This is a genomic window from Streptomyces sp. NPDC006294 (assembly GCF_042870895.1).
Lineage (GTDB): Bacteria > Actinomycetota > Actinomycetes > Streptomycetales > Streptomycetaceae > Streptomyces.
The window spans coordinates 225,961-338,336 of the sequence record NZ_JBIAHV010000007.1; the positions used below are offsets into that span (position 1 = coordinate 225,961).

Sequence of the window (112,376 nt, forward strand, 5' to 3'; positions counted from 1 at the left end):
TCGAGGGCCCAGAGGGCGACCGCGGAGTGCTCGGGGCGCAGCGCCGCCCAGGCGCGGACGTTGTTGAGGATGCGCGACACCACGGCGAGCGGATCGGCGGGCGTCAGCATCGACGGGGACAGGGAGGCGCCCGTCGCGCCCGTGACGAGGAGTTCGGCGTCGGCGCCGGACAGGACGCGGCCGGCCGCGAAGGGGTCGGCCAGCACCTGTTGCTCCGGGTCGCCGAAGCCGACGACGAAGTGGCCCGGCAGGGCCACCCCGTACACGTGCCCGCCCGCGCGGCGGGCGACCTCCGTCCAGACGACGGAGAGCAGGATCGGCAGCCCGCGGCGGCGGCGCAGGACCTGGTGGAGGAGCGAGGACTCCAGGTGCTGGTAGTCGCCGGGGGCCCCGTGGAATCCCTCGCGGCCGCCGAGCAGCTCGGCGAGGGCCGCCGCCCAGGCGTGCGGGCCGCGCAGCCCGTACGGGAGCATCCCGGCCAGGCGGTCCAGCTCGATCTGGGCCGCGTCCATGTCCTTCTCGTCCAGTGACGGGTCCGCCTCCGCGCCGATGAGCAGGCAGAGCAGGGCCAGGTCGGGGCGCTCGGAGCGGGCCTCCTCGGCGAAGCGGGACCGCCGGTCGTTCTCATCCATGACTGACTCGTACCCCCGGGCCTACTGCGCCCGGTAGTGGTGGTAGTGGTGATGGACCGAGAATCCCATGCCGGCGTAGAGGGCACGTCCCCCGGCGTTGTCGGACTCCACCTGGAGCCACGCCGCCGAAGCGCCCTCGTCCAGGGCCCGGCGGGCCAGGGCGGCCATCACCGCCGACGCGAGCCCCTGACGCCGCTGCTCCGGGCCCACCTCCACCGCCATGAAGCCGGCCCAGCGTCCGTCCACCACACAGCGGCCGATCGCGGCCGGTGTGCCCTCGGCCCCTTCGGCGCCCGGTATGGAGGCGAACCACACCGAAGGCCCGCTGTTCAGGACCTGGAGCACATGTGGTCCGGGCACACCGGTCCGCTGGTAGCGCCGCAGCCATGCCTCGTCGACGGAACGGGCGAGCACGACACGTGCGATGTCGGCGTCCAGGTCTCCCACCGCCGCCAGCCCCCCGACCTGCACCTGTGCGGAGACCTCACGCTCCCAGCCGCGTGTCTCCAGCCCGGTGCACAGCTCCTCCTGGGTTCCCGCCGCGCCCGTCGCCGTCTGGACGTACGCCGGAAGACCGCGGGCCGCGTACCAGTCGCGCACCCGCCCCAGCGCGTCGTCCAGCGGCAGGCCGGGGTCGCCGAGCGGCAGTACGGAGTTGGCGCGCCGGGTGAATCCGGCGGCGGCCCGCAGCCGCCAGTCGCCGAGCCGCTCGCTCTCCACCGGCTGCCACGCACGTGCCGTGACCTCGGCGAGCTCGCGGAAGTCCGCCGCGGGGACGCCCCTGCGCCGGGCGGGCGCGGCCGGTACGACCTTGCCCGCGACGAGGGAGGATTCCGGGATGCGGACGCTCTCACCGGTCCGGCGTGTGATCACCAGCACATCATCGGTCCAGGATGCGAGAACGCCCACCGTGTCGGTGAACTTCGCTCCCGGCGCTCCAGCCTCGCTCAAGCGGCGTACTGAGACACGTTTGCCCACGTCAGCGGGTGTGATGCGGATTTCGAGCCGTCCGCCCGCAGTGAATTCCACAGCTCTGTGAGCCCCTCCTGTTCGGATCGTTACCAAGAACGGAGATACTAGGGGCGGGCATCGACGACGCCGCGCTCCCGCGCAAGCCAGCCCTTATCGAGGAGGAACGACAGCGTGACCTACGTCATCGCGCAGCCTTGTGTCGACGTCAAGGACAAGGCGTGCATCGAGGAGTGCCCCGTCGACTGCATCTACGAGGGCTCCCGGTCCTTGTACATCCACCCGGACGAATGCGTCGACTGTGGTGCTTGTGAGCCGGTCTGCCCGGTCGAGGCCATCTTCTACGAGGACGACACCCCGGAGGAGTGGAAGGACTACTACAAGGCGAACGTCGAGTTCTTCGACGAGCTCGGTTCGCCCGGCGGTGCCTCCAAGCTCGGCCTGATCGAGCGGGACCACCCCTTCATCGCCGCCCTGCCGCCGCAGAACGGCTGATCCGATCCGCATGTCCCCGGTCCCGTACGGCTCGTCGTCCGTACGGGACCGAGGCGTTTGACGCCGCCTCCGGCGTCCGGAACGGCCCCATGACGAGAAACGCCCCCGACCGACGCCCCGCCGACAAGCGCCCCGTGACCCGAAAGTGAGCGCCGCCGTGCCCGCAGTCTCCTCGCGACTCCCCGTCTTCCCCTGGGACAGGCTCGAGCCCTACAAGGCCACGGCCGCCGCGCACCCGGACGGCATCGTGGACCTCTCGGTGGGCACCCCGGTCGACCCCGTCCCCGAGGTGATCAGGAAGGCGCTCACGGAGGCCGCCGACTCGCCCGGCTACCCGACGGTCTGGGGCACGGCGGAGCTGCGCGACGCGCTGGCCTCCTGGGTCGAGCGCCGGCTGGGCGCGGTGGGCGTGGTGCACACCAACGTCCTGCCCGTCGTCGGCTCCAAGGAGCTGGTGGCCTGGCTGCCGACGCAGCTCGGACTCGGCGCGGGCGACCGGGTCGCCTACCCGCGCCTCGCCTACCCGACGTACGAGGTGGGCGCGCGGCTGTGCGGGGCGACGCCGGTCGTCTACGACGACCCGACCGAGCTCGACCCGGCCGGGCTGAAGCTGCTCTGGCTCAACTCGCCGTCCAACCCGACCGGCCGGGTGCTGCCCAAGGACGAGCTGACGCGGATCGTCGCCTGGGCGCGCGAGCACGGCGTACTGGTCTTCAGCGACGAGTGCTACCTGGAGCTCGGCTGGGAGGCGGAGCCCGTCTCCGTCCTCCACCCGGACGTCTGCGGCGGCTCGTACGCGGGCGTGGTGGCCGTCCACTCGCTCTCCAAGCGCTCCAACCTGGCCGGCTACCGCGCCGCGTTCATCGCGGGCGACCCGGACGTGCTGGGCGAGCTGCTCCAGATCCGCAAGCACGGCGGCATGATGACGCCCGCCCCCGTGCAGGCGGCCACCGTCGCGGCGCTCGGCGACGACGCGCACGTCACCGAGCAGCGTGCCAGGTACGCGGCCCGCCGCACGGCCCTGCGCACGGCGCTCGAGTCGCACGGCTTCCGGATCGAGCACAGCGAGGCCAGCCTCTACCTGTGGGCCACCCGCGACGAACCCTGCTGGGACACGGTGGCCCACCTGGCCGCCCTGGGCATCCTGGTGGCGCCCGGCGACTTCTACGGGGAGGCGGGGGAGCGTTTCGTACGGGTGGCGTTCACCGCGACCGACGAGCGCGTCCAGGCCGCCGTGAAGCGCCTCGGCCGGGCGGACGCCTGAGCCGCACGGGCCGCGCACGCCCAACAGGGCACAAGGAAGGGCCCCAAGATTTCCCGGGGCCCTTCCGCATGCGTGGTGCCGTGGTGTCAGCCGCCGAGCGGCAGGCCGCCGAGGGAGCTGGTGGGCAGGCCGCCGCCCGTCAGCGCGTCGGTCGGCAGGCCGCCCTTGGTCGCGCCGCCGACCAGGCCGCCCGCCTGGCCGGCGGGGCCGCCGGTCGCCTTCTTGGCGATCGGCTTCGTCGCCTTGGCCGCCTTGCCGACGGTCTTGGTCGCCCCGGGGGCGGCCTTGTCGGCCGTCTTGCCACCGACGTGGCCGGCCGCCTTGGTGGTCTCCCTGGAGACGCCGTCGACCGTGTTGCCGACGTTGTCCGCGTCGAGCGCCGAGAGTGCGCCGACCGGGGCCTGCGGGAGTTCCATGGCGCCTGCGGAGCCGGCCGCACCGACCACGGGGGCTGCTCCCGCCGCGACGAGCAGCGCGGCACGGGCGATCCGACGGGTCAGGGGGAGGGACATGATGCTCCTTGGGACGAGAGGACGTTCGGAATGATGCGTGTCCGGTGTACGGACGTCCTGACAACCGGGCGGAGGCGGGGGGAAGTTGCGGTGCACCAAGGTAAAGAGTTGGTAATGCGTCGCATTATCGTCCTCGGATGAAAAGGGGCAAACGCAGCCATGTGCGACCGCCTGGTGAACCGTCACTTCCCGCCGCTTCCAAGGGAATTGGGGTCACCGGAGGCGACGGGTCGCGACCGCCGGAAGTCGCCGTGGAGGAGGTGAGCGGAGTGACTCGTTCGAGGGTGGTGTCGGGCTAGCGTGCGATACGGATCCGGACCTCGTCCGGGCCGTCCTCGGCGCTGCCGGCCGTACGCCAGCCGTCCGCCGACTGCCCGGCGCTCCACACCCGGCCGCCGTAGGCGACCTCCTGGATCCGCAGCTCGTCCGCCCGCGCGACCGCCCAGTGCGCGAGCTCCCAGCCGCGCTTGCCGCCCGCTCCGCCGCCCCGGCCCTCGGGCCCCAGGTCGCCGCCGACCGCGTCGGCCGCCTCCTCCGCGCCCACGGGCGCCTGCACCGGGACGGTCAGCTCCCGGGCGTCCGCGTCGCCCGCGCGCCCCCGCCCGCTGCCGGCCTTCGGCAGCACCCCGGGCCCGAACGCCCGGGTCAGTTCCGTCCGCACCTGGGCCGGGTCGCCCGGTCCGCCGCCGTCCCTGGTCTCACAGGTCAGGGTCGCAGAGGCCCGCCCGGTGAGCGTCGCGGCCAGCAGCGCGGCGTCCGGCTCATGCTTCGCGTACGCCTGCGGGAAACCGCTGCGCTGCACGACCTGCGCGGCGACGGTCAGCGGCAGCCGTGAATAGCCGGGCACCTCGGCCAGGCCCTCGTAGAACTTCCGCGACGAGTAGACGGGATCGAGGATCTGCTCCGGGGTGCCCCACCCCTGGGAAGGACGCTGCTGGAAGAGGCCGAGCGAGTCCCGGTCGCCATGGCGGATGTTGCGCAGCGCCGACTCCTGGAGAGCGGTCGCCAGCGCGATGGTGACCGCCCGCTCCGGCATCCCGCGGGTCGTGCCGACCGCAGCGATCGTCGCGGCGTTCCCCGCCATCTCGGGCGACAGTTCGTACGACGGACCGTCGCCCTCGGCCGTGCGCACGACGCAGCGCGGAGCGCCGCCGCCGGTGACGTACTGCACCACGACGTAACCGATGAGGGCCAGCAGCACGAGGAACGCGGCCGCGAAGCGCAAGGAGCGGCCGCGCCGGACGGGAGAGGCGGTCTCGGGCACCCGCCCACCGTACTGGAGCCCCCGGACGGCCCCGGGGGGTGTCCCGGACAACGGCCGGGCGGGACCGCCTATCGTCGAGACCATGCATCCGACCGCGCTTGACCTCACCCTCGACGCCCCCGCGCTCACCGCCGCCCTGGTCGACTTCCCGTCGGTCAGCGGCAGCGAGAAGCCCCTCGCCGACGCCGTCGAGGAGGCCCTGCGCGAGCTGCCGCACCTGACCGTCGACCGGCACGGCAACAACGTCGTGGCCCGGACGCACCTCGGCCGCACCGAGCGCGTGGTGCTCGCCGGGCACATCGACACCGTCCCGATCGCGGACAACGTGCCGTCGCGGCTCGACGAGAACGGCATCCTGTGGGGCTGCGGCACCAGCGACATGAAGTCGGGCGTCGCGGTCCAGCTCCGGATCGCCGCCACCGTTCCCGAGCCCAACCGCGACCTCACCTTCGTCTTCTACGACAACGAAGAGGTCGCCGCACACCTCAACGGTCTCGGGCATGTGGCGGAGGCCCACCCCGACTGGCTGGACGGCGACTTCGCGGTACTGCTGGAGCCCTCCGACGCCCAGGTCGAGGGCGGCTGCCAGGGCACGCTCCGGGTCCACCTGCGGACCAAGGGGGAGCGCGCACACTCCGCCCGCAGCTGGATGGGTTCCAACGCCATCCACGCCGTCGGCCCGGTCCTCGACCGCCTCGCCTCCTACGAGCCGCGCCGGCCGGTCATCGACGGACTGGAGTACCGCGAGGGCCTGAACGCCGTCGGCATCGAGGGAGGTGTGGCCACCAACGTCATCCCCGACGAGTGCACTGTGGTGGTCAACTACCGCTACGCCCCCGACCGCAGCATGGCCGAGGCCGAGGCGCATGTCCGCGAGGTCTTCGCCGACTGCGGTCTGAGCGAGATCGTGGTGGACGACCACACAGGCGGCGCCCTGCCCGGACTCTCGCACCCGGCCGCCGCCGCCTTCATGAAGGCGGTCGGCGGGACCGCGCAGCCCAAGTTCGGCTGGACCGACGTCTCGCGCTTCAGCGCGCTCGGCGTGCCAGCGGTCAATTACGGCCCGGGCGATGCGCTCCTCGCCCACAAGCGGGACGAGCACGTCGCCGTGGACAGGATCACGCACTGCGAGCGGCGGCTGCGCGACTGGCTGACTTCCTGACGCCGCATACTGGTTGATCACCCCGATTTCGCCATTCGTCACGTTGGCCGACCTACCCTGAGCCAAAGCAGATGATGTTCGGCGGAGGGAGCAGGTCATGAGCAACCCCGAGGGATTGCGGGCGCTGGAGGAGCAGCGGCTGGGACCGGTACTGCGCCGCAGGGATCAGATCAGGCCGGGCACCACGGACCAGCGGCTGCTCGACACCGAGGGCGACTCCCAGTGGGTGCACACCGACCCGTGGCGGGTCATGCGCATCCAGTCCGAGTTCGTCGAGGGCTTCGGCGCGCTCGCCGAACTGCCCGGCGCCATCAGCGTCTTCGGCTCCGCCCGCACCCCGGCCGGCACTCCCGAGTACGAAGTCGGCGTCCAGTTGGGCAAGGCCCTCGCCCGCGCCGGCTTCGCGGTGATCACGGGCGGCGGCCCGGGCGTGATGGAGGCCGCGAACAAGGGCGCGCGCGAGGCCGAGGGCATCTCCGTCGGCCTCGGCATCGAGCTGCCCTTCGAGCAGGGCATCAACGCGCACGTCGACATCGGGGTGAACTTTCGCTACTTCTTCGTCCGCAAGACGATGTTCGTGAAGTACGCGCAGGGCTTCGTCGTCCTGCCCGGCGGGCTGGGCACCCTCGACGAGCTCTTCGAGGCGCTCACGCTGGTGCAGACGCGCAAGGTGACGCGGTTCCCGATCGTGCTCTTCGGCACGGAGTACTGGAGCGGCCTCGTCGACTGGCTGCGGAACACCGTGATCGCCCAGGGCAAGGCGTCCGAGAGGGATCTGATGCTCTTCCACGTCACCGACGACGTGGAAGAGGCGGTCGCGCTGGTCTCCAAGGAGACGGGCAGGTAGGCGTCCCCGCGCCGCCCGGTGCGGCCCCGGCGCTTCCGGGGCCGCACCGGGCGGCCGGCGGCTCAGGCGAGGCCGCGGCGGGCGACCGCCGGCGGACGGTGGCCCGCGATCGAGGCCACCATGTCCAGGACCTGTTTCGTCTCCGCCACCTCGTGCACGCGGTAGACCTGCGCGCCGAGCCACGCGGAGACCGCGGTCGTCGCCAGCGTGCCGAGCACCCGTTCCTTGACCGGCTTGTCGAGCGTCTCGCCGACGAAGTCCTTGTTCGACAGGGACACCAGCACCGGCCAGCCCGTCGCCGTCATCTCGTCGAGCCGGCGCGTGGCCTCCAGGCTGTGCCGGGTGTTCTTGCCGAAGTCATGGCCCGGGTCGATCATGATCCCGTCCCGGCGGACACCGAGCTCGACCGCCCGCTCCGCCAGCCCCAGCGTCACCCGCAGAACGTCCGCCATCACGTCGTCGTACGCGGCCCGGTGCGGCCGCGTACGCGGCCGGGCGCCGCCCGCGTGGGTGCAGACCAGACCGGCGCCGTACCGCGCGGCGACCTCGGCCAGCTTCGGGTCCGCGCCGCCCCAGGCGTCGTTCAGCACGTCGGCGCCCGCCTCGCAGACGGCCGCGCCCACGTCATGGCGCCAGGTGTCGACGCTGATCACCACGTCCGGATGGCGCCGCCGCACCTCGGCCACGAAACCGACCGTGCGCCGCGCCTCCTCCTCGGAGGTGACCTCCTCGCCGGGACCGGCCTTCACGCCGCCTATGTCGATGATCGCGGCGCCCTCGGCCACGGCCTGTTCCACCCGGGCGAGCGCGGGCTCGTCGCGGAACGTCGCCCCCTGGTCGTAGAACGAGTCCGGCGTCCGGTTCACGATGGCCATGATCACCGGCTCGTGCGCGTCGAACTCGCGCCGTCCCAGCCGCAGCATCCGCTGTTTCCTCCTCAGTGCTCGTACGCCTGCGACCCTAGCTGTCGGTGTCCCGTGGCACGATCAGCACAGGACGGTTTCCCGCTCGGGCAGGTTCCCCGGGACGTACGGGAAACGGTCGTACGGGAAGCAGCGGGAAGTCCGGGGAGAGGGTCGTTCGTGTTCTGGTTCTTGCTGATCGCGATGGTCGTGGTCGTCGCGGCGGTCACCCTCGTCGTGCTCGGGGGGAGCGACACCGCGGCACTGCCCGAGGCCGCGCCCGAGCAGCTGGTCGACCCGCTGCCGCTGGACCGGCCCGTCGGCCGCGGCGACGTCGACGCGCTGCGGCTGCCCGTCGGCATGCGGGGCTACCGGATGGCCGACGTGGACGAGGTGCTCGGCCGCCTCGGCGCGGAGCTCGCCGAGCGCGACGCGCGTATCGCCGAACTGGAGTCGGCGCTCGCGGGGGCGCAGGCCACCGCCGCCGGCCGGTCCGACATGTTCACCGAGCCGGGACAGGAGCCGGGCCGGTGACCGCGGTGACGGGCGCCGCCGTGCCGGGCCCGGACGGCGGACTCCGCTGCCCCTGGGGCCTGTCCACCGAGGACTACGTCGCGTACCACGACGACGAGTGGGGCCGCCCGGTCCACGGCGACGACGCCCTGTTCGAACGGCTCTGCCTCGAGGCGTTCCAGTCCGGCCTGTCCTGGATCACGATCCTGCGCCGCCGCGAGGGGTTCCGCAGCGCCTTCGACGGCTTCAAGATCGGCTCGGTGGCCGCCTTCACCGATGCCGACGAGGAACGGCTCCTCGCCGACCCCGGCATCATCCGCAACCGCGCCAAGATCCGGGCCACCGTGGCCAACGCGCGCGTGCTCGCCGGCTGGTCCTCCGGCGACCTGGACAGCCTGATCTGGTCGTACGCGCCCGACGGTGCGCGCCGGCCCGTGCCGCGCACCGTCGCCGACGTGCCGGCCGTCACCGACGAGTCCACGGCGCTGGCCAAGGAGCTCAAGAAGCGCGGCCTGCGCTTCATCGGCCCGACGACGGCGTACGCCCTCATGCAGGCCTGCGGGCTCGTCGACGACCACCTGGCCGACTGCGTCTTCCGGGGCGGCGGCACGGGCCGCACACGGCCGTAGCGGGCCTGGGGTCTGTCGTTCGGATCAGGCCGGATCAGTGAGCGGGGCCTGGTGCATAAGGTCTCCCCAGGCCCGCCAGGGCCGCGGGGACGCCTCGCAAGGCGGAGGAAGGGGTCCACGCGGTGGGGGCACCTCCCGTGCCCGAAGGGCTACGGGGGAGTCGGCGACCGACGACGGCGCGGCGAGGTGCGGTGCGAGGGCCCGCGAGCCCGGCAGGATCCGAACGAGAGGCCCTAACGGCCCAGGTACTCGGGCGCTTCCTTGGACAGGAACGCCTGCACCGCGATCGCGTGGTCCTCGGAGGCGCCCGCCTTCGTCTGGAGCTCCTCCTCCTTGTCCAGCGCCTCGCTCAGCGAACGGTCCGCGCCGTACGCCATGGACTCCTTCAGCGCCGCGTACGCGACCGTGGGGCCGTCGGCCAGGGCACGTGCCACGGCGGCGGCCTCCGCGGCCAACTCGTCCGCCGGAACGAGCTTGTTCGCGATGCCCCACTCGTACGCCTCCCGCGCGGAGAACGAGCGCGGGAACAGCAGCAGGTCCGCGGCGCGGCTCTGCCCGATCAGCCGCGGCAGCGTCCACGACACTCCCGAGTCGGCGGTGAGCGCCACGCCCGCGAACGACGTCGTGAACTTGGCCGTGTCGGCGACGACGCGGTAGTCCGCCGCCAGCGCGAAACCGAGACCGGCTCCGGCGGCGACGCCGTTGACGCCGGCGACGACCGGCTTCGCCATGCCGGTCAGGGCGCGGACGATCGGGTTGTAGTGCTCGCGGACCGTGCTCATCGTCCCCCCGCTGCCGGACTCGCGGTCCGCGGCGAGCAGCGACACGTGCTCCTTGAGGTCCTGGCCCACGCAGAACGCCTTGCCGCCCGCCGCCGTCAGCAGCACCGCACGCACGGCGCCGTCGTCGGCCGCGGCCCGCACCGCGTCCCGCAGGGCGACCTTGGCGTCGACGTTCATCGCGTTCATGGCCTCGGGCCGGTTGATCGTGATCGTCGCGAGTCCGTCGGTCACGTCGTACAGCACGGAGTCGGCCATGGCGGGTCCCCTTAGGTGGTTCGGCTGGTGGTTCTGCGTCGTTCTGACATCAGTATCGGAGTCAGCATGACGGAGATCATCCAGCCTGCACATATGACCTCCGTCAAAGAATCCCCATGTGCCGCCTGGCAAGCGGTGGCGAAGTATCGCAGGCACATCGCCGAATTGGGTGGTTTTGCGAGAGCGCGTTGCGCAAGCGATGCCGACTGATGTTGGTCTTTGGGTCCCGCCATGCGGGATAATGGCCTGGAAGCAATGTGTTCGATGCCGGTGACACAGCACCTCTCATGGGGCCGCCGGCTGCGATGAGCTGGTTTCAGGAAGGGGAACGAGCATGGCGGCCATGAAGCCGCGGACGGGCGACGGCCCGCTCGAGGTGACCAAGGAGGGGCGGGGCATCGTCATGCGCGTTCCGCTCGAAGGCGGCGGTCGTCTTGTCGTCGAACTGACTCCGGACGAAGCCGACGCACTCGGCGACGCCCTGAAGAAGGTCGTCGGCTGACGCGTCCTGAGTCTCGCAGCGCCCCCGGCATACGAATGCCGGGGGCGCTGCGCGTTCCGGCCCCGGGCTGGCCGTGTTGCCTGGGGCGGGTTGTTCCCCTCCCCGCCCCTGCGGCCTGGCGGCCGCCGGGGCCCCACCTTCCCGAAACCGGGACGCTGCCCCTGGGCCCGCGCCTCAGGGCTGGGAGCTGGCCGGTCTCGTCGGGGCGCTGCCCCGGGGTGCTGCGTCTCTGTCGCCGGCGGGGGCTGGGTTGGCCCGCTTGTCGGGGCGCTGCCCCGAACCCCGCGCCTCAATCGCCGGCGGGGCTGGAGTGGTCGGGCCGCACGCTCCCGCGCCCAAACGCCCGCGAGCTGGGAGCGTGCCGGTCTTGTGGGCGCTGCCCCGGAGTCCTGCGCCTCAATCGCCGGTGGCGCTGGGTTGGCCGCTCCCGTCAGGGGCTTGCCCCCCGGGGCCTGCGCCTCTATCGCCGGCGGGGCTGGATGTGCCGGGTCCGCCGCCTTGAGCGCCGGCGGGGCTGGACGTTCCGGCTCGGCACCTTGAGCACCGGCGGGGCTGGATGTGCCCGGCTCGGGCCGGTTGCCGCGTCGCGGCATTTCCAGTCCGGCCTGGGGGTCTCCCCTACGCCTGGCGGTGTGGGAGGTGCGCCCACCCACGGCCGCCAAGCCGTAGGGGGACTTTGAGGCCACCGCGCGAAGCGCGGTACCGGGCCCGGGCGGAGCCCCGCCCACCCAGCGGCACGGGCCCGGGCGGAGCCCGGCACGCCGCCCAGCCAGCGGCACGGGGTCGGGGCTTGCCCCGGCACGCGGCGGAGCCGCACATCGGGACAGCGGGAAGGGGCGGCGCGGGGAACAGGCCCGCCGCAGAGCGTCACCCGCCCCCGGCCCGCGACCCCGTCAGGACCGGCGCACCGCGCAGAGGAGCCCGTCGCCGACCGGCAGCAGCGTCGGCAGGAGCTCCGTGCTCTCGCGGACCGCACGCAGCAGCTCACGCACCCGCAGCACCTCCGCCGGCTGCGCCGCCGAGTCGACCGTACGGCCGTCGGCGAAGACGCCCTCGAAGCAGACGAGCCCGCCCGGACGCAGCAGGCGCAACGATTCAGCGAGGTAGTCGAGGGACTCGGTGCGGTCGCCGTCGCAGAAGACGAGGTCGTAGCCGCCGTCGGCGAGCCGCGGAAGGACGTCCAGCGCCCGCCCGGGAATGAAGCGCGCCCGGTTCGCGGCGAAGCCGGCCGCCCGGAACGCCTCCTTGGCGAACTGCTGGCGCTCCGGCTCCAGGTCCACCGTGGTCAGGACGCCGTCGGGGCGCATACCGTCCAGCAGGTAGATCCCGGAGACCCCGGTCCCCGTGCCGATCTCGGCGACCGCCTTCGCGTCCGCCGTGGCCGCCAGCAGTCGCAGCGCGGCGCCGGTGCCCGGCGACACCGAGGGCAGCCCTGACTCCCGGGCCCGGTCCCGGGCCCAGTGCAGAGCGTCGTCCTCGGCGACGAAGGCGTCGGCGAACGCCCAGCTGGTCTGCTGGTTGGCGGTTATGACCCTCTCCCGTCCCCGTAGTTGGCGCGACGCTGACTGTATCCGCTGCGCGCGGGAACCCGCAGATGGGACCGGCCGTTGTTCAGGGCAGAAGGAAGCACGTGGAGCGGGGCCGGAAGCCGGACCCAAATCCTCGTAAAGATTCTTATCCGGAGCTAACGGGCGAGGTGGCTATGGTAGGGGCTCCGCTGGACACCACCAGAGCCGATAGGGGAGGTGCGGCTGCACCTGCGGATCGGGGAGGAGTGCTGAGGCGCCTTCTCAGGTCGGTGGGTGAGCCGAAATCCGTGACCAACACTGCTGACCGTTCCGTGCCCTCCGACTCCGTCACCACCGCGACCTTCGCATCGGATGCGGAATCGCAGGCGTGGACTCCCCCCACCTGGGAGGAGATCGTCAGCACGCACAGCGCACGGGTCTATCGCCTCGCATACCGCCTCACGGGGAACCAGCACGACGCGGAGGACCTCACGCAAGAGGTCTTCGTCCGCGTCTTCCGTTCCCTGTCGACGTACACGCCCGGCACCTTCGAGGGCTGGCTCCACCGGATCACCACGAATCTCTTCCTGGACATGGTCCGCCGCAAGCAGCGCATCCGTTTCGACGCCCTCGGCGACGACGCGGCCGAGCGGCTGCCCAGCCGGGAGCCGTCGCCGCAGCAGGTCTTCAACGACAGCCACTTCGACGCGGACGTGCAGCAGGCGCTGGACACCCTCGCGCCCGAGTTCCGTGCCGCGGTCGTGCTCTGTGACATCGAGGGCCTGTCGTACGAGGAGATCGCCGCGACCCTGGGCGTGAAGCTGGGGACCGTGCGCAGCCGGATCCACCGCGGCCGCTCCCACCTGCGCAAGGCCCTGTCGCACCGTTCCCCGGAGGCACGTGCGGAGCAGCAGCGCTCGCTCGCGGGCGCCGTCGCTCTGGCGGGGGAGGTCGGACCGGCGTGAGCGGTACAGGCCCGACCCCCGCGGAACAGCACTTGGGGGACCGGCTCGCCGCGCTTGTCGACGGTGAGCTCGAGCACGACGCCAGGGACCGCGTCCTGGCGCATCTGGCGACCTGCCCGCGGTGCAAGGCCGAGGCCGACGCCCAGCGCCGCCTCAAGAGCGCCTTCGCCCAGTCCGCCCCGCCGCCCCTGTCCGAGGCGCTGCTCGCGCGGCTGCAAGGGCTGCCCGCGGGCCCCGGCGCCGGGGACGACGACGAGTCCGGCCCGTTCGGCGGCGGCCGTATGACGGGCGGCGGGATGTTCGGAGGACTGAACCCGTCCGCGGGAAGACCGCGCGACCCCCGCGCGGAGACGTTCGCCTACGTCCCCGGGGGCGCCCACGCGGCCGTCCTGCCGGGTGGCGGGAGCGGCTTCCGGATCCACGAGGTGGGCCGCGCCGAGGCTGAGCGCTCGCCGTGGCGCCGCAGACGCTTCGCGTTCGCGGCGGCCAGCGCCGTCTCCTTCGCCGCCATCGCCCTGGGCGGCGCGGTCCCGCTGGACGTCGTGTCGGACTCCGGTTCCCGTGGCCAGGGCGGCGGCAGCAAGGTGACGCCGCTGCGCACCGCGACGCCGACCACGGCCACGAACGGCACGACTCCGGGTTCCGCCGGCGGCACGACGTCGCCGCGCGGCACGGACGACCGCCGTCGCGGGGCGGGGAGCGGCCAGACCAGGCAGGGCTCCGGTCCGGTCGTCGCCGCTGTGCCGGGTGAGCCCGCCGGTCAGTCGCTGAACCGCTCCCTCGGGGTGTCGCCGCTGACCCACGCCGCGTCGGTGTCCCCCCTGATACGTCCGTCGGCGTCCGCGTTGCAGCCGGCCGCCGCCCCGGCGGTCGGTCCGGCGGCCACTTCCGTGCCCATGCATCTGGCGGCTCCCACGCAGTCCGTCTCGCCGCTGTCGCCCTCGCGCTGACCGGCGGCCCGGCGGGGCCTGAGCGGGACCTGACCAGGGCCCTGCGCGGTTATTCGCAAACCTGGTTGAATCTCAGCGGGCGTCCGCGTGGGCGCCGCATCGGCCGGCAGTTTGCGGGGAGAGCATGGACGACGGGAAGCCCACCGGACCCAAGGCGAAGTGGTGGAGCCGCCCCGGCACGGGACGCGGGGTTCCTCCCGAGGCGGAGGCCCCCGCTGGCGACGTGACGCCTGCGGCGCCGGACGCGGCGCCGACGGCCCACGAGGCGCCCCCCGCGCCGGCGGGCCCGCCCGCGGCTCCCACGGAGCTGCCCGCACCGGCGGACGCCGCCGGCACTGCACCGGCGGACACCGTCGGCACGGCTTCCGTCGCCGCCCCCGCGGCTGCGGCCGAAGCGCTCGAAGCGCCCGCCGTCCCGGCCAGGCCCACGCCGCTGCACGAGCCCGACGCCTACAGCACGCCGCCGTACGGCGGGCCGGGGCCCTGGGCGCCTGCCCCTCCCGTGCAGCGGCCGGTGCCGACGCCGGCCAACGGCACGCCGGTGCCTCCGCAGTACGCGACGGCCGGGGCCGAGACCGCCGGGGGGTACGCCCCGCAGCCGCCCCACCCGCAGCCCCCGCACCCGCCCGCCCCGCACCCCCACCAGCCCGCCCCGCACCCGCAGCCCCACCCGGCCGCCGTTCCCGCGTCTCCGGCACCCGCCCCGGCCCCCGGCCCGCCCCCGGCCGACGAGCGGCCGCAGCCCCTGTCGTCGGTGTGGCTCCGGTACGACCCCTGGAGCGCCCCCGGGCAGCCGCTCACCCACCCCGGAGAGCCGCCCGCGCCCCGTAAGCGCCGCCGCGGCCCGCTGCTCGTCGGGGCCCTGGTGCTCACGCTCGTCTCGGGCGGCGTCGGCGGCGCCGTCGGCGCGTACGTGGAACGCAACGGCGGCGTGACCCGGATCGAGCTCCCGCAGGCCGGTCCGGAGAGCGTCGACCGCGCGCCCGACAGCGTCGCCGGCATCGCCGCCCGGGCTCTGCCGAGCGTCGTCACGCTGCACGTCAGCGGCGACACCGAGCAGGGCACGGGCACCGGCTTCGTGCTGGACGAGCAGGGCCACATCCTCACCAACAACCATGTGGTCGACCCGGCCGGGGCCTCCGGGGACATCTCCATCACCTTCAGCGGCGGCGAAACGGCCAAGGCCACGCTCGTCGGCAAGGACAGCGGCTACGACCTGGCGGTCGTCAAGGTCACCGGTGTCGACGGTCTCAAGCCGCTGCCGCTGGGCAACTCGGAGAACGTCCGGGTGGGCGACCCGGTCGTCGCGATCGGTGCACCGTTCGACCTCCAGAACACGGTCACGTCGGGAATCATCAGCGCCAAGGAGCGCCCGATCACGGCCGGCGGCGAGAAGGGCGACGGCAGCGACATCAGCTATGTCGACGCGCTGCAGACCGACGCGCCGATAAACCCCGGCAACTCGGGCGGTCCGCTGGTGGACAGCCAGGCCCGGGTCATCGGCATCAACAGCGCCATCCGGGCCGCCGACACCGGCGCGGGGCCGGACGGGGGGCAGGCCGGTTCCATCGGGCTGGGCTTCGCCATCCCCATCAACCAGGGAAAGCGCGTCGCCGAGGAGCTGATCAGCACCGGCAGGGCCACGCATCCGGTGATCGGGGTCAGCCTCGACATGCGCTTCACCGGTGACGGTGCCCGGGTGGGCGAGAAGGGGCAGGACGACACCCCCGCTGTCACCCCGGGCGGCCCCGCCGCGAAGGCGGGCGTCAAGCCGGGCGACGTCATCACGAAGGTCGACGGCCGGCGGGTGCACAGCGGCGAGGAGCTGATCGTCAAGATCCGTGCCCACCGTCCCGGGGACGAGCTGGAGCTCACCCTGCGGCGCGGCGGCGACGAGCGGACCTTGACGCTGGTCCTCGGTTCGGCGGACAGCTCGTGACCATCTCCGGGCCGCCCGGACGGTACCGGCCCGACAGCTCCGCCAGGTACCTTGGACCGGGCCCTCACCCCGGCCGGACCGCGGTCCCTGGCGGGCAGACAGAACACAGCGAGCACAAAGAACACGAGGAGCAGCAGGGTGTTCAATGACGTAGGCGCACTCGAGCTGGTGGTGCTCGTGGTTCTCGCTGTGCTCATCTTCGGTCCGGACAAGCTGCCGAAGGTCATCCAGGACGCCGCCCGCTTCATCCGGAAGGTCCGCGCGTTCTCGGAGAGCGCGAAGGAGGACATCCGCAGCGAGCTGGGACCGGAGTTCAAGGACTTCGAGTTCGAGGATCTCAACCCGAAGACGTACCTCCGCAAGCAGCTCGCGGAGAACGACGATCTGAAGGAGCTCAAGGACCTCCGCAGCAGCTTCGACCTCAAGAAGGAGATCACCGAGGTCGCCGACGCCGTCAACGGAACGGAGCATTCCGGTGTGTCGGGGAGTTCTGTCCCCGCCGCGGTGAACGGTTCCTCCACAGGCGGCCCCGACCTGCTCAAGAAGGGCGACAAGCCCGCCCGCGTCGAGCGTCCGCCCTTCGACGCAGACGCCACCTGAGGACCGTCCTGCCCGGAGACCGGCGGCAGGGTGGCTATTCTCCATCTGTCCGGCAGTGAGGACGCCCGAGGGGGGCGGGTCCGCTGCAGGTGTGAAAGACAGAGGAGGCGGTCGGCACATGTCGACGACGAGCCGGGTGACGGAGCAGCAGGAGTCGGCGGGCGATTCGCCGGCCGAGAGCGGCTACAGGTCCCGCACGGCGCAGGGGGACACGGCGGCCCGACGTGCGGTGGAGGGATTCAAGAACGCCGCCTTCCCCTGGTACGCCCTGGACGCGGCCTTCACGGGCCCGCGGCGCCTGATGCAGGTCGGGACCGCCGCGGACGGCACGGTGCAGCACGGGGCCATCGGCCACGGCGACGAGCCGACGATACGGTCCGAGACGGCAGGCGCGGAGAAGGAGCGTTTCGCCGTCGTGGTCACCGTCGCGGCCAGTCCGGTCAGACGCAGCGGCGACGGTACGGGCGTGCTGGACGCCACCACGGTCTCCTCGGCGGCGTGGCTCGCCGGCTCGGGCCTGCTGGCCCACACCTGGCCGGAGAAGCTCGACCACGCGCTGCGTGACGACTGGCTGGACCAGCAGACGGAGACCGCGTTCGAACTGGCCGACGACCTGGAGGGCCCCGCGTGGTCGGCCCTCTCGCTGCCGGTCGACGGGGTGCCGACGCCGTTCCACTACCGCGAGTCCGAGTTCGGCTGGGTACTGGCCGGGACGACCGGTTCCGGCGTCCACCTCGGGGCGTACGGGCGCGGGATGAGCGCGTACGGTCTGGGTTTCGCCGTGGTGCCCAACCCGGCCGCGTACGCGCAGTGAGAAAGGCGCCGCTCGGACCGAGCGGCGCCTTTCTTCTGGGCGGTTTCGCGATTCAGTGGGGGATCACGCGGGGGAGACCCGTCAGAACTTGTTGCGGGGCGTGATCCCCAGCGACATGCCGGACAGACCGCGCTGGCGGTCGCCGAGCTTGGTGGCGATCGCGCGCAGCGCCGCGCCGGCCGGGGAGTCCGGGTCCGTCAGGACGACCGGCTTGCCCTCGTCGCCGCCCTCGCGGAGCCGTACGTCGATCGGGATCGAGCCCAGCACCGGCACCGTCGCGCCGGTCGTCCTGGTCAGGCCCTCTGCGACGCTCCGACCGCCGCCGGTGCCGAACACGTCGACCATCTCGTCGCAGTGCGGGCAGGGCAGCCCCGACATGTTCTCGACGACGCCCACGATCTTCTGGTGCGTCTGCACCGCGATGGATCCGGCACGCTCCGCGACCTCGGCCGCGGCCTGCTGCGGGGTGGTGACGACGAGGATCTCCGCGTTCGGGACGAGCTGGGCGACGGAGATCGCGATGTCGCCCGTGCCCGGCGGGAGGTCGAGCAGCAGCACGTCCAGGTCGCCCCAGTACACGTCGGCGAGGAACTGCTGCAGCGCCCGGTGGAGCATCGGCCCGCGCCACACCACGGGCGCGTTGCCCGGGGTGAACATGCCGATGGAGATCACCTTCACGCCGTGCGCCGACGGCGGCATGATCATGTTCTCGACCTGGGTGGGACGGCCGTCCGCACCCAGCATGCGCGGCACGCTGTGGCCGTAGATGTCCGCGTCGACGACGCCGACCTTGAGTCCGTCGGCCGCCATGGCCGCCGCCAGGTTCACGGTCACCGACGACTTGCCGACACCGCCCTTGCCGGACGCCACCGCGTAGACCCGCGTCAGCGAACCCGGCTTGGCGAACGGCACCTCACGTTCCGCCGTGGTGCCCCGCAGTGACGCGGCGAGATCCTTCCGCTGTTCGTCGCTCATCACGTCCAGCGTGACGTCGACGTGGGAGACGCCCTCGACGCGCGAGACCGCCTCCGAGACGTTCCTGGTGATCGTTTCTCGCATGGGACAGCCGGAGACGGTGAGGAACACCGTGACGGCGACCGTGCCGTCGTCCCCGATGTCCACCGACTTGACCATGCCCAGTTCGGTGATCGGTCGGTTGATCTCGGGGTCGTTCACCGTCGCCAGTGCCTCAAGCACCGCGTCTTCCGTAGCCATACGGGAATGGTACGGCGCTGCCTCCCGCCACCGGGAAGCCCGTCAGCGGTCGTCTTCGTCACTCCGGCCGGACTGCTCGTACGTGACGGCGGCCCGCTGCTCCTCCAGTTCCCGGACCAGGTCCTGGAGCTCCGAGCGGATCCAGTCGCGGGTCGCGACCTCGCCGAGGCCCATCCGGAGCGCCGCGATCTCACGGGTCAGATACTCCGTGTCCGCGATCGACCGCTCGTTCTGCTTCCGGTCCTGCTCCAGATTGACCCGGTCCCGGTCGTCCTGCCGGTTCTGCGCCAGCAGGATCAGCGGCGCCGCGTACGAGGCCTGAAGCGACAGCGCGAAGGTCAGGAAGATGAACGGATACTCGTCGAACCGCAGGTCCGGGGGCGCGGTGACGTTCCACCCCACCCAGGTGATGATCGTCATCGTCATCCAGACGAGGAAGCGGCCCGTCCCCAGGAACCGGGCGATCTGCTCCGAGAACCGCCCGAAGGCCTCCGGGTCGTACTCGGGCAGCAGACTGCGGCGCGGCGGCCGCGGCAGGTCGAGCCGCACCCGGGTCCGCGGCGCGGCACTCGCCCCGGCCGGCATGCGTTCCCGCTCGCTCCGGTCGGGCAGCCCGGGGTCCCGCCCGCTAACCATGCGCGGGGTCCTCGAACTCGGTCTCGCGCCAGTCGTCCGGCAGCAGGTGGTCCAGTACGTCGTCGACGGTCACGACCCCGAGCAGCGACCCGCTCTCGTCGACGACCGGCGCCGCCACCATGTTGTACGTGGCGAGGTGCTGGGTGACCGACCTCAGCGGGGCGTCGGGCGGCAGCGGCGGCAGATCGCTGTCCACGATGGAGCTGACCAGGGTGAACGGCGGGTCGCGCAGCAGCCGCTGGAAGTGCACCGTGCCCAGGTACTTGCCGGTCGGCGTCTCGTCGGGCGGCCGGCACACGTACACCTGCGCGGCGAGGGCGGGGGAGAGGTCCTGCTGACGCACCCGGGCGAGCGCGTCGGCCACCGTCGAGTCGGGGCGCAGCACGATCGGCTCGGTCGTCATCAGCCCGCCCGCCGTACGCTCCTCGTACGCCAGCAGCCGCCTGACGTCCGCCGCGTCGTCGGGCCGCATCAGGGCCAGCAGCCGCTCCTTGTCCGCCTCCGGCAGCTCGGACAGCAGGTCGGCGGCGTCGTCCGGGTCCATGGCCTCCAGGACGTCGGCGGCCCGTTCCTCCTTGAGCTTGCCGAGGATCTCCACCTGGTCGTCGTCCGGGAGCTCCTCCAGCACATCGGCGAGCCGGTCGTCGTCGAGGGCCGCGGCCACCTCGGCACGCCGCTTCGGCGAGAGATGGTGCAGCACATTGGCGAGGTCGGCCGGCCGCAGCTGCTCGAAGGTGGCGAGCAGGCTCTCGGCGCCCTGACCGTGCTCCTCGAGCGAGAAGCCGGTGACGGCGGACCACTCCAGGGTCAGCGTCTCTCCCTTGCGGCGCAGCGCGCCTCCCTTGCCCTTGCGTACGAAGACCTTGTCGATCTCCCAGTCGCGGCGGGCGGGCAGCTGCTGGATCGCCACATCGAGAACGGTGACCTCCTCGCCGCTCTCCACCAGGCGGACCCGGCGGTCGAGCAGTTCGCCCAGCACCAGCCGCTCGGTGGGCCGCTGCTCGAAGCGGCGCACGTTGAGCACACCGGTCGTGATGACCTGTCCCGACTCGACACCCGTCACCCGCGTCATCGGGAGGAAGATCCGGCGACGGCTGATGACCTCGACCACCAGGCCCAGGAGCCGCGGCGGACGCCGACCCACGCGCAGCATCGCCACCAGGTCCCGCACCCGGCCGACCTGATCGCCGTTGGGGTCGAACACGGGCACACCCGCGAGGTGGGAGACGAAGACCCGAGGAGCGCCCGCCGCCATGCTCGCCCCTCTCTTATGCCCGGAAATACTGGCTTTCGACGGGTTCAGGCTAGCCGGTACCGATCCGGCCCGCCCCCGGCTGACGTCCGTACGGCTGCCTGCGTAACGGTGCACCGCACACGGGTACGCTGCGGTCTGCCATCCCCCCAAAGATGAGAGGCAGAGCGCTCGTGACTCCCCTCCCTCCGGCCGGCCGAGTGCGCCGGGCCGCGCTCTCGGCGGTGCTCTGTGCCGGACTGGCCGTGGCGCTCACGGCGTGCGCAGAAGACCCGGACGCGGGGACCAACGGGGTCGGGAAACTCACGGCGGAGGAGATCGAGACCAAGGCGCGGGCGGCGGCCGACGCCGCGAACTCCGTACGTCTCTCGGGCACGCTCGTCAGCAAGGGCGGCACCTACAAGCTGGACATGCGGCTCAAGCAGGACGGCGGCACCGGCTCCCTCACCTCGGAGGAGAACGCCTTCGAGCTGCTGAGGATCGGCGACACCCTCTTCCTGAAGGCCGACGCCGGTTTCTGGAGCCATGCCGACGGCGACGGGGAGAAGGAGCCCGCCAAGTCCGACCTGGAGGCGGCGAAGAAGCTGGCGGACAAGTACGTGAAGGTGCCGAAGGGCGACCCCTCCTACAAGCAGTTCCGCGGCTTCACCGACATGGACGTGCTGCTCGACGGGCTGCTCGGCATGCAGGGCGAGTTCACCAAGGGCGACCGGACCCGCGTCGGCGGGGTGCGCACCATCAAGGTGAAGGCCGGCGAGGGCGGCCGGGGCGGTGTTCTGGACGTGTCGCTGGAGGGCAAGCCGTACCCCCTGCAGTTCCGGCGGGCCGGGGGCGCGGGGGTGCTCACCCTGGCGGACTGGGACAAGGACTTCCCCCTGGCCGAGCCCGCGGAGGGTGAGACGGTGGACTACGGGAAACAGCTCCCCAAGTCGTCCGACCCGGGCGCGGACTCCGGCCAGGGCTCGGACTCCGACGGCTGACGCTGCTGTCAGTGGTGCGGTGCAGGATGTGGGTCATGGAACCTTCGAGGACCGTGCAGATGCTCTGGGACCGCATACAGGACCGGGACTGGGCAGGCGTCGGGGAGCTGCTGGCGGACGACCTGGTCGTGGAGTGGCCGGTCAGCGGTGAACGCATCCTCGGCCGCGAGAACTACGTGCGCGTCAACGCGGAGTACCCGGAGGGATGGTCGAGCAACGTCCTGCGCATCCTGCCGTCCGGAGACGACGTCGTCTCCGAGGTCGAGGTCCCGCACGACACGATGGGCGTCCACCGGGTGGTGTCCTTCTGGACCGTTCACGACGGCCGGATCACCGGCGGCCGCGAATACTGGACGGAACTCGGCGCGGACCCCTCTCCAGAGTGGCGGGCTCCGTACGTCCAGCGGATCTGAGACCGCGGGGTCAGCCCTCCTCGACCACGTCGAGGACCTTCGTCTCCGGCGTACCGATCAGCGCGGGCGCCTTCTCCCGCGACGGCCAGACGTTCGCGACCAGGGCGTCGCGGAACTTCTCGGCCTCCCCCGCCGTGTCGAAGTCCAGGTCGACGACGACGTACTTCGGATTGTCGACGGGCTGCTGGATGCGGTAGCCGCGTACGCCGCCCTGGCGACGGAAGTCGGCGAACCGGTCGAACGCGGACTTCCATGTCTCCATGTCGGTGATCGCGTGCTCGATGTGGAGCGTCACCATGGTGCTCTCCTTGGGCCGGCGGGGCTTGCGCTTTCATGGTCGCCGCAGCGCCGCGTCCCGGCGCGCCGAAGCCCTGCGGCGGGCGTGTTCCCCTCCCCGCCCCTTCCCGCTGTACCGGATGTGCGGCTCCGCCGCGTGGCGGGGCAGGCCCCGGACCCCGCACCGCCCTCCGGGCCGGGCCCGGGCTTCGCCCAGGCGCGGTGGCCTCACTCTCCCCCTACGGCCTGGCGGCCGTGGGTGGGGGCGCCTCCCACGCCCCCCCGTAGGGGGAGTACCCCCAGGCCCGGCTCCTTTGGAGCTCCGCCGGCTATTGGGGCGCGGGTCCGGGCAGAGCCCGGTTCGGGAAGGGACGGGGTGGGGTGGGGTGGGGAACAGGCTCCGCGCAGCGGCAGCCCCCGTCAGCCGCGCCGCCCCCGCCGCTTCAGGAGAAGCCGCGGCAGCGCCGCCGGCGCCGGCCGCCGGGTGGTCGCGACGGTCGGCAGGGGCGCGGCCGCCAGCGAGCCGTCCGGCAGCTCCGTGGCGACCTCCCGGGGCTCGAGCCGCAGCACGCGGCACTCGCGCGCCCAGCGCTCCGTCATCTGCTCGGCGTCCGGCGCGTTCAGCCGCTTGCCCTTCAGTTCGGCGACGGCGGCGTGCCACTCCTCGGAGCGCGGGACCAGCTCGGTCACGCGGGCCGACCAGGCCACCAGCCGGCCGCCCTTGTCCTTGCTCCGGACCGTGACCTCCGCGTCCCCGCCGTCGGCGAGACCCGGTAGCGGCTGTTCGCCGGGGCCGTCGCCGACGATGTGCGCGGCGCCCTCGTGCCACACGTGCCACAGGGCGCGCGTGGGGCCGTCGCCGCGGACCCAGACGAGGCCGGACTTCCTGGTGGCCTCCTCGACGAGCGCCCGGCCGAGCAGATGCGATGTCATGCGTGCAGCCTATCGACCGGCTCCCGCCGCCGGCCCTACAGCCAGCCGTTGCGCTTGAGCGTGCGGTGGATCGCGAAACACACCACGGCGATCCCGGTGAGCACCAGCGGATAGCCGTACTTCCACTGGAGCTCCGGCATGTGCTCGAAGTTCATGCCGTAGATCCCGCAGACCGCCGTGGGGACGGCGATGATCGCCGCCCACGAGGTGATCTTGCGCATGTCCTCGTTCTGGGCGACCGTCGCCTGGGCCAGGTTGGCCTGGAGGATGGAGTTCAGCAGCTCGTCGAAGCCGATGACCTCCTCCTGCACCCGCGCGAGGTGGTCGGCGACGTCGCGGAAGTACTTCTGGATGTCGGGGTCGACCAGCCGCATCGGCCGCTCGCTCAGCAGCTGCATCGGCCGCAGCAGCGGCGAGACGGCCCGCTTGAACTCCAGCACCTCGCGCTTGAGTTGGTAGATCCGCCCGGCGTCGCCGCCGCGCGTGCTGCCCTTGGCGGGTGCGGAGAAGACCTCGATCTCCACCTCGTCGATGTCGTCCTGCACGGCCTCCGCGACCGCGATGTAGCCGTCGACGACATGGTCCGCGATGGCGTGCAGCACCGCGGAGGGGCCCTTGGCGAGCAGTTCGGCGTCCTTCTGCAGGCCGTGCCGCAGCGCACGCAGCGAGCCCTTGCCGCCGTGCCGCACCGTGATGACGAAGTCCCGGCCGGTGAAGCACATCACCTCGCCGGTCTCCACGACCTCGCTGGTCGCGGTCAGTTCGGCGTGCTCCACGTAGTGGATCGTCTTGAAGACGGTGAACAGCGTGTCGTCGTAGCGCTCCAGCTTCGGCCGCTGGTGGGCGTGGACCGCGTCCTCGACGGCCAGCGGGTGCAGCCCGAACTCGGCGGCGATGCCCGCGAATTCGGCCTCGGTGGGCTCGTGCAGCCCGATCCAGGCGAAGCCGCCGCCCTCCCGCACCCGCAGCATCGCCTCGTGCGGAGTGAGGCAGACGCTGCTCTCGAGGCGACGGCCGTCGCGGTAGACGGCGCAGTCGACGACCGCGCTGGACGCCGAGGGGTCACGGGTCGCGTCGTAACCGCTGTAGGGGGTGCTGCTCTTGCGCAGCGAGGGGCGGACCGCTGCGCGCAGGTCACGGATCATCGACATGGCTGGCTCCTTCACGGAGAGGCCGTCGGCGGTGGCGTGGCACAGCCCGGAATGGGGACGTGAGGCATACGTCCGCAAAGCGGGCGGCACCGCGGTGACGCGGTGACGGCGTTCGCTACAGACAGGCAAAAACGAAGTGCTCGCGCTCTTCCGTCATGCGAAACGCCGTAGGGCCCCGTGCGGGAGAAGTCCTCAGCTCACCGGATCCGGCTCGTCGGGTCAGGGCCGTCGAGAGGAAGGGTGCCGTGCGGAAGAGCTGCTGGTACTGCACGATCGACTTCGATCCACCGCAGCCTCACCTCCTCCGGCCGGTCCCCCATGAGGGACGACGTGTCGTCAGGACTCGAAGGCATCACTTCTGTGTGCCGTCCCGACCAGCGGCCAAGCGTATCAGCCGACTACGGGTCAATCCCTGTGTTTGCCCGTTCCTTACGCGACCTATGCTCGCCACATGGAAGATGTTCTCGCTCTCGTCGAAGCCCGGCTGCGCAGCGCACTTGGCGAACCGGACGCACGCGCCGCGGTGACGTTCCTCGGTACCGACCGTATCGAGGTCCTGCGCTTCCAGGGCCGGGACAGCGGCAAGGACATCGTGCGATACGCCACTCTCGGCATGTCCGCGCACCCGATGGCGGACCCCACCGCGACCCTCGCCGACCCCGTGAAGGGGCCGCGCGCCGAGCTGGTGCTCACCGTGCGGGCCGGCCTCGCGGACACCGACAAGGTGCTGCGCCCCCTCGCCGTGCTCGCCGCCTCACCGCAGGTCGAGGGCGTGATCGTGGCGCCGGGCGCCTCGCTCGACGTGGGGGAGGCGCTCTGGCCGTCGGCGCCCTTCAGCTCGGTGCTGGTCGCGGAGCCGGGCGGTCTGGTCGAGGATCTCGAACTGGACGAGCCCATGGACCCGGTGCGCTTCCTGCCGCTGCTGCCCATGACGTCGAACGAGGCGGCGTGGAAGCGGGTGCACGGCGCGGCGGAGCTCCAGGAGCGCTGGCTGACGCACGGCACGGACCTCCGCGATCCGCTGCGCAGGTCCGTGACCCTGGACTGAGCCCGGCCGACAGGTCGTGTCACCCCCCGCATGACGGGGTTTCAGCTCCGGGCCGCACCGCCCGAGAGCGCCGGTACATGCGCCGCACATCTACTCTTCCGGGACGAAGGCGCGCTCCGGACGGGTGATCGTCCTTGACGCGGGGTCGGCCGGAGAGGACCGTTGGTCCTTATGAGGGGCGAACCCAGTTGCCCGAAGTGCGGTGGCCGGGTGAGGGCGCCCGGTCTCTTCGCCGATTCCTGGCAGTGCGGTGTGCACGGTGCTGTGCACCCTCTCCAGCCGGTGATCCCGCCCAGTGTCGAGGCCCTCGGTGTCGTGGTGCACCGCGCTCAGGTCCCGGTGTGGATGCCCTGGCCACTGCCGGTCGGCTGGCTGTTCACGGGCGTCGCCTACGCGGGCGACGACCGCAGCGGCGGTCGTGCCACGGCGGTGGCGTGCTCCGGTCCGGGGCCGCTCGGCGGCATCGGCGAGCTGGTGCTGGTCGCCGAGGAGCTCGGCGTCGGGCTCGGCTCGCGCTACGCCGGGATCGACGGACCCGATCCGGGATCGCACATCGAGGTCGCCAAGCCGCCCCAGGCCAAGGTCCTGGCAGCCGGCCGGCCCACCCCCCTGTGGCATGTCGGCGGCTCCCCCGACGACCGCGCGGTGTTCGCGGGCGAGGCGCGCGGGCTGTGGCTGTGGGCCGTCGTCTGGCCGGAGCAGTCCGGGCTGCTGATGTACGACGAGCTGGTCCTCACCGACCTGCGGGACGCGGGCGCGGAGGTCGAACTGCTGCCGTGCGGGGCGCTGTCGCCGCGGCTCCTGTCGTAGCGGAGGCGCCGTGCCGCCCTCCGCCGCCGCGGCAGGGCGGCCGGAGGGTGCCCGCGCGGCAGTTATCCTGAGGTGTCCCCTGTCCGCCCCCGAGCCCCGGAGTCACGCGTCGTGCGCATCGATCTGCACACCCACTCCACGGCCTCGGACGGCACGGACACTCCGGCGGAGCTCGTACGGAACGCGGCCGCGGCCGGTCTGGACGTCGTCGCGCTCACCGACCACGACACCACCCGGGGCCATGCCGAGGCGGCCGCGGCCGTCCCCGAGGGCGTGACCCTCGTCACCGGCGCCGAACTCTCCTGCCGCCTCGACGGCGTGGGCGTGCACATGCTCGCGTACCTGTTCGACGCGGAGGAGCCCGAGCTGCTGCGTGAGCGGGAGCTCGTACGCGACGACCGGGTGCCGCGTGCCCGGGCCATGGTGGGCAAGCTGCGGGGACTCGGCGTGCCCGTCGAGTGGGATCAGGTCGCCCGTATCGCCGGGGACGGCTCCGTCGGCCGGCCCCACATCGCGGAGGCCCTCGTCGAACTCGGTGTGGTGCCCTCCGTCTCCGACGCCTTCACCCCCGAGTGGCTGGCCGACGGCGGCCGGGCGTACGTCGAGAAGCACGAACTCGACCCCTTCACCGCCGTCCGCCTGGTCAAGGCCGCCGGCGGGGTCACCGTCCTCGCCCATCCGCTCGCCGTGAAGCGCGGCCGGGTGGTGCCCGAGGCGGCCGTCGCCGAGCTGGCCGCCTGCGGCCTCGACGGCATCGAGGTCGATCACATGGACCACGACGAGCCGACGCGCGCCCGGCTGCGGGCCCTCGCCGCGGAGCTCGGGCTGCTGACGACCGGTTCGAGCGACTACCACGGCAGCCGCAAGACCTGCCGGCTCGGCGAGTACACCACCGACCCGGAGATCTACGGCGAGATCACCCGCCGCGCCACGGGCGCGTTCCCGGTGCCGGGCACGGGCGGAGTCCGTCCGTAACCCTCGCCCGTCCACCGCGTACCACCCTCTCCCCGCAAGGTCACCACTGTGTTCGACGCTGCCGTTTTCGGCTCTCTGTTCCTGACCCTTTTCGTCATCATGGATCCCCCCGGGATCACCCCGATCTTCCTGGCCCTGACCTCCGGCCGCGCCACCAAGGTGCAGCGGCGGATGGCCTGGCAGGCCGTGGCCGTCGCCTTCGGTGTGATCACCGTCTTCGGCATCCTCGGTCAGCAGATCCTCGACTATCTGCATGTCTCCGTGCCCGCGCTGATGATCGCCGGCGGGCTGCTCCTGCTGCTGATCGCCCTCGATCTGCTCACGGGCAAGACCGACGAGCCCCAGCAGACCAAGGACGTCAATGTGGCGCTGGTGCCGCTGGGCATGCCGCTGCTGGCCGGCCCCGGTGCGATCGTCTCCGTGATTCTCGCCGTGCAGCACGCGGACGGGGCCGGGCAGCAGATCTCGGTGTGGGCGGCGATCGTCGCCATGCACGCCGTGCTCTGGCTGACGATGCGCTATTCGCTGGTGATCATCCGTGTGATCAAGGACGGCGGAGTGGTGCTGGTGACCCGGCTCGCGGGCATGATGCTCTCCGCGATCGCCGTACAGCAGATCATCAACGGCGTCACCCAGGTGATCCAGGGCGCGTGATCCCGCCCCCGCAGACAACGCGCCCCCGTACGGATCGTCCGTACGGGGGCGTCACACGCCGGGAACTCGCAAGCGTTATGAAGCAGTGGTGGAGTCGGCGGGCCGGATATAGATGCGCTGGCCGGTGTTGGCGGCGTGCTGCACGATCCGGTTGACGGAGGCGGCGTCCACGACCGTACTGTCCACGGCGCTGCCGTTGACGTCGTCCAGTCGCATGATCTCGAAGCGCAAGGCTTCTCCCTTCGTCGTGATCCTCCTGCAGGAGAACTGTGTGGCAGACGGGTGCTCCCCGCCCTGGTACCTACGGGTACAACGAGATGCATTCTGCAAACATTCCCTACGCTAAGGAAATTTTTCGAATGCCTAAGTACTGGCGAGTAGCGCTCGGGACACGGACAATGAGCCGCGTATGAACGACGACGCCGAGATCCGCGACATCGCGACCCGCCTGGAGCGCACCAATGAGCTCCTGCAGCGGATGCTCGCCGAGGTCGCGAAGACCCCTTCCACCCATGCCATCTTCGTCGACGCCGGTTACGTCTATGCTGCGGCCGGGTTGCTGGTGGCGGGCACCGAGGACCGGCGCTCCTTCGACCTGGACGCCGAGGGCCTGATCGAGGCGTTCATCGACAAGGCGCGCACGATCTTCGCCGACAGCCGGCTGCTGCGGGTGTACTGGTACGACGGCGCCAGGCGCCGGATCCACACCCCCGAGCAGCAGTCCGTCGCCGAACTGCCCGACGTCAAAGTGCGGCTCGGCAACCTGAACGCCAACAACCAGCAGAAGGGCGTCGACTCCCTCATCCGCACCGACCTGGAGTCCCTCGCCCGGCACCGTGCCATCAGCGACGCGGCGCTCGTCGGCGGCGACGAGGATCTGGTCTCCGCGGTCGAGGCCGCCCAGGGCTACGGCGCGCGGGTCCACCTCTGGGGCATCGAGGCCGGGGAGGGGCGCAACCAGGCGGAGCCGCTGCTGTGGGAGGTCGACAGCCAGCGCACCTTCGACCTGGACTTCTGCCGCCCGTACATCACCCGCAGGCCCGTCACGACCTACGAGAACGAGGGCACCCCGCCGCCCTCGCGCGACGAGGTGCGCTTCGTCGGCGCGCAGATCGCGGCGACATGGCTGGTGGAGCGGGGGCGCGCAGAGATGGCCGAACTGCTGCCCGGTCACCCCTATCTGCCCGGCCCCGTCGACCAGGACCTGCTCATCGAGGCCGAACGACGGCTCCAGCGCTCACTGCGCGGTTACGCCGTGCTCAGACGGGCGCTGCGGGACGGGTTCTGGCAGCACCTGCAGGGTCAGTTCTGAGCCCAGAAGTCCACGAGCGCGGTGGCCGTCTCCAGGGGACGGTCCGTGTTCGGTGAGTGCTCCGCCCCGCGGATCACCGTCCGGTGCGCGTCCAGCCGCCGGGCCATCTCGTCCAGCAGCGGCACGGGCCAGGTGTCGTCCCGCTCGCCCGACAGCACATGCTTGGGCAGTGGCCGTACAGCGGCCAGCTCCGCGACCCGGTCCGGCTCAGTCGTCAGCTGACGGCCCGTCGCCAGGAGTTGGGCCGGCTGGTGGCGCAGCCACCGCCGCCGCAGGTCCTCACGGCCCTCGGTGGCCTCCTCCGCCGCGTCCTCCGGGGCGTCGAAGGCCAGGATCGCCTGCCACACCTGCTCCATCGACATCACGGTGAGCGCGTCGCTCAGCAGCTTCACCCGCTGCTGCTGGGCCGGACTGATCTGCGCGGGCCCCGAGGACATCAGCGTCAGCGTCGCGAACGGGGAGGCGTCGAGGAGGACGGCGGCCCGGGCGATCTGACCGCCCAGCGAATGCCCCACGAGATGCAGCGGCCCGCCGTCGCCGCAGAGCGCGGCAGCCTGCGCAAGAACGTCCCTCGCCAACCCGTCCTGGGCGTACGCGGCTTGATCGGCCGGGCCGTCGGTCTCGTACTGCCCGCGTCCGTCGACCGCGACCACGCGGTAGCCGGCCGCCGACAGCGGCTCGAGCAGCGCGATGAAGTCCTCCTTGCTGCCCGTGTATCCGGGCAGCATCAGCGCGGTGCCGCAGGTGTCTCCTGCCGCCGGCCGCGCGTCGAGCACGGCGAACTCACCGCGCGACGTCGACAGCGCGCGGGAGACGGCGCAGGAGGGCGGGACGAAGGTGGGAGGCCGGCTCATGCGCACGAGGCTAGCGCGGAGCCCGCGCGTCGCGGGACGCGCCACCCGGTGACGCTTACGGGCCGGGCCTGGAGTGCGGCGGGGACGACGCACGACGGCCCGGCCCCCGCGAAGGGGGCCGGGCCGTCACAGATGCGCGGGCGTCAGCTCTCCGGCTGCGCCACGGCCTTGCGGGCACGCGTCCGGCGCGGCTTGGTCTCCGGCTCGGCCGCGGCCTCGGGCGCCTCGGCGGTTTCCGCGGTCTTGCGGGTGCGGGTGCGGCGCGGCTTGGTCTCGGCCTCGGGTGCCTCGACCGTGTCGGTGGTGGCGGCCGCACGCGTCCGGCGACGGGGCTTGGCCTCGGGCTCGGCCTCGACGTCACCCTCGGCCGTCGCCACGGCCTTGGCGGCCCGGGTGCGACGCGGCTTGGTCTCCGGCTCGGCCGCGGCCTCGGCCGTCTCGGCGGTTTCCGCGGTCTTACGGGTGCGGGTGCGGCGCGGCTTGGTCTCGGCCTCGGGTGCCTCGACCGTGTCGGTGGCGGCGGCCGCACGGGTCCGGCGGCGAGGCTTGGCCTCGGGCTCCGTGGCAACGGCCGGCTCCGAGACCTCCACGGCCTCGGCGACCGGCTCGGCGACGGCGACGGCGGCCGCGGCGCCGCGGGTGCGGCGGCGAGGCCGGGTCACCGTGGTGCCCTCGGCCGTCTCGACGGCGACGCTCTCCACGCCGGCCGTCTCCACCGCGGCGGTCGCCTCAGGCGACGCCTGCACGCTCACGCGGGTGCGACGGCGGCGGCGCGGCGTGCGCGCTTCGGCCGTCGGCGAGTCGCTGGTGGCCTGCTCCGGTACGACCGTCTCCCCGTTGCGCGTGCGGCGGCGCTGACGCGGCGTGCGCGTACGGGCCGGCCGCTCCTCGACGGCGGCCGGCGCCGCCGACGCGGACCGGCGGCCGCGGCCACCGGTCTCGCCGAGGTCCTCGACCTCCTCCGCGGAGAGACCCGCGCGCGTGCGCTCGGCACGCGGCAGGACACCCTTGGTGCCGGCCGGGATCGACAACTCCTCGAACAGGTGCGGCGACGTGGAGTACGTCTCCGGCGGGTCCGGGAAGCCCAGGTCCAGCGCCTTGTTGATCAGCTGCCAGCGCGGGATGTCGTCCCAGTCGACCAGCGTGACCGCGATGCCCTTCGCCCCCGCGCGGCCGGTGCGGCCGATGCGGTGGAGGTACGTCTTCTCGTCCTCGGGCGACTGGTAGTTGATGACGTGCGTGACGCCCTCGACGTCGATGCCTCGCGCGGCGACGTCGGTGCACACGAGCACGTCGACCTTGCCGTTGCGGAACGCGCGCAGCGCCTGCTCACGGGCGCCCTGGCCCAGGTCGCCGTGGACGGCTCCGGAGGCGAAGCCGCGGCGGGCGAGCTGCTCGGCGATGTCCGCCGCCGTCCGCTTCGTACGGCAGAAGATCATCGCCAGTCCGCGGCCGTCGGCCTGCAGGATGCGCGAGACCATCTCGGGCTTGTCCATGGAGTGCGCGCGGTAGACGCGCTGGGTGGTGTTGCGCACGGTCGCGCCCTCGTCGTCGGGCGAGGTGGCGCTGATGTGCGTGGGCTGCGACATGTAACGGCGGGCGAGTCCGATGACCGCGCCCGGCATGGTCGCCGAGAACAGCATGGTCTGCCGCTTGGCAGGCAGCTGCTGGATGATCTTCTCGACGTCGGGCAGGAAGCCCAGGTCGAGCATCTCGTCGGCCTCGTCGAGGACGAGCGCACGCACGTGCGAGAGGTTCAGCTTCTTCTGGCCGGCCAGGTCCAGCAGGCGCCCGGGCGTACCGACGATGACGTCGACGCCCTTCTTGAGCGCCTCGACCTGCGGCTCGTAGGCGCGGCCGCCGTAGATGGCGAGCACGCGGACGTTACGGACCTTGCCGGCGGTCAGCAGGTCGTTGGTGACCTGGGTGCACAGCTCGCGGGTGGGAACGACCACCAGGGCCTGGGGCGCGTCGGTCAGCTGCTCGGGCTCCGCCCGGCCTGCCTCGACGTCCGCGGGGACGGTGACGCGCTCCAGCAGCGGCAGGCCGAAACCGAGCGTCTTGCCGGTGCCGGTCTTGGCCTGGCCGATGACGTCGGACCCGGAGAGCGCGACGGGAAGCGTCATCTCCTGGATGGGGAAGGGATTCACAATGCCGACGGCCTCGAGGGCTTCGGCGGTCTCGGGCAGGATCCCGAGATCCCGGAAAGTCTGCGTAGTCAGGGTGTTGCCTCTTCTGTGAGACGCGGCGCGAGGCGAACGCGGGGGTCGTACCGCACCCGGTGTGTGACCGGCCATGGGTCGGCCGGACGGTGCGGGACCACTGCCGTCGCTCGAGCGCTCGTACCGCTGAGGGGGCCCCTCGTCTGCGGTCGTACGCAAAGGTGCGGACGATCCGCCGGGAGGGCGGTCGGGTCGGAGCCGATCGTGGCACCGACCGGGCATCCTCATTCATCAGACGGCCCACTGAAGGCGCAGAAATGCTCCGAACGCTCAGCAGGCGCATTACCACTGTACCCCGGATTCGCGCATGTGTGTTGGGTGAATTCACGAGAACTGTCTTCCGGGCATGGCTGACCAGGCCCTTACCGTCCGCGGCGGGCGGGCTATTGTGCCGTCATGGAGACGCCTGACAACGCCACTGAATCCACCGGACACACCGGGATCGCCGCCCAGGACTGGGCTGCGGCTTCCGCGGAACCGCAGTACCGTGCCGCCGTCGTGGACCTGCTCGGGGCGCTCGCATACGGCGAGCTGGCGGCATTCGAGCGGCTCGCGGAGGACGCCAAGCTGGCGCCGTCCCTGTCCGACAAGGCCGAGCTGGCGAAGATGGCCTCCGCGGAGTTCCACCACTTCGAGCGACTGCGGGACCGGCTGACGGCCATCGACGCGGAGCCGACGGCCGCGATGGAGCCGTTCGCCCAGGCCCTGGACGACTTCCACCGGCAGACCGCGCCGTCCGACTGGCTGGAGGGCCTGGTCAAGGCCTATGTCGGTGACTCGATCGCCAGCGACTTCTACCGCGAGGTGGCCGCCCGCCTGGACAGCGACACCCGCGCCCTGGTGCTCGCGGTGCTCGACGACACCGGTCACGGGAACTTCGCCGTGGAGAAGGTCCGCGCCGCGATCGAGGCCGACCCGCGGGTCGGCGGCCGGCTCGCCCTGTGGGCGCGGCGGCTGATGGGCGAGGCGCTGTCCCAGGCGCAGCGCGTGGTGGCCGAGCGCGACGCGCTGTCCACGATGCTCGTGGGCGGTGTGGCCGACGGCTTCGACCTGGCCGCGGTCGGCGAGATGTTCTCCCGCATCACCAAGGCGCACACCAAGCGCATGGCGGCGCTGGGCCTCGCGGCATAGCGCGGCAGGACAGCGGCGCCGGGGGAGCGTCAGGAGCGTTTTCCGCGCCGCGTCCGGGGACCGGGCCCCTCGGACGACGGCGCCGTGCCCGGCCCCTCGGGCGGCGACCCGGCCCGGTGCTGCTCCGCCCGCCGGTGGGGCGGCGGGCGGCCCTTGTGCAGGCTCAGAAAGGGAACGCGCGGCTGAGTGTGTGGGCGCGTGTGCGTGTGGACGGGCGGATCAGCAGCGAGAGCAGTACGGCTCCGATGGCCACGGCGCCCAGCAGGGTCGCCAGCGGGTACCCGGGCCCCAGGGCCACGTGCGTCACATAGGCGCCGAAGAGCGCGCCCAGCGTGCCGGTGGAGAAGACCGCCCTGCGGGAGGGAAGACGATCGGCGAGGTGCCGGACCGCCGCCCAGGAGAGGGCGAGCCCGAGCAGAACAGAACCGAGCGATTCCAAGAGCACTGCTGATCACCTCGCGGACGCCGGACACGGGCAGTCGGTCGTAGCCCGTACTACCCGACGCACACGCGGCGCAACCCTCCAGGGAGCGGTTCGGAGCAGCGCCGACCTGCGGAGGGCCGAGCAGCGGAAGAGGGCCCGGCGGTCTCCCGCCGGGCCCTCTTCCGTGTGCTTCACGCGCTTGTCCGGATCGTGTCCGGCGCGCGCGGCCGCTGCGGCTACAGTGCGCCGAATCCCACGCGCCGCGCCGTCGTCTCGCCGATCTCGACGTAGGCGAGCCGGTCGGACGGCACCAGGACCTTGCGGCCCTTCTCGTCCGTGAGGCTGAGCAGCTGCGCCTTGCCGGCCAGCGCATCGGCCACCGCGCGCTCGACCTCCTCGGCGGACTGCTCGCTCTCCAGAACGATCTCCCGGGGCGCGTGCTGCACGCCGATCTTGACCTCCACGGCTATGTCCCTCCGAACGGTCAGTGCGTTGCGCGGTCAGCCGCGCCGTACGCAGCACACATTAGCCCGGAGTCGGGACGGGTCAGGACCCGCCGGGAAACGCCAGGAGCGAACAGCCCCTGCGCCGGAGCCGTCGGCGCAGGGCCCGTCTCATTGCTGCGCCTGGTCGCTGCCGTGCAGCGGGAAGCCGGCGATGCCGCGCCAGGCCAGCGAGGTGAGCAGCTGCACGGCGGTGTCGCGCGGGATGTTGGAGCCGCTGGAGAGCCAGTACCTGGCGACCACCTGCGAGACGCCGCCGAGGCCCACGGCGAGCAGCATCGACTCGTCCTTGGACAGGCCCGTGTCCTCCGCGATCACGTCGGAGATGGCCTCCGCGCACTGCAGCGAGACCCGGTCCACGCGCTCGCGCACCGCGGGCTCGTTGGTCAGGTCCGACTCGAAGACCAGCCGGAAGGCGCCGCCCTCGTCCTCGACGTACGCGAAGTAGGCGTCCATCGTGGCGGCGACGCGGAGCTTGTTGTCCGTGGTCGAGGCCAGTGCGCCGCGGACGGCCTGGAGCAGCGATTCGCAGTGCTGGTCCAGCAGCGCCAGGTAGAGCTCGAGCTTCCCGGGAAAGTGCTGGTAGAGCACGGGCTTGCTGACTCCGGCCCGCTCGGCGATGTCGTCCATCGCCGCGGAGTGGTAGCCCTGGGCCACGAAGACTTCCTGAGCGGCGCCCAGGAGCTGGTTTCTGCGGGCTCGGCGTGGCAGGCGTGTGCCCCGCGGGCGCGCCGCCTCTGTCTGCTCGATGGCTGTCACGCCGCCTCCCAATGTAAGAACAAGCACAGTTCGGACGAGCACAGTTTGAACAGGTGCCTGCCTGAACAAGCATTTGCCTGGACCGTCGCGGTGTCCCGCGTGCGCTGCGCGCCGCGCCCGCCATCGTACTTTTGGGTAACCCGGCTGTGTGTCGCGCGGACGCAGGATTTCACGGACCGGACAGTCTCGGAAGCTGCGGGTTCGTGAATCGACCCTGGACATATCGGGGCAACGGGCCGCAGGTCACCGGTAGTCGTCCTCGTCGAGTTTGACCACACGCGTCTGTTCGACGATGTCCGCCTCGTTGGCGGTCGCGGGGTCGACGCGGTCCACCGGGTCGTCGCGCTCGGTGCGCACCTCGGTGTGCTGCTCGGCGGCATCCGCCTCGGGGACCTCTTCGTCGTGCGTTCCGGTGTTCTGTTCGTCTTCCTCAAAAGTCTCGGGATCGGTCGGGTCGACTGACATGCGGCACCGCTTTCGATGGAGAGCGCCCTTTTCATACGAGCCTAGGAGGTACTGATACATGGCGCTACGTGGTGATTCCGTCGCCCCTTCCGGGTGCCCCGCCCGACGCCGGCGATGTGTGACGCCGAACACACGGGGGCCCGCGTGATCGTCTCGTAACATTGCCCCATGTCTTCGACCGAGCTGCCGGGAGCCCGCGCCCTCAGCGCCGTGGCGGCCCCCAAGGTCGCGACCGTGCGCGTCGCGGAGGGGGAGGAGCTGCGCTCCGTCGCCCTGCCAGGACTGACCCTGACGGTGCGCTCGCGGCCCCCGGTCCGCACCGGGCCGCCGCCGGCGTTGTACGTGCACGGGCTGGGCGGCTCCTCGCAGAACTGGTCGGCGCTGATGGCGCGGCTCGACGACGTCGTGGACGGTGAGGCGCTCGACCTGCCCGGCTTCGGGGACTCCCCGCCGCCGGACGACGGCAACTACTCGGTCACCGGCCACGCCAGAGCCGTGATCCGCTTCCTCGACTCCGGCGGCAGAGGCCCTGTGCATCTGCTGGGCAACTCCCTGGGCGGCGCCGTCTGCACCCGCGTCGCAGCGGTCAGGCCCGACCTGGTGCGCACCCTGACGCTGGTCTCGCCCGCCCTGCCGGAGCTGCGCGTGCAGCGCGCCGCGGTGCCGACCGCGCTGCTCGCGCTGCCGGGCGTCGCCGGTCTCTTCGCCCGGATGACCAAGGACTGGACCGCGGAACAGCGCACCAGAGGAGTGGTGGCGCTCTGTTACGGAGACCCCTCACGAGTGACTGACGAAGCCCTGCGTCATGCTGTCGAGGAGATGGAGCGGCGGATGAGCCTGCCGTACTTCTGGGACGCGATGACCAGGTCGGCGCGGGGAATCGTGGACGCGTACACGCTCAGCGGGCAGCAGGGGCTGTGGCGGCAGGCGGAGCGGGTGCTCGCCCCGACACTCCTCGTCTACGGGCGCAAGGACCAGCTTGTCTCGTACCGTATGGCGCGCAAGGCGGCAGCGGCCTTCCGGGACTCCCGGCTGCTGACGCTCCCGGACGCCGGGCACGTTGCCATGATGGAGTACCCGGAAGCGGTCGGCCAGGCCTTCCGGGAGCTGCTCGACGACGAATGCGGTAGGAGCTGATCCGGGGCGTGGGACGACACAGTCGCAAGGGCGCGCGCACGGAGAGCGGTCCGGCCCCCGCTGAACGGGACGCCGAGGCCGCTCTACCCGGCACGGGCCGGCGCGGGCGCCCGCCGGGGCCGGACGGCGGTTCCCGGCCCGAGCAGCACGCCCCGGGGTCCGGGACGCCGCCGCCCCGCCGCGAGCACCCCCAGCACCAGGAGGCCGGAGGCGGCTGGGGCGACTGGACGCAGGCCGGACAGCGCCCGCAGCCGCCGCAGCGTCCGCAGGCGGGCACGATGGCCGGGCCGCGGGTGCCGGGCCCGCGACGGGAGTACGTCGACGCCTTCGACCAGGCGCCGCCGGCCCGCCCCCCGCGCCCCGATCCGTACTCGCCAGATCCGCACGCCACCCGCACCGACTGGGACACCGGGCACGGACGGCCTCCCGAAATCGCGGACGACCGCGAGACCGACGCCCTGCCGGACACGGACGGGGAGCCGGCGGAGGAGTCGTCGGCGAAGGGCGGCAAGGGCCGCGCGTTCACCGGGATCGCGGCCGCCGCGGTGATCACCGTGCTCGCCGTCGTCGTCGCGGGACAGGTCGCGGCCGAGCGGTCGGAGACCATCGGCGGCCAGTCCTCCGGGGAGCGCGCCGTGGAAGAGCGCCCGGGCCGCTCCGAGGGCAGGCCCACACCGCCCCAGGGGGCCGAGCCCCCCGCCGTGGCCCCGAGCTACCGGCAGCTGATGACGCAGCAGTTCCCGATCGACCCCGAGCTGACGGCCTCCGGTGACTTCGCGGCCGTGCCCGGCTTCGACGAGGCGCCCGGCAAGGGCCGCAAGATCCGCTACCGCGTGGACGTCGAGAAGGGCCTCGACATGGACGCCGGGCTCTTCGCCAGAGCGGTCCAGGAGACGCTGAACGACGACCGCAGCTGGGCGCACGGCGGTGAGATGACCTTCGAGCGGATCTCCTCGGGCGAGCCCGAGTTCGTCATCACACTGGCCAGCCCCGGCACGACCGCCGTCTGGTGCGCGAAGTCCGGGCTCGACACCACCGTCGACAACGTCTCCTGCGACTCCGCCTCCACGGAGCGCGTGATGATCAACGCCTTCCGGTGGGCGCAGGGCGCCGAGACGTACGGCGACGACGCGATGCCGGCCTACCGGCAGATGCTCATCAACCACGAGATCGGCCACCGGCTCGGGTACAACCACGTCAACTGCGGCACGCCCGGCGCGCTCGCGCCCGTGATGCAGCAGCAGACGAAGACGCTGGAGATCGGCGGCATCAAGTGCCGCGCCAACCCGTGGGCGTACCCCGGCGAATGAGGTCACGCGGGCCTGGCCCGTGGATGACGCTCCGTGTTCGATCGGCACCGTAGCGCGACGGAACGCTACCCGGGTGCGAAAGTTACGTGCATTCACCCCTTCCGGTGGTGGGGGGGGGGCGCCGGCCCCCCCCCCCCCCCCCGGCCCCCGCCCCGGCCGGCCCCCCGGGGGGGCGGCCCCCCCCCCCCCCCCCCCCCCCCCCCCACCCCCCGGGCCACCGCCCGGGGCGGCCGGCCCCCCCCCCCCCCCCCCCCCCCCCCCCCCCCCCCCCCCCCCCCACCACCGGCATGTCCGCTTAACGTCGTTCCGCTGTGAGTCGCCGGAAACCAACGGCGGCCGCCACAAGGGAGAACGGGGGTGCACTCGTGCGGATCGGACTGCTCACGGAGGGTGGTTACCCGTATGCGACCGGTGAATCCAGGCTCTGGTGCGACCGGTTGGTGCGCGGACTCGGTCAGCACGAGTTCGACCTGTACGCCCTCAGCCGCAGCGCCCGGCAGGAGGCCCAGGGCTGCATCCGGCTTCCCCCGCAGGTGCGCAGGGTGCGCACCGCCGCGCTGTGGGCCCCGGCGGACGACGGCCTGAGCTACGGGCGGCGCGAGCGCAGACGCTTCGCGGGCCACTTCAAGGACCTCGCCGCGGCGGTGTGCGCCGACGGCGACGGATTCGCCGACGGGCTGTACGGGCTGGCCGAACTCGCCCGCGAACACGGCGGACTGTATGCCGCACTCCGGTCGGAGACCGCCGTGCGCGCCCTCGAGTCCGCCTGTCGTGCGCCCGGCACCCGCCGTACGGTGCACGGTGCCACCGTGGTCGACCACCTCGCCTTCGCCGACCGCCTCGAGCGCGCTCTGCGCCCGCTGCTCCTCGACTGGTACGACGAGGAGGGCCTCGGTGCGGTCGACCTCAGCCACGCGGCGTCCGGCGGACCGGCGGCCCTGCCCGGCCTTTTGGCCAAACGCTTCTGCGGAGTCCCGCTGCTGGTCACCGAGTACGGCGTCCAGCTGCGCGCCCACTATCTCGCGGCCAGCGACGCCGGCCTGAGCACCCCGGTACGGGCCCTCCTCGCCTCCTTCCACCGGCAGCTGGCCACCGAGGTCTACCGGCAGGCCGCCGTCATCACCCCCGGCAACACCCACGCGCGGCGGTGGCAGGAGAAGTGCGGCGCCGACCGCCGGAAGCTGCGCACCGTCTACCCCGGAATGGAGGCGGACCGTTTCGCGGCCGTCGGTGACAGCGCCGACACCGGCGACCCGCACACCTTGGTCTGGGTCGGCCGGGTCGAGCCCTCCAAGGACATCGTCGCCCTGCTGCACGCCTTCGCGGAGATCCGCAAGGAGGAACCGGCGGCCCGGCTGCGGCTGTTCGCCCCGCCCGCCGCGAGCCCGGAGGCGGTCACCTATCTGGGGCACTGCAAGGCGCTCGCCGCACAGCTCTTCCCCGACGAGGCCGACGGCGCGCACGCAGTCGGCGACAACCCGGTCTCCTTCGAGGAGATCGGCGGACCGGAGGCCCCGGAGCTCGTCGACGCGTACGCCGCCGGGGGAGTGGTCGTCCTCTCCAGCGTGGTGGAGGGCTTCCCCGTCAGCCTGGTCGAGGCGATGTTCTGCGGCCGCGCGACGGTGTCGACGGACGTCGGCGCGGTCGTGGAGGTCATCGGCGGCACCGGGCTGGTCGTGCCCCCGCGCAATCCGCGGGCGCTCGCCGACGCCTGCGTCGCGCTGCTGCGCGACCCGGCGCGCCGGGAGCGGCTGGGCGCGGCGGCGCGCGCCCGCGCGCTCGAACTCTTCACCGTGGAGCAGAACCTGACGGCATTTCGCGGCATCTACCTGGAACTCATCTCGCACGCCCCGGTGCAGCGGGAGGCCGTCGACGCGGACGGCGAGCCGCTGCCCTTCGCGCACCCCGCCGAGTCGCACGTGCCGGGCCACTGGACCGGCACGGCGGCGGGCCCGCACACCCCGAGCTGGGCGGAGGAGCCGCGCCTCGTCGCGACCGGAGCCCCCGGGGACACGCCTGAGGAGGCCCACCGATGACGTCTCCCCGTACGACCGAAAGCGCCGCAACCCCCTCCGCGGGCACCGACACGGCGACCGCGCCCGACGCGGCACGGGTTCTGACGGCCCTGGCCCACGTCCAGGCGGAGGGGCAGACGGCGGCCGGTCGGATGTGGCCGGCGGAGCCCGCCATGGGCGGCCGGTCCGGAGCAGACCGACGACCCGCCCCATGGGCCGGTCAGGAGGGGGAGCCCGGCCCGGAGAGCCCGGACGCACCGGCGGGCGACCCGTCCGGCGGAGAACGACGCGCCGACTCACGGGCGGGTCGGGAGACGGAGGCGGCCCGGCCGGGCCCGGCGCAGGCCGGAGACCGGTGCTGCCCGCCACCGGCGGCCTCGACCGGCACCCGGCCCGCCGCAGGCCGGCCGACTCCCGGAGCGGTCGGCATGGGCGCCGTCGAACGCGACGGTGGTGTTCCCGCCGAGGGCGGGTCGGCCCCGGCCGGCGCCCGGTCCAGGGAGGGCCGGTCGGGTCCGGCGGGGCCGCCAGGCACGGGTCCCGCCGAACGCCGCGGCGGCGCCTCCGGGCGCTCGGGCGTCGAGCCCGGCCCGCGACGAGGGGCCGCCGACCCCGTGAAGGCGCTCATGCACCGTCATCGCGAGCTGTGCGAGCGGGCCGTCGATCCGTTGGAGATCGCCGCCGGGCTCGAGGCGCACGGAGTCACGGACCGGACCGCGGCGCGCTTCCGCCACCGGGACGTGTTCGCACTCGCCGAGGAGATGCACGCGCGGGTGCCCCGCGCCACGGAACACACCCCCGCTCCGGTCCGGCCGGCGCGCGCCGCCGATTCGCGCGCCGGCCGGACCGGATCCGCCCGCTGGCTGCTCCGTGCGCTCCTGCCGGGAGCCGTGTGCGCTCTCGCCGTGGCGGGCATGGAGGCCGCCGAGGGCACCCTGCGGCTCCTCGCCGGTGTCGCCGGGGCCGTCGGGGTCGCCGTGACGACGGCGCTGTGCCTGCGCCGCGGACCGCTCCGGGCGAAGGGCCGCACCGCCGCCTCCGTACAGATGTGGACGCTCTGCCTGCTCGCGTTCGCCGCCTTCGGCCAGGGGCTCCTGCACGAGGTGACCACCGGGGGACCGGACCGCGCATGGCCCATGGACACCACGCCGCTGGTCGGGCTCGCCCTCGCCCTCGCCCCGGCGGCCTGCTGCGCCCACCTCTACTCCGTGCTCGCCCGGCGCCGGCTCGAACGGTGCCGCGGGCTGGACGAGTTCGCGGCGGGGGCGCGGCCGCTGCTCCTCGCCGTCCTGGTGCTCCACATGGGCGCCCTCACCGTCCTGCTCACGCTCACCGGGCTCGTTCTCCCGGGCGGCTCGCCGGTGCCCACCGCCGCGCTCGGCACGCTCCTCTTCCTGGCCCGTCTGCTCGTCGTCCACGGCTTCCCCGAATCCGCCGCGACGGCCCTGGCGGCCGCCTGCGCCGCCGAGGCCGCCGCCCCCACCCTGCTGCTCGCGGGACGCCTGCCCGGTCTCGATGCCCTCGCGCGTCCCGTCGACGCGGTCGTCGGAGCCTGGGGCACGGCGGCCGTGCCGGCGCTCGCCTGCGGCGCGGCCGCCGCCGGGCTGCTCGCCCATGCCGCCGCCGCCCTGTCCCGGGCCTCCGCCCACACCCCTTGACCTGCCCCTTGACTGCCGCCGGACCATCCGCCGCACTCCGCGGAGCCGACACCTCGGAGTACCGGCCGCCATGGCATCGACAGCAACATCCTGAAGGAGAACGCGACATGACCCCGCAACACCCAGCTCCGGCCCGTCGGTCCCGAGGAGCGGCGCGATGAGGGTGCTCCTGCTCGGTGCCAATGGATTCCTCGGCCGCTTCGTCGCCGACCGGCTGCTCGCCGATCCGGCCGTGCACCTGACCACTCTGGGCCGCGGCGACGACGCCGACGTCCGCTTCGACCTCTCCGGCGGCAGCCCGGGGGCGCTCACCCGCTTCCTGGGCGCCGTCCACCCCGGCGTGGTCATCAACTGCGCGGGCGCCACCCGCGGCGGAGCCCGCGAGCTCACCAGACACAACACGGTGGCCGTCGCGACCGTCTGCGAGGCGCTGCGTCGCAGCGGCTGCGGCGCCCGCCTGGTCCAGGTCGGCTGCGCGTCCGAGTACGGGCCGTCGCAGCAGGGCTCTTCGACGGCGGAGGACGCGGTCCCGCGCCCCGGCGGCCCGTACGGGGTGAGCAAGCTGGCCGCCACCGAGCTGGTGCTCGGCTCCGGCCTGGACGCCGTCGTCCTGCGCGTCTTCTCGCCCGTCGGTCCCGGCACCCCGGCCGGCTCCCCGCTCGGCCGGCTCGCGGAGGCCATGCGGCGTGCCATGCAGTCCGGCGACGGCGAGCTCAAGCTCAGCGGGCTCGGCGTGCAGCGCGACTTCGTCGACGTGCGCGACGTGGCGCGCGCGGTGCACGCCGCCTCGCTCTCCGCCGCGCAGGGCGTCGTCAACATCGGCACCGGACGGGCGGTCAGGCTCAGGGACGCCGCCACCACCCTCGCCCGGGTCGCCGGTTACGCGGGCGCGCTGCACGAACTGGACACGCCCCCGGGCCGCCCGGTCATCGGCAGCCCCCGCTCCGAGTCGATCATCGAGCACCTCGGCGCCACGCCCTCCCCGTACCCGGACGGCTGCGGCGGCTGGCAGCAGGCCGACGTGCGCACCGCGCGCGACCGGCTCGGCTGGCGTCCCCGTATCAACTTCGAGGAGTCCCTCGCCGACATCTGGATGGAGGCGGCATGCCGCATCTGACCACCACGGACACACAGCTCTCCGCCACCGGCGCGGAGAGGCTCGGCTTCGGCGTCCCCGGCTACGCCCACCCGATGCTCGCCCCGGTCGAATGGGCCGAGCTGACCCGTCCGGGGACGCCGCTGCACTGGGTGGTGCTCAACGTCGCGGGAGGACCGGGCGAGCTGCCCGACCCGCACTGCCTGGAGGCCGCCGGCCGGCTGCGCAACGCCGGCGTGCGCGTCCTGGGGCACATCGACATGGCCCACGGGTCGCGTCCCTTCGGCGACCTCGTCCGTGACGCGCAGCACTTCGCCGACTGGTACCAGACCGACGGGTTCATGCTGGACCGCTGCCCCGCGGAGCGGGCCGACCTCGCCCAGGTGCGGCGGACGACGGCCACCCTGGACGCGGTACTGGACGGCGGTCACCTGGTCCTCGGGCACGGTTCGCACCCGTACCCGGGCTACGCGGAGGCGGCGGACCAGCTCGTCACCTTCTCCGGCCCGTGGACCGAGTACCGCTGGTCGCAGGTGGCCGAGTGGACCGCGGAGTATCCGCCGGAACGGTTCGTCCACTTCGTCCACGGAGTGCCGCGCACGCACCTGGAGGAGGCCACGCGCATCGCCCGCTGGCAGGGCGCGGGGACGATCTTCTTCACCGACCGGGGCGGCCGCAGAGAAGGAAAGGGGCAGAGCGGGCCATACGAGACACTGCCCGGGTACTGGGACGAAATCGTCTCGCAGATCGGACGTGGTGTCTCGGAATGAGAAGGGCCATGGCAGTGTTACGGAGAGAACAACCGTACTGACATACCGACCAACGGAGCCCCCGTGTCGCTGCCACCCCTGGTCGAGCCGGCTGCCGAGCTCACCGTAGACGAGGTCCGCAGGTACTCCCGCCACCTGATCATCCCGGATGTCGGGATGGACGGGCAGAAGCGGCTGAAGAACGCCCGTGTGCTCGCCGTCGGCGCGGGCGGCCTCGGTTCGCCGGCCCTGATGTACCTGGCGGCGGCCGGTGTCGGCACGCTCGGCATCGTGGAGTTCGACGAGGTCGACGAGTCGAACCTGCAGCGTCAGATCATCCACAGCCAGGCCGACATCGGCCGCTCCAAGGCCGAATCCGCCCGTGACAGCGTCAAGGGCATCAACCCGTACGTGAACGTGATCCTCCACGAAGAGCGGCTCGAGGCCGAGAACGTGATGGAGATCTTCAGCCAGTACGACCTGATCGTCGACGGCACGGACAACTTCGCGACCCGGTACCTGGTCAACGACGCGTGCGTGCTGCTGAACAAGCCGTACGTATGGGGCTCGATCTACCGCTTCGACGGCCAGGCGTCCGTCTTCTGGTCCGAGCACGGCCCCTGCTACCGCTGCCTCTATCCGGAGCCCCCGCCGCCGGGCATGGTCCCGAGCTGCGCCGAGGGCGGCGTGCTGGGCGTGCTCTGCGCCTCGATCGGTTCGATCCAGGTCAACGAGGCCATCAAGCTGCTCGCCGGCATCGGCGAGCCGCTGGTCGGCCGACTGATGATCTACGACGCCCTCGAGATGCAGTACCGCCAGGTCAAGGTCCGCAAGGACCCGGACTGCGCGGTCTGCGGCGAGAACCCGACCGTCACCGAGCTCATCGACTACGAGGCCTTCTGCGGCGTCGTCTCCGAGGAGGCCCAAGAGGCGGCGGCCGGTGCGACGATCACTCCGAAGCAGCTCAAGGAGTGGATCGACGACGGCGAGAACATCGACATCATCGATGTCCGCGAGGTCAACGAGTACGAGATCGTCTCGATCCCGGGTGCCCGCCTGATCCCGAAGAACGAGTTCCTGATGGGCACCGCCCTCCAGGACTTGCCGCAGGACAAGAAGATCGTCCTGCATTGCAAGACGGGTGTCCGCAGTGCGGAAGTCCTCGCCGTGCTGAAGTCGGCGGGCTTCGCCGACGCGGTGCACGTCGGCGGCGGCGTCATCGGCTGGGTCAACCAGATCGAGCCGGAGAAGCCGGTCTACTGATCGCGCGAAACCACCGAAGGCCCCGGACCGCTCCCCTTGGGGCGAGCGGTCCGGGGCCTTCGGTGTGTCCGGGGCCCGCTGTGTGCGGGACGAGCCCGCCCGGTGCTCAGGAAGAGCAGGTTGTGCCGTCCTTGGGCACCGTGCCCTTCAGGAGATAGGCGTCGACGAGCTCGGTCACACAGGCGCCCTCGCCGTACGAGCCGTGCCCCTCGCCCTTGTTGGTGATGAGCACCCCGACGCCCTCGCCCAGTTCGTCGGCCGTCTTCCGCGCGCCCTCGTACGGCGTCGCCGGGTCGCCCGTCGTGCCGATCACCAGGATCGGCGCCGCGCCCTTCGCGGAGACGTCCGGAGTCGTCGCCGCGCCCTTGACGGGCCAGTTGGCGCACCCGGCGGCCAGCCCCCATCCGAGCGGCGGACCGAACACGGGGGAGATCTTCGTGAAGTCGGCGAGGTGGCGGGCCCTCGCCTCGGCCGTGGTCGCCTCGACCGCCGTGTCCGCGCAGGTGATGGCGGCATGGGACTCGTGCTGTCCGGAGTAGTGCCCTTCGCGGTCGCGGGTGTGGTACGCGTCCGCGAAGGCCATCAGCACACTTCCGTCACCGCGCTCGGCGGCCTGCAGACCGATGGTCAGGTACTGCCAGTCGGAGCGGGAGTAGAGCGGCATGATGATCCCGATGGTGGCGAGACCCTCGGTCAGCACCCTGCCGTCCCGCGTGGGCAGCGGCTCCCGGTCGAGCTTCTCGAGGAGGGCGACGACGCGGTCCGTGCCCTCCTTCGCGCCGATGCCGCGGCTCTTGAAGTAGTTCTCCAGAGCCCGCTGGAAGCCGAGCACCTGGTTGCGCGAGTGCGCCACGTCGTCGGCGGTCGAGTCGACGACGGCGTCCAGCACGAGCCGCCCGACGTTCTGCGGGAACAGGTGCGCGTAGACCCCGCCGAGCTCGGTGCCGTACGAGAAGCCGACGTAGTGGAGCTTCTCGTCGCCGAGGACGTGCCGCATCAGGTCCATGTCGCGGGCGGTGTCGAGCGTGCCGACGTGCGGCAGCAGCCGGCCGGCCCGCGCGGCGCAGTCCGCGCCGAAGTCCGCCGCGTCGGCCAGGTACTCCTTCTCCTCCGCGGCGTCGTCCGGGGTGGGGTCGATCGCCAGCGACTTCTCCGTCTCCGCGTCGTCGCGGCAGTCGACGGCGGAGCTCCGTGCCACCCCGCGCGGGTCGAAGCCGACCAGGTCGTAGCGCTTGCTCAGCTTCCCGTAGTCGTCGGCGGCGTCGGGCAAAGTGGCCACTCCGGAGCCGCCCGGGCCGCCGAAGTTGAACAGCAGCGAGCCGATCCGCCGATCCGGATCCCTGGCCTCGCTCCGGATCAGGGCGATGCCGATCGTCTCGCCCGCCGGGTCCTTGTGGTCGAGGGGCGCGTCGAGCGTGGCGCACTGCCACTGTTTGCCGGGCTTCTTTGCGTCGCTGCCGCGCGCCTCCACCGGCGCGTCGCAGCCCTTCCAGTCGAGCTGCTGGCCGGTCAGCGCCGCGGGCAGCGCGGCAAGTTCCCCGCCGGGAGACGGCCGCGCGGACGGTGCGGCCCGGCCGTCGGCCGTGCCCTGCCCGCTGTCGCACCCGGCGAGCGTGCCCACGGTCAGCAGCGCGGCGACGGCCAGCGAGCCTGCCCTTGTCCCATGTCTCATGACGCCCCCCACGGCTTTCGAAGACAGGTTCGACATCCTAGATCGCCGGGCGTGACTACCCGCACACCGTGCCGTCGGACGGCGGATCGCCCTCCAGCAGATAGGTGTTCACGGCCTTCCGCACGCACGGACTGCTGCTGTACGCGCCGTGTCCCTCGCCCTCGTACGTGACCACGGCCGCCACTCCCTCGCCCAGCGCCCGGGCCATCGCCTCGGTGCCCTCGTAGGGCGTCGCCGGGTCGCCGGTGGTGCCGACCAGCACGATGGGCGGCGCGCCGGGCGCGGAGACGTCCGGGTGGACCCAGGTGCCGGGCACCGGCCACTTCGTGCAGCTCGCCTGGCCCCAGGCGAGGTACTCGCCGAAGACCGGGGAGGCCGCGCGGAACTCGGGCACCATGGCCTTGGCCTCGTCCAGCGTGTGGCGGGCCTTGGAGTCGACACAGCCGATCGCCGTGCCCGCCGCCTGGATGTTGCTGTAGCTGCCGTCCTCGTTGCGGCCGTTCAGCGCGTCGGAGAAGGCCATCAGCAGGGCCCCGTCGCCGCCGTCGGCCTCGTCGAGGCCCTGTTCCAGCAGCGTCCAGTACTCCTTCGAGTACAGGGTCTGGATGATGCCGTTCGCCGCCTGGCCCTCGGTGAGCATCCGCTCCCCGATGCCCTTGATCGGCTTCTTGTCGAGCCGGTCGAGGAAGCCGGTGATCCAGTCCTCGATCTCCTGGACGGAGGAACCGGGGAGCCGGCAGGCGTCGCCGCGTTCCAGGCAGTCCTCCGCGAAATTGGTGAGCGCCTGCTGGAAGCCCCTCACCTGGCCGAGCGCGCTCTGGACGGTGCCCTGCGTCGGGTCCACGACGGCGTCGAAGACGGCCCGCCCGACGTTCTTCGGGTACAGGTGGGCGTAGACGCCGCCCAGCTCGGTGCCGTACGAGATGCCGAAGTAGTGCAGCTTCCTGTCACCGAGGACCTGGCGCATCAGATCGAGGTCGCGAGCGGCGTTGCGGGTGCCGACGTACGGCAGCTCGTCCCCCGAGTTCTCCTCGCAGCCGTCGGTGAACCTCTCGATCCCGTCCAGGTACGCCCGCTCCTCCGCGGTGTCGTCCGGCGTCGGGTCGATGGTGGCCAGTCGCTCGAGCTCCCGGTCGTCGAGGCACTCGACCGGCACGCTGCGGCCCACTCCGCGCGGGTCGAAGCTCACCAGGTCGTAGCGGGACCGCAGACCGTCGTAGTCGGAGGCGAGGGCGGGCAGCGTGTGCACGCCGGAGGCGCCCGGTCCGCCGAAGTTGAAGACGAGGGAGCCGATGCGGTTCTTCTGATCCCGCGCAGGCGCCCGGATCAGGGCCAGCTCGATGGTCTCCCCGTCGGGCTTCCCGTAGTCCAGCGGGACGTCCATGAACGAGCACTGCCACTGCCCGCCCCCGGGCGGCGGCGACGGCGACGGACCGTTGCCCTGCGCGTCGGTGGGAGCCGGGCACGGGCGCCACTTCAGCTCCTGGGCGGTGAAGTCCTGCCGGTCCCCGGCCCCGCTTCCCCCGTCGGAACAGCCGGCGGCCAGCAGTACGGCGGTCACTGTCGCGGCGGCTGCGCGTACGGCGGCGGAAGTCATCGGCATGCAGTCATCCTGCGCCGCCCCCGCGGGCCCCGCACGGGCTGGCGGACGCCCGGCGTCCATGCGGGTGGCGGCCCGTGCGCTGCGCCGCCCGGGTGACCGGGCGGCGGCACGTTCCTTCAGAGGGAGCCCTTGCGGGTGAGGTGCGTGAACGCGAACCAGCCGGGCAGCACCGGCAGCCACAGCGTCAACGTCCGGTACAGCAGCACGGCAGGGGTGGCGACCGCCGTGGGCACGCCCACCAGCACCAGACCGCCGATCAGCGCGCCCTCGACGGCGCCCACGCCACCCGGCGTCGGCGCGGCGGAGCCCAGCGCGTTGCCCGCGAGGAACACCACGGCGATGCTGGCGTAGCTCACCGGCTGGGAGCCGCCGTTGAACGCCCGGACCGACGCGTCCAGGCAGAGCACGAACACACCGGTCAGCAGCAGCATCCCGCCGATGCCGGTGAGCAGCTTCACCGGCCGCTGGAGCACGTCGAGCATGCGCGGCACCACCCCGGCGAACAGGGACCTCAGCCGGGTCGCCACGAACTTCCGCAGGAACGGGATCGCCGTCACCACCAGCACCAGCACGGCGACCGTCAGCAGACCCGCGATCACGGTCCTGGACGGGGTGAGCGACGCCGTCTTCTCCGTGCCGGTGAGATAGCCGAACGACAGCAGCAGCAGGATGTGCGCGCCCAGGCCGAAGAGCTGCGAGGCGCCGACACTGGCCACCGCCAGCCCCGGCCGGATCCCGGAGCGCTGGAGGAACCGGGTGTTCAGGGCGACGCCGCCGACCGCCGCCGGGGCGACGATCTTGACGAACGACCCGGCGACCTGCGCCAGCACGGTCCGCAGGAACCCGACCCGCTCCGGGACGAACCCGAGCAGGCTCATCGCCGCCGCGAAGTAGCTGAGCGCGGAGAAGAGGAGGGCCGCCGCCACCCAGCCCCAGTGCGCGTCGGCGAACTTGGTGCCGAAGTCCTGGCCGGCGATCTGCGACAGCAGGAAGTAGGCGGCGACCGCGCCCGCGATGACGCTGACCAGCGTGCGGGGCCTGATCCGCTCCAGACGGACGGGCTCCACCGGCGCCTGCGGCCTGATCAGCAGCACCTGCCGGCGGATCTGGGAGAGCAGGTCCTCCTCGCGCGCCTCCTCCATGGCCTCGTCCATGGCCCGCTTGTCGGCCTGCTTCTCCGCGCGCTCCACCTTCCTGGCCGCCTTGCGGTCGTCGGCCGAGAGCTCGCCGGTACGGGCGCTCTTCGCCGACCGGGAGGCCTTCAGCACCGACTCGCGCTCACGCTGCGTCCGCTCCCGCGCCTGCTGGCGCAGGGTTGCCCTGGTCGAGCGGCTCAGCGCGATCGGCTGGAGCAGCGGCAGACAGTCCGCGACCTTGTCCGGGCCGAGCACGTCGACCGCGGCGGTCACCGCGCGGCCGGCGCCCACCCGCAGACCGAGGGTGGTCAGCAGCTGGGCGATGTCCATCCGCAGCACCATGTCCCCGGCGGCGATCTCGCCGCCGCGCAGGTCCGTGACGATCACCCGGCCGCCCGGGTCGACCAGGATCGCGTCACCGGCGAGCCTGCGGTGCGCGATACGGCGCGAGTGGAGCGCCTTCACCTGCCGCCAGGCGCCGCGCACCACGTCGTCGGTGATCTCGGAGTCGCTCAGGGAGTCGAGGGAACGGCCGCCGGAATGCTCGTACACGAGCATCACGGCGTCGGGGCCGAGCTCGGAGGTGGCGATCAGCTTGGGGGCGTTGGCGCCGGCGGCGATCGCCGCGTACGCCAGCAGCGCCTCCTGCTCCAGAGCCTGGCGCAGCGACTGGATGGAGCGGCGCGTGGTGATGGACCGCAGCGTCAGCCGGCGCCACACCCGGTAGAAGAAGCCCTGCGCCTGCTGTTCGCGGTCGACGACGGTGACATCGAGCGGTGGACCGTCCTCGAGGGAGACCAGATAGCGCCGGCCGCGGTCCTGGTCCGCGCTCTCCGGGGCGTCGTCCTCCGCGCGCATGGCCGTCACCGGGCGGAAGCCGACGTGGCGCAGCCCGGCGAGCAGGTTCTGGCCGGTGGGCCGGACGTTCGGCGAGCCGACGGCGTACAGGGTGCCGTACGCGACGGTCCAGCCCAGCAGCACGGTCAGCAGCACGGAGAAGGGCGTGGTGTAGCCGGCCACCAGCATCGCGAAGGCGTCGAGCATCAGCACCATCCACAGCACCACGCGCCAGCGCGGTCTGCGGGCCATGCCCACCGCCGTCATGTACGCGATGACCGGCGCGAGATAGCCGTGCACCGGATCGGTCAGCTCGCCACCGGTCTGCTGCTGCGTCAGGGCGTCCTGAAGGCTGCCCGGCGCGCTCTTGGAGACCCAGAGGTCGGTGGCGAGGGTGACCCCGTGCGCGAGGACCGCGGCGAGCACCCCGTCCGCGATCCGCAGCCCGTCCCGTTTGATCAGCCGTTCGATGGCGAACGCGACGGGGACGAGGAGCACGGCGATGCTGGACGCCAGCCCGGCGATCTTGACCAGCAGGTCGGGGGCCTGGCCGGTGCCCTTGTTGATGTCCTGCTCGAGGCCGGTCGTGGTGCCCTGGGCGAACGCGGCGACGGCGAGGACGACCGCGATCGCCAGGATGCCGATCAGCAGCCGCATCAGGTCCGACGGGCGGTGCACCCGCGCGGCGAGCAGCGGCTCGTCCCCGGACACCTGGTCGGCGTGGGCGACTTCGGTCTCCCCGCCCCGGACCGGTGTTTTCGGGTGCGGCTCGGGGTCAGGGGTGCCTGCTGCCTTCGAAGGCTTCACGCCCTGATCCTTCGCCGTCTCGGTCTCTTCTTGATCTCGTATCACCAGTCACCGCCCGCACGATGGTGGCACGAGCCGCCGACAGAGAGGGGCATCAGGGTGCAATGCGGGGGTTCGAGGCGCGTACGGTACACCTCTTTGCCGTGCCTGTGCCGATTCGCCTCCCGGTCTCCGGAGCGCTCGCGGCCACGGCACTGTCGGTGGCGTACGGCAGGATGAGTCGGATGGACGAGCTGTCTGAGTACGCCGAGCGGGTTCTGGAGGTCGCCGAGCTGATCCCGCCGGGCCGCGTCATGACGTACGGGGACGTCGCGGAGTGGCTCGGCGAGGCGGGACCCCGCCAGGTCGGCCGGGTCATGGCGCTGTACGGCGGCGGGGTGCCCTGGTGGCGCGTCGTGCGCTCCGACGGGGTCCTGCTCCCGGGTCACGAGCTGCGCGCCCTGGAGCGGTACCGCGAGGAGGGGACTCCGCTGCGCGCGGCGTCCCGCGCCGCGGAGGGCCATGTGCCGCGTCTCGACATGAGGCGCGCACGATGGGACGGCGCCGGGGCGCACAGCGACGAAGCTCACATATGACAGCTTCCGCCAAGTGGCGGCCGTACGGGGAGTGCGAAGCCCGTACGAGGGACGGGACGGGGCGGCCGTCCGCCCGCGGGCCGCTGGCGTAGCGTCTTCAGCGCGCGGCACGCAGCGCAGTCTCACCACCAGCAGACCCAGGACCGGCGAACCACGTGAGCTCCTCCTCCACCACCGGGCGTACGCCGTACCCGAAGCAGGTACGGCAGGGGGTTCCTGTGCGCCCGCAGGGCCGCGGGGACGGATCCCCGGGCGCGTACCGGCTGGTGCGGACCCCTCCGGGCCCGGTGGCTCCCCCTCTCCTGGACGCAGCTCAGCGCTCGGTGGTTGACCATGGAGAGGGACCGCTTCTCGTCCTCGCCGGACCGGGCACGGGCAAGACGACCACGCTCGTCGAGGCCGTCGCCGCGCGCATCGCCCGAGGCGTGGACCCGGCCCGCATCCTCGTCCTCACCTTCAGCCGCAAGGCGGCGGTGGAGCTGCGCGACCGGATGGCGCTGCGGCTGGGCGGCACGCGGGGGCCGCAGGCGACGACGTTCCACTCCTTCTGTTACGCGCTGGTCCGCGCCCACCAGGACGCCGACCTGTTCGCGGAGCCGCTGCGGCTGCTGTCGGGGCCCGAGCAGGACGTCGCCGTCCGCGACCTGCTGGCCGGCCAGATCGGCCTGCCCGGTGGCGTGCGGTGGCCCGACGAACTGCGGGCCTGTCTCACCACCCGCGGCTTCGCCGACGAGGTGCGGGCCGTGCTGGCCCGCAGCCGGGAGCTGGGCCTCGGCCCCGACTCCCTCGCCCGCTTCGCCGCCCGCACCGGACGGCCCGACTGGGCGGCCGCCGCGGCGTTCCTCGCCGAGTACCTGGACGTCCTCGACCTGCAGGGCGTGCTCGACTACGCGGAACTGGTGCACCGGGCGGTGCTGCTGGCCGAGGAGACGCCGCTCCCTTCGTACGACGCGGTGTTCGTCGACGAGTACCAGGACACCGACCCGGCCCAGGTGCGGCTGCTGACGGCGCTCGCGGGCGGCGGGCGCACGCTGGTCGCCTTCGGCGACCCGGACCAGTCGATCTACGCCTTCCGCGGCGCGGACGTGAACGGCATCCTCGACTTCCCCGACGCCTTCCCGCAGGCCGGCGGCAGGCCCGCCGACGTCGCGGTGCTCACCACCTCCCGGCGCAGCGGGGAGGCAGTGCTCGAGGCGACCCGCCTGCTGACCCGCCGGATGCCGCTGACGCGGCTGCCGTCCGACAAGGTCCGCGCGCACCGCGAGCTGTCCGCGGTCCGCGAGGGCGGCCGGGTCGAGGTGTACACCTATCCGACGGCCTCCGCGGAACTCGACAACGTGGCTGACATCCTGCGCCGCGCGCATCTCGAGGAGGGCGTCCCCTGGCACGAGATGGCGGTCCTCGTCCGCGCGGGCGGCCGCACGATCCCGTCGATCCGCCGCGCCCTGACGTCGGCGGGCGTCCCCCTCGAGGTCGACGGCGACGATGTCGCGCTGCGCCATGAACCGGCGGTGGCACCGCTCCTGACCGCCCTCCGCACGGTGGCGACGGCGGCGGCCGGGCGTACGGGAGGCGCGGGGGCGCCGGAGCCCGGCCGCGGGGCGCCGGCGGCGGCCCACGCGCTGGACGCCCTGGAGGCTCTGCCGAGTGCGGCGGGGACGGCGCCGGACGTCCTGGCTGGCGCGGAGGGTGCTCCGGGGACGGACGACGTGTCCGGTGCGGTGGGTGCGGTGCCGGGGGGCGTGTCGGGTGCGGTGGACGCGCTTGGGGGTGTCGCGGCCGGGGCCGGCGTGCCGGAGGCGGCCGGTGATCAGCCGGGCGGCGCGCTCGGTCCGGCGGGTGCCGAGGCCGTGAACGGCGCGGCGGGTGCGCCGGGTGCCACGGTCCTGGGCGGCGCGTCGGCCGTGGCGGGTGCGCCGGATGCCGCGGCCGGGGCCGGCGTGCCGGAGGCGGCCGGTGATCAGCCGGGCGGCGCGGCGGGTGCCGGGGATCGCGGTGGGGACGAGGGCTGGATCGACACCGAGACCGCGATCACCCTCCTCACCTCCCCCCTCGGCGGCATGGACACCGCCGACCTCCGCCGTCTCGGCCGGGCTCTGCGGGACGAGGAGCGGGCCGGCGGCAACATGCTGCCGCCGCCGTCCGACCGGCTGCTCGCCCGCGCGCTCGCCGAGCCCGAGCGGCTCGTCGCGCACGACCCCGCGTACGCCCGCGGCGCGCAGCGGCTCGGCGCGCTGCTGCGCAAGGCGCGCGAGCTCCTCGAGGGCGGCGGCACCGCCGAGGAGGCCCTGTGGCTGCTGTGGGACGGCACCCCCTGGCCGGGCCGTCTGGAGCGCGCCGCGTTCCGCGGCGGCGCGGGCGGCCGTAACGCCGACCGCGACCTGGACGCCGTCTGCGCTCTCTTCGAGACCGCGGCCCGCGCCGAGGAGCGCACCGGCGGCCGCGGCGCGCTCAACTTCATCGAGGAGATCGAGGCCCAGGACATCGCCGCCGACACGCTCTCCCGGCGGGAGGCCCGCCCGGACGCCGTCCGCCTGATGACCGCGCACCGTTCCAAGGGCCTGGAGTGGAGCCTGGTCGTCGTCGCGGGGGTGCAGGAGGGCCTGTGGCCCGACCTCCGCCGCAGAGGCTCGCTCCTGGAGGCCGACCGCATCGGCCGGGACGGTCTCGCGGAGCCGCTCACCCCCGGCGCCCTGCTGGCGGAGGAGCGCCGGCTCTTCTACGTGGCGGCCACCCGCGCCCGCGACCGTCTCGTCGTCACGGCGGTCAAGGCGCCGGCGGACGACGGCGACCAGCCGTCCCGTTTCCTGGCCGAGCTCGGCCGGGAGCCGCGCGACGTCACCGGGCGTCCGCGCCGCCCGCTCGCCGTCGCCCCGCTCGTCGCCGAACTCCGCGCGACCACCGTGGACCCGGCGGCCTCCCCCGAGCTGCGGGAGGCCGCCGCCCGGCGGCTCGCCCGGCTCGCCGCCCTGACGGACGACGAGGGCCGGCCGCTCGTGCCCGCCGCCCACCCGTACCGCTGGTGGGGCCTGTACGAGCCCACGCACAGCGCCAAACCGCTGCGGGACCGCGACCGGCCGGTCACGCTCTCCGGCAGCGCGCTGGACCAGCTGGCCAACAGCTGTGCGCTCCAGTGGTTCCTCGGCCGCGAGGTGAAGGCGGACGCGCCGGCGACCGCCGCCCAGGGCTTCGGCAACGTCGTGCACGTACTCGCCGACGAGGTCGCCTCCGGCCGTACCCCCGCCGATCTCGCCGTCCTCATGGAGCGTCTCGACTCGGTGTGGGACGCGCTGGTCTTCGACGCTCCCTGGAAGTCGCATCAGGAGAAGGAGCACGCGCGGGCCGCGCTCGAACGCTTCCTGCGCTGGCACGTCATGGACCGCGGCGGCCGTACCCCCGCCGCGACGGAGCACGACTTCGACGTGACGCTGCCCGCGGGCGAGTTCGAGGTGCGCATCCGCGGGTCCATGGACCGCGTCGAGCAGGACGAGCAGGGCCGTGCGTACGTCGTCGACTTCAAGACGGGCAAGGCGACGCCCACGAAGGACGAGGTCGCCCGCCACCCCCAGCTCGCCGTGTACCAGCTCGCGGTCCGCGAGGGCGCGGTCGACGAGGTCTTCGACGGCCGCCGGCCGGAGCCGGGCGGGGCCGAACTCGTACAACTGCGTCAGCCGGCCGCCAAGAAGGAGGGCGGCGAGGCTCTGCCCAAGGTGCAGGCGCAGGAGGCGCTCGCGGGCGAGTGGGTGGGCGATCTGCTCGCCACCGCGGCCGGCCGCGTGCTCGACGAGCGCTTCACGCCCTCCACCGGCCAGCACTGCACGCACTGCACCTTCCGCGCCTCGTGCAGTGCGCAGCCGGAGGGCCGCCAAATAGTCGAATGAGCCGAACGACCGGTGTGTTTGTCATGCGACGTCACATTCGCCCCGATCCAATGGAGGCCCGACCGCCGAAGGCCGATGGCGGGACCCTGCGGATCGCGAGGAGACACAACATGACGGCCAAGCGGAAGCTCCTGGTCACGACGGTGGCCTGGGCAAGTGCCATCGTCGTGCTGGCGGGCTGTTCCCAGGACGGGGACATCAAGGCCAAGGGGGCCTCCGGGGAGCGGAAGGAGCCGGCGGCCGCGACCAGCGGTGATTCGCTGGCCGGTCTGGACGCGGGGCAGATCGCCGACAAGGCGGTCGAGGCCACGAGGTCCGCCAGGTCGCTGACCATGGCGGGCCGCATCGAGAAGGACGGCGAGCCCGTCTCGGTCGACCTCGCCCTGGACTCCGCCCAGAACTGCACCGGCCGGCTCGGCGTCAAGGGCGGCCGGGCCGAGCTGCGGCAGCTGGCCGAGACGATGTATCTGAAGGGCGACGAGCCGTTCTGGCGGGCCTCGTTGCAGGAGCGTTCCTCCGGCTCGCCCGACGGGTCCGACAACGGGGCCGTGGTGGAGCTCATGACGGGCCGCTGGATCAAGATGCCGGCGGGCGGCGTCGCGGACATGGACCGGGTCTGCGACCTCAAGTCGATGTTCGCCCGGATGGACGTGGACGAGGCCGACCGGAAGCAGATGAAGAAGGGCCCGGACTCGTCGGTCGACGGGGCGCCGACCGTGACCTTGGTGAAGCGGGAGCAGGGCACGACCACGACGGTCCACGTCGCCAAGGAGGGCAAGCCCCGCGTTCTCAAGATCGTCAGGACGGGCGGCGACGAGACCGGCACGATCGTCCTCTCCGGCTACGACAAGCCGGTCCGGGTCGACGCCCCGCCGTCGGAGGAGGTCATCGACCTCGACAGCCTGACCGGGGGCACGGGGTTCGAGGCGGGCGAGACGCAGACGGGGGAGCAGTCGGGGAACTGGCGTGGCGAGGACGGGGAGTCGGGCACCGGGCCGGACGTCGGCCTGGGGGCCGGGACGGACCGGGGCACGGACGCCGGTACGGAATCCGACACCGGGTCCGGGTCCGGGTCCGACTCCGGCAGGGACACGGGCACCGGCTCCGGCGAGGGCTCCGGCACCGGCTCCGGCACGGGCACCGGCTCCGGCGAGGGCTCCGGCACGGATGCCGGCACCGGCGCCGAGTCGGGCGACACCGGTACGGGCGGCGAGGGTACGGACACGGGGTCCGGAGCCGGGACCGCCGCGGACGACGAGAGCGCCTCGTAGGAGCTTCCCGGGCATACCGGACGCACCGGGAGACATGGGGCCACCGGCTGTCAGTGGCCCCCGTTAGCCTCTACGAGGTGACCGCACGCATCACCGACCCCGAGCAGCTCAAGGAGCTCCTCGGGATCCCCTTCACCCCGGAGCAGACGGCCTGCATCACCGCGCCGCCCGCCCCGCAGGTCATCGTGGCCGGAGCCGGTTCGGGGAAGACGACGGTCATGGCGGCCCGCGTGGTCTGGCTCGTCGGCACCGGCCAGGTGGCCCCCGAGCAGGTCCTCGGCCTCACGTTCACCAACAAGGCGGCCGGAGAGCTCGCCGAGCGCGTCCGCACCGCCCTGGTCCGCGCGGGGGTGACGGACCCCGAGGTCATCGATCCGGACAACCCCCCGGGCGAGCCGCGTATCTCCACGTACCACGCCTTCGCGGGACAGCTCCTCACCGACCACGGCCTGCGCATCGGACTCGAACCGACCGCCCGGCTGCTCGCCGACGCCACCCGGTACCAGCTCGCGGCCCGCGTGCTGCGCGAGGCTCCGGGGCCGTATCCGGCGCTCACCCGCTCCTTCCCGTCCCTCGTCAGCGACCTGCTCGCGCTCGACGCCGAGCTCGCCGAGCATCTGGTGCCCCCGGAGCGCCTGGCGGCGTACGACGCGGAGCTGCTGCGCACACTGGAGGGCGCGCGGCTGACCAACGCCGACCTGCGCAAGGTCCCCGAGGCCGCCGCGGCCCGCCGCGAGCTGCTCGACCTGACGGTCCGGTACCGCGCCGCCAAGCGGGAGCGGGACCTGCTCGACTTCGGCGACCAGATCGCCCTCTCCGCCGAGCTGGCGATGACCCGGCCGGAGGTGGGAGCCCTCCTGCGGGACGAGTTCCGGGTGGTCCTGCTCGACGAGTACCAGGACACGTCCGTCGCACAGCGGCTGCTGCTCTCCGGGCTGTTCGGGCAGGGCACGGGCCACGCGGTCACCGCGGTCGGCGACCCCTGCCAGGCGATCTACGGCTGGCGCGGAGCGTCCGTCGCCAACCTCGATGACTTCCCCGTCCACTTCCCGTACGCCGACGGCAGCCCGGCCACCCGCTACTCGCTCAGCGAGAACCGCCGCAGCGGCGGCCGGCTCCTGCGCCTCGCCAACGGCCTCGCCACCCCGCTGCGCGCCATGCACGAGGGCGTCGAGGCGCTGCGGCCCGCCCCGGGGGCCGAGCGGGACGGCATCGTGCGCTGCGCGCTGCTGCCGACGCACGCCGACGAGATCGAGTGGCTCGCGGACTCGATCGCGCACCTGGTGCGCACCGGCAAGGAGCCCGGCGAGATCGCGGTCCTGTGCCGTACCGCGGGCGACTTCCCGGAGATCCAGGGCGCCCTGGTCGCCCGCGACGTCCCGGTCGAGGTCGTCGGCCTGTCCGGGCTGCTGCACCTGCCGGAGGTCGCCGACCTGGTGGCGGTGTGCGAGGTGCTCCAGGACCCGGGGGCCAACGCCTCGCTCGTGCGCCTGCTCACCGGCCCGCGGTGGCGCATCGGGCCGCGCGACCTGGCGCTCCTCGGCCGCCGGGCACGGCTCCTCGTGCACCGCGCCGCCGCGGACGACGACCCGGACCAGCGCCTCGCCGCGGCGGTCGAGGGCACCGACCCCGCCGAGATCGTCTCGCTGGCCGACGCGCTCGACACGTTCCTCGAATCGGCCGGCGGCGAGGACGACGGCCTGGCCTTCTCCCCCGAGGCCCGGATCCGCTTCGCCCGCCTCGCCGCCGAGCTGCGCGACCTGCGGCGCTCGCTCGCCGACCCGCTGATGGACGTCCTGCACCGGGTGCTCTCCACCACCGGCCTCGAAGTCGAACTGGCCGCCTCCCCCCACGCCCTGGCGGCGCGCCGCCGCGAGACCCTCGGCAACTTCCTCGACGTCGCCGCCGGTTTCGCCGCGCTGGACGGGGAGGCGACCCTGCTGGCCTTCCTCGGCTTCCTGCGCACCGCCGCGCAGTACGAGAAGGGCCTCGACAACGCCCTCCCCGGCGGCGAGAACACGGTCAAGGTGCTCACGGCCCACAAGTCGAAGGGTCTGGAGTGGGACGTCGTCGCCGTCCCCGGGCTCGTCGCCAAGCACTTCCCGAACGACCAGGCGCGGGACGCGTGGACCTCCCGGTCCAAGGTGCTCCCGCACGCCCTGCGCGGCGACGCGGACACGCTCCCCGACGTCGAGTCGTGGGACGCGCGGGGCCTGAAGGCGTTCAAGGAGGCGATGACGGACCACCAGCACACGGAAGAACTCCGCCTCGGGTACGTGACCTTCACCCGCCCCCGTTCGCTCCTCCTCGGCTCAGGCCACTGGTGGGGCCCCGGCCAGAAGCGGCGGCGCGGCCCGTCCGCGTTCCTGCGGGCGCTGTACGACCACTGCGAGCAGGGGCACGGCGAGATCGAGTTCTGGGCGGACGAGCCGGAGGAGGACGCCGAGAACCCGGCGCTCGGCGCGGCCACCGCGGACCACGCCTGGCCGCTGCCGCTGGACCCCGTCTCCCTGGCCCGCCGCCGCGCCGCGGCGGACACGGTCCTGGCCCACCTCGAAGCCCTGGCGGCGGCACCGGAACCGGCTCCCGCCGACGACCCGCCGGGTGAGCCGGATCCCGCGGGCCGGCCGGCCTTCCCCGGCGGGCCGGATGTTGTCGACGAGTCGGACGAGTACGACGCGCTGCACCAGCCCGAGGAGCCCGACGACTGGGACTGGCCGGATCAGGCGCCGCCCGAGGACGACGCCCCGCCGCCCTTCGAGGACCGTCCGGGAACCACCGTCCCCCACCAGGCCACCCGGGGGCCCGAGGACCTGCCCCCGGCGACTTCGGAGGCGGGCCCCACGGGCCTCACGCCCGAGGACCTGCCCCCGGCTCAGGACGGCGGAGCCGGCCCCGTGCCCCCGGCGACTTCGGAGGCGGGCCCCGCGCGCCTCACGCCCGAGGAGAGCCGCACCATCGCGTCCTGGGACCGCGACCTCGATGCCCTCGCCGGCGAGCTGCGCCGCAGCCGCGCCACCGTCCGCGACGTCCTCGTGCCGCCCTCGCTCTCCGCGTCCCAGCTGCTCCGTATCGCCGCCGACCCCGACGGCTTCGCGCAGGAGCTGGCCCGCCCCATGCCCCGCCCGCCGCAGCCGGCGGCCCGCAGGGGAACGCGGTTCCACGCCTGGGTGGAGTCGCGTTTCGAGGAACTCCCGCTGCCCATGCTCGGCCCGGACGAGCTGCCGGGCGGCGCCGGCGAGGTCGGCGGCCCCGACGAGCACGACATCGCGGACGAGCAGGATCTGGCCGCGCTCAAGGAGGCGTTCGAGCGCACGCCGTACGCCCGCCGCACGCCGCACGGCGTCGAGGTGCCCTTCCAGTTCACGCTGGCCGGGCGGGTCGTCCGGGGCCGTATCGACGCCGTGTACCGGACGGGGGAGGACACGTACGAGATCGTCGACTGGAAGACCGCGCGCGGCGGCGTCGCGGACCCCCTCCAGCTCGCCGTCTACCGCCTCGCGTGGGCCGAGCGGCACGGCATACCGCTCGACGCCGTGACCGCCACCTTCGTCTTCGTACGCACCGGCGAGGCCGTGCGTCCAGAGGACCTCCCCGACCGTGCCGGGCTGGAGCGCATCCTGCTGGGCGGGACGGCAGACCGGGCCGGCGCCGTCGCCCGTTAGGCTCAGAGCATGAGCGAGACCCCGGACAACGCCGTCCGTACGTACGTACAGCAGCACCGCGCCGCCTTCCTCGACGACCTCGCCGAGTGGCTGCGCATCCCGTCGGTGTCGGCACAGCCCGAGCACGACGGTGACGTACGGCGCAGCGCCGAGTGGCTCGCGGCCAAGCTCGCAGGGACCGGTTTCCCGGTCGCCGAGATCTGGCCCACACCGGGCGCCCCCGCCGTGTTCGCCGAGTGGCCGTCCGGCGACCCGGACGCGCCCACCGTGCTCGTCTACGGCCACCACGACGTGCAGCCCGCCGCCCGCGAGGACGGCTGGCACACCGACCCCTTCGAGCCGCACACGGCCGACGGCCGGATGTACGGCCGCGGCGCCGCCGACGACAAGGGCCAGGTGTTCTTCCACACCCTCGGCGTGCGGGCCCACCTCGCGGCCACCGGGCGCACGGCGCCCGCCGTGAACCTCAAGCTGTTGATCGAGGGCGAGGAGGAATCGGGCTCCACCCACTTCCGCGCCCTCGTCGAGCAGCAGGCCGAGCGTCTCGCCGCCGACGCCGTGATCGTGTCCGACACGGGCATGTGGTCGCAGACCACGCCCACGGTCTGCACCGGTATGCGCGGCCTCGCGGACTGCGAGATCACGCTGTACGGCCCCGACCAGGACATCCACTCCGGATCCTTCGGCGGCGCCGTGCCCAACCCGGCGACCGTCGCCGCCCGCCTGGTCGCCGCCCTGCACGACGAGAACGAGCAGGTCACCGTCCCCGGCTTCTACGAGGGCGTCGCGCCGCTCACCGACGCCGAGCGGGAACTCTTCGCCGAGCTGCCCTTCGACGAGGAGACCTGGCTGCGCACCGCCCGGTCCCACGGGACCCTCGGGGAGAGCGGCTACTCCACGCTGGAGCGCGTCTGGGCCCGCCCGACGGCCGAGCTGAACGGCATCGGCGGCGGCTACCAGGGCCCCGGCGGCAAGACGATCATTCCGTCGTCCGCACACCTCAAGCTGTCCTTCCGGCTGGTCGCCGGACAGGAGCCGGACAAGATCGAACGGGCCGTCGCCGACTGGGTCGCCGCCCGCATCCCCGCGGGCATCCGTCACGAGATCGTGTTCGGTGCCGCAACCCGCCCGTGCCTGACACCGCTCGACCACCCGGCGCTGCGGTCCGTCGTCCGGGCCATGGGCCGCGCCTTCGACGGACACAAGATCCGCTTCACCCGCGAGGGCGGCTCGGGACCGGCCGCCGACCTGCAGGACGTGCTCGCCGCGCCCGTGCTCTTCCTGGGCATCTCCGTACCGTCCGACGGCTGGCACGCACCGAACGAGAAGGTCGAACTGGATCTGCTCCTCAAGGGCGCGGAGACGGCCGCCCATCTGTGGGGCGACATGGCCGCAGCCCTTCGCTGAACACATTCACCACCCGTCCGGGGGAGTTGGAAGAACCGTGAGCACCAAGAGCTATGCCGACGCCGCAGAGCGCCCGATCAGCCTCACCGCGCCCAGCGGCATCGACCGCGAGGCGCACAACCGCCTCGACGAGGCATGGCTCGCGGCGGCGTGGAGCCACCCGACGACCCGTGTCTTCGTCGTCTCGGGCGGCCAGGCGCTGGTCGACGACACCCCCGACGGCCGGACCGAACTGGTCATGACGCCGGCCTTCGAGGCCCCGGTCACCGAGACCCACCGCTATTTCCTGGGCACCGACGAGGAAGGGGTGCGCTACTTCGCGCTCCAGAAGGACGCTCTGCCGGGCCGCATGGACCAGTCGGCCAGACCCGCCGGGCTGCGCGAGGCAGGGCTGCTGCTGTCCCCGCGCGACGCGGGACTGCTGGTGCACGCGGTCGCCCTGGAGAACTGGCAGCGGCTCCACCGCTTCTGCTCCCGCTGCGGTGAGCGCACCGTCATCGCCGCGGCGGGCCACATCCGCCGCTGCCAGGCGTGCGGCGCCGAGCACTACCCCCGTACCGACCCCGCGGTGATCATGCTGGTCACCGACGACGAGGACCGCGCTCTCCTCGGTCGCCAGGTGCACTGGCCCGAGGGCCGCTTCTCGACGCTGGCCGGCTTCGTCGAGCCGGGGGAGTCGATCGAGCAGTCCGTGCGCCGGGAGGTCCGCGAGGAGGTGGGCGTCGAGGTCGGCGAGGTCGAGTACGTCGCCAGCCAGCCCTGGCCCTTCCCGTCGAGCCTGATGCTGGGTTTCATGGCCGGCGCCACCTCGTCGCGGATCGAGGTCGACGGCGAGGAGATCCACGAGGCGCGCTGGTTCTCCCGCGAAGACCTGCGGGCCGCGTTCGAGTCCGGGGAGGTGCTGCCTCCCTACGGGATCTCGATCGCGGCCCGTCTCATCGAGCTCTGGTACGGCAAGCCGCTTCCCAGGCCCGGCGACGTCCTGTGACGGTCGCGTATCCGCGGCCGTCGAACGCCTCCGGATGCGCCGGGGGCTTCCGGTGACTAGACGCCGACCTTCTGCTTGACCTGGGCGAGCGACGGGTTGGTCAGCGTCGACCCGTCCGGGAAGAGCACGGTCGGAACCGTCTGGTTGCCGCCGTTGGCCTTCTCGACGAACGCGGCCGAGTCAGGGTCCTGCTCGATGTTGACCTCGGTGTACGCGATCCCCTCGCGGTCCATCTGGCCCTTCAGCCGACGGCAGTATCCGCACCAGGTGGTGCTGTACATCGTCACAGTTCCCTGCATCGTCTTCTGCTCCTAGGTCGAGTTCGGGGGTGAGTCATCACCTGCGGCTAGAACACACGTGACCCCGTGACGATTCCCGGCCCTTCGGTGACCCTGCGGTGACCCCCGCCCGGGTCCCGGCCCGATCCGTACGACGAATGTCGCACCCCTGTGGACAACCGCCGCATCCGCCCCTGGCGACCTGGCAGCATGGCGGGGTGACAGCAGCAACGCACTCCTCCCTTTTCCCGCAGGTCCCCGATTCGGCGGACGCCGTGCTCGACGGGCTCGATCCCGAGCAGCGCGAAGTGGCGACCGCCCTGCAAGGACCGGTGTGCGTGCTGGCAGGAGCCGGCACGGGCAAGACACGCGCGATCACCCACCGCATCGCGTACGGGGTGCGCGCGGGGATACTCCAGCCCGCCAGCGTGCTGGCCGTCACCTTCACCAATCGCGCCGCCGGCGAGATGCGGGGCCGGCTGCGCCAGCTCGGCGCGGGCGGCGTCCAGGCGCGTACGTTCCACTCCGCCGCGCTGCGTCAGCTGCAGTACTTCTGGCCCAAGGCGGTCGGCGGTGAGCTGCCCCGGCTGCTGGAGCGCAAGATCCAGCTTGTCGCGGAGGCCGCGGCGCGCTGCCGTATCCGGCTCGACCGCAACGAGCTGCGGGACGTCACAGGCGAGATCGAGTGGGCCAAGGTCACCCAGACCGTGCCGGGCGACTACCCGGCGGTGGTCGCGAAGTCGCTGCGCGACGCCCCCCGGGACGCGGCCGAGATCAGCCAGGTCTACGCGATGTACGAGCAGCTCAAGCGCGACCGCTCGGTGATCGACTTCGAGGACGTGCTGCTGCTCACCGTCGGCATCCTCCAGGACCGGCACGACATCGCCGACCACGTCCGCCGCCAGTACCAGCACTTCGTCGTCGACGAGTACCAGGACGTCAGCCCGCTCCAGCAGCGCCTGCTGGACCTGTGGCTGGGGGACCGGGACAGTCTGTGCGTCGTCGGGGACGCCAGCCAGACGATCTACTCCTTCACCGGCGCCACCCCCGACCACCTGCTGAGCTTCCGCACCCGCCACCCCGGCGCGACCGTCGTCAAGCTGGTGCGTGACTACCGCTCCACCCCGCAGGTCGTCCACCTGGCCAACGGCCTGCTCGGTCAGGCCCGCGGCCGGGCGGCGGAGCACCGCCTGGAGCTGATCTCCCAGCGCGAGGCGGGCCCCGAGCCGGCCTATGTGGAGTACTCGGACGAGCCGGCCGAGGCCGAGGGCACCGCCCGCCGCATCCGCGACCTGATCGCCGCCGGCGTCCCGGCCGGCGAGATCGCCGTGCTGTACCGGATCAACGCCCAGTCCGAGGTCTACGAGCAGGCGCTGGCCGACGCGGGCGTCCCGTACCAGCTGCGCGGCGCCGAGCGGTTCTTCGAGCGCCAGGAGGTGCGCGAGGCGGGGGTCGCGCTCCGGGGCGCCGCCCGGGCCGGGGGCAACGACGCGCTCCTCGACGACGTGGAGGACCTGCCCTCCCAGGTGCGGGCGGTGCTGTCGACCAAGGGGTGGACCACCGAGCCGCCCGCCGGCTCCGGCGCGGTGCGTGACCGCTGGGAGTCGCTGGCCGCACTGGTCCGCCTCGCGGAGGACTTCGTACGGGCCCGGCCGCAGGCCACCCTCGCCGATCTGGTGACCGAGCTGGACGAACGCGCCGCCGCCCAGCACGCCCCCACCGTCCAGGGCGTCACCCTCGCCTCCCTGCACTCGGCGAAGGGCCTCGAGTGGGACGCCGTGTTCCTCGTGGGGCTCACCGAGGGCATGATGCCGATCACCTACGCCAAGACGGACGAGCAGGTCGAGGAGGAGCGCCGGCTCCTCTATGTGGGGGTCACCCGTGCGCGGCTGCATCTCTCCCTCTCCTGGGCCCTCTCGCGTGCGCCGGGCGGCCGGGCCTCGCGCCGTCCGACCCGCTTCCTGAACGGACTCCGCCCCGGCTCCGCCGCGGCCGGACCGCGGGCGGCGGGAGGCGGGGGCGGTGTCGAGCGCGGCGGCGGGCGCCGCAAGCGCCGCGGGCCGGTTCTCTGCCGCGTCTGCGGCAAGACGCTCACGGACGCCGGCGAGATGAAGCTGATGCGCTGCGAGGACTGCCCCTCGGACATGGACGAGGCGCTGTACGAGCGGCTGCGCGAGTGGCGGGCCGGCCAGGCGAAGGAGCTGGGCCAGCCCGCGTACTGCGTCTTCACCGACAAGACGCTGATGGCGATCGCGGAGGCCGTGCCCGGCGACGAGAGCGAACTGGCCGGGATCTCCGGGGTCGGAGGGCGCAAACTGGATCGTTTCGGGGCCGATGTGCTGGCCATCTGCGCAGGTGACGAGCCTGGCGAGGGCGATGAGGACGACTGATGCAAACTCGTCGAAAAAATAGTTTGCGCAGGCCCCGGCCAGCCCCATAGGTTCTTAACCACGGAAACAGCGGCTTCTCCGAAGCCCTGTCTTCGTGCTGTACTTACCCGAACAGCGCGACCGGTTCATCCGGTCCCCGAGACGCCGAGAGGAGGCGATTCCAGTGATCAGCATCAACAGCAGCTTCGTCAGCACGGCCAAAATGACCGATCTCTCGGTCGCCTCCGCCTGCTCGCTCGGCTTCTCGTCCGCGTTCCACGGCACCGGTATGTCCGGCATTCCCGCCGCGCTGCCTGTGTCCGGTCTGGGCGGCCTGCCGGTCCGGGAGCGCAATGAGCGACCGACCAAGGCACTGGAAGCAGGAGTAGCAGCGGCAGAGGCTCAGGCCTATGCCTTTGCGGCGGCCAGTGCCGGCACCGAGCAGCAGACGACGAAGCACCAGATGAAGTGGGCCTTCCGCGGGCTCGAACCCTGGAGTGATCCAGCCTGATACAGCATCAGGCCGGCGCCTTCAGGGCCGCGGAACCCCACCCGGGATCCGCGGCCCTTCTGTTTTCCCCGACGGGGGACAGCGCGAAGGGGCCTCGGGACCAGCAGCACCCGGTACCAACTGCCACCCGGCCGACCGGCCGGAACGACCAGACGAGGAAGAACACACCGTGCAACTCGAAGCGCACGCCCCGTCCGTACCGCCTTCCGAGACCATCCCGCCCGCTCCTACCGAGGACTCGAACTTGACTCCCCTCACCGCGCTCACCGCGCTCGACGACGCCATCGAGAAGCTGGGCGTACCCGTCCCGTGCCGCTCCTACGACCCGGAGGTCTTCTTCGCCGAGTCGCCGGCCGACGTCGAGTACGCGAAGTCCCTCTGCCGCACCTGCCCGCTGATGGAGGCCTGCCTCGCGGGCGCCAAGGAGCGGCGTGAGCCGTGGGGCGTCTGGGGCGGAGAGCTCTTCGTCCAGGGTGTGGTCGTCGCCCGCAAGCGGCCGCGTGGCCGCCCGCGCAAGAACCCGGTCGCGGCATGAACGCCCCCGGAACCATCGATCGACCCGTCACGCACGACCCCAAGAAGCAGGCCCCGATGACCTCTTCCCCGAGCGAGCCGCAGGGCTCCGCCACCCGAGCCGTCACCACCATCCGCGAGAACGCCTCGCGTCAGAACAGGACCCGCGAAATGCAACTCATCCCAGAAGCCCTCGCCCGTGCGCATATGCAAGCGCGCATGCACGAAGCCGACGCGGAACGCCAGGCCGTGCGCCTGGTTGCCGCCCGGCGGATGCAGCGCCGCGCCCAGCGCGCGTCGATGCGCGCCCGTCGCGCCCTGGCCATGGCCGTCATGCACTGACGGCGACGCAGTCCCCGCGGGGGCCGGTCCGAACGGACCGGCCCCCGCGGCGCGTTCGGACGGGGGCGGCGATGCGCTCGGGCCGGCGCGGCCCGCCGGGGCGGGGGGCGTCCGGGGCGGCGCGGTCCGCCGGGGCGGGCGGAGCGTCCGGGGCGGCGCGTCCGGCTGAGCCCGGTCCGGCGGCGGGGCGTGCTGCCTCGGCTCCGGCGGGGCGTGCCGTCTCAGCCCCGGCTGGACGTGGCGCCTCAGCCCCGGTGGGCTTTCCGCCGGCGCCGCGGTGCGTTCTTCCGGTCCCGGTGGGCCGGCGGCGGTATCGTCGCGAGGTGGAACAGGACACGACCCCTCAGCCCGAGCAGCCGGGTGGCGCCCGCATCGTGTGCGCCGGCTGTGGAACAGTCGCCGAGGAGACACCGCTGACCTGGACCTGTTCCGTGGAGGACGGTGTCCGGCGCTACTTCTGCGACGACTGCGCCCGCGCCAACCTCAGAGCGATCGAGGGCCGGCTCGACTCGTCCTGGTGGTGAGCGCGCCTCAGGCGCCCTCCGCCTCCGCGACCTCCTCCTCCTCCAGGAACCCCGGCAGCCACGCCTCGAGTTCGGCCCGGAGCCGCACCGTCGCGTTCAACTGGCAGAGCACCCCGATGGTGCTCAGCGTCACGCGGTGGATGAGCAGGTACGACGGCGGAAGATTGAGCTGCTTGCCCAGCTGATGGGCGGGGGACCGGACATCGGCGATCCGGGCGGCCTGGGTGCGCAGCCAGGTGCGGGTGAAGGTGAACTCCTCCGCCTCGGCCGGTTCGATGATGGGCAGCAGATACTGCAGCACCGCGTCCGGGTCGAGGTCGATGGACTCCTTGACGAACCCTTCCTCGCACAGCAGCCCGTAGACCGCCTCCGCATCGCCCTCGATGGTCATCCGCAGACATTCGCCGATGGTGTCGGGCAGTCCGCCCGGCAGCCGGTCCACGGTGCCGAAGTCCATCACCCCCAGACGCCAGCCGTCCCCCTGATCGTCGGGCAGCAGCCGGAAGTTGCCCGGGTGCGGGTCGGCGTGGAGAAGCCCGGTGCGTGCGGGGCCGGAGAAGAGGAAGTGCGCCAGGAGCTGGCCGGCCCGGTCCCGTTCCTCGTCCGTGCCGCCGGAGACGACGTCCGCCAGCGGTATGCCGTCGATCCACTCCGTCACCAGGACCTGGTCGCTCTGGTGCACCACGTCGGGGACGAGCACGGCGGGGTCGTCGGCGAACTCCGCGGCATGCTCGCGCTGGGCCTGTGCCTCCAGTTCGTAGTCCAGCTCCTCGGACACGCGGTCGCGCAGTTCGGAGATCAGCGGCTTGATGTCCATGCCCGGGACGAGCGGCCCCAAGAGGCGGGCGAACCTGCTCAGTTGGGCCAGGTCGGACAGCAGCGCCTCGCCCGCGCCCGGGTACTGCACCTTCACGGCGACGTCACGTCCGTCGTGCCACACCGCTCGGTGCACCTGACCGATCGACGCGGCGGCCGCAGGTTTGTCCTCGAAGGACAGAAACAGCTCTCGCCAGTCCTCGCCCAGGCGCTCCTCCAGCGCCGCGTGGACCGTTCGCGTCGGCATCGGAGGCGCCGCCTCCTGAAGCTTGGTCAGGGCGGCACGATAGGGGCCGGCGACCTCCTCGGGCAGCGCCGATTCGAAGACGGACAGCGCCTGCCCGAGCTTCATCGCACCGCCCTTCAGCTCTCCCAGAACGCGGAACAACTGATCCGCCGTGCGCTGTTGCAGCTCGCGGGCCACGATCTCGGCCGACTTGCCGCCGATGCGTTTCCCCAGCCCCCAGGTGGCCCGGCCGGCGAAGCCCAGCGGCAGGGCTGCCAGCTTGGCGGTCCGGGTGACCGCCTTCCGGGGAAGATCAGACATGCGCCCCTCCAATTCCCAGACAGCCTGCCGCGGCTGCCGGCGGTGAAGTCCGCCGACCGCGGTTACCCGTTCATTGTCGCGTGCGCCGCGGCGACCGCCGAGGTGTTCCCCCTCTCAGTTTTTCCCGCCGCACCGCAGACGCAGTCGGGATGGGGGTGGATCCGTTCGGACCGCCACGACAATTGCGGCAGCGAAAGCTCCCACCTGGAACCGGCGCTCGCGGGTGCTCCGCCGTCGAGGAACGATAGTGCGTGGCAGGCGGCCAGCCCCGACACCGCCGTGGCCAGTGTGACATCGCAGGCGGCCACGGTTCCGCGCCGACCGGACCGCCACTGGGCGAGCAGCCGCGGCCTGCCCGGATCGAGATCCGCCCGACCCCGCTCCATGCAGCCCCCGCACGCCGTGCAGCCGGGCAGCACGAGGGGGCCGACCACGCCGGTGGCCTCCACAACACCCGTATAGAGGTGGGGAATACCGCTCGCGATCCGCTCCTCGGCCTCCTGGAGCGCGGGTGCGTACGCGGCCAGCCCTTCCCGCGGTGCGAGAACGACCAGGCTGAGTGCCGGCTCCGCACCGACCGGGTCCCGGGTCTCGGCGGCACGCGGTCGGCCGGCCGGGGCGGCACGCCGCACCAGCCGCCGGGCCGCCGCGTCCCTGCGGTCCCCTACCGCCTCGACGGGCAGGCCGCCGGGTGCCACGTCACCCGGCTCCGTGCATCCGCCGTCCAGCACTTCGACCTGCCCCACACCGGCGGCCGAGAGTGTCGCGGCGATCGACGCGCCCACCCTCCCCGCCCCGCGCACCTGAACCCGTATGGCCCGCCGGGCGGCCACCCGCCCCGCCGCACCACCCGGTTCGGGGTGGATCACGGACAGCGCGGCGATGTCCGGCCGCAACCGGTCGTGGGCCGCGGCCCGTTTACGCAGTGCTGCGACCGCCGGGCCCCCGGCCGTCGGGTCGTCGAGCAGGCCCGCTGCCGTCAGGCGGCTCACCAGGGCTTCCGCCCTGCCGTCCGGCAGGCCCATGGCCCGTGCCTCCTCGCGCAGCAGCGGGAGACCGCGGGTCCCGTCCAGCAGCTCCATCAGAGCGCCGGTCGCCGTGTCCACGGGCCCCAGAGTCACCGCATGCGCGGGCGTGACGCCGAACTGCACGGACTGGCGGTCCCGCCATGCCCGCCGCAAAGCGGGCTTCATCATCGGATGCATTTCCGTTCCCCCGTCGATCTTTAGCACGGCTCGTCGCTTGGCACGGCTCGTCGCTTGGCACGGCTCGGCGTTTTGCACGGCCCGGCTTTTTGCGCGGCCGTCGTCAGGCACGGCTCGTTCTTTGCCGCGCTGATCCGGAGCCGTGTCCGAACCGTTGCCAGAATGCAGGGCGGCCGCGACGCGTGTGAAAAGTTGTCCACAGGCAGGGGGTATTAGTCGTTCAAATGGTGCAGCCATGGGGTGGATCAAGTGGCAGGCGTCCCAGGGACGGGACTTCCCCCAGGGGCAGCGGGTAACGTCGAGGCGTGTCCGTCGATCCTCCCCCTCGCCTCGCTGGGGAGACCTCGCCGCGCGGTGCGGGAGGTCAGCAGCGCAGCGCGCCACGCCACCCGCCCCGCGGATCGGGGACGAGCGCGGTCGAGGTCCGCCGCAGCGCCCGGCGCAGCAGAACGGTCTCCGCGTACCGGGAGGGTGACCGCACCATCGTGCTGATCCCGGCCAGGATGTCGGAGGCGGAGGAGCGGCGCTGGGTCGGCGTCATGCTCGACAAACTCGCCGCCCAGGAGAGCAAGCGGGTTCTCGGTGACGCGGAACTCACGGAGCGTGCGGAGCGTTTGTCCGCCCAGTATTTCGACGGACGCGCCAGACCGGCTTCCGTACGCTGGGTGACGAACCAGAACACCCGCTGGGGCTCCTGCACTCCGGCGGAGGGCAGTATCCGGCTGTCCCACCGGCTGCAGGGCATGCCCGAGTACGTGGTGGACTACGTACTCGTCCACGAACTGGCCCACCTGCTCGTTCCCGGTCACGGCCCCCGGTTCTGGCGGCTGATGGAGGCCTACCCGCGCACCGAGCGCGCCCGCGGCTATCTGGAGGGCGTCGTCTCCGCCGACCGACTGCCGCATCTGCCGACCGCTCGCGGAGAGTGACGGTCGACGGTCCTGTACCGGATGTGTACCGGCTTGGCTCAATGTCCGCCCCAACGGTTAGCCTGACGCGACGCATTCAATTCGGGATGGGGGACGGTCGTAACGTATGGCCAGGGAATTTCAACGCGGCCACAAGGCCAAGATCAGTGATCTCACTCCGGGAACAGATCTGTACGTAGGCGTGCAGATCGCCGCTCCTGGTCTGACCTTCGACATCAGTTGCTTCGGGCTCGATGTCAACGAGCAGCTGTCCGACGACCGGTACTTCATCTTCTTCAACCAGCCGAAGTCGCCCGAGGAGTCCATTCAGCTGCTCGGCGCGCAGTCCGGCGACACTGAGTCGTTCCGCGTCACGCTCGACCGCATCCCGGCGAACATCCATCGTCTGTCCTTCACCGCCACGATCGACGGTGCCGGTCAGATGTCGCAGATCGGCCCCGGGTACATCCGCATCGTCGCCGGTGGCGAAGAGGTCGTGCGGTACGCCTTCACCGGCTCCGAGTTCACGACCGAGCGCGCCGTCATGCTGGGGGACTTCTACCTCAAGGACGTATGGCGTTTCGCTGCCGTCGGTCAGGGATTCGACGGCGGTCTCGACGCCCTGCTGAAGAACTTCGGCGGCGAGGTCGCCGAGGAGGAGCAGCCGGCCGCGCAGCCGCCGCAGGGCGCGGCTCCGTCGTTCGCGCCGCCTCCGCAGGCGTCCGCGCCGGCACCGGCGTTCGGAGCTCCGGCCGCCCCCGCGGCGCCGCAGGCGCCGCAGCCCGCGCCGTCCTTCGGCGCACCTGTGGGCCCGCAGGCTCCCGCCGCCCAGCAGAACCCGCAGATGCACGCCGCGCCGACCATGGCCGCCCCTATGGCGCCGCCGGCCCCGTCCCCTTACGGACAGCCGCCGCAGCAGCCGCAGTTCGGCCAGGTCCCGGGCCAGACGCCGCCCGGCCAGATGCCCGGTCAGGTCCCGGGACAGCCGCCGCAGCCCGGTATGCCGTCGCCGTACGGCCAGCAGCCCCCCGCCCCGTACGGCCAGCAGCCCCCTGCCCCGTACGGCCAGCAGGCGCCTGCCCCGTACGGCCAGCAGCCTCCCGGTATGCCCCAGGGCGGCGTGCCCCAGGGAGCTCCGCAGGGCGGCGCCGGCCTCCAGGCGGCCCTGCAGCCGTACCGCGAGACGGCCACGGGCCAGCGCTGGACCCCGCAGAACCAGCAGCTCATGCGCGTCGACCTGACCATGGGCGGCACGCCCGTGCTCGCCCGTCAGGGCAGCATGGTCATGTACCAGGGCAAGGTCGACTTCAGCTACAAGGGCGCCGGTTTCGCCGGCCGGGTCGTCGGCAATGCGACCGGCCAGGAAATGCAGTTGATGCGCTGCAGCGGACGCGGCCAGGTCTTCCTCGCCGAGGACGGCGCCCATCTGCACTCCATCGAGCTGCAGGGCGACGGGATCTGCGTCTCCGCCGAGCACGTCCTCGCCTTCGACGAGTCCCTGCAGCACGAGGTCCGCCGCATCGAGGGCCACGGCATCCCCGGTGGCGCGCTGTTCACGATGATGTTCCAGGGCACGGGCACCGTCGTCGTCAAGACGCACGGCGTCCCCGTCGTGCTGCCCGTCACGCCCACCACGTTCGCCGACTGCAACGCGGTCGTCGCCTGGTCGGCGGCCTCACAGGTCATCCTCTCCAGCCAGGTCCGGCTGCGCCGCAACGCGTATCCGGGACACAGCGGCGAGACCGTGAACCTCCAGTTCCGGGGAGCCCCCGGCAACTTCATCGTCGTCCAGCCGTACGAGGTCTGAGGGAGCCCGAATAAATGAACCAGCAACTCGCGGGCTTCGCCCCGACCCCCGTCGCGGCCCGGATGGAGAACCACGGCCGCGCCATGCTCAAGGTCGCCATGGCCACCGGCCAGGACCTGTACGCGCGTACCGGATCGATGGTCGCCTACGAGGGCTTCGTCCAGTACGAGCCCAACCCGCCCGCCGTCCGGCAGATCGCCGGCCAGTGGGTGACCGGCGAGGGCGCCCCCGTCATGAAGTGCTCCGGCGACGGACTGCTCTACCTCGCCGACTACGGCGCGGACATCGTCGTCATCAACCTCAACAACGACTCGCTCTCGGTCAACGGCAGCAATCTGCTCGCCTTCGACGCGCACCTCCAGTGGGGCGTGGGCAAGGTCAAGGGCCTGGCCAAGTTCGCCGGCCAGGGCTTGTGGAACGTGGAGATCGCGGGGACGGGCTGGGTCGCCCTGACCTCGCGCGGCACCCCGATCGTGGTCGAGTGCGGTCGCGGCGAGGACGAGACGTACGTCGACCCCGACGCGCTCGTCGCCTGGTCCCCGAACCTGAAGGTGAAGGGCAAGCGCAGCTTCAAGGCCTCCTCGCTGATCGGGCGGGGAAGCGGCGAGGCGTACCAGATGGCCTTCTCCGGCGAGGGCATCGTCGTCGTACAGCCGAGCGAGGACAGTACCGACCGCCTGCGGATCCGGCACTGAGGGGGAGCGAGAACACATCATGCAGAGCCCGCTTTTCAACTACGCAGAACAGCAGAGCCAGGAACGGTACGCCGTGCAGAACCCGCAGCTGCTGCGGGTCGCGCTGACCGGCCACGACGACATCCTCGCCCGCAAGGGCGCCATGGTGGCGTACCAGGGACTGGTCGACTTCGACGGCGAGTACCAGTCGAGCAACCAGCGCCGGTCCCGCGCCAACACCGGTGAGGGCCTCGACCTGATGCGCTGCTCGGGTCAGGGCACGGTCTACTTCGCCAACCTCGCGCAGTACATCCACGTGGTGGACGTCGAGCAGGAGGGCATGACGGTCGACAGCGCCTACGTTCTGGCGCTCGACTCCACGCTGCACACCGAAGTGATCGCGGTGGACAGCCAGTACGGCATCTCCGGGTCCGGCAAGTACCAGCTCAACATCTCGGGCCGGGGCAAGGTCGCGCTGATGACCTCCGGCCAGCCGCTGATGATGCAGGTCACCCCGGACAAGTACGTCAACGCCGACGCCGACGCCATCGTCGCCTGGTCCACGGGCCTGCGGGTGCAGATGCAGGCGCAGACGCACTCCTCCGGCGTGCGCCGTCGCCGCGGCAACACCGGAGAGGGCTGGGAGCTCAGTTTCCTCGGCCAGGGCTTCGCCCTGGTCCAGCCCAGCGAGGTCATGCCCCCGCAGAACGCGGACATCGGCCAGGGAGTGCGCGCGCAGTTCGGCGCCGGCCAGCACGGCTCGCACGCCCAGAACCAGAACAACGCCTGGAACTAGCCCGCGCGAAAGACACGGGTAAGGGGCGGTCGCCATGGCGACCGCCCCTTACCCGTGCGCCGCGAGTACGCGCCTGTGTCCGGAGCCGCTAAAGAAGCGCCCGCGTACGCTCCATGAGCCGTACGACAGAGGCGTCGGCGACGTCCGCGACCTCGTCGTACCGGAACCAGCGCAGGTCCAGTGATTCGTCGCTGATCGCCGGGGCGGCGCCCGCCGGGGCGAGCGCCGCGTACTGCACGTCCAGGTGCCAGTGGCACGGCGCCGGGATCGGATGGCGGTCGAGCACCACCGGCCCGCCGGGCAGCAGGGACAGCCCGGCCATCCCGGACTCCTCCGTCGCCTCGCGCAGCGCCGCGCCGGCGAGTGTCGTGTCGTCCGGCTCGCAGTGGCCGCCCATCTGCAGCCACATGCCGAGCTTCCTGTGCAGCGTGAGCAGCACCCGCCCGCGCTCCGGGTCGATCACCAGGGCGCTGGCCGTCAGATGCCCGGCGTGGCAGGACTTCCATGTCCCGTCCGGGTGCTGTGCCAGATGATCCAGATACGTCTGCCGCAGGTCTTCCTGTTCGCCCCGGGCGTCGTAGCCCTTGAGGACGAGGACCGCGTCGTCATGGAGGCTCACTTGTCGGTGTCGCCCTCGCCCCGGTCCTCGTCCGTGCCGGAGTTTCCCTGAGCGCCGGAGTCACCGGAGTCGTCGGACCGGTCCTTGTCGAGCTTCGGGCCGCCCTTGCCCCCGCCGGCCGCCTCGCCGAGCATCTTGTCCAGCTCGGAGAAGTCCAGCTGCTCACGGTGGACGAAGCCGTCGGGGTCGTCCAGGTCGGTGGCCGTCGGCAGCATGTCCGGGTGCTCCCACAGGGCGTCACGTCCGTCCATGCCGCGGGCGTCCGTCAGCGAGGCCCACAGCCGCGCGGCGTCCCGAAGCCGGCGGGGACGCAACTGGAGACCGATCAGGGTCGCGAACGTCTGCTCGGCGGGGCCACCGGAGGCACGGCGCCTGCGCAGCGTCTCCCGCAGGGCGCTCGCCGACGTCAGCCGGGAGGACGCCGCCTCGTGCACCACGGCGTCCACCCAGCCCTCGACCAGCGCGAGGGCGGTCTCCAGACGGGCCAGGGCCGCCTTCTGCTCCGGGGTGTCCTCCGGCTGGAACATGCCCTGCTGGAGTGCTTCCTGCAGCTGCTCGGGATGCGTCGGGTCGAACTGGCCGACGACGTCCTCGAGCTTGGTCGTGTCGACCTTGATCCCGCGCGCGTACCCCTCGACCGCGCCGAACAGGTGCGAGCGCAGCCACGGCACGTGAGCGAAGAGCCGCTGGTGGGCGGCCTCGCGCAGGGCCAGATAGAGCCGGACCTCTTCCCTGGGAACGCCGAGGTCCTTGCCGAGCGCGTCCATGTTGAGCGGGAGGAGCGCGGCCTTGCCGGCGGGGCCGAGCGGCAGTCCGATGTCGGTCGACCCGACCACTTCACCGGCCAGCACGCCCACCGCCTGTCCGATCTGCTGACCGAACATCGCACCGCCCATCGACCGCATCATGCCGATCAGCGGGCCGGCCATGGCCTGCATCTCCTCGGGCAGCACATCGCCCATGGCGAGACCGACGCGCTCCGCGACCGGGTCGACGAGCTGCTGCCAGGCCGGCAGGGTCGCCTCGACCCACTCCGCCCGGCTCCAGGCCACGGCGGTGCTCGCGCCGGAGGGCAGCGACGTCGCGCCGTCCAGCCACAGGTCGGCCAGGCGCACCGCCTCCTCGACCGCGGTCCGCTCGACCGGACCGACGCTGGCGTCCTTGGTGCCGTCCGGCGTGCCCTGGGAGACGGTCTGGCGGGCGATCTGCTTCGCCATGTCCCAGTTGACCGGGCCGCCCTCGTAGCTCAGCATCTGGCCGAGCTGCTGGAAGGCCGCGCCCAGGTCGTTCGGGTTCAGGGAGCCGAACATCGCCGCGAAGGGGTTGTCCCCGCCGCTTCCGAAACCGAATCCGAAGGGGTCGGCCGGGGACCCTCCGGAGCCCTGGCCACCTTCGCCGGGATTCTTCTTCTTGCCCTCGTCGCCGTTCTCCGGCTCCTCCGGCGGAAGGCCGAATCCGAATGGGGTGTCACTCACGGGTTTCCTCGGCTCGTAGGGCCGCCGGCTTCCTGCCGGCGGCGGCTGCCCGACATCACCACCCAGCGTAGACATCCGAACCGCTTACGGGCTCGGTGCTCCGCCGACACGTGGCCTGCGGCAGGATGGACGCCACCTGGTGCGTATGCGTCATTCGCTTACGTACTGAAGACAACCGCTGGAGACGCCTGGTGAGTTCCCCAGATCCGCAGGTTCGCGCAGCGCGAAACCACTCAACCCCTCCCGCAGGCCGCGGGCCGTCCGGTCGTGGCCCCGTCGTCGCGGTCACCGGCGCGGCCACCGGCATCGGTGACCTGCTGACCCGGCGCCTCGCCGAGTCCGACGAGGTCAAGCAGGTCGTGGCCCTGGACGAGCGCCGCGGCGAGGTGACCGAGGCGCAGTGGCACATCCTCGACGTGCGGGACCCGGCCATCGCGGAGAAGCTCCGCGGCGTCGACGTCGTCGTGCACCTGGCGCTCGACCTCGGCCTGGACTCCGATCCCGCCGCGCGCACCGCCTACAACGTCCGCGGCACCCAGACCGTGCTGACCGCGGCCGCCGCCGCCGGGGTCCACCGGGTCGTCCTGTGCACCTCGGCCATGGTCTACGGGGCGCTGCCCGAGAACGACATCCCGCTCTCGGAGGACGCCGAGCTGCGTGCCACGGCCGAGGCGACCGGCGTCGGCGACCTTCTCGAGATCGAGAGACTGGCCCGCCGAGCGCCCCGCGCGCACCCCGGCCTCAATGTGACGGTGCTCAGACCGGCCGTCCTGGTGGGCGGCACCGACACCGCGCTCACCCGCTACTTCGAGTCGCCCCGGCTGCTCGTGGTCGCCGGGTCCCGCCCGACCTGGCAGTTCTGCCACGTCGAGGACCTGGTGAGCGCCCTGGAGTACGCCGCTCTCGAGAAGGTCGAGGGCGAGCTGGCCGTGGGCTGCGACGGCTGGCTGGAGCAGGAGGAGATCGAGGAGCTCAGCGGCATCCGGCGGATGGAACTGCCGTCGGCGGTGGCCCTGGGCGCCGCGGCCCGCCTCCACCGGATCGGTCTCACGCCTTCCCCCGCCGGGGACCTCGTGTACACGATGCACCCCTGGGTGGTGAGCGTCAGCAGGCTGCACGACGCGGGCTGGCGTCCGCAGTGGACCAATGAGGAGGTGCTGGCCGCGCTCCTGGAGGAGGTGGAGGGCCGCCACACGGTGGCGGGCCGTCGTCTCGGCCGCAAGGACGCCACCGCCGCCGGCGCCGCCGGTGCGACCGTCGCGCTGCTCGGCACGGCCGCCCTGGTCCGCCGGGCACGCAAGGCACGCCGGAGGATCTGAGGAGAGTGTCTGGCTGCCGGTCGGAGCCCGGGCTTGTGGGAGGCTCCAACGAGGATTGATCCCGAACGGTCGAAAGGGCTATTCCGCGTTGTCGGTGCGGTACGGCACGATGGACGTCATGGCACGCACGTACGACCATCCAGGCGAGCAGGCGGCGACGGACCCGATCCGTCTGCTGGCGATCCGGGACACGCCGCTGTCCCTCGACGAGGTGTTCACGGCGGTCGGCGACGACGCCGCGGGCGGCACGGCGCTGTTCGTCGGCACCGTGCGCAACCACGACGGTGGCGCCGATGTCGACACCCTCGGGTACTCCTGCCACCCGACGGCGGAGGCGGAGATGCGCCGGATCGCCGAGAAGGTCGCCGCGGAGTACCCCGTTCGGGCGCTGGCCGCCGTCCACCGTGTGGGTGACCTGGCGGTCGGTGACCTCGCGGTGGTCGTCGCCGTGTCCTGCCCGCACCGGGGGGAGGCGTTCGAGGCCTGCCGGAAGCTGATCGACGACCTCAAGCACGACGTGCCGATCTGGAAGCACCAGCGTTTCTCGGACGGTGCAGAAGAGTGGGTCGGCGCGTAGCGCTGTCGTTGAGGGGTGGCGGTCGGGCGACGGGCGGGCGGGTCCGCGCGTGCTGATCCGGCCGTGCCGGGTGCCCGTGCCGTTGGGGTGACGCCAAAACCCGACCGGTACCCATCCGCCCGATTTGCGTAACCGCACCCCTGCCGTGAGCGTTGAAGCGGCAGATGACTAATCTGCTGATCAGTCGGTGTTTTCGCTCATGGGGTAGGGAGGTCGCGATGGCAGTTCTGGCCTGGTTGCTGATTCCGCTGTTCGCTGCTGTCGGTGCTGCGATATGGGCGGGCTGGGCGTCCAGAAACCGTACGAGCGGTGATGTCGCCGAGCTCGCCGGCTATGCCCGTTTCCGTGACGCGATGGAGCGGGCCGCCTCCCCCTCCGGCACCGACGCCGTGCGTCCCTGACACACTGACCGAACCGACCGACCGTCCCGCGCCGCTGCTCAGAGCCCCGGACGGACCGGCCCCGACGGTGCTTCCACAGGCATGTCCCGTACTGTCGTTCCATGCCACGCCGCACCGCGACGATGCTCGCCTCCACGCTCATCTTCATTGCGCTGCTCTGCGCGGGCGTGTTCCTCACCGTGCCGTACTCGAAGATGTCCCCCGGCCCCACGGTGAACACCCTCGGCACCGCGGACGGCGAGCCGGTGCTCGACATCTCCGGCCGTGAGACCTACCCGACGACCGGTCATCTGAACATGACGACGGTCCGGGTCACCGGCGCCGATTACCAGATGAACCTTCTGGAGGCCGTCTACGGCTGGGTGGCGCACGACTATGTCGTCGTGCCGCACGACACCCTCTACCCGAACGGGAAGACGGAGGAGGAGTCGACGCAGGAGAACGCCGAGGAGTTCAGCCAGTCGCAGGAGAGCGCCAAGGTCGCCGCCCTGCGGGAGCTGAAGATCCCCGTCAAGGCGCGCGTCGTCGTCTCCTCCGTCGTCAAGGGCTCGCCGTCGCAGAACAGGCTGCACGCGGGAGACGTGATCCGCGCCGTCGACGGGACGCCGGTCAAGCAGCCGGAGGACGTCGCGAAGCTCGTCGTGAAGCACAAGCCCGGTGAGGAGGTCGTCTTCACCGTCGTGCCCGCCGACGAGGCCGCCGCCGCGGAGAAGGCGGGCAAGGAGCCGGCGAACACCGCGAAGGTCACGGTCGAGACGGTCAAGGCCGAGGACGACGGCCGGGCGATCGTCGGGATCCAGGCCGGAACCGACCACACATTCCCGTTCGAGGTGGACATCAATCTGGCGGACGTCGGTGGCCCGAGCGCAGGTCTGATGTTCGCTCTCGGCATCGTCGACAAGCTCACGGCCGGGGAGTTGACAGGCGGCAACTTCGTCGCCGGTACGGGCACCATCGACGAGGCCGGCAAGGTCGGACCGATCGGCGGCATCGAGATGAAGCTCGTCGGCGCGCGCAACGCGGGTGCGGAGTACTTCCTCACGCCGAGCGCCAACTGCGCCGCCGCGGCCTCCGACACCCCGGACGGGCTGACGCTGGTGAAGGTGGACACCATCAAGGACGCGCGGGCGTCGCTGATGAAGATCGAGGCGGGCCACACCGCCGCGCTGCCGAGCTGTTCGGCGAGCTGACCCGCCGGCCGCAGGCTCTCCTGAGCCGCCGGCTCAGGACGCGCGAGCCACGACGCCGCGCCCCGACCATCGGGACGCGGCGTCGCCCTGGGAGTCGCGTCTACGACTCGAAGGTCGCGTGCAGGGCTTCGGCCAGGCCGGGAACAAGGCCCGCGCCGGTGAGCACCTCGTTCGGGGAGTCCTTGGAGCGCAGTCGCAGCGCGGACTCCCTGCTGCCGTCGCGCAGGACGGCCACGGTCATCCGGACCTCCTGGCGGTCGGGGTGCTCGGCCACCCACTTGGTGAGGGCCGTGTCGTCGAGACCGACCGGTACGTCGGACTCCGCCGAGGGCGGCAGCATCAGCCGCTCCACGGTGAGGGCGCAGCCGGCGACCGCGTCGGGCCATGCGATGGTGCCGAGGAATTCGTCCAGTGGGGTGCCGGCCGGGATCTCGTCCTGTTCGACGGGGGTGAGCGGCGCGGCCTGCTCGGCGGTGTCAAGGCCGAGCTGTGAGGCCAGCCCCGGTTCCTGGGAGCGCAGCTGAGCGGTGTCGACGAGAGCGAACAGCCGGGCCGGCTGATCCCAGCCGAGACCGGCCGCGTACTCGTCGATCTCGAGCACGGCGCGGGTGAGTGGGGTCGCGGCCATCGGGGGGCCGGAAGAGGAAACGTTGGGCATGCCCAATATCCTGCCTCCTTCCTGCCCCGCGACGGGAACTAGGTAAAGCCTCAGTAAGTTGCATAGGTGGGCTCTACGATCGCGGGGCCCGTTCCACACAACCGCGAACTTCGAGGGGCGCACGTTGGCTTTCCAGATGCCGGACCGCGGCGGAGGCCCGACAGGGCCACGGATCAGAGTGGGCCGGCCGTCCCGGCGTGTCCGCACCCTGCTCATGACGTTGGGCGCCTTGGCCGTCCTGGCCATGGTGTTCGTCATGTTCTCCGGGTTCTGGACCGACTGGCTCTGGTACCGCTCGGTCGATTACTCGTCCGTCTTCACCACGACTCTCTGGACCAAGATCGGCCTGTTCGCCGTCTTCGGTCTGCTGATGGCGACCGCCGTCGGCGTGAACATCTGGCTGGCGCACCGGCTGCGGCCGCCGCTCAGCGCGATGTCGCTGGAACAACAGAGCCTCGACCGTTACCGGATGAGCATCGCCCCGTACAAGAAGTGGGTGCTCCTCGCGATCACCGCACTCGTCGGGCTGATCGCCGGAGCGTCCGCCACGGGCCAGTGGCGGACCTGGCTCATGTGGGTGAACGGTGTGTCCTTCGGTCAGAAGGACCCGCAGTTCGGCATGGACGTGTCGTTCTTCGCGTTCGACCTGCCGTGGTACCGGTTCATGCTCGGCTTCGGCTTCGCGGCCATCGTGCTGTCGCTGATCGCCGCCGCGCTGACCCACTACCTGTACGGCGGGCTGCGCATCACCAGCCCGGGCGCCCGCGCGACCGCCGCGGCCACCGGCCATCTGTCGGTGCTGCTGGGCCTGTTCGTCGCCCTGAAGGCCGTGGCGTACTGGCTGGACCGGTACGGCCTCGCGGTGAAGTCGAGCGACTTCAAGGCGACCGACAACTGGACGGGCCTGCGCTACGTCGACGCCAACGCGTATCTGCCGGCGAAGACGATCCTGTTCTGCATCGCCGTCATCTGCGCGCTGCTCTTCTTCGCGACGCTGTGGCGCCGCACCTGGCAGCTGCCGGTGATCGGCTTCGGTCTGATGGTCCTGTCGGCGATCCTGATCGGCGGGCTGTACCCGGCGATCGTGCAGAAGTTCCAGGTCCAGCCGAACGAGCAGGCCAAGGAAGCGCCGTACATCGAGAAGAACATCGAGGCGACACGCAAGGCCTACGGCATCGACGCGGTGAAGCCCGGGGACTACACGGGCCGCGGCGAGGTCAAGAACCCGGCGCAGCAGCGGAAGAACGCCGACGCCGCCGCCAGCTACCGCATCAACGACCCGAACATCGTCTCGCCGACGTTCCAGCAGCTGGAGCAGGAGCGGAAGTACTACCAGTTCCCGTCCACCCTGGACGTCGACCGGTACGCCGGCCAGGACACGATCATCGGTCTGCGTGAGCTCAACCTCGCCGGGGTCGACAAGCGCAACTGGATCAACGACCACTTCACGTACACCCACGGCTTCGGCGCCGTCAGCGCCAAGGGCACCGCGACCGCGGAGGGCACCAGCGGCTCGCCGGCGTTCACCGAGTCCGGTCTGCCGACCAAGGGCATGCTCGGGGACTACGAGCAGCGGATCTACTACGGCGAGAAGACCACGCAGTACTCGATCGTGGGCGGCCCCCAGAAGGAGCTGGACTACGAGCAGGACGGCGGCGGCCAGGTCACCACGAGCTACAAGGGCAAGGGCGGCATCGACGTCTCCGGCCCGCTCAACCGCGCCGCCTACGCCGTCGCCTTCAGCGAGCCGCAGATCATGTACTCGGGAGCCATCGGCGACGGTTCCAAGATTCTCTACAACCGCACGCCGAAGCAGCGCGTCGAGGCGGTCGCCCCGTGGCTGACCATCGACGGCGACGCGTACCCGGCCGTGATCGGCAAGCGGATCCAGTGGGTCGTCGACGCCTACACCACCACCAACGGCTACCCGTACGCCTCGCGGACGACGCTGGGCGACACCACGGCCGACTCGCTGACCGACCGTCAGCGCGCGGTGGTCGCGCAGCAGAACCAGGTCAACTACATCCGCAACTCGGTGAAGGCAACCGTCGACTCCTTCGACGGCACCGTCACGCTGTACGAGTGGGACGAGAACGACCCGGTGCTGAAGACCTGGAAAAAGGCGTTCCCGGGCACGGTCAAGGACAAGGCCGACATCCCGGACGCGCTGCAGGATCACCTGCGGTACCCGCAGGACATGTTCAAGGTCCAGCGTGAGCTGCTCGCCCTCTACCACGTCACCGACGCGGACCAGTTCTACAACGCGAGTGACGCCTGGCAGGTGCCGAACGACCCGACGAAGTCGGACAGCAACGCGGTGCCGCCGTACTACCTGTCGATGAAGCTGCCGGGTGACAAGGCCCAGCAGTTCTCGCTGACGACCACGTTCACCCCCAGCGGACGGCCCAACCTCCGGGCCTTCATGGCGGTCGACGCGGACGCCAAGAGCGACGACTACGGCAAGATCGAGCTGTTGCGGGTGACCGACGACAACGTCGACGGCCCCGAACAGGTCCAGAGCCGGCTCAACCGCCATGGTCCGATCGCCACGTACGTCCGTGACCTCAAGGGCGCGGACTCGACGATCAAGTACGGCAACCTGCTGACCGTTCCGCTCGACAGCGGCTTCCTGTACGTCGAGCCCATCTACGCCCAGGGCCGGGGCTCCGAGTTCCCGCTGCTGAGCAAGGTGGCGGTCGTCTACGGGCAGAAGATCGGCTTCGCCGACGACCTCGCCGGCGCCCTCAGTCAGGTCTTCGGGGAGGAGGGCGCTCCGGACGAGGAGACGCCGCCGACCGACCCGGCCGAGCCGCCGGGCGACCCGACCGAGCCCCCGGCCACCGGGGACGCCGCCCTCAAGAAGGCCATCGCGGACGCCCAGAAGGCGTACGACGACGCCAGGGCCGCCCTCGAGAAGGAGCCGACGGACTGGGCCGCCTACGGCAAGGCGCAGGCCGACCTGGAGGCCGCGCTGAAGCGCGCCGCCGACGCGCAGAAGGCCCCGCCGGAGTCCGCGCCGGGCGCCGAGTCCGACGCCAAGCCGGATGCCAAGCCTGGCGCGAAACCTGACGCCGAGCCGGACGGAGGGGCTCCGCCAGGCGAGTGACCAGGCACCATCCCGCGTCGTGGTACGGTTGCAACACAACGACGCGGGGTGGAGCAGCTCGGTAGCTCGCTGGGCTCATAACCCAGAGGTCGCAGGTTCAAATCCTGTCCCCGCTACTGAAGAAGAGGGCCCGGATCCTTCCAGGATCCGGGCCCTCTTCGTGTTGCCCCCTTCTTTCCCGTCCCGAAGTGCGTGCCGCGGGCCGTGAGTTGGGGCCGTTCGTGTTTGACTTATCTCTCTGTGGGCATGTCGACAAAACGCTGAAGTGACCTCACTGGCTGCGGTATACCAGGTGTACGCGGGTTGCAGGTGGTGCGACGATGGAATTTATGGGGGACAGGGCAACTCTGTTGGAGACAGGGCGGTTTGTGCAGCCGCATGCCGGGGACGTGGCGGACGCGATCGACGCGGTGGTCGGCGCCGACCGTCACAGCAATGACCAGACCGACGACGACAACACCGACGCGCTGGAGACCGCCGGCGCGGAGGCGCGTCACCGGAGCGCCGCCGACGCCGGGGACACGGCGGCCATGAGCGTCCTCGGCGCGCTGCTGCTGCGCCGCGGGGACCTGGACGCCGCGGAGCCGTATCTGCGGGGCGCGACCGCGGACGGTGACCGTGCCGCGGCCAACAATCTCGGCGTGCTGCTCCACCAGCGCGGTTACGCGGAGGAGGCGGCCGGCTGGTGGCGGATCGCCGCCGTGGCCGGTTCCGCGGCCGCCGCGCACGCCCTGGGGCGTCACTTCCGCGAGCGCGGCGACGAGCCCGCCGCCGAGTACTGGCTGCGCCAGTCGGCGGAGCAGGGCCACGCTCTGGGCGCCTACGCCCTCGCCGACCTGCTGGAGCACCGCAGCGACAAGGACGCCGAGCGCTGGCTGCGCATGGCCGCCGAACAGGGCCACCGCGAGGCGGCGTACCGGCTCGCCCGCGCCCTGGAGCGCCGTGCGCTGGAGGAGTGCCGCAAGAGCGACGGGCTGGACCGGCTGGTCCGCCCCGCCTCCGGCGCCCGGACCACCGCTGCCCCCGAGCGACGCCCCGCCGCCCCTGCCCGGGCCGGCGAGCCCGGCGCACGCACCGCCCCGGCCGCCGCCCGTCAGGGCGACTCCGCGAGGCCGGGCGGGCTCTGGCAGACGGACGCCGCGCTGCGCGCGCTCGCGGACGCGGAGGACGCGAACCGGGCCCCCGGCGGCGACGAGGCCGCCGGTACCGGAGGCGGCACGGGCAGAGCGGGACGCAGGGCCCGTACGGGCGGGGCCGGCGAGCAGGGAACCGGCACGGACGGCGGGCCCGGCCGCGCCCTGCTCGACGAGGCCGCCCAGTGGTACCGGCAGTCCGCCGCGCGCGGTCACCGGCGGGCCGCCCTGCACCTGGGGGCGATCCTCGAGAAGCGCGGCGAGCTCAAGGAGGCGGGCCGCTGGTACCTCACCGCCGCCAAGGACGGCGAGGCGCGTGCCGCCTGCGCGCTCGGTTTCCTGCTGCGCGACGCGGGTGACGAGGAGAGCGCCGCCGTGTGGTGGCTGCGCGCCGCACAGGAGGGCGACGGCAACGCGGCCAACGCCCTCGGCGCGCTGCACGCCGCACGCGGCGAGCAGCAGACGGCGGAGCGCTGGTACCGCGCCGCCATGGACGCGGGCGACGTCAACGGCGCGTACAACCTCGGGCTGCTCTGCGCCGCCCAGGACCGTACGGCCCAGGCCGAGCAGTGGTACCGCCGGGCCGCCTACGCCGGACACCGCGAGGCCGCCAACGCGCTGGCCGTTCTGCTGCTGCAGGCCGGCGACGCCGTGGGCGCCGAGCCGTGGTTCTCCAAGGCGGCCGAGGCCGGAAGCGTCGACGCGGCCTTCAATCTGGGCATCCTGCACGCCGGCCGGGACGACGACCGTACGGCCCTGGCCTGGTACGAGCGGGCCGCCGCGGCCGGGCACACGGAGGCGGCGCTCCAGGTCGGCATCGCCCTGCTGCGCGACGGCGACGAGCAGAGCGCCGAGCGCCATCTGCGCTGCGCCGCGGGCGGCGGCAGCGCGGAGGCGGCGTTCCGGCTCGCCACCGTGCTGGACTCCCGCCGTCCGCCGCCCGGACCTCCGGCGCTCGGGGAGCCGGTGGCGGCGAAGGACGAGTGCGAGGAGTGGTACGAGCGGGCCGCCGAGCAGGGGCACCGCCGGGCCCAGGTGCGGGTCGGCATGCTGGCCGCCGCGCGCGGCGACATGGCAGAGGCCGCCCGCTGGTACCGGGAGGCAGCCGAGACGGGCAGCCGCAGCGGTGCGTTCAATCTGGGGTTGCTGCTCGCCCGCGAGGGCAGTGAGCGCGAGGCGTCGCTGTGGTGGACCCGTGCCGCACGGGCGGGGCACGGCCGGGCGGCGCTGCGTCTCGCGCTGCTCGCGGCCCGCAGGGGCGAACTGGCCGAGGGGCAGCGGTGGTGCGCGAGGGCCGTCGAACTCGGTCCCGCGGAGGTGGCCGAGCGGGCCGCCCGGCTGCGCGAGGCACTGCTCCAGGAGCTCACCGCATAGTGATTTGCGCTGGTCGGCGGCGTGACGTAATGTTGTGTTCATCGCCGCGGGGTGGAGCAGCTCGGTAGCTCGCTGGGCTCATAACCCAGAGGTCGCAGGTTCAAATCCTGTCCCCGCTACTGATAGAAGGCCCGGATTCTTATAGGATCCGGGCCTTCGGCGTGTGTGGACCCATCGGCGCGCATCACGAAGCAGGCCCCCGGACACTCGAGCGTCCGGGGGCCTGCTTCGTCGTACGGGTGCGCTAGCCGGCGGCGCAGTTCGGGCAGGTGCCGCGGTAGGTCACTTCGACGTCGGAGATCGTGAAGCCGAAGCGCTCCGTGTCCGGCAGGTCGGCGAGCGGATCGCCCACCGGGTGCACGTCGCGGACGGCGCCGCAGCGGGCGCAGACCAGGTGCTGGTGCGGGCGGTGCGCGTTCGGGTCGTACCGCTTGGCGCGGCGGTCGGTCGACACCTCGAGGACCTCCCCGAGGTTCACCAGCTCGCCCAGGGTGTTGTAGACGGTCGCCCGGGAGATCTCCGGCAGCCGCTCCACCGCACGGGCGTGCACCTCGTCGGCGGTCATATGGACATGGTCGCCGTCGAGGACCTCGGCCACGACACGCCGCTGTGCGGTCATCCGCCAGCCGCGTCCGCGAAGTCGATCCAGAAGGTCACTCATAGGGCCAGCCTAACAGTGGGAGGGACGCAGTCCCGAACGGGTGTGACTTTGGATGCTCGCTTGACTTAGACAATGTCCATTGTAGGATCGAGACCGGCACTGGCCAAGGGCAGGGAAGTGCCGAGACATGACTGGGCAGTACATGACGCAGGAGGCGCACGTGACGCAGGGACCGCTCACCACGGAGGCCGGGGCTCCGGTCGCCGACAATCAGAACAGCGAGACCGCGGGCGTCGGCGGGCCGGTGCTCGTCCAGGACCAGCTCCTGCTCGAGAAGCTCGCGCACTTCAACCGCGAGCGCATCCCGGAGCGTGTCGTCCACGCACGCGGCGCCGGGGCCTACGGCACCTTCACGGTGACGGCCGACGTGACCGCGTACACCCGCGCCAAGTTCCTCTCCGAGGTCGGCAAGCAGACCGAGACGTTCCTGCGCTTCTCTACCGTCGCAGGCAACCTCGGTGCGGCCGACGCGGTCCGTGACCCCCGCGGCTTCGCGCTGAAGTTCTACACCGAAGAGGGCAACTACGACCTCGTCGGCAACAACACCCCGGTGTTCTTCATCCGGGACGCCATCAAGTTCCCCGACTTCATCCACACCCAGAAGCGCGACCCGTACACCGGGTCGCAGGAGGCGGACAACGTCTTCGACTTCTGGGGGCTGAGTCCGGAGTCGACCCACCAGGTGACCTGGCTGTTCGGCGACCGGGGCATACCGGCCTCCTACCGCCACATGGACGGCTTCGGCTCCCACACGTACCAGTGGAACAACGAGGCCGGCGAGGCCTTCTGGGTCAAGTACCACTTCAAGACCGACCAGGGCATCAAGAACCTCACCGCCGCGGAGGCCGAGGAACTGGCCGGCAAGGACCCCGACTCGCACCAGCGCGACCTGCGCGAGGCCATCGAGCGCGGCGACTTCCCGTCGTGGACCGTCGGTGTGCAGATCATGCCGGTCGCGGAGGCGGCGAACTACCGCTTCAACCCGTTCGACCTGACCAAGGTGTGGCCGCACGCGGACTACCCGGTCATCGAGTTCGGCAAGCTGGAGCTGAACCGGAACCCGGAGAACATCTTCGCCGAGGTCGAGCAGTCCGTCTTCAGCCCGGCCCACTTCGTGCCCGGCATCGGCCCGTCCCCGGACAAGATGCTGCAGGGCCGCCTCTTCGCCTACGGCGACGCCCACCGCTACCGCGTCGGCATCAACGCCGACCACCTGCCGGTGAACCGGCCGCACGCCACCGAGGCGCGCACCAACTCCCGTGACGGCTTCCTCTACGACGGCCGCCACAAGGGCGCGAAGAACTACGAGCCGAACAGCTTCGGCGGCCCGCACCAGACGGACCGTGCGCTGTGGCAGCCGCTCGCCGTCACCGGCGAGACCGGCGAGCAGTCCACGCCGCGCCATGCCGAGGACGACGACTTCGTCCAGGCGGGCAACCTCTACCGCCTGATGTCGGAGGACGAGAAGCAGCGCCTCGTCGACAACCTCGCGGGCGCCCTCTCCGGCGTCACCCGCGACGACATCGCCGAGCGCGCGATCAGCAACTTCCGTCGGGCCGACGGTGACTTCGGCAAGCGGCTCGAGGCCGCGGTCCAGGCCCTTCGCGGCTGACCGGGTACCGCCTGCCGTAGAAGAAGGGGCCGGATCTCTGTCCAGGGGGGCCGGCCCCTTCCGCCTGTCCGAAAGCCGCCGTGCGCCCGGGAGTTCGTGCGGCCGTGTGCCCCGGAGGTCAGGCGACCGTCGTCACCTGATGCCTGGCCGGCACCCAGCAGCGGATGATGTCGCGGACGGAGACGACGCCGACCGGTCCGCCGTCGTCCATCACGATCAGATGGCGGAAGCCGCCGTGCGCCATGGCCCCCGCCGCCTCGTCCAGGGTCCAGGAAGCCGCGGCGAAGACGACGTCGGTGGTGGTGTGGGTGCCGGCGGTCTCCAGGTCGGGGTCCTGTCCCAGGCCCACCGAGTTCAGGATGTCCCGTTCGGTGAGGATGCCGAGGCTCGCGTCGGAGTCGAGGACGACGGCCGCGCCCACGCGGCGCGCGGCCATCAGACGGGCCGCCTGGCGGAGTGTGTGTGCGGGTCCGATGGTGAGGACCACGGTGCTCATGGCGTCACGGACGAGCATGAATGGAGCCACCTCCTTGGTGATCGGCCGTTCGAGAACCGATTCACAAGTTCACAAGTGGGGGGACTCTCAGAGTCGCAGTCCTGCGACAGGGCAGCAAGAGGGCGTGCGCGGACTCGTCGATCCGTCGCCTGCCGCAGAAAGCTCCGGCGTGCGCCCTCGGCGGGGCGGACGCGGCGGAGCCGCCGTAGCCGCAGTCATGGAGGGACGGAGCCGTGGAGGCCGGAGCCCTGGTGACCGCAGCCGTCGAGGTTGCTCAGTACCGCTGGTTGAGATAGCCCAGCAACTCGTGGTGGAGGAGTCCGTTCGAAGCCGCGGCATTGCCGCTGTGCGGTCCGTCCTGTCCGTCGAGGCCGGTGAACGAGCCGCCCGCCTCCTTGACCACGATCGCCGGAGCCGCCATGTCCCACAGGGACAGCTCCGGTTCGGCGCAGATGTCCACCGAGCCTTCCGCGACCATCATGTACGGCCAGAAGTCGCCGTATCCCCGGGTGCGCCAGACCGCCCGCGTCAGATCCATGAAGCCGTCCAGCCGGCCCTGGGCCTCCCAGCCCGTCAGCGACGAGTAGGCGAACGAGGCGTCCCGGATGCGCTCCACCTTCGAGACCCGCAGTCGGCTCGCGGAGGTGAGGCTGCGGCCCGTGAACGCGCCCGCGCCCTTCGCCGCCCACCAGCGCCGGCCGAGCGCCGGGGCGGAGACCACGCCCACCACCGGCTGGTAGCCGCCCTCGCCCGCCTCCATCAGCGAGATCAGCGTCGCCCACACCGGCACGCCGCGCACATAGTTCTTGGTGCCGTCGATGGGGTCGACCACCCAGCGGCGGGGACCGGTGCCCTCGATGCCGTACTCCTCGCCGAGGATCGCGTCGCGCGGCCGTGCCCGTTGCAGATGCCCGCGGATCAGCTCCTCCGCCGCCTTGTCGGCCTCGCTCACCGGAGTCATGTCGGGCTTCGTCTCGACCTTGAGGTCCAGAGCCTTGAACCGCTCCATGGTGGTGGCGTCGGCGGCGTCCGCGAGGACGTGGGCGAGGCGCAGATCATCGTGGTAGTCGGGCATGTCGCCACTCTATCGGTGCAGGCCCGCTCCCTCCCGGGCGGCCGCCGGGGCCCCTCCGGAGGGCCCGCCGGGTCTATTGACAGGGGCACGAGGCGCGTCAACTCTGTGACCGGAGTTGCTCGGCCGGGGAGGCGACCTGCATGCCTGCAGCGCGGGAGTCACTGCTGAACGCCGCTCTCGCGGCCCTCGGCGACCTGCCCTGGTCGGGGGTGCGGATGGTCGACGTCGCAGCCGCCGCGGGCGTCTCGCGCCAGACGCTCTACAACGAGTTCGGCAGCAAGGAGGGCCTGGGCCGCGCCCTCGTCCGCCGCGAGGCCGACGCGTATCTGCGCGGCGTGGAACGGCTGATGGGGCAGAGCGCGGGAGCGGCCGACCGGCTCGTGTCCGTCGCCGAATGGACCGTCGTCGAGGCGCGGACGCGACCGCTGTTGCGGGCCCTGCTCACCGGTTGCTGGGGAGACCGGCTGCCCGCACCGGGACCGGCCGGGGGCGAGGCCGTGTCCGCCAGAGTGCCGGCGCAGCGCCGCGCCGAGGCGAAACTGCCCGTGCCGGCCGACCTCGTCGCCGCCGTGCGCGAGCGCTCGCTGACTGCTCGGCGCGGCCGGCGGCACAAGACCGGGCACGGATGGCCGGGAGGCGCAGCCGGGCGCCCGCACGCGACGGAAGCCGCTGCGCGCCCCGGTGGGACGGAAGAGCAGGCCGAGGAGACGGCCGACCTTCCGCAGCGCTGCGAGCTCGCCGTGCGGCTCGCACTCTCCTATGTCGTCGCGCCCGCCGGCGGCAGCGTCGCCCAACTCGTGCGGGCGGCGGTGGGCGAGGACGTCACTGCGAGGAGCCCGAGAGCTGGAGACCGATGACGCCGACGATCACCAGCGTGATCGAGACGATCTTCAGGACGGAGACCAGGTCGTCGAGGAAGACCATTCCGTAGATGGCGGTGCCGGCGGCGCCGATCCCCGTCCACACGGCGTACGCCGGGCCCACGTCGAGCTTCTTCAGCGACAGGGTCAGCAGCCCGAAACTGCCCAGCGCGAACGCGGCGAAGGCGACCGTCGGCCACAGCCGGGTGAAGCCGTGCGACAGTTTGAGACAGACGGCGAAGCCCGTTTCGAGAAGTCCCGCAACCACCACCAGCAGCCACGCCATTGGTTCTGGGCCTCCCGCGTAGTGCCGACGAACTGCCTGGTCGGGAACTGGTCCGACTTGGTGCGATTATGCACTTACCAGGAGTCATGGGCGTCAAACGCGGATGCCTCAGTCACCTTCGCGTCGCTCGCGGGTGGCGAGCAGCCGCCGCAGCGAATAGAGCCGCGCGGGATCGGCGTGGCCCTCTGCCACCCACGCGTCCAGCGCGCAGTCCGGCTCGTCGTGACTGCAGGCCCGCGGGCAGCCCTCCGTGCCCGGCACCAGGTCCGGGAACGCGTTGATGACCCGGGACGGGTCGACATGGTGCAGTCCGAAGGAACGCAGGCCGGGCGTGTCGATCACCCAGCCGCCCTTCTCGTCCGCGAGCGGCAGGGCGAGGGCCGAGGTGGTGGTGTGCCGGCCGCGCCCCGTCACCGCGTTGACGACGCCGGTGGTGCGCCGCCTCTCCTTCGGCACCAGGGCGTTGACCAGAGTCGTCTTTCCGACGCCGGAGTGCCCGACGAAGGCGGTCGTACGGCCGACCAGATACTCCCGGACCCGGTCCGCGGCCAGACCGTCGACGAACTCCTCGCGGGTGGTGACCACATGGGGGACGCCGAGCGCCCCGTACATGTCCAGCAGCTCGTCCGGCGAGGCGAGGTCCGACTTGGTCAGCACCAGAAGCGGTTCCAGCCCGCCGTCGTACGCGGCGACCAGGCAGCGGTCGATCAGCCGCGGGCGCGGCTCGGGATCGGCGAGCGCGGTGACGATGGCGAGCTGGTCGGCGTTGGCGACCACGACCCGCTCGAACGGATCGTCGTCGTCGGCCGTACGGCGCAGCACGGACGTCCTCGGCGCGATGCGGACGATCCTCGCGAGGGTGTCCTTTTCACCGGAGAGGTCGCCGACGATGCCGACCCGGTCACCGACGACGGCCGCCTTGCGGCCCAGCTCTCGGGCCTTCATCGCCATCACGATCCGGTCCCCGACGAGGCAGGTCAGCCTGCCGCGGTCGACGGTGAGGACCGTGCCCTCCAGGGCGTCCTCGTGCTTGGGACGGATGTTGGTGCGCGGCCGGTTGCCCTTGCGGTTCGGGCGCGAGCGGATGTCGTCCTCGTCGGTGTTCTTGCCGTAACGCCGCATGACGTCAGACCCCGAGCATTTCGGCCCACATCTGCGGGAAGTCGGGCAGTGTCTTGGCCGTCGTCGCCACGTTCTCGATCTGCACGTCCTTGACCGCGAGACCGATGATCGAACCCGCCGTGGCCATCCGGTGGTCGTCGTAGGTGCGGAAGACGCCGCCGTGCAGCGGGCGCGGGCGGATGTGGAGGCCGTCCTCCGTCTCGGTGACGTCGCCGCCGAGCTCGTTGATCTCCTTGGTGAGGGCCGCCAGCCGGTCCGTCTCGTGCAGCCGCAGATGCGCCACGCCGCGCAGTGTCGACGGGGAGTCGGCGAGCGCCGCGACGGCCGCGATGCCGGGGGTCAGCTCACCGACCTCGCCGAGGTCGACGTCGATGCCGTGGATGCGTCCGCTGCCGGTGAAGACCAGCGCCGTGCCGTTCGGCGTCGTCGTCAGCTCGCAGGAACCGCCCATCTCGGTGAAGATCTCGCGCAGCGCGTCACCGGGCTGAGTGGTCCGCTCGGGCCAGTCGGGGATCGTCACCCGGCCGCCGGTGACCAGCGCCGCCGCCAGGAACGGCTGGGCGTTCGACAGGTCGGGCTCGATGGTCAGGTCGCGGCCGAGCAGCGCGCTGTGCGAGACCCGCCAGACGTCGGGCTCGCCGCCGGTCTCCGGCTCGTCGACCTGCGCACCCACGGCGCGCAGCATGTCGACCGTCATCCGGATGTGGGGCATGGACGGCAGCCGGCCGCCGACGTGCCGCACCTCGACCCCCTGGTTGAAACGCGGGGCGGACAGCAGCAGCGCGGAGACGAACTGCGACGACGACGAGGCGTCGATCCGCACCGGGCCGCCCTCCAGGGCGCCGCCGCCGTGCACGGTCAGCGGAAGCGCGCCGCGGCCGTCGTCGTCGATCCGGGCGCCGAGGGTGCGCAGCGCGTCGATGACGCCGTTCAGCGGCCGTTCGTACGAACGCGGATCGCCGTCGAAGCGGATCGGGCCGTCGGCGAGGGCGGCGACCGGGGGCAGGAAGCGCATCACGGTGCCCGCGTTGCCCACGTCGACGGTCGCCGGGCCGTGCAGGCCGGACGGGATGACACGCCAGGCCTCGCCCGCGCCGGCGGCCTCGTCGGCCGGGCCGCCGCCCTCGGTGCTGGAGGAGACGGTCTCCTCGATGCCCACGCCCATCGCCTGGAGCGCCGCGGACATCAGCAGGGTGTCGCGCGAGCGCAGCGGGCGGCGCAGCCAGCCGGGCTCGGAGGCGAGTGCCGCCAGGACCAGTGCGCGGTTCGTCACGGATTTCGAACCGGGCACGGTGACCGTCGCTTCGACGGCTCCGGTCGCGAGGGGGGCGGGCCAGAGGGCGGGATGCACGGCGCTTTCGGTCATGGCCAACACTTTAGTGGCTCTGCGGGGGCCCAGATCTTGATCGAAACATGGTGAGACGGGGCCGCCCGCGACGGTGGTACGGGGCGGGCGCCCGGCTCAGAGCCCCAGCAGCCAGCGACCGCCGCCGATCAGCGAGCAGAGCGACACCGCGTGGAAGAAGAACAGCCAGATCGCCGGTGGCACATGGGTGAGGCGGGCGAGCTGGTCGGCGTCCGAGTCGGGAGCACCGCCGTGCCGCCGCTTGGACTGCAGCTCGAACACCGGCCGTACGCCGCCCAGCAGCATGAACCACACGGCCGTGTACGCGAAGACGGCTTGGACGTCTGGTCCCGTCAGCCAGGAGACCAGCAGGAACGCCGCGCCGGTGACCGTCACCGTCAGCACCCCGTACGCGTTGCGGACCATGACCAGCAGCGCCAGCAGCAGCGCCGTCGCCAGCCACAGCAGCAGCGTGATGTGGTGCGCGGCCAGCAGCCAGGCGCCGCCCAGGCCGAGCAGCGGCGCGGCGGTGTAGCCCGCGGAGGCGGTGAGGATCATGCCGATGCCGGTCGGTCTGCCCCGGCTGACGGTCAGACCGCTGGTGTCCGAGTGGAGCCGGATGCCCTGCAGCTGCCGGCCCGTGACCAGGGCGACGATCCCGTGGCCGCCCTCGTGGGCGATCGTCACGGCGTTGCGCGTCAGCCGCCAGAGGACGTTCGGCATGACGGCGGCCAGCGACACGAGGCCGGTGACGGCGACGAGCCACGGCTCGGGAGCGGTCTGGGTGCCGAAGACGCGATCCCACAGATCGGTGAGCGGCGCGCTCGCCGCGCCGGTATGTGTGATGACCATTTCGCGGGTGGCTCCCTCGGACGGCGTACGGAAGTGGCAGTGTGGCACTTATGTGCGGACGGTATGCAGCGAGTCGTGGACCCGAGGATCTCGTGGACATCTTCGAGGTCGAGAAATGGGAGCCGGAGGAGACCCTGGCACCCGACTGGAACGTGGCGCCCACGAAGGAGGTGCACGCGGTTCTCGAGCGTCCTGTCAAAGACGCCGCCGACAGCTCCCCGGTTCGCCAGCTGCGCACGCTGAAGTGGGGGCTGGTGCCGTCGTGGGCGAAGACCCCGGAGGGCGCGGCACGGATGATCAACGCGCGGGCGGAGACGGTGCACGAGAAGCCGGCCTTCCGCCGGTCCTTCCTCACCCGGCGCTGCATCCTGCCCGCCGACGGCTATTACGAGTGGGTGACCGGCGCGGGCGAGCGGGAGCTCGAGGTCGAGGGCAAGAAGAAGCGGCCGCGGAAGCAGCCGTACTTCGTGTCGCCCGCGGACGGGTCCGTGTTCGCGATGGCGGGGCTGTACGAGTTCTGGCGCGACCGCACGCTGCCGGACGACCATCCGCAGGCGTGGTGGGTGACGTGCTCCGTGATCACGACGGAGGCGGAGAGCGGGCCGCTGGGCGTCGCCCCCGCGCAGGGGCCCCATTCGCTGGCGGACATCCACCCCCGGATGCCGCTGATGCTGACGCCGGACCGCTGGGACGCCTGGCTGGACCCGTCCCGGACCGACCCGGACGAGCTGCGGTCGCTGCTGGAGCCGCCGCCGGGTGGGCTGATGCGGGCGTACGCGGTGCCGACGGCGGTGAGCAACGTGCGGAACAACGGGCCGGAGCTGCTGGAGGAACTGGCGGGGCCGGAAGAGGCGACGCTGTTCTGACGGGCGGGGTGGCCGCTGCGCGGGGCTTGTCCCTCACCCTCCCCCTGCGGCCTGGCGGCCGGGGGGGGACCCCCACCTTCCCTCAACCGGGCTCTGCCCGGACCCGCGCCTCAAACGCCGGCGAGGCTGCCCCAGCCCGGCCGGCGATGCAGGCCACCGCGCGGAGCGTGGTACCGGGGTCCGGGGCCTGCCCCGGTTACGGGAAGGGGCGGGGTGGGGAAAACGCCCCCATGGAGCGGAAAGAGATCGTCGCCCTCGACGCCGGCGACGCCCGCGTCACCTGGTTCCGCGCCGCGCGAGCCCGTCTCGTGGTGGCGCTCGGGCACGGGGCCGGCGGGGGCGTCGAGGCGCGGGATCTGCAGGCGGTCGCGCGGGCGCTGCCCGCGCACGGCGTCAGCGTCGCCCTCGTGGAGCAGCCCTGGCGCGTCGCGGGGAAGAAGGTCGCCCCCGCGCCCCGGACCCTGGACGCCGCCTGGCGCGGACTCTGGCCGGCGCTGACCAAGGAGGGCCTGCCCGTCGTGGCCGGTGGCCGCAGCGCCGGTGCGCGGGTGGCCTGCCGGACCGCGGCCGAACTCGGTGCGGCCGGGGTGCTCGCGCTGAGCTTTCCGCTGCACCCGCCCGGCCGGCCCGAGAAGTCCCGCGCCGCCGAACTCCTCGGCGCCGGCGTGCCGACGCTCGTCGTGCAGGGCGGCAACGACCCGTTCGGCAAGCCGGCGGAGTTCCCCGCCGGGGACTACGAGCTGGTGGAAGTGGCGTACGGGGACCACGGGTTCGCGGTGCCGAAGCGCGCCGGGGTCAGTGAGAAGGAGACGCTCGTCACCATCACGGACGCGGTGACCCGGTGGATCGCCGCGTTCCGGGAATGAGACGCGGGGCCCTGCTGTTGTGGCGGATGTCAGTACAGAGCTTGGAGTAGGGAGTCCGCCGCATGGGTACGACCTTCTGCCCGACAGCCGACCGCACCGACGGGCTGGACTGGACGGTGCTGTCGCAGGGCAAGAACCGGCCGGTTTCTGCGGTGGACGACGGTAATCGGCAGGGCCCGGCGCAGCATGGTCGACTATTCTCCGATTCCAGCGGGTCCGAATTCGGTCCCGTCACAGCGTTGGAGGAGGTGGGTCCGGTCACTGGGACCGACGCAGGGACCGATGACGGTCAGGCGCAGAAGTCCGAGGAGACGGCTGTCGAGCGCAACGCCCGCTTCGAGCGGGACGCGCTGGGCTACCTGGACCAGATGTACTCGGCAGCGCTGCGCATGACGCGCAATCCCGCCGATGCCGAGGATCTTGTGCAGGAGACGTACGCGAAGGCGTACGGATCGTTCCACCAGTTCCGCGAGGGCACCAACCTCAAGGCGTGGATGTACCGGATTCTCACGAACACCTTCATCAACTCCTACCGCAAGAAGCAGCGCGAGCCCCAGCGCAGTGCGGCGGAGGAGATCGAGGACTGGCAGCTCGCGCGCGCCGAGTCGCACATGTCGACGGGGCTGCGCTCCGCGGAGTCCCAGGCCCTCGACCATCTGCCTGACTCGGACGTCAAGCAGGCCCTGCAGGCGATCCCGGAGGAATTCCGGATTGCCGTCTACCTCGCCGATGTAGAGGGCTTTGCGTACAAGGAGATCGCGGACATCATGGGAACACCCATCGGTACGGTGATGTCCCGTCTGCACCGCGGCCGCCGCCAGCTGCGCGGCATGTTGGAGGACTACGCCCGCGAGCGCGGGCTCGTCCCGGCCGGTGCGGGGGAGTCGAACGACGCGAAAGGCTCGGGCTCATGAGCTGCGGAGAGCCGCACGAGACGGACTGCTCAGAGGTCTTGGACCATCTCTACGAGTTCCTCGACCACGAGATGCCCGACAGCGACTGCACCAAGTTCGAGGTGCACTTCGAGGAGTGCTCCCCCTGCCTGGAGAAGTACGGCCTCGAGCAGGCGGTGAAGAAGCTGGTCAAGCGGTGCTGCGGGCAGGACGACGTGCCCAGCGACCTGCGGGCCAAGGTCATGGGCCGTATCGATCTGATCCGTTCGGGTCAGACCGTGCCCGACAAGGACGTGGCGACGGCCCAGGAGTAGGGCCCGGCCACACCGGTACGCGCATCAGGGGTGCGCCGCGACAACGCGGCGCACCCTTCGCGTTGGGCCGGCGATGGACCGGTGTTCGGCCCGCGGTTCACCCGTACGTGCGAATGCGCGCCGTACGCGCCCCTCCCACCTTCCCACTCGCTAGCGTGGCGCTGCTTCGGGCGGGTTGCGAAGGGGGTGCGAGAAGTGACGGCCATACCTGCGGCGGCACGCGGCTACATCGCCGCCGCCGTCCTGTGCGCCGCCGCCGCAGCCACCCCTGTCGCCGCCGTCCCGCCCCTCCTTCCGGTCGCCGCGGACGCCGCCGTGCCCTGGGCGAGCGTCCTGCTGCTCGCGGTCCTGTACGCCGGATGCGAACTTCCCGCGCTCGCTCGGCGCGCGGCCCCGGACCGCGGCCGCGACGACCCGGCCCCGGTGGGGGCGGGCACCTTCTTTCCGGTGCTGCTGGCCGCCGCGTTCCTGCTGCCGCCCGCCGCCGCCGCGCTGGTGCCGGTGCCCGGCGCGCTGCTCGGCCGGGTGGACCGCCCGCCGGCCGGCGCCCGGCGGGTCTGGCGCGCGGCCCGGCTGGCCCTCGGGACCTGGGCGGCCGCCCACGCGTATCTGCTGCTCGGCGGTGAACGGACGCCCGGCGCACCGGACTTCCCGTACGCACTGGTGCCGGCGCTCGGCGGGGCGCTCGCCTTCTGTCTGCTGCTGACCGTCCTCGACGGCGGCATCCGCGCCACCGCGGAGCCGGTGCCCCGCCCGCGGGGCACGCTGCGCACGGTGCGGCGCGGGTTCTCCGCCTCTCCGGCGCCGTACTGCGTGCACGGCCTGGCCGGGCTGATGATGGCGGTGCTGTGGGGGAGTCCGTACGGGCCGCTGTCCGCGCTGCTGGTGCTGCTGCCGATGTACATCTCCTGCTGGATCTTCGCCCAGTACCACCGCGAGCGGGCCGCCCATCAGGCGACGATCCGCGCGCTGGTGCAGGCCGTCGACATCAAGGACCGGTACACGCGCGGGCACAGCGAGCGCGTCGGCCGGGCCTCCGCGCTGATCGCCCGCGAGCTGGGCATGGCGGAGGAGCGTCTCGAGGTCGTCCGGTTCGCCGGCATCCTGCACGACGTGGGCAAGCTCGGCGTGCCGACGAGGGTGCTGCGCAAGGACGGGCCGCTGACGCCCGAGGAGCGGCGGGTGATCGAGCTGCATCCCGAGTACGGGCACGAGATGGTGCGCGGCATCGGCTTCCTCGGGGAGGCGCGGGGCGCGATCCTGCACCATCACGAACGCATGGACGGCAGCGGCTACCCGTACGGGCTGGTCGGCACCCAGATCCCCGAGTTCGCGCGGGTGGTGGCGGTGGCGGACGCGTTCGACGCGATGACGTCCACCCGCTCCTACCGGCGTGCGCGGCCGGTGCCGGTCGCCCTCGCGGAGCTGGAGCGGTGCGCGGGCGCGCAGTTCGACCCCCTGATGGTGCGCGCCCTGGTGCGCGCCCTGGAACGGCACGGCTGGCAGACATCGGTGACCTCGGACGAGACGGCGGCGCCCCTGGGGCCGCCACGCACCCCCGAGGCGCCGGGGACAGGGACAGGGGCTTCGCATCAGTTACGGACAGGGTGAGCGGCCCGCGTCCGCGGCGTCGCACGGCCCCCGGGCGCGCCGGCCCTCCGTGGTCGTCACTGCCGTCCACGGGGCCGCCGCCGCCGTGACCGCGGCCGCACTCGTGTGGGTGGTGACCCACGGTGTGGCGCAGCCCGGGAACGCCCTCGCCTTCGGCCTGTTCATCGCCGTCGGGGAGCTCGCCCGGTGGGGGGCCGTGCCGAGACCGGGGGAGTCCCCCCTGCTCACCGGGGCGGGCGGCAGGGAGCCCGCGCCGCTGGGCGCCGCGGGCGCGCTGGCGTACGCCCTGCTCGGCGACAGCGCGGGGGAGCCGACCGGGCACGGGGCCTTCCAGGTCGTGGCCGTCGTCGTCGCCGGGGCGCTCGTGGGAGCCGTGCCGCAGGTCGCCCGGGGCCGGGGACCGGCGCTCGACCATGTGGCGCGACGGGTGCTGACCGTCGGGTTCGCCGCCGTGTGCTTCCAACCGCTCTACGGGTCCGGTGAGTTGGAGCTACAGCTCGGCCACGGACCCGGTTACGCCCTCTTCCTGCTGGTGCTGCTCGTGCTGACCGCGCTGTGCGACGCCGTGCTGGCCGCCGTCCTGCTGCGCGCCCACACCGGCCATCCCTTCGGGCCGCTGCTCCGCGACGAACTGCGGGCGCTGCTGGGGATCGGCTCCGCGGTCTGCGCGACCGGTGCGGTCATGGCCCTCGCCGTGGCCGTAGCCGGGCTGTGGGCGCTGCCGGTGTTCTGCGTGCCGCTGCTGCTGACCCAGCTGTCGCTCCGGCGGTACGTGGCCGTGCGGGCCACCTACGGGCAGACGATCGCCTCACTCGCCCGCGCCACCGAGGTCGCCGGCTACACCCGGCCCGGCCACGCCCACCGGGTCGCGGCGCTCAGCACGGCCGTCGGGCGCGAGATGGGCCTGTCCGGGCCCGAGCTGACCCTGCTGGAGCACGCGGCGCTGATGCACGACATCGGACAGCTGTCCCTCGTCGACCCCGTGCCCGAGGGCGCCACCTCCTCGCTGCCGGCCGCCGAGCAGCGCCGGATCGCCCTGCTCGGCGGCGCGGTGGTCCGGCAGACCGGGGTCCCGGCGGCCGTCGCCGCCGTCGTGGAGCAGCAGGCCGACCCGTACCGTGAGCAGCCGCTCGCCGCCAGGATCGTCCGTGCCGTGAACGCATACGACGACCTGGCGGGGGGAAGCGGAGCAGGAGCGGGGGGAGCTCTGACCGCGCTGGAACAGCTGCGGCTGGGCACGGGGCGCGACTACCAGCCCGAGGTGGTCGAATCCTTGGCCAGAGTGCTTGCCAGAGTGCTGGCCTGAGGCGGTCTGACCCTTGTCCCATCGGGGTAACCCATGGGTAATGAGCGAGCCTGCGACCGGGCATGGTTGGATGCGAAAGAAGGCAAGAAGCAGTCACACAGTCATGCGTCCGGGCAGTGACCCGAGCGACCGGCAGGCGGGAATCGTGAGGATCTTCGGGAAGGTACGGCATCGGCCCTCCGCCTCTTGGCGGCAGGCCACGGACCGCGCGTTCACGCTGATCGGCGACGGCCGGTACGAGGACGCGGGCGCGCTGCTGACGAGGGCGGCGGACCTGGAGCCCTGGCTCTCGGAGTCCTGGTTCAATCTGGCGCTGCTGCACAAGTTCCGGCACGACTGGGAGCAGGCCCGCGCGGCGGGGCTGCGGGCGGTCGCGCTGCTGGACAAGGAGACCGGCGCTCCCGACTGGTGGAACGTCGGCATCGCCGCCACCGCCCTCCAGGACTGGCCGCTGGCCCGCCGCGCCTGGCAGGCGTACGGCCTGAAGGTCCCCGGGGCGGCCGCGGCGAACGGCGAGCCGGTCGGCATGGACCTGGGCAGCGCCGCCGTGCGGCTCTCGCCGGAGGGCGAGGCCGAGGTGGTCTGGGGCCGCAGGCTCGATCCGGCCCGGATGGAGGTGCTGTCCATCCCGCTGCCGTCGTCCGGGCGCCGCTGGGGCGAGGTCGTGCTGCACGACGGCGTCCCGAACGGCGAGCGCACCACCAGCGCGGGCCCCTCGTTCCCCGTCTTCGACGAGATCGAGCTCTGGGCCCCGTCCCCCGTGCCGACGTGGGTGGTGCTGCTGGAGGCGGCGACCGAGGCCGACCGGGACGCCCTGGAGCGGCTCGCGGCGGACGCCGGCTTCGCCGCGGAGGACTGGTCGTCCTCGGTGCGGCTGCTGTGCCGGGCCTGTTCCGAGGGGAGCATGCCCAGCGCGGAGGGCGAGGGCGAGCACCTCGACCCGCACGACCACAGCGAGCCGGGCCATCCGGGACCGCTGGGGCACCGCACGGGAGGCGACCTCTGGTCGCCGGAGCGCGAGTGCGGCATAGCGGCCCCCGCCGGTCTGGTGCGGGGTCTGCTGGACGGCTGGGTGGCCGACAGCCCGGACTCCCGTGAGTGGCGGGATCTCGAGGAAGTCTGCTGACGCCTGCCCGTAGGCTGTACGGACGCGTAAGTGACCCGGGCATCGGGCCGGGGATCGGGTACTGAGAAGGGCGTACGGCTGACATGGCGTCGCAGCAGGAGACGGACGAGCAGGTCAACGACGGTTTTGTCGTGGACACGGAGAACTGCGAGGAGCGTGAGCGGGCGTACCGCGAGCGTGGCACCGCGCGTCCGATCACGGTCGTGGGGAACCCGGTGCTCCACAAGGAGTGCAAGGACGTCACCGAGTTCGACGACAAGCTGGCCGCGCTGATCGACGACATGTTCGCCAGCCAGAAGGCGGCGGAGGGCGTGGGTCTGGCCGCCAACCAGATCGGTGTGGACCTGAAGGTCTTCGTGTACGACTGCCCGGACGACGAGGGCGTGCGGCACACCGGCGTCGTCTGCAACCCGGTCCTGGAGGAGCTGGCGCCCGAGCAGCGCGTCCTCGACGACTCCAACGAGGGCTGCCTGTCCGTGCCGACGGCGTACGCCTCGCTGGCCCGCCCCGACTACGCGGTGGTGCGCGGCCAGGACGCGCAGGGCAACCCGATCAAGGTGCGCGGCACGGGCTACTTCGCCCGCTGCCTGCAGCACGAGACCGACCATCTGTACGGGTACCTCTACATCGACCGGCTCTCCAAGCGGGAGCGCAAGGACGCGCTGCAGCAGATGGCCGAGGGCACTCCGCGCTACGCGACCGTCCCCAACGACTGACCTCCGCGTTCCGGTGGGTCGGGCCCCGCTCGTTCCGGGCGGGGCCCCGTGCTGTCACCCGGCCGTCATTGGGCGGACAAATGACGGCTGCCCAGGGGGTGTTGACGCGCGTTGACCGCCACGACAGGCTCTCCTCTGCACCTGGTTCCCGCGAGTACCGCCCCCACGGCACGGAGGTCCGATGCTGAGACGTACGGTTCGACTCCTGGTATCCATTGTCATGCTCATGGCCGCAAGTACGGCCGGTGTCATGGCGACGGCCGGTCCCGCGCAGGCCGACTCCTGCTACACCTGGTCCCGCACCCTCTCCCAGGGCGCCTCGGGATCGGATGTCTCGCAACTGCAGATCCGTGTCGGCGGCTACCCCGGCTACGGCAACGTCCTCGCCGTCGACGGCCAGTACGGCCCGGCCACCGCCGCGGCGGTCAAGCGCTTCCAGTCCGCCTACGGCCTGGCCGCGGACGGCGTGGCCGGTCCCGCCACCTTCAGCAAGATCTACGCCCTGCAGGACGCCGACTGCACGCCGGCCCACTTCAGCTACGCCGAGCTGAACCGCTGCAACTCCACCTGGTCCGGCGGTGCGGTCAGCGCCGCCACGGCCAAGTCCAACGCCCTGCGCGCCATGTGGAAGCTGGAGGCGATGCGGCACGCGCTGGGCGACCAGCCCATCCGGGTCACCAGCGGCTTCCGCTCCTACTCCTGCAACAGCGCGGTGGGCGGTTCGTCCAGCAGCCGTCATCTGTACGGTGACGGCGTCGACCTCGGCGCCGGATCGCACTCCCTGTGCAAGATGGCCCAGCAGGCCCGCCACCACGGCTTCCGGGGCATCCTCGGCCCCGGCTACCCGGGCCACAACGACCACACCCACGTCGACCACCGGTCGAGCCGGTTCTGGTCCGCGTCCAGCTGCGGTATCTGACCCACACCACCGCGGCCCGCGCCTCCCCCCGTGAGAGGCGCGGGCCGCGACGGCGTTCAACGGGTCAGAAGTCCTCGTCGAGGTCCACCGATCCCTCCACGGCCACCTGGTAGGCGGACGGGCGGCGCTCGAAGAAGTTCGTCAGCTCCTGGACGCCCTGCAACTCCATGAAGGAGAACGGGTTCTCGGAGCCGTACACAGGGGCGAAGCCGAGCCGGGTGAGGCGCTGGTCGGCGACGCACTGGAGGTACTCGCGCATCGACTCCGTGTTCATGCCCGGCAGGCCGTCGCCGCACAGGTCGCGGCCGAACTGCAGCTCCGCCTCCACGGCCTCCGCGAGCATGTCGGTGACCTGCCGGCGCAGCTCGTCGTCGAAGAGGTCCGGCTCCTCCTTGCGGACGGTGTCCACGACCTCGAAGGCGAAGTTCATGTGCATCGTCTCGTCACGGAACACCCAGTTGGTGCCGGTGGCCAGACCGTGCAGCAGTCCGCGCGAGCGGAACCAGTACACGTAGGCGAACGCCCCGTAGAAGAACAGGCCCTCGATGCAGGCCGCGAAGCAGATCAGGTTCAGCAGGAAGCGACGCCGGTCGGACCTGGACTCCAGCCGGTCGATCTTCTCGACCCCGTCCTCTCCGTCCAACGCAGCCATCCAGCGGAAGCAGAACTGCGCCTTCTCGCGGATCGACGGGATGTTCTCGACGGCGTCGAACGCCGCGGCCCGGTCGGCCGGGTCGGGCAGATAGGTGTCCAGCAGCGTCAGATAGAACTGGACGTGCACGGCCTCCTCGAACAGCTGGCGCGACAGATACAGCCGCGCCTCCGGGGAGTTGATGTGCTTGTAGAGGGTGAGCACCAGGTTGTTCGCGACGATCGAGTCGCCCGTCGCGAAGAACGCGACCAGCCGGCCGATCAGATGCTGCTCGGCGGGGGTGAGCTTGGCCAGGTCGGCGACGTCGGAGTGGAGGTCGACCTCCTCCACGTGCCAGGTGTTCTTGATGGCGTCCCGGTAGCGCTCGTAGAAGTCCGGATAGCGCATGGGCCGGAGGGTGAGTTCGAAGCCAGGGTCGAGCAGGTTCTTGACGGGTGCGCCGGTGTCGGTGGAGCTCATTACTGGCAGGCCTCGCAGGACTCGGGGTTCTCCAGGGAGCAGGCGACGGCCTCTTCGGGGGTCGCCTGCGCGGGGACGGGAACGGCCGCGGACGCGGCGCGTGCGATACGGGTCGCCGGGCGCGAGCGCAGGTAGTAGGTCGTCTTCAGACCCTGCTTCCAGGCGTACGCGTACATCGAGCTGAGCTTGCCGATGGTCGGCGTCTCCAGGAACAGGTTCAGCGACTGGCTCTGGTCCAGGAACGGCGTACGCGCGGCCGCCATGTCGATCAGGCCGCGCTGCGGGATCTCCCAGGCCGTGCGGTACAGGGCCCGTACGTCGGCCGGGACCCAGCCGAAGCCCTGCACCGAGCCGTTCGCGTCGCGCAGGGCCTCCCGGGTCCGCGCGTCCCAGCCGCCGAGCTTCTTCAGTTCGGCCACGAGGTAGGAGTTGACCTGGAGGAACTCGCCGCTGAGGGTCTCGCGCTTGAAGAGGTTGGACACCTGCGGCTCGATGCACTCGTACACGCCGGCGATCGAGGCGATGGTGGCGGTCGGCGCGATGGCGAGCAGCAGGGAGTTGCGCATGCCGACGTCGGCGATCCTGGCACGCAGCGCGTCCCAGCGCTCCGGCCAGTTGAGCGCGGTGCCGTAGTGGTCGGGATGCAGCACGCCGCGCGCCGTGCGGGTCTCGGACCAGGCCGGCAGGGGGCCGTCGCGCTCGGCGAGGTCGCAGGACGCCTCGTACGCCGCGAGCATGATCCGCTCGGCGATCCGGGTCGACAGGGCCTTCGCCTCGGGGGAGTCGAAGGGCAGCCGCAGCTTGAAGAAGACGTCCTGCAGGCCCATCGCGCCCAGGCCCACCGGGCGCCAACGGGCGTTGGACCGGCCGGCCTGCTCGGTCGGGTAGAAGTTGATGTCGACGACCCGGTCGAGGAAGGTCACCGCCGTGCGGACGGTCTCGTCCAGCCGCTCCCAGTCGATGCCGTCGCCGCCGGCTCCCGCGTCGACGAACGCTCCCAGGTTGACCGAGCCCAGGTTGCAGACGGCCGTCTCGCCGTCGTTCGTCACCTCGAGGATCTCGGTGCACAGGTTGGAGGAGTGGACGACCCGGCCGGGCTCCGCCGTCTGGTTGGCGGTGCGGTTGGCGGCGTCCTTGAAGGTCATCCAGCCGTTGCCGGTCTGTGCGAGGGTCCGCATCATCCGCCCGTACAGCTCACGGGCCGGGACCGACTTGCGGGCCAGCCCGGCGGCCTCCGCCCGCCGGTACGCAACGTCGAACTCGTCGCCCCACAGGTCGACCAGCTCGGGCACGTCGGCCGGGGAGAACAGCGACCACTCGGTGTCCGACTCGACGCGCCGCATGAACTCGTCGGGAACCCAGTGCGCGAGGTTCAGGTTGTGCGTACGGCGGGCGTCCTCACCGGTGTTGTCGCGCAGCTCCAGGAACTCCTCGACGTCCGCGTGCCAGGTCTCCAGGTAGATCGCGGCCGCGCCCTTGCGCCGGCCGCCCTGGTTCACCGCGGCGACGGAGGCGTCGAGAGTCTTGAGGAACGGGACGATCCCGTTGGAGTGCCCGTTGGTGCCCCGGATGAGCGAACCGCGGGCGCGGATGCGGGAGTACGAGAGGCCGATGCCGCCGGCGTGCTTGGAGAGGCGGGCGACCTGGTGGTAGCGGTCGTAGATCGAGTCCAGCTCGTCGAGCGGCGAGTCCAGCAGATAGCAGGACGACATCTGCGGGTGGCGGGTGCCGGAGTTGAAGAGCGTGGGGGAGGACGGCAGATAGTCGAGCCGGCTCATCAGCCGGTACAGCGCGGCCACTTCGTCCACCGAGCGCGCGGTGTCGTCCGCGGCGAGGCCGGACGCGACCCGCAGCATGAAGTGCTGGGGGGTCTCGATCACCTGGCGGGTGATCGGGTGCCGCAGCAGATAGCGGCTGTAGAGCGTCCGCAGGCCGAAGTAGCCGAACCGGTCGTCCCCCTCGGGATCGATCAGCGCGTCGAGCCGGTCCGCGTGCAGTGCGACGAACGAGGCCGTGCGGTCGGCGATCAGGCCCTCGCGGTGGCCGACCGCGACCGAGGCGGAGAAGCACACCGCGCCCTGCCCGGCGGCCTCCTTCGCGATCGTGCGGGCGAGCAGACGCGCGGCGAGCTTGGAGTACGCGGGGTCCTCGGAGATGAGGCCCGCGGCGGCGTCGGTGGCGAGGGAGCGCAGTTCGGCCTCGTCGGACCCGGCGTGCCGGCCGCGCAGCGCGGCGGCGGCGACCCTGCCCGGGTCGGTGTCGGCCAGGTCGGCCGTGAGGTCCGTCAGGAGCCGCAGCAGCACGGTCCCGGGGCCGTCCTGCTGGGTCGCTGAAGCCGGATCGGCTGGCGCGATGGTCATGTGGTGCTCTCCCTCGCTCGGCTCTGGACCGGCGGGAGGCGGGGGCCGTGGCGGCGCGTACCTGGGCAGCACGGCGCACGGCGTCCACCGGCCCAACCGCGAGGCCCGGACGTCTGGCATCCGGATCGGTCGAACCGGATGCGCCGTCGGCAGGTCGTCGGACTCGAAACGGGTACGGCAAAGCGCACCGGATCACACCGTTGCGGGACAGTTCCGGATTCGCACCGGATTCCCCTGCAGTGACAGCGAGATGAGCATACATGTGGGGGCGGGTCGGGAGTGCCACCCCCACATGTTGTGTCTGCGGGTCGGAAGTTGAGGTGACGGTCCACCGCGATGCGCGAAGGGGCCGCCGGGAGATCCGGCGGCCCCTTCACGGTCGTGCGCGGTGTCAGTGACCGCCGGGCGCGCCCGCCGTGGCCGGCGGGAGCTCGACCTTGACGCCCGGGTCGCCCGCGTCCGCGGTGTAGTCGGACGGGCTGGTCTCGTCGATGCCGTCGGGGGCCTTGGCCGCCCGCATGACGAAGGTGAGGACCACGGTCACGACCACGTTCAGCACGAACGCGGTGAGACCGATGTAGCCGATCTGGCCGATGAACGGGATCGCGTCGGACGAGCCGCCGAAGTGCTTCTGCGTCGGGCTGGCGACGTTGTAGGCGGAGATGGTGCCGTAGAGCATGCCGACCGCCCAGCCGCCGATCAGCGCCCAGCGGTGGAACCAGCGGGTGAACAGACCGCCGACCAGCGCCGGGAACGTCTGCAGGATCCAGATACCGCCCAGCAGCTGGAAGTTGATCGCCACGGTCTTGTCCATGGTGAGGACGAAGACCAGGGCGCCCACCTTCACCAGCAGCGAGACCAGCTTGGAGACCTTGGTCTCCTGGGCCGGGGTCGCGTCGGGCCGGATGAAGTCCTTGTAGATGTTCCGGGTGAACAGGTTGGCCGCGGCGATCGACATGATGGCCGCGGGAACCAGCGCGCCGATGCCGATGGCGGCGAAGGCGACGCCCGCGAACCAGTCGGGGAACATGTTCTCGAACAGCTGCGGGATGGCCAGCTGGCCGTTCTTGACGTTCACCCCGGCCGCGATCGCCATGAAGCCGAGCAGCGCCAGCAGTCCGAGCATCACGGAATACAGCGGCAGGATCGTGGTGTTGCGGCGGATCACCTCACGGCTGCGCGAGGACAGCGTCGCCGTGATGGAGTGCGGGTACATGAAGAGGGCCAGCGCGGAGCCGAACGCCAGCGTGGCGTAGCCCCAGTGGGCCATCTCCCCGGGCACCAGCGCGCCGGTGGGCTTGCCCGTAGCCTCGTTGACCTGCGAGAACTTCTCCCCGGCCGCGGCGAAGATATTGTCGAAGCCGCCCAGCTTGATCGGGATGTAGATGATCGCCACCGCGATGACGATGTAAATCAGGGTGTCCTTGACGAACGCGATGAGCGCCGGCGCACGCAGTCCCGAGGAGTACGTGTAGGCCGCCAGCACACCGAAGGCGATCAGCAGCGGCAGGTCCTTGACGAACCAGTTGGTGGTCTCGCCGCCGCCGACGCCCATCACGTCGAGCACGGCCTGGATGCCGACCAGCTGGAGCGCGATGTACGGCATCGTGGCGAGGATGCCGGTGAGCGCGACCGCCAGCGACAGGCCCTTGGAGCCGAAGCGGCCGCGGACGAAGTCGGAGGTCGTCACGTATCCGTGCTTGTGCGACACCGACCACAGACGCGGCAGGAACGTGAAGATCAGCGGGTAGACGAGGATCGTGTACGGGACCGCGAAGAAGCCGGCCGCGCCCGCCGCGTAGATGGCCGCCGGCACGGCGACGAAGGTGTACGCGGTGTACAGGTCGCCGCCGAGCAGGAACCAGGTCACCCAGGTGCCGAACGAGCGGCCGCCGAGGCCCCATTCGTCGAGGGTGTTCTCGTTCGCGGCCCTGCGCCAGCGCGCGGCCAGGAAGCCCATGACCGTGACGGCCACGAAGAAGAAGATGAAGACGGCGAGTGCGACGCCGTTCACGCCGTCCTTCACTGCGACGCACCCCCCTTGCGGCCGCGCTGGTCACGCTGCCACAGCTTGTAGGCGGTCATCGTCAGGACCGCCGAGATCAGCACCCAGAGCATCTGGTACCAGTAGAAGAACGGCATGCCGATGAAAGTCGGTTCGACCTTCGCGTAGGAGCCGACCCAGAGCATCGCCACGAAAGGCGCGAAGAGGCAGAGGGCGATGATCACGCGTACCGGTGTGACGACCGGTTGTTTCGCTTCGGGCGCTTGTGGCGCTTCGGGCGCATCGGGTGCTGCTGACATGCGACTCCGTCCCCTCACTGCTCACTTGTAATGCGCACGAAATCTAGGCGAGGCGTTCTCGTGGAGTCACCCCCAGTCCGTATATCGGTACGGCAAAGACTTGGCTACGGGGTGCCCAAAACATGACATGGCGCCGCAACAGGTTGCGGCGCCATGTATGTCGGGGTGGTCTGCGGGTCAGCCGTTCGGACACTTGAGCCTCGCCACGCGGCGCATTCCCGGGAGGCAACCCCCGGACCCCCGGCAATGTCCCGTGCCGGACCCGGGTCAGCCGTTCGGGCGCTTGAGCCTCGCCACGCGGCGCATTCCCGGGGGGCAACCCCCGGACCCCCGGCAATGTCCCGTGCCGGACCCGGGTCAGCCGTTCGGGCGCTTGAGCCTCGCCACGAACTTGTAGCGGTCGCCCCGGTAGACCGAGCGGACCCACTCCACGGGCTCACCCCGGGCGTCCAGCGAGTGGCGCGAGAGCATCAGCATCGGCAGGCCCACGTCCGTGCCGAGCAGTCCCGCCTCGCGCGGGGTGGCGAGCGAGGTCTCGATCGTCTCCTCGGCCTCCGCGAGATGGACGTCGTACACCTCGGCCAGTGCCGTGTAGAGCGAGGTGTACTTGACCAGGCTGCGGCGCAGCGCCGGGAAGCGCTTGGCGGACAGATGCGTGGTCTCGATGGCCATCGGCTCGCCGCTGGCCAGCCGCAGCCGCTCGATGCGCAGCACGCGGCCGCCCGCCGCGATGTCCAGCAGCCCGGCCAGGGTGTCGTCGGCTGTGACGTATCCGATGTCCAGCAGCTGAGACGTGGGCTCCAGACCCTGTGCACGCATGTCCTCGGTGTACGAGGTGAGCTGCAGCGCCTGCGAGACCTTGGGCTTGGCGACGAACGTGCCCTTGCCCTGGATGCGTTCGAGCCGGCCCTCGACGACCAGTTCCTGGAGCGCCTGGCGGACCGTGGTGCGGGAGGTGTCGAACTCCGCGGCCAGCGTCCGTTCCGGCGGCACGGGGGTGCCGGGCGGCAGGGTCTCCGTCATGTCCAGCAAGTGGCGCTTGAGCCGGTAGTACTTGGGCACGCGCGCGGTACGCGTCTGCGCTGTGCCCTCCGCCTCGGTGCCGCCGCCCCCGTCCGTGGTCATGGCCCGCCTTCCCGACTGCTGTGCTCCTGCCGTCACCGGCTCCTCCGATTGCTGCGGCTCACATGGTGGCACGGACCGGTCACGGGTCGTCGCCCTCCCTCAGGTGTCGGTCCGATAACGGACACGACAGCCCTTCTTATACACCCTTGACACCCCTAAAGGTCTAGGCCAAGCTCCCGGTACTGGTCTAAACCATTAACGATCAGGTCCCGGCCCCAGGGCAGAATCTCGGCGCGTGTCCGTCAAGTGCAGCGCGACTCCCGGGTGGTGGGGGGGCAACTCTTGCATCCCTTTGAGGAGGGTGGCGTGAAGCGCAAGCTCATAGCAGCAGTTGGTGCGGTGGCCATGATGGCTTCGGTCGCGGCGTGTGGATCGGACGGAGGTGACAACGCCTCCAAGGAGCCCAAGGACCGCAAGGAGACGCTCACCGTCTGGCTGATGGTCGACGCGCAGAGCACCTGGCCCGAGCTGGTCAAGGACGTCAACGCCCAGTTCAACAAGAAGTACCCGGGCGTGAAGGTCGACGTCCAGTACCAGCAGTGGGCGGACAAGGCGAAGAAGCTCGACACGGCGCTGGGCGGCGACAAGTTCCCGGACGTCGTCGAGCTCGGCAACACCGAGACGATGCAGTACATCCTCAACGGGGCGCTCGCGGAGATCGACCCGAAGAAGTACGACAACTCCGACACCTGGATCCAGGGTCTGAAGGACACCTGCACCTTCGAGGGCAAGCAGTTCTGCGTGCCCTACTACGCCGGCGCCCGGGTGGCCATCTACAACACCGACATGTTCAAGCAGGGTGCGGGCACCGAGAAGCTGCCCCAGACCGAGGACGAGCTCCTCACCGCCCTGGACAAGGTCACGGCCGAGTACGGCGAGAAGGACAAGCGCTTCTCGTCCCTCTACCTGCCGGGCCGCTACTGGTACGCCGCCATGTCGTACGTCGCCGCCTACGACGGCAAGATCGCCGAGTACGACGAGGGCTCGAAGGAGTGGAAGGCCTCGCTGTCCTCGCCCGAGGCCCAGAAGGGCATTGAGCACTTCATCAACCTGGTCAAGAAGTACAACAAGGCCGACCAGACCAAGGACGAGCAGGACCACGCCAATGTGATGGCCAACGAGAAGGCGGCCCTCATCTACGGCAACGGCTGGGAGTCCGGCTCCGTCGTCGACGGCGAGAACAACGGCAACCCGAAGCTCGAGGGCAAGATCGCCACGGCCGGCATGCCCGGCCCGAACGGCAAGGCGCTGCCCTCCTTCATCGGCGGCTCCGACCTCGCCGTGGTCAGCAAGTCCAAGGTGACGGACCTCGCCCAGGAGTGGATCTCCCTCTTCACCAGCGAGAAGTCCATGGAGGTCCTCACCTCCAAGAACATCCTTCCGAACAACACCAAGCAGCTGGAGCCGCTGAAGGCGAAGCCGGAGACCGCTCCGATCGCCAACGCGGTGCCGGACGCGTGGTTCACCCCGATCGCCCCGGGCTGGACCTCGATCGAGAAGGAGGAGGTCCTGGAGAACATGCTCCTGTCCATCCTCAAGGGTGACTCCGTGGAGAAGGCCACCAAGGCGGCCGACGCCAAGATCAACGAGCTGATCAACCAGGAGTCCTGAGCCACGGGGCCCCGAGGCGCGGTGTCGCCTCGGGGTCCGCCCGGCTTTCTTGGCGGTGGCGGGGCCCCGGACCACGCGGCCTTGCCCCCGCCCTTTTCGGTGCAGAAGAAGAAACGGAAGGTCAGCCACGTGACTGCCGCCGACACCCAGGCCGCCGGCCCGCCGGTACCCGTACCACGTGCCCCGGAAGGCAAGGGCGCCGCGCCCGGCCTCCACAAAGGGGGGCCCGATTCCCGTCCGAAGAAGCGGAAGAAGGGCGCGCTCCTTCCGTATCTGCTGATCCTTCCGGCGCTGGTCGCGATCGCCGCGGTCTACGCCTTCCCGCTGGCCAAGACCGTGATCATGTCCTTCCAGGACATGGGCCGCAAGGAGCTGTGGACCGGCCAGTCGCCGCCCTGGGTCGGCTTCGAGCAGTTCACCAACATCCTCGGTGATTCCGAGTTCTGGTCGGTCACCGGCCGCACGGTCGTCTTCATGACCGTCTGCGTGACGGTCACCATGGCCGTCGGCCTGCTGCTCGCCCTGCTGATGAGCCGGCTGACCACCTGGGTCCGGCTGGTGCTGACGGCGGCGCTGGTCGCCGCCTGGTCGATGCCGCTGATGGTCGCCGCGTCGATCTTCCGCTGGCTCTCCGACTCCGACTACGGCCTCATCAACACCCTGATCGCCAAGGTCGCCGGCGAGGACTTCCTCGGCCACAACTGGTTCCTCGACCCGAAGCAGGGCTTCGCCATCATCTCCCTGCTGGTCATCTGGGGCGCCATCCCGTTCGTGGTGATCACGCTGTACGCGGCCCTCACCCAGGTGCCCAAGGAGCTGGAGGAGGCCGCCTCCCTGGACGGGGCGAACGCACCCGCCGTGTTCCGGTTCGTCACCTGGCCGGTCATCCGCCCGGTCTTCACCATGGTCGCCACCCTCTCGGTGATCTGGGACTTCAACGTCTTCGGTCAGATCTGGCTGCTGCGCGGCAACAAGCCGGAACCCGAGTACGAGACCCTCGGCCTCTACTCCTTCTCCAAGGCCTTCGAGTCCACCTCGTTCAGCCAGGGCACCGCGATCGCCCTGATCACCGTGCTGATGCTGTCCGGTGTGGCCGTGTACTACCTGCGTCAGCTGATGAAGACAGGAGAGGTCGAATGAGCACCTCCACCGCGCCCTCCACGGCCGGCGGCCGGCAGCATCTCGACCGGACGCCGCGCCGGGCACCGCA

At 71.9% G+C, this 112,376-nt stretch carries 104 protein-coding genes, 2 tRNA genes and 1 riboswitch (2 of these 107 only partly in view); of the genes, 65 read left to right on the forward strand and 41 right to left on the reverse strand.

Annotation, left to right across the window (positions count from 1 at the left end; genetic code table 11):
* Together ACFYOP_RS14605 and ACFYOP_RS14610 are read right to left on the reverse strand one after the other, a co-directional pair.
* A protein-coding gene (locus ACFYOP_RS14605; RefSeq protein ID WP_356892419.1) for a transglutaminase-like domain-containing protein crosses the window boundary here: on the reverse strand, positions 1-632 show its 5' portion. The gene continues 193 nt to the left of window position 1, outside the view; the window shows 632 of its 825 coding nt (coding positions 1-632); its start codon is at positions 630-632; the stop codon falls past the left edge of the window.
* A gap of 21 nt (positions 633-653) precedes the next feature.
* The gene (locus tag ACFYOP_RS14610) at positions 654-1,661 is read right to left on the reverse strand and encodes a GNAT family N-acetyltransferase (RefSeq protein WP_356892417.1); all 1,008 of its coding nucleotides are present in this window, start codon (positions 1,659-1,661) and stop codon (positions 654-656) included.
* Between the two features lie 114 nt (positions 1,662-1,775).
* Between ACFYOP_RS14610 and fdxA the strand changes: the two genes are divergently transcribed.
* Positions 1,776-2,096, forward strand: coding sequence for a ferredoxin (gene fdxA / locus ACFYOP_RS14615; protein ID WP_003985062.1), 321 nt, complete (start codon positions 1,776-1,778; stop codon positions 2,094-2,096).
* A gap of 157 nt (positions 2,097-2,253) precedes the next feature.
* Positions 2,254-3,360, forward strand: a complete 1,107-nt coding sequence (locus tag ACFYOP_RS14620) for a bifunctional succinyldiaminopimelate transaminase/glutamate-prephenate aminotransferase (RefSeq protein ID WP_356892415.1) — start codon at positions 2,254-2,256, stop codon at positions 3,358-3,360.
* A gap of 86 nt (positions 3,361-3,446) precedes the next feature.
* Here ACFYOP_RS14620 and ACFYOP_RS14625 read toward each other — a convergent pair whose 3' ends face one another.
* A complete protein-coding gene (locus ACFYOP_RS14625; protein WP_356892413.1) occupies positions 3,447-3,872 on the reverse strand; it encodes an ATP-binding protein in 426 nt (141 codons plus the stop codon).
* A gap of 295 nt (positions 3,873-4,167) precedes the next feature.
* Positions 4,168-5,136 carry a hypothetical protein gene (locus ACFYOP_RS14630; RefSeq protein ID WP_356892411.1) on the reverse strand — a complete coding sequence of 323 codons (969 nt, stop codon included), beginning with the start codon at positions 5,134-5,136 and terminating at the stop codon, positions 4,168-4,170.
* 82 nt (positions 5,137-5,218) lie between these two features.
* On the opposite strand from ACFYOP_RS14630, the gene dapE reads away from it, so the two are divergent.
* On the forward strand, positions 5,219-6,298 hold the full coding sequence (dapE, locus tag ACFYOP_RS14635) for a succinyl-diaminopimelate desuccinylase (protein ID WP_356892409.1): 1,080 nt from the start codon (positions 5,219-5,221) through the stop codon (positions 6,296-6,298).
* A gap of 97 nt (positions 6,299-6,395) precedes the next feature.
* On the forward strand, positions 6,396-7,145 hold the full coding sequence (locus ACFYOP_RS14640; protein WP_356892407.1) for a TIGR00730 family Rossman fold protein: 750 nt from the start codon (positions 6,396-6,398) through the stop codon (positions 7,143-7,145).
* 62 nt (positions 7,146-7,207) lie between these two features.
* On the opposite strand, the gene folP is transcribed toward ACFYOP_RS14640, so the two are convergent.
* Entirely contained in the window at positions 7,208-8,068 is an 861-nt protein-coding gene (gene folP, locus ACFYOP_RS14645; protein ID WP_356892405.1) for a dihydropteroate synthase, read from the reverse strand.
* Positions 8,069-8,227: 159 nt separating this feature from the next.
* Between folP and ACFYOP_RS14650 the strand changes: the two genes are divergently transcribed.
* Together ACFYOP_RS14650 and ACFYOP_RS14655 are read left to right on the forward strand one after the other, a co-directional pair.
* Complete coding sequence (locus ACFYOP_RS14650; protein WP_356892403.1) at positions 8,228-8,581, forward strand: DivIVA domain-containing protein; 354 nt, start codon at positions 8,228-8,230, stop codon at positions 8,579-8,581.
* A gap of 5 nt (positions 8,582-8,586) precedes the next feature.
* The gene (locus tag ACFYOP_RS14655; RefSeq protein ID WP_356892576.1) at positions 8,587-9,189 is read left to right on the forward strand and encodes a DNA-3-methyladenine glycosylase I; all 603 of its coding nucleotides are present in this window, start codon (positions 8,587-8,589) and stop codon (positions 9,187-9,189) included.
* 233 nt (positions 9,190-9,422) lie between these two features.
* Here the strand turns inward: ACFYOP_RS14655 and ACFYOP_RS14660 are convergent, their stop codons facing one another.
* Positions 9,423-10,226 (reverse strand): enoyl-CoA hydratase-related protein, encoded by an 804-nt coding sequence (locus ACFYOP_RS14660; RefSeq protein WP_356892401.1) that lies wholly within the window; start codon positions 10,224-10,226, stop codon positions 9,423-9,425.
* A 66-nt stretch (positions 10,227-10,292) separates the two neighbouring features.
* Between ACFYOP_RS14660 and ACFYOP_RS14665 the strand changes: the two genes are divergently transcribed.
* On the forward strand, positions 10,293-10,436 hold the full coding sequence (locus ACFYOP_RS14665; RefSeq protein ID WP_388451565.1) for a hypothetical protein: 144 nt from the start codon (positions 10,293-10,295) through the stop codon (positions 10,434-10,436).
* A 124-nt stretch (positions 10,437-10,560) separates the two neighbouring features.
* Positions 10,561-10,728 carry a DUF3117 domain-containing protein gene (locus ACFYOP_RS14670; RefSeq protein ID WP_003966491.1) on the forward strand — a complete coding sequence of 56 codons (168 nt, stop codon included), beginning with the start codon at positions 10,561-10,563 and terminating at the stop codon, positions 10,726-10,728.
* 893 nt (positions 10,729-11,621) lie between these two features.
* Here ACFYOP_RS14670 and ACFYOP_RS14675 read toward each other — a convergent pair.
* Positions 11,622-12,299, reverse strand: a complete 678-nt coding sequence (locus ACFYOP_RS14675) for an O-methyltransferase (RefSeq protein ID WP_356892574.1) — start codon at positions 12,297-12,299, stop codon at positions 11,622-11,624.
* Between the two features lie 131 nt (positions 12,300-12,430).
* Between ACFYOP_RS14675 and sigE the strand changes: the two genes are divergently transcribed.
* From sigE to ACFYOP_RS14700, 5 genes are all read left to right on the forward strand, one after another.
* The gene (gene sigE, locus ACFYOP_RS14680; RefSeq protein WP_356892399.1) at positions 12,431-13,201 is read left to right on the forward strand and encodes an RNA polymerase sigma factor SigE; all 771 of its coding nucleotides are present in this window, start codon (positions 12,431-12,433) and stop codon (positions 13,199-13,201) included.
* Positions 13,198-14,151, forward strand: coding sequence for a zf-HC2 domain-containing protein (locus tag ACFYOP_RS14685; protein WP_356892397.1), 954 nt, complete (start codon positions 13,198-13,200; stop codon positions 14,149-14,151). The genes sigE and ACFYOP_RS14685 overlap by 4 nt, the downstream gene beginning before the upstream one ends.
* A gap of 124 nt (positions 14,152-14,275) precedes the next feature.
* Positions 14,276-16,090: a trypsin-like peptidase domain-containing protein gene (locus ACFYOP_RS14690; protein ID WP_356892395.1), complete on the forward strand. Its 1,815-nt coding sequence runs from the start codon at positions 14,276-14,278 to the stop codon at positions 16,088-16,090.
* A 138-nt stretch (positions 16,091-16,228) separates the two neighbouring features.
* Positions 16,229-16,690: a sec-independent translocase gene (locus ACFYOP_RS14695; RefSeq protein ID WP_356892393.1), complete on the forward strand. Its 462-nt coding sequence runs from the start codon at positions 16,229-16,231 to the stop codon at positions 16,688-16,690.
* Between the two features lie 118 nt (positions 16,691-16,808).
* Complete coding sequence (locus ACFYOP_RS14700) at positions 16,809-17,504, forward strand: hypothetical protein (protein WP_356892391.1); 696 nt, start codon at positions 16,809-16,811, stop codon at positions 17,502-17,504.
* Positions 17,505-17,585: 81 nt separating this feature from the next.
* Here the strand turns inward: ACFYOP_RS14700 and ACFYOP_RS14705 are convergent, their stop codons facing one another.
* Genes ACFYOP_RS14705 through ACFYOP_RS14715 form a run of 3 tightly spaced genes read right to left on the reverse strand, consistent with a single transcriptional unit; the run spans position 17,586 to position 20,610 of the window.
* Positions 17,586-18,719, reverse strand: a complete 1,134-nt coding sequence (locus tag ACFYOP_RS14705; protein ID WP_356892389.1) for an Mrp/NBP35 family ATP-binding protein — start codon at positions 18,717-18,719, stop codon at positions 17,586-17,588.
* A gap of 42 nt (positions 18,720-18,761) precedes the next feature.
* On the reverse strand, positions 18,762-19,355 hold the full coding sequence (locus tag ACFYOP_RS14710) for a DUF1003 domain-containing protein (protein ID WP_356892387.1): 594 nt from the start codon (positions 19,353-19,355) through the stop codon (positions 18,762-18,764).
* Positions 19,348-20,610, reverse strand: coding sequence for a magnesium transporter MgtE N-terminal domain-containing protein (locus tag ACFYOP_RS14715; protein ID WP_356892385.1), 1,263 nt, complete (start codon positions 20,608-20,610; stop codon positions 19,348-19,350). Before ACFYOP_RS14715 ends, ACFYOP_RS14710 begins: the two co-directional genes overlap by 8 nt.
* 170 nt (positions 20,611-20,780) lie before the next feature.
* Here ACFYOP_RS14715 and ACFYOP_RS14720 point away from each other — a divergent pair, with 170 nt between their 5' ends.
* A complete protein-coding gene (locus tag ACFYOP_RS14720) occupies positions 20,781-21,587 on the forward strand; it encodes a hypothetical protein (protein WP_356892383.1) in 807 nt (268 codons plus the stop codon).
* 35 nt (positions 21,588-21,622) lie between these two features.
* Positions 21,623-22,000, forward strand: a complete 378-nt coding sequence (locus tag ACFYOP_RS14725) for a nuclear transport factor 2 family protein (RefSeq protein ID WP_356892381.1) — start codon at positions 21,623-21,625, stop codon at positions 21,998-22,000.
* Between the two features lie 10 nt (positions 22,001-22,010).
* Here ACFYOP_RS14725 and ACFYOP_RS14730 read toward each other — a convergent pair whose 3' ends face one another.
* The 3 genes from ACFYOP_RS14730 to ACFYOP_RS14740 all read right to left on the reverse strand — a co-directional run bounded on the left by ACFYOP_RS14730 (position 22,011) and on the right by ACFYOP_RS14740 (position 24,360).
* On the reverse strand, positions 22,011-22,298 hold the full coding sequence (locus ACFYOP_RS14730) for a hypothetical protein (RefSeq protein ID WP_356892379.1): 288 nt from the start codon (positions 22,296-22,298) through the stop codon (positions 22,011-22,013).
* A 398-nt stretch (positions 22,299-22,696) separates the two neighbouring features.
* Positions 22,697-23,209, reverse strand: a complete 513-nt coding sequence (locus ACFYOP_RS14735; protein ID WP_356892377.1) for a hypothetical protein — start codon at positions 23,207-23,209, stop codon at positions 22,697-22,699.
* A gap of 35 nt (positions 23,210-23,244) precedes the next feature.
* Positions 23,245-24,360, reverse strand: coding sequence for a magnesium and cobalt transport protein CorA (locus tag ACFYOP_RS14740; RefSeq protein WP_356892375.1), 1,116 nt, complete (start codon positions 24,358-24,360; stop codon positions 23,245-23,247).
* Between the two features lie 451 nt (positions 24,361-24,811).
* On the opposite strand from ACFYOP_RS14740, the gene ACFYOP_RS14745 reads away from it, so the two are divergent.
* From ACFYOP_RS14745 to ACFYOP_RS14760, 4 genes are all read left to right on the forward strand, one after another.
* A complete protein-coding gene (locus ACFYOP_RS14745; protein WP_356892373.1) occupies positions 24,812-25,408 on the forward strand; it encodes a suppressor of fused domain protein in 597 nt (198 codons plus the stop codon).
* Positions 25,409-25,579: 171 nt separating this feature from the next.
* A complete protein-coding gene (locus tag ACFYOP_RS14750) occupies positions 25,580-26,218 on the forward strand; it encodes a DUF6758 family protein (protein ID WP_356892371.1) in 639 nt (212 codons plus the stop codon).
* Positions 26,219-26,329: 111 nt separating this feature from the next.
* Positions 26,330-27,193: a PHP domain-containing protein gene (locus ACFYOP_RS14755; protein ID WP_356892369.1), complete on the forward strand. Its 864-nt coding sequence runs from the start codon at positions 26,330-26,332 to the stop codon at positions 27,191-27,193.
* 48 nt (positions 27,194-27,241) lie between these two features.
* On the forward strand, positions 27,242-27,847 hold the full coding sequence (locus ACFYOP_RS14760; protein ID WP_356892367.1) for a MarC family protein: 606 nt from the start codon (positions 27,242-27,244) through the stop codon (positions 27,845-27,847).
* 75 nt (positions 27,848-27,922) lie between these two features.
* On the opposite strand, the gene ACFYOP_RS14765 is transcribed toward ACFYOP_RS14760, so the two are convergent.
* A complete protein-coding gene (locus ACFYOP_RS14765; RefSeq protein ID WP_356892365.1) occupies positions 27,923-28,078 on the reverse strand; it encodes a hypothetical protein in 156 nt (51 codons plus the stop codon).
* A 178-nt stretch (positions 28,079-28,256) separates the two neighbouring features.
* On the opposite strand from ACFYOP_RS14765, the gene ACFYOP_RS14770 reads away from it, so the two are divergent.
* Positions 28,257-29,159 carry an NYN domain-containing protein gene (locus tag ACFYOP_RS14770; RefSeq protein ID WP_356892363.1) on the forward strand — a complete coding sequence of 301 codons (903 nt, stop codon included), beginning with the start codon at positions 28,257-28,259 and terminating at the stop codon, positions 29,157-29,159.
* Here the strand turns inward: ACFYOP_RS14770 and ACFYOP_RS14775 are convergent.
* Both ACFYOP_RS14775 and ACFYOP_RS14780 read right to left on the reverse strand, forming a co-directional pair.
* Positions 29,150-30,013 (reverse strand): alpha/beta hydrolase, encoded by an 864-nt coding sequence (locus ACFYOP_RS14775; protein WP_356892361.1) that lies wholly within the window; start codon positions 30,011-30,013, stop codon positions 29,150-29,152. The genes ACFYOP_RS14770 and ACFYOP_RS14775 overlap by 10 nt on opposite strands.
* 143 nt (positions 30,014-30,156) lie before the next feature.
* Positions 30,157-32,139 (reverse strand): DEAD/DEAH box helicase, encoded by a 1,983-nt coding sequence (locus ACFYOP_RS14780; protein ID WP_388451572.1) that lies wholly within the window; start codon positions 32,137-32,139, stop codon positions 30,157-30,159.
* A 492-nt stretch (positions 32,140-32,631) separates the two neighbouring features.
* Between ACFYOP_RS14780 and ACFYOP_RS14785 the strand changes: the two genes are divergently transcribed.
* Entirely contained in the window at positions 32,632-33,366 is a 735-nt protein-coding gene (locus tag ACFYOP_RS14785) for a ferritin-like fold-containing protein (RefSeq protein WP_356892357.1), read from the forward strand.
* Between the two features lie 163 nt (positions 33,367-33,529).
* Here the strand turns inward: ACFYOP_RS14785 and ACFYOP_RS14790 are convergent, their stop codons facing one another.
* From ACFYOP_RS14790 to ACFYOP_RS14805, 4 genes are all read right to left on the reverse strand, one after another.
* Complete coding sequence (locus tag ACFYOP_RS14790; protein ID WP_356892355.1) at positions 33,530-33,811, reverse strand: hypothetical protein; 282 nt, start codon at positions 33,809-33,811, stop codon at positions 33,530-33,532.
* Positions 33,812-34,026: 215 nt separating this feature from the next.
* A complete protein-coding gene (locus tag ACFYOP_RS14795; RefSeq protein WP_356892353.1) occupies positions 34,027-34,254 on the reverse strand; it encodes a DUF3107 domain-containing protein in 228 nt (75 codons plus the stop codon).
* Between the two features lie 150 nt (positions 34,255-34,404).
* Entirely contained in the window at positions 34,405-35,052 is a 648-nt protein-coding gene (locus ACFYOP_RS14800; RefSeq protein WP_356892351.1) for a TetR/AcrR family transcriptional regulator, read from the reverse strand.
* 243 nt (positions 35,053-35,295) lie between these two features.
* Positions 35,296-35,517: a hypothetical protein gene (locus ACFYOP_RS14805; RefSeq protein ID WP_356892349.1), complete on the reverse strand. Its 222-nt coding sequence runs from the start codon at positions 35,515-35,517 to the stop codon at positions 35,296-35,298.
* A 168-nt stretch (positions 35,518-35,685) separates the two neighbouring features.
* On the opposite strand from ACFYOP_RS14805, the gene ACFYOP_RS14810 reads away from it, so the two are divergent.
* From ACFYOP_RS14810 to moeZ, 7 genes are all read left to right on the forward strand, one after another.
* On the forward strand, positions 35,686-36,654 hold the full coding sequence (locus ACFYOP_RS14810) for an alpha/beta hydrolase (protein ID WP_356892347.1): 969 nt from the start codon (positions 35,686-35,688) through the stop codon (positions 36,652-36,654).
* Positions 36,655-36,662: 8 nt separating this feature from the next.
* Entirely contained in the window at positions 36,663-37,964 is a 1,302-nt protein-coding gene (locus ACFYOP_RS14815) for a DUF3152 domain-containing protein (protein WP_356892345.1), read from the forward strand.
* A 365-nt stretch (positions 37,965-38,329) separates the two neighbouring features.
* Positions 38,330-40,000 carry a DUF3492 domain-containing protein gene (locus tag ACFYOP_RS14820; RefSeq protein WP_356892343.1) on the forward strand — a complete coding sequence of 557 codons (1,671 nt, stop codon included), beginning with the start codon at positions 38,330-38,332 and terminating at the stop codon, positions 39,998-40,000.
* Positions 40,001-40,605: 605 nt separating this feature from the next.
* Complete coding sequence (locus ACFYOP_RS14825) at positions 40,606-41,637, forward strand: hypothetical protein (RefSeq protein ID WP_356892341.1); 1,032 nt, start codon at positions 40,606-40,608, stop codon at positions 41,635-41,637.
* Positions 41,638-41,794: 157 nt separating this feature from the next.
* Positions 41,795-42,754 carry an NAD-dependent epimerase/dehydratase family protein gene (locus ACFYOP_RS14830; protein ID WP_356892339.1) on the forward strand — a complete coding sequence of 320 codons (960 nt, stop codon included), beginning with the start codon at positions 41,795-41,797 and terminating at the stop codon, positions 42,752-42,754.
* Positions 42,742-43,503, forward strand: a complete 762-nt coding sequence (locus ACFYOP_RS14835) for a spherulation-specific family 4 protein (protein WP_356892337.1) — start codon at positions 42,742-42,744, stop codon at positions 43,501-43,503. Before ACFYOP_RS14830 ends, ACFYOP_RS14835 begins: the two co-directional genes overlap by 13 nt.
* A 63-nt stretch (positions 43,504-43,566) precedes the next feature.
* Positions 43,567-44,745 (forward strand): adenylyltransferase/sulfurtransferase MoeZ, encoded by a 1,179-nt coding sequence (gene moeZ / locus ACFYOP_RS14840; RefSeq protein ID WP_356892335.1) that lies wholly within the window; start codon positions 43,567-43,569, stop codon positions 44,743-44,745.
* A gap of 106 nt (positions 44,746-44,851) precedes the next feature.
* Here the strand turns inward: moeZ and ACFYOP_RS14845 are convergent, their stop codons facing one another.
* From ACFYOP_RS14845 to ACFYOP_RS14855, 3 genes are all read right to left on the reverse strand, one after another.
* Entirely contained in the window at positions 44,852-46,417 is a 1,566-nt protein-coding gene (locus ACFYOP_RS14845) for an alpha/beta hydrolase (RefSeq protein WP_356892333.1), read from the reverse strand.
* Positions 46,418-46,472: 55 nt separating this feature from the next.
* Entirely contained in the window at positions 46,473-48,020 is a 1,548-nt protein-coding gene (locus tag ACFYOP_RS14850; protein ID WP_356892331.1) for an alpha/beta hydrolase, read from the reverse strand.
* Between the two features lie 116 nt (positions 48,021-48,136).
* On the reverse strand, positions 48,137-50,800 hold the full coding sequence (locus ACFYOP_RS14855) for a lysylphosphatidylglycerol synthase domain-containing protein (protein WP_388451578.1): 2,664 nt from the start codon (positions 50,798-50,800) through the stop codon (positions 48,137-48,139).
* Between the two features lie 224 nt (positions 50,801-51,024).
* Here ACFYOP_RS14855 and ACFYOP_RS14860 point away from each other — a divergent pair, with 224 nt between their 5' ends.
* The 6 genes from ACFYOP_RS14860 to nudC all read left to right on the forward strand — a co-directional run bounded on the left by ACFYOP_RS14860 (position 51,025) and on the right by nudC (position 62,587).
* The gene (locus ACFYOP_RS14860; RefSeq protein WP_388451580.1) at positions 51,025-51,375 is read left to right on the forward strand and encodes an MGMT family protein; all 351 of its coding nucleotides are present in this window, start codon (positions 51,025-51,027) and stop codon (positions 51,373-51,375) included.
* Positions 51,376-51,530: 155 nt separating this feature from the next.
* Positions 51,531-55,256, forward strand: a complete 3,726-nt coding sequence (locus ACFYOP_RS14865; protein ID WP_356892330.1) for an ATP-dependent DNA helicase — start codon at positions 51,531-51,533, stop codon at positions 55,254-55,256.
* 110 nt (positions 55,257-55,366) lie between these two features.
* The gene (locus tag ACFYOP_RS14870) at positions 55,367-56,527 is read left to right on the forward strand and encodes a hypothetical protein (RefSeq protein WP_356892328.1); all 1,161 of its coding nucleotides are present in this window, start codon (positions 55,367-55,369) and stop codon (positions 56,525-56,527) included.
* 77 nt (positions 56,528-56,604) lie between these two features.
* Positions 56,605-60,192 (forward strand): UvrD-helicase domain-containing protein, encoded by a 3,588-nt coding sequence (locus tag ACFYOP_RS14875; RefSeq protein WP_356892326.1) that lies wholly within the window; start codon positions 56,605-56,607, stop codon positions 60,190-60,192.
* Positions 60,193-60,201: 9 nt separating this feature from the next.
* Positions 60,202-61,599, forward strand: a complete 1,398-nt coding sequence (locus ACFYOP_RS14880) for a dipeptidase (protein ID WP_356892324.1) — start codon at positions 60,202-60,204, stop codon at positions 61,597-61,599.
* Positions 61,600-61,636: 37 nt separating this feature from the next.
* Positions 61,637-62,587: an NAD(+) diphosphatase gene (gene nudC, locus ACFYOP_RS14885; protein WP_356892322.1), complete on the forward strand. Its 951-nt coding sequence runs from the start codon at positions 61,637-61,639 to the stop codon at positions 62,585-62,587.
* A gap of 56 nt (positions 62,588-62,643) precedes the next feature.
* Here the strand turns inward: nudC and ACFYOP_RS14890 are convergent, their stop codons facing one another.
* On the reverse strand, positions 62,644-62,886 hold the full coding sequence (locus ACFYOP_RS14890; RefSeq protein WP_356892321.1) for a mycoredoxin: 243 nt from the start codon (positions 62,884-62,886) through the stop codon (positions 62,644-62,646).
* A 137-nt stretch (positions 62,887-63,023) separates the two neighbouring features.
* On the opposite strand from ACFYOP_RS14890, the gene ACFYOP_RS14895 reads away from it, so the two are divergent.
* The 5 genes from ACFYOP_RS14895 (at position 63,024) to ACFYOP_RS14915 (ending at position 67,124) form a co-directional block, all read left to right on the forward strand.
* On the forward strand, positions 63,024-65,255 hold the full coding sequence (locus ACFYOP_RS14895; RefSeq protein WP_356892319.1) for an ATP-dependent DNA helicase UvrD2: 2,232 nt from the start codon (positions 63,024-63,026) through the stop codon (positions 65,253-65,255).
* A 163-nt stretch (positions 65,256-65,418) separates the two neighbouring features.
* Entirely contained in the window at positions 65,419-65,745 is a 327-nt protein-coding gene (locus ACFYOP_RS14900) for a hypothetical protein (protein ID WP_356892317.1), read from the forward strand.
* A gap of 169 nt (positions 65,746-65,914) precedes the next feature.
* A complete protein-coding gene (locus ACFYOP_RS14905; RefSeq protein WP_356892315.1) occupies positions 65,915-66,280 on the forward strand; it encodes a WhiB family transcriptional regulator in 366 nt (121 codons plus the stop codon).
* Positions 66,277-66,600: a hypothetical protein gene (locus ACFYOP_RS14910; RefSeq protein WP_356892313.1), complete on the forward strand. Its 324-nt coding sequence runs from the start codon at positions 66,277-66,279 to the stop codon at positions 66,598-66,600. The genes ACFYOP_RS14905 and ACFYOP_RS14910 overlap by 4 nt, the downstream gene beginning before the upstream one ends.
* Before the next feature lie 323 nt (positions 66,601-66,923).
* The gene (locus tag ACFYOP_RS14915; protein ID WP_356892586.1) at positions 66,924-67,124 is read left to right on the forward strand and encodes a hypothetical protein; all 201 of its coding nucleotides are present in this window, start codon (positions 66,924-66,926) and stop codon (positions 67,122-67,124) included.
* 7 nt (positions 67,125-67,131) lie between these two features.
* Here the strand turns inward: ACFYOP_RS14915 and ACFYOP_RS14920 are convergent, their stop codons facing one another.
* Together ACFYOP_RS14920 and ACFYOP_RS14925 are read right to left on the reverse strand one after the other, a co-directional pair.
* Positions 67,132-68,487, reverse strand: a complete 1,356-nt coding sequence (locus tag ACFYOP_RS14920; protein WP_356892311.1) for an AarF/ABC1/UbiB kinase family protein — start codon at positions 68,485-68,487, stop codon at positions 67,132-67,134.
* Between the two features lie 62 nt (positions 68,488-68,549).
* A complete protein-coding gene (locus tag ACFYOP_RS14925) occupies positions 68,550-69,692 on the reverse strand; it encodes a ThiF family adenylyltransferase (protein WP_356892309.1) in 1,143 nt (380 codons plus the stop codon).
* Between the two features lie 305 nt (positions 69,693-69,997).
* Here ACFYOP_RS14925 and ACFYOP_RS14930 point away from each other — a divergent pair, with 305 nt between their 5' ends.
* The 4 genes from ACFYOP_RS14930 to ACFYOP_RS14945 all read left to right on the forward strand — a co-directional run bounded on the left by ACFYOP_RS14930 (position 69,998) and on the right by ACFYOP_RS14945 (position 73,877).
* The gene (locus tag ACFYOP_RS14930) at positions 69,998-70,621 is read left to right on the forward strand and encodes a SprT-like domain-containing protein (RefSeq protein ID WP_356892307.1); all 624 of its coding nucleotides are present in this window, start codon (positions 69,998-70,000) and stop codon (positions 70,619-70,621) included.
* 106 nt (positions 70,622-70,727) lie between these two features.
* Positions 70,728-72,407 (forward strand): TerD family protein, encoded by a 1,680-nt coding sequence (locus tag ACFYOP_RS14935; RefSeq protein ID WP_356892305.1) that lies wholly within the window; start codon positions 70,728-70,730, stop codon positions 72,405-72,407.
* Between the two features lie 14 nt (positions 72,408-72,421).
* On the forward strand, positions 72,422-73,102 hold the full coding sequence (locus tag ACFYOP_RS14940) for an AIM24 family protein (protein ID WP_356892303.1): 681 nt from the start codon (positions 72,422-72,424) through the stop codon (positions 73,100-73,102).
* A gap of 19 nt (positions 73,103-73,121) precedes the next feature.
* Positions 73,122-73,877, forward strand: a complete 756-nt coding sequence (locus ACFYOP_RS14945) for an AIM24 family protein (protein ID WP_356892301.1) — start codon at positions 73,122-73,124, stop codon at positions 73,875-73,877.
* An 88-nt stretch (positions 73,878-73,965) separates the two neighbouring features.
* Here the strand turns inward: ACFYOP_RS14945 and ACFYOP_RS14950 are convergent, their stop codons facing one another.
* Both ACFYOP_RS14950 and ACFYOP_RS14955 read right to left on the reverse strand, forming a co-directional pair.
* Complete coding sequence (locus ACFYOP_RS14950) at positions 73,966-74,496, reverse strand: NUDIX hydrolase (RefSeq protein ID WP_356892299.1); 531 nt, start codon at positions 74,494-74,496, stop codon at positions 73,966-73,968.
* Positions 74,493-75,971, reverse strand: a complete 1,479-nt coding sequence (locus ACFYOP_RS14955) for a zinc-dependent metalloprotease (protein WP_356892297.1) — start codon at positions 75,969-75,971, stop codon at positions 74,493-74,495. Before ACFYOP_RS14955 ends, ACFYOP_RS14950 begins: the two co-directional genes overlap by 4 nt.
* A gap of 191 nt (positions 75,972-76,162) precedes the next feature.
* Between ACFYOP_RS14955 and ACFYOP_RS14960 the strand changes: the two genes are divergently transcribed.
* The 4 genes from ACFYOP_RS14960 (at position 76,163) to ACFYOP_RS14975 (ending at position 79,458) form a co-directional block, all read left to right on the forward strand.
* Entirely contained in the window at positions 76,163-77,290 is a 1,128-nt protein-coding gene (locus ACFYOP_RS14960; RefSeq protein WP_356892295.1) for an SDR family oxidoreductase, read from the forward strand.
* A gap of 118 nt (positions 77,291-77,408) precedes the next feature.
* Positions 77,409-77,867: a molybdenum cofactor biosynthesis protein MoaE gene (locus tag ACFYOP_RS14965; RefSeq protein WP_356892293.1), complete on the forward strand. Its 459-nt coding sequence runs from the start codon at positions 77,409-77,411 to the stop codon at positions 77,865-77,867.
* A gap of 218 nt (positions 77,868-78,085) precedes the next feature.
* Positions 78,086-78,268, forward strand: coding sequence for a hypothetical protein (locus ACFYOP_RS14970; protein ID WP_356892291.1), 183 nt, complete (start codon positions 78,086-78,088; stop codon positions 78,266-78,268).
* A gap of 101 nt (positions 78,269-78,369) precedes the next feature.
* Positions 78,370-79,458, forward strand: coding sequence for a PDZ domain-containing protein (locus ACFYOP_RS14975; protein WP_356892289.1), 1,089 nt, complete (start codon positions 78,370-78,372; stop codon positions 79,456-79,458).
* 100 nt (positions 79,459-79,558) lie between these two features.
* Here the strand turns inward: ACFYOP_RS14975 and ACFYOP_RS14980 are convergent, their stop codons facing one another.
* Positions 79,559-80,116: a PPA1309 family protein gene (locus ACFYOP_RS14980; RefSeq protein WP_356892287.1), complete on the reverse strand. Its 558-nt coding sequence runs from the start codon at positions 80,114-80,116 to the stop codon at positions 79,559-79,561.
* Between the two features lie 136 nt (positions 80,117-80,252).
* On the opposite strand from ACFYOP_RS14980, the gene ACFYOP_RS14985 reads away from it, so the two are divergent.
* The 4 genes from ACFYOP_RS14985 to ACFYOP_RS15000 all read left to right on the forward strand — a co-directional run bounded on the left by ACFYOP_RS14985 (position 80,253) and on the right by ACFYOP_RS15000 (position 85,848).
* Positions 80,253-83,222, forward strand: coding sequence for a UPF0182 family protein (locus tag ACFYOP_RS14985; RefSeq protein ID WP_356892568.1), 2,970 nt, complete (start codon positions 80,253-80,255; stop codon positions 83,220-83,222).
* Between the two features lie 42 nt (positions 83,223-83,264).
* Positions 83,265-83,338: transfer RNA gene (locus tag ACFYOP_RS14990), tRNA-Met, on the forward strand.
* A 204-nt stretch (positions 83,339-83,542) separates the two neighbouring features.
* Positions 83,543-85,729 carry a sel1 repeat family protein gene (locus tag ACFYOP_RS14995; RefSeq protein WP_356892285.1) on the forward strand — a complete coding sequence of 729 codons (2,187 nt, stop codon included), beginning with the start codon at positions 83,543-83,545 and terminating at the stop codon, positions 85,727-85,729.
* A gap of 45 nt (positions 85,730-85,774) precedes the next feature.
* A tRNA-Met gene (locus tag ACFYOP_RS15000) sits at positions 85,775-85,848 on the forward strand.
* 125 nt (positions 85,849-85,973) lie between these two features.
* On the opposite strand, the gene ACFYOP_RS15005 is transcribed toward ACFYOP_RS15000, so the two are convergent.
* Positions 85,974-86,390: a Fur family transcriptional regulator gene (locus ACFYOP_RS15005; protein ID WP_356892283.1), complete on the reverse strand. Its 417-nt coding sequence runs from the start codon at positions 86,388-86,390 to the stop codon at positions 85,974-85,976.
* Positions 86,391-86,550: 160 nt separating this feature from the next.
* Here ACFYOP_RS15005 and ACFYOP_RS15010 point away from each other — a divergent pair, with 160 nt between their 5' ends.
* Complete coding sequence (locus ACFYOP_RS15010) at positions 86,551-88,002, forward strand: catalase (protein WP_356892566.1); 1,452 nt, start codon at positions 86,551-86,553, stop codon at positions 88,000-88,002.
* 118 nt (positions 88,003-88,120) lie between these two features.
* On the opposite strand, the gene ACFYOP_RS15015 is transcribed toward ACFYOP_RS15010, so the two are convergent.
* Together ACFYOP_RS15015 and hisN are read right to left on the reverse strand one after the other, a co-directional pair.
* On the reverse strand, positions 88,121-88,516 hold the full coding sequence (locus ACFYOP_RS15015) for a CBS domain-containing protein (protein WP_356892281.1): 396 nt from the start codon (positions 88,514-88,516) through the stop codon (positions 88,121-88,123).
* A gap of 256 nt (positions 88,517-88,772) precedes the next feature.
* Positions 88,773-89,573 (reverse strand): histidinol-phosphatase, encoded by an 801-nt coding sequence (hisN, locus tag ACFYOP_RS15020; RefSeq protein WP_356892279.1) that lies wholly within the window; start codon positions 89,571-89,573, stop codon positions 88,773-88,775.
* A 140-nt stretch (positions 89,574-89,713) separates the two neighbouring features.
* Here hisN and ACFYOP_RS15025 point away from each other — a divergent pair, with 140 nt between their 5' ends.
* A complete protein-coding gene (locus tag ACFYOP_RS15025) occupies positions 89,714-90,430 on the forward strand; it encodes a TetR/AcrR family transcriptional regulator (protein ID WP_356892277.1) in 717 nt (238 codons plus the stop codon).
* Here ACFYOP_RS15025 and ACFYOP_RS15030 read toward each other — a convergent pair.
* From ACFYOP_RS15030 to ACFYOP_RS15045, 4 genes are all read right to left on the reverse strand, one after another.
* Entirely contained in the window at positions 90,396-90,719 is a 324-nt protein-coding gene (locus tag ACFYOP_RS15030) for a multidrug efflux SMR transporter (RefSeq protein WP_356892275.1), read from the reverse strand. The two genes, ACFYOP_RS15025 and ACFYOP_RS15030, sit on opposite strands and share 35 nt — an antisense overlap.
* Before the next feature lie 108 nt (positions 90,720-90,827).
* Positions 90,828-91,841: a ribosome small subunit-dependent GTPase A gene (gene rsgA / locus ACFYOP_RS15035; RefSeq protein ID WP_356892273.1), complete on the reverse strand. Its 1,014-nt coding sequence runs from the start codon at positions 91,839-91,841 to the stop codon at positions 90,828-90,830.
* Positions 91,842-91,845: 4 nt separating this feature from the next.
* The gene (aroA, locus tag ACFYOP_RS15040; RefSeq protein WP_356892271.1) at positions 91,846-93,207 is read right to left on the reverse strand and encodes a 3-phosphoshikimate 1-carboxyvinyltransferase; all 1,362 of its coding nucleotides are present in this window, start codon (positions 93,205-93,207) and stop codon (positions 91,846-91,848) included.
* Between the two features lie 96 nt (positions 93,208-93,303).
* Positions 93,304-94,038, reverse strand: a complete 735-nt coding sequence (locus ACFYOP_RS15045) for a M50 family metallopeptidase (RefSeq protein ID WP_356892269.1) — start codon at positions 94,036-94,038, stop codon at positions 93,304-93,306.
* Positions 94,039-94,088: 50 nt separating this feature from the next.
* Here ACFYOP_RS15045 and ACFYOP_RS15050 point away from each other — a divergent pair, with 50 nt between their 5' ends.
* From ACFYOP_RS15050 to ACFYOP_RS15090, 9 genes are all read left to right on the forward strand, one after another.
* Positions 94,089-94,904 carry an SOS response-associated peptidase gene (locus ACFYOP_RS15050; protein ID WP_356892267.1) on the forward strand — a complete coding sequence of 272 codons (816 nt, stop codon included), beginning with the start codon at positions 94,089-94,091 and terminating at the stop codon, positions 94,902-94,904.
* 230 nt (positions 94,905-95,134) lie between these two features.
* Positions 95,135-95,770, forward strand: a complete 636-nt coding sequence (locus ACFYOP_RS15055; RefSeq protein ID WP_356892265.1) for an alpha/beta family hydrolase — start codon at positions 95,135-95,137, stop codon at positions 95,768-95,770.
* Between the two features lie 248 nt (positions 95,771-96,018).
* On the forward strand, positions 96,019-96,684 hold the full coding sequence (locus ACFYOP_RS15060; RefSeq protein WP_356892564.1) for a sigma-70 family RNA polymerase sigma factor: 666 nt from the start codon (positions 96,019-96,021) through the stop codon (positions 96,682-96,684).
* The gene (gene rsrA / locus ACFYOP_RS15065; RefSeq protein ID WP_356892263.1) at positions 96,681-96,977 is read left to right on the forward strand and encodes a mycothiol system anti-sigma-R factor; all 297 of its coding nucleotides are present in this window, start codon (positions 96,681-96,683) and stop codon (positions 96,975-96,977) included. Before ACFYOP_RS15060 ends, rsrA begins: the two co-directional genes overlap by 4 nt.
* Before the next feature lie 195 nt (positions 96,978-97,172).
* Entirely contained in the window at positions 97,173-98,588 is a 1,416-nt protein-coding gene (locus ACFYOP_RS15070; RefSeq protein ID WP_356892261.1) for an HD-GYP domain-containing protein, read from the forward strand.
* A 49-nt stretch (positions 98,589-98,637) separates the two neighbouring features.
* Positions 98,638-99,894, forward strand: a complete 1,257-nt coding sequence (locus tag ACFYOP_RS15075; protein WP_388451592.1) for a metal-dependent phosphohydrolase — start codon at positions 98,638-98,640, stop codon at positions 99,892-99,894.
* Positions 99,895-100,039: 145 nt separating this feature from the next.
* The gene (locus tag ACFYOP_RS15080) at positions 100,040-101,020 is read left to right on the forward strand and encodes a hypothetical protein (RefSeq protein WP_356892259.1); all 981 of its coding nucleotides are present in this window, start codon (positions 100,040-100,042) and stop codon (positions 101,018-101,020) included.
* Positions 101,021-101,103: 83 nt separating this feature from the next.
* A complete protein-coding gene (def, locus tag ACFYOP_RS15085; protein ID WP_356892257.1) occupies positions 101,104-101,736 on the forward strand; it encodes a peptide deformylase in 633 nt (210 codons plus the stop codon).
* A gap of 181 nt (positions 101,737-101,917) precedes the next feature.
* Positions 101,918-102,655, forward strand: a complete 738-nt coding sequence (locus tag ACFYOP_RS15090; RefSeq protein ID WP_356892255.1) for a D-Ala-D-Ala carboxypeptidase family metallohydrolase — start codon at positions 101,918-101,920, stop codon at positions 102,653-102,655.
* A 64-nt stretch (positions 102,656-102,719) separates the two neighbouring features.
* On the opposite strand, the gene ACFYOP_RS15095 is transcribed toward ACFYOP_RS15090, so the two are convergent.
* From ACFYOP_RS15095 to ACFYOP_RS15115, 5 genes are all read right to left on the reverse strand, one after another.
* Positions 102,720-103,766 (reverse strand): ribonucleotide-diphosphate reductase subunit beta, encoded by a 1,047-nt coding sequence (locus tag ACFYOP_RS15095; protein WP_356892253.1) that lies wholly within the window; start codon positions 103,764-103,766, stop codon positions 102,720-102,722.
* On the reverse strand, positions 103,766-106,126 hold the full coding sequence (locus tag ACFYOP_RS15100; RefSeq protein ID WP_356892251.1) for a ribonucleoside-diphosphate reductase subunit alpha: 2,361 nt from the start codon (positions 106,124-106,126) through the stop codon (positions 103,766-103,768). Before ACFYOP_RS15100 ends, ACFYOP_RS15095 begins: the two co-directional genes overlap by 1 nt.
* A 130-nt stretch (positions 106,127-106,256) precedes the next feature.
* A riboswitch (cobalamin riboswitch) is annotated at positions 106,257-106,401 on the reverse strand.
* Positions 106,402-106,517: 116 nt separating this feature from the next.
* On the reverse strand, positions 106,518-108,152 hold the full coding sequence (gene mctP, locus ACFYOP_RS15105; protein ID WP_356892249.1) for a monocarboxylate uptake permease MctP: 1,635 nt from the start codon (positions 108,150-108,152) through the stop codon (positions 106,518-106,520).
* Positions 108,149-108,430, reverse strand: a complete 282-nt coding sequence (locus ACFYOP_RS15110; RefSeq protein WP_356892247.1) for a DUF3311 domain-containing protein — start codon at positions 108,428-108,430, stop codon at positions 108,149-108,151. Before ACFYOP_RS15110 ends, mctP begins: the two co-directional genes overlap by 4 nt.
* Before the next feature lie 357 nt (positions 108,431-108,787).
* Positions 108,788-109,555, reverse strand: coding sequence for a GntR family transcriptional regulator (locus ACFYOP_RS15115; protein ID WP_356892245.1), 768 nt, complete (start codon positions 109,553-109,555; stop codon positions 108,788-108,790).
* A 306-nt stretch (positions 109,556-109,861) separates the two neighbouring features.
* On the opposite strand from ACFYOP_RS15115, the gene ACFYOP_RS15120 reads away from it, so the two are divergent.
* From ACFYOP_RS15120 to ACFYOP_RS15130, 3 genes are all read left to right on the forward strand, one after another.
* Positions 109,862-111,166, forward strand: coding sequence for a sugar ABC transporter substrate-binding protein (locus ACFYOP_RS15120; RefSeq protein ID WP_356892243.1), 1,305 nt, complete (start codon positions 109,862-109,864; stop codon positions 111,164-111,166).
* Between the two features lie 129 nt (positions 111,167-111,295).
* Complete coding sequence (locus ACFYOP_RS15125) at positions 111,296-112,306, forward strand: ABC transporter permease subunit (protein ID WP_356892241.1); 1,011 nt, start codon at positions 111,296-111,298, stop codon at positions 112,304-112,306.
* Positions 112,303-112,376, forward strand: partial view of a carbohydrate ABC transporter permease gene (locus ACFYOP_RS15130; RefSeq protein WP_356892239.1) — the 5' end (the start) only. Its footprint extends 841 nt past the window's final position; only the first 74 of its 915 coding nucleotides appear in the window; its start codon is at positions 112,303-112,305; its stop codon lies off the right edge, out of view. Before ACFYOP_RS15125 ends, ACFYOP_RS15130 begins: the two co-directional genes overlap by 4 nt.

What these genes read in the sequence shown, in the direction of transcription:
- ACFYOP_RS14625 (WP_356892413.1), bottom strand. Translation starts at nt 3,872, where the DNA reads ATGTCCCTCCCCCTGACCCGTCGGATCGCCCGTGCCGCGCTGCTCGTC.
- dapE (WP_356892409.1), top strand. Translation starts at nt 5,219, where the DNA reads ATGCATCCGACCGCGCTTGACCTCACCCTCGACGCCCCCGCGCTCACC.
- ACFYOP_RS14640 (WP_356892407.1), top strand. Translation starts at nt 6,396, where the DNA reads ATGAGCAACCCCGAGGGATTGCGGGCGCTGGAGGAGCAGCGGCTGGGA.
- folP (WP_356892405.1), bottom strand. Translation starts at nt 8,068, where the DNA reads ATGCTGCGGCTGGGACGGCGCGAGTTCGACGCGCACGAGCCGGTGATC.
- ACFYOP_RS14660 (WP_356892401.1), bottom strand. Translation starts at nt 10,226, where the DNA reads ATGGCCGACTCCGTGCTGTACGACGTGACCGACGGACTCGCGACGATC.
- ACFYOP_RS14665 (WP_388451565.1), top strand. Translation starts at nt 10,293, where the DNA reads ATGACGGAGATCATCCAGCCTGCACATATGACCTCCGTCAAAGAATCC.
- ACFYOP_RS14670 (WP_003966491.1), top strand. Translation starts at nt 10,561, where the DNA reads ATGGCGGCCATGAAGCCGCGGACGGGCGACGGCCCGCTCGAGGTGACC.
- sigE (WP_356892399.1), top strand. Translation starts at nt 12,431, where the DNA reads ATGGTAGGGGCTCCGCTGGACACCACCAGAGCCGATAGGGGAGGTGCG.
- ACFYOP_RS14690 (WP_356892395.1), top strand. Translation starts at nt 14,276, where the DNA reads ATGGACGACGGGAAGCCCACCGGACCCAAGGCGAAGTGGTGGAGCCGC.
- ACFYOP_RS14700 (WP_356892391.1), top strand. Translation starts at nt 16,809, where the DNA reads ATGTCGACGACGAGCCGGGTGACGGAGCAGCAGGAGTCGGCGGGCGAT.
- ACFYOP_RS14705 (WP_356892389.1), bottom strand. Translation starts at nt 18,719, where the DNA reads ATGGCTACGGAAGACGCGGTGCTTGAGGCACTGGCGACGGTGAACGAC.
- ACFYOP_RS14710 (WP_356892387.1), bottom strand. Translation starts at nt 19,355, where the DNA reads ATGGTTAGCGGGCGGGACCCCGGGCTGCCCGACCGGAGCGAGCGGGAA.
- ACFYOP_RS14715 (WP_356892385.1), bottom strand. Translation starts at nt 20,610, where the DNA reads ATGGCGGCGGGCGCTCCTCGGGTCTTCGTCTCCCACCTCGCGGGTGTG.
- ACFYOP_RS14725 (WP_356892381.1), top strand. Translation starts at nt 21,623, where the DNA reads ATGGAACCTTCGAGGACCGTGCAGATGCTCTGGGACCGCATACAGGAC.
- ACFYOP_RS14730 (WP_356892379.1), bottom strand. Translation starts at nt 22,298, where the DNA reads ATGGTGACGCTCCACATCGAGCACGCGATCACCGACATGGAGACATGG.
- ACFYOP_RS14735 (WP_356892377.1), bottom strand. Translation starts at nt 23,209, where the DNA reads ATGACATCGCATCTGCTCGGCCGGGCGCTCGTCGAGGAGGCCACCAGG.
- ACFYOP_RS14740 (WP_356892375.1), bottom strand. Translation starts at nt 24,360, where the DNA reads ATGTCGATGATCCGTGACCTGCGCGCAGCGGTCCGCCCCTCGCTGCGC.
- ACFYOP_RS14745 (WP_356892373.1), top strand. Translation starts at nt 24,812, where the DNA reads ATGGAAGATGTTCTCGCTCTCGTCGAAGCCCGGCTGCGCAGCGCACTT.
- ACFYOP_RS14750 (WP_356892371.1), top strand. Translation starts at nt 25,580, where the DNA reads ATGAGGGGCGAACCCAGTTGCCCGAAGTGCGGTGGCCGGGTGAGGGCG.
- ACFYOP_RS14770 (WP_356892363.1), top strand. Translation starts at nt 28,257, where the DNA reads ATGAACGACGACGCCGAGATCCGCGACATCGCGACCCGCCTGGAGCGC.
- ACFYOP_RS14775 (WP_356892361.1), bottom strand. Translation starts at nt 30,013, where the DNA reads ATGAGCCGGCCTCCCACCTTCGTCCCGCCCTCCTGCGCCGTCTCCCGC.
- ACFYOP_RS14780 (WP_388451572.1), bottom strand. Translation starts at nt 32,139, where the DNA reads ATGACGCTTCCCGTCGCGCTCTCCGGGTCCGACGTCATCGGCCAGGCC.
- ACFYOP_RS14785 (WP_356892357.1), top strand. Translation starts at nt 32,632, where the DNA reads ATGGAGACGCCTGACAACGCCACTGAATCCACCGGACACACCGGGATC.
- ACFYOP_RS14805 (WP_356892349.1), bottom strand. Translation starts at nt 35,517, where the DNA reads ATGTCAGTCGACCCGACCGATCCCGAGACTTTTGAGGAAGACGAACAG.
- ACFYOP_RS14810 (WP_356892347.1), top strand. Translation starts at nt 35,686, where the DNA reads ATGTCTTCGACCGAGCTGCCGGGAGCCCGCGCCCTCAGCGCCGTGGCG.
- ACFYOP_RS14825 (WP_356892341.1), top strand. Translation starts at nt 40,606, where the DNA reads ATGCACCGTCATCGCGAGCTGTGCGAGCGGGCCGTCGATCCGTTGGAG.
- ACFYOP_RS14830 (WP_356892339.1), top strand. Translation starts at nt 41,795, where the DNA reads ATGAGGGTGCTCCTGCTCGGTGCCAATGGATTCCTCGGCCGCTTCGTC.
- ACFYOP_RS14835 (WP_356892337.1), top strand. Translation starts at nt 42,742, where the DNA reads ATGCCGCATCTGACCACCACGGACACACAGCTCTCCGCCACCGGCGCG.
- ACFYOP_RS14845 (WP_356892333.1), bottom strand. Translation starts at nt 46,417, where the DNA reads ATGAGACATGGGACAAGGGCAGGCTCGCTGGCCGTCGCCGCGCTGCTG.
- ACFYOP_RS14850 (WP_356892331.1), bottom strand. Translation starts at nt 48,020, where the DNA reads ATGCCGATGACTTCCGCCGCCGTACGCGCAGCCGCCGCGACAGTGACC.
- ACFYOP_RS14860 (WP_388451580.1), top strand. Translation starts at nt 51,025, where the DNA reads ATGGACGAGCTGTCTGAGTACGCCGAGCGGGTTCTGGAGGTCGCCGAG.
- ACFYOP_RS14870 (WP_356892328.1), top strand. Translation starts at nt 55,367, where the DNA reads ATGACGGCCAAGCGGAAGCTCCTGGTCACGACGGTGGCCTGGGCAAGT.
- ACFYOP_RS14880 (WP_356892324.1), top strand. Translation starts at nt 60,202, where the DNA reads ATGAGCGAGACCCCGGACAACGCCGTCCGTACGTACGTACAGCAGCAC.
- ACFYOP_RS14890 (WP_356892321.1), bottom strand. Translation starts at nt 62,886, where the DNA reads ATGCAGGGAACTGTGACGATGTACAGCACCACCTGGTGCGGATACTGC.
- ACFYOP_RS14895 (WP_356892319.1), top strand. Translation starts at nt 63,024, where the DNA reads ATGTCGCACCCCTGTGGACAACCGCCGCATCCGCCCCTGGCGACCTGG.
- ACFYOP_RS14910 (WP_356892313.1), top strand. Translation starts at nt 66,277, where the DNA reads ATGAACGCCCCCGGAACCATCGATCGACCCGTCACGCACGACCCCAAG.
- ACFYOP_RS14920 (WP_356892311.1), bottom strand. Translation starts at nt 68,487, where the DNA reads ATGTCTGATCTTCCCCGGAAGGCGGTCACCCGGACCGCCAAGCTGGCA.
- ACFYOP_RS14925 (WP_356892309.1), bottom strand. Translation starts at nt 69,692, where the DNA reads ATGCATCCGATGATGAAGCCCGCTTTGCGGCGGGCATGGCGGGACCGC.
- ACFYOP_RS14935 (WP_356892305.1), top strand. Translation starts at nt 70,728, where the DNA reads ATGGCCAGGGAATTTCAACGCGGCCACAAGGCCAAGATCAGTGATCTC.
- ACFYOP_RS14940 (WP_356892303.1), top strand. Translation starts at nt 72,422, where the DNA reads ATGAACCAGCAACTCGCGGGCTTCGCCCCGACCCCCGTCGCGGCCCGG.
- ACFYOP_RS14945 (WP_356892301.1), top strand. Translation starts at nt 73,122, where the DNA reads ATGCAGAGCCCGCTTTTCAACTACGCAGAACAGCAGAGCCAGGAACGG.
- ACFYOP_RS14965 (WP_356892293.1), top strand. Translation starts at nt 77,409, where the DNA reads ATGGCACGCACGTACGACCATCCAGGCGAGCAGGCGGCGACGGACCCG.
- ACFYOP_RS14970 (WP_356892291.1), top strand. Translation starts at nt 78,086, where the DNA reads ATGGCAGTTCTGGCCTGGTTGCTGATTCCGCTGTTCGCTGCTGTCGGT.
- ACFYOP_RS14975 (WP_356892289.1), top strand. Translation starts at nt 78,370, where the DNA reads ATGCCACGCCGCACCGCGACGATGCTCGCCTCCACGCTCATCTTCATT.
- ACFYOP_RS14980 (WP_356892287.1), bottom strand. Translation starts at nt 80,116, where the DNA reads ATGCCCAACGTTTCCTCTTCCGGCCCCCCGATGGCCGCGACCCCACTC.
- ACFYOP_RS14985 (WP_356892568.1), top strand. Translation starts at nt 80,253, where the DNA reads ATGCCGGACCGCGGCGGAGGCCCGACAGGGCCACGGATCAGAGTGGGC.
- ACFYOP_RS14995 (WP_356892285.1), top strand. Translation starts at nt 83,543, where the DNA reads ATGGAATTTATGGGGGACAGGGCAACTCTGTTGGAGACAGGGCGGTTT.
- ACFYOP_RS15005 (WP_356892283.1), bottom strand. Translation starts at nt 86,390, where the DNA reads ATGAGTGACCTTCTGGATCGACTTCGCGGACGCGGCTGGCGGATGACC.
- ACFYOP_RS15015 (WP_356892281.1), bottom strand. Translation starts at nt 88,516, where the DNA reads ATGCTCGTCCGTGACGCCATGAGCACCGTGGTCCTCACCATCGGACCC.
- hisN (WP_356892279.1), bottom strand. Translation starts at nt 89,573, where the DNA reads ATGCCCGACTACCACGATGATCTGCGCCTCGCCCACGTCCTCGCGGAC.
- ACFYOP_RS15025 (WP_356892277.1), top strand. Translation starts at nt 89,714, where the DNA reads ATGCCTGCAGCGCGGGAGTCACTGCTGAACGCCGCTCTCGCGGCCCTC.
- ACFYOP_RS15030 (WP_356892275.1), bottom strand. Translation starts at nt 90,719, where the DNA reads ATGGCGTGGCTGCTGGTGGTGGTTGCGGGACTTCTCGAAACGGGCTTC.
- rsgA (WP_356892273.1), bottom strand. Translation starts at nt 91,841, where the DNA reads ATGCGGCGTTACGGCAAGAACACCGACGAGGACGACATCCGCTCGCGC.
- aroA (WP_356892271.1), bottom strand. Translation starts at nt 93,207, where the DNA reads ATGACCGAAAGCGCCGTGCATCCCGCCCTCTGGCCCGCCCCCCTCGCG.
- ACFYOP_RS15045 (WP_356892269.1), bottom strand. Translation starts at nt 94,038, where the DNA reads ATGGTCATCACACATACCGGCGCGGCGAGCGCGCCGCTCACCGATCTG.
- ACFYOP_RS15050 (WP_356892267.1), top strand. Translation starts at nt 94,089, where the DNA reads ATGTGCGGACGGTATGCAGCGAGTCGTGGACCCGAGGATCTCGTGGAC.
- ACFYOP_RS15055 (WP_356892265.1), top strand. Translation starts at nt 95,135, where the DNA reads ATGGAGCGGAAAGAGATCGTCGCCCTCGACGCCGGCGACGCCCGCGTC.
- rsrA (WP_356892263.1), top strand. Translation starts at nt 96,681, where the DNA reads ATGAGCTGCGGAGAGCCGCACGAGACGGACTGCTCAGAGGTCTTGGAC.
- def (WP_356892257.1), top strand. Translation starts at nt 101,104, where the DNA reads ATGGCGTCGCAGCAGGAGACGGACGAGCAGGTCAACGACGGTTTTGTC.
- ACFYOP_RS15090 (WP_356892255.1), top strand. Translation starts at nt 101,918, where the DNA reads ATGCTGAGACGTACGGTTCGACTCCTGGTATCCATTGTCATGCTCATG.
- ACFYOP_RS15095 (WP_356892253.1), bottom strand. Translation starts at nt 103,766, where the DNA reads ATGAGCTCCACCGACACCGGCGCACCCGTCAAGAACCTGCTCGACCCT.
- ACFYOP_RS15100 (WP_356892251.1), bottom strand. Translation starts at nt 106,126, where the DNA reads ATGACCATCGCGCCAGCCGATCCGGCTTCAGCGACCCAGCAGGACGGC.
- ACFYOP_RS15110 (WP_356892247.1), bottom strand. Translation starts at nt 108,430, where the DNA reads ATGTCAGCAGCACCCGATGCGCCCGAAGCGCCACAAGCGCCCGAAGCG.
- ACFYOP_RS15115 (WP_356892245.1), bottom strand. Translation starts at nt 109,555, where the DNA reads ATGACCACGGACGGGGGCGGCGGCACCGAGGCGGAGGGCACAGCGCAG.